The organism is Aquimarina sediminis, assembly GCF_002895435.1.
GTDB lineage: Bacteria > Bacteroidota > Bacteroidia > Flavobacteriales > Flavobacteriaceae > Aquimarina > Aquimarina sediminis.
The window spans coordinates 57,672-173,014 of sequence record NZ_POYJ01000010.1 but is presented as its reverse complement, the minus strand read 5'-3'; the positions used below and the strand labels follow the sequence as shown (position 1 = coordinate 173,014).

Below are 115,343 nucleotides of genomic sequence, written 5' to 3'. Positions count from 1 at the left end.
ATGATAGGGCAGAACTTGCCTCGAGAGATATTGTATCACAAAGCATAGACTGTGAGCTCAAAAAATCTGGAAACACACATGTTTTTCTGGATTGTACGCATTTGGATATCGAAAAATTCAAATCACATTTTCCAAATATTTATCAGAAGTGTCTGACTTATCATATAGATATAGAAAAAGATTGGATTCCTGTTGTGCCAGCATCGCATTATTTATGTGGGGGGATAGTAGTAGATACCCATGGAAGAACTTCTGTTAAAAACCTATTTGCCTGTGGTGAATGTTCCAGAACAGGATTGCATGGAGCCAATAGATTAGCATCAAACTCTTTATTAGAAGCATTGGTATATGCGCATAATATTTATACTTATCACACCGAACATCAGTTACCATCAATTCAGGTAACTATTCCAGAATGGAATGATAAAGGAACAAGTATTCCCAAAGAACATATTTTGATACAGCATAACCTAAAACAACTGCAAGCTTTGATGCGGGATTATGTAGGTATTGTTCGTAGCAATAGTAGGTTAAACAAGGCAATTGAACATTTGAACCTTGTTTATAACGAGGTAGATGAATTGTATAGAACATCAAAAGTGAATACTGCATTATGCGAATTGAGAAACATGATCAATGTAGCACATTTAATTATTCATCAATCTCTTGAGAGAAAAGAAAACCGGGGAGGATATTATAATATAGATAACCAGGTTGATACGACTTCAATATATACATAACACTAAAAAAAGTATAAAATGGATACACTGATAAAAGACAGTATTGATAAGGGAATTACATACCATGAATATGGCAAGCTTATCGAAAAACTGGTTGCCAAAGAACAAACCACCGGAAAAGAACAATCAGAAACACGAATAGATTTTACGAGGTTGAATGCTCGCAGAATGAAGAGATTGGATAAAACTATTGTATTAACAGAAGAGGATCGTAATGTTTTTAAAAAAATACAAGAAAAGCAGACATGGTTAATTATAATAGAAAGTTGGTGTGGAGATGGGGCGCAAACCATTCCTGTTTTAAACAAAATAGCAGAAACAACATCTTTTATAGATTTAAAAATAGTGCTTAGAGATGAGAACATCGAACTGATGAATCAGTTTTTAACTAATGGAACCCAGTCTATACCAAAACTTATTATTGTAGATCAGGATAATAACGTTTTACATACTTGGGGTTCACGGTCAAAATCTGCTACAGCATTGGTAACAGCGTATAAAAATGAACACGGAAAAATTGATGAGGTCTTTAAGAAAAACCTTCAGATTTGGTATAATAAGGATAAAGGAAAATCAATTATAAAAGATGTATCAGAGTTGATGATAACTGCTCCTTTAGCATAATATAAGTGTGATAGAGGATCAGTTAGTAGATAGTTATAATGTTGTCTGTGACACCTTCCGTGTTGGATAAATCATCTTCCGTATAGGGAAAATTGTCTTCCGTGTTGTCTGTGAGACCTTCCGTGTTGGATAAATCATCTTCCGCATAGGAAAAATTGTCTTCCGTGTTGTCTGTGAGACCTTCCGTGTTGGATAAATCATCTTCCGTATAGGGAAAATTGTCTTCCGTGTTGTCTGTGACATCTTCCGTGTTGGATAAATCATCTTCCGTATAGAGAAGATTGTCTTCCGTGTTGTCTGTGACACCTTCCGTGTTGGATTGAGCTCTATCCTTACGAGATAAATGCAAGTTAGAAATAGTATTCCTATTATTTATTGTATCACATATGAGGTGTTGATATAAAAGTTTCTTCCTTGCCTTGGGATATTGTTCCAATCGGCATAGGTAGAATAGTGAGTGTCCAGGATATTTTCGATTCCGTACTTTAATATTAATTTATTGTCTTTGATAAAGAAGGTATTTCCCAGATTTAGATTAAGGATGGCAAATGCGGCTGTTTGATCTTCTCCATAAAATACACTGTGATTTCCCTGATTTGTATTTCCGTTTACCTGCAGTGCTGCATTAAAGCTTTTTAATGAATAATTGACTTCTGCAAGATAAGAGATAGGACTAATCAAGGGTAAATTGTTGTGATCACTTCCTTTGCCGTAGTGATATCCAACAGAGGTGTTTAGAGATAAGGTTTTGTTTAAGGTATATGAAGCATTTAAAAAAGTATTGAATATAGATGCATATTGTAGGGAGTTATATACACGAACTCCATTAGCTCCAATGGTCATTGGGGATAAAGAATCATCGTTTTGACCAATGATATAGTCATAAATATGAAAATAAGAAGCTTCTATTCCTATTTTGAAGTTTTTATGGTTGTAATTAGTTTTAAAGTTTACTTCTGCAGATTTTTCATTTTTTAGAGTGGGATTTCCTATATAATCATAGTTGTCAAAACTATTGAATAAAAAGAATCCGTAGCCTTCGCTTACCGAGGGAGCTCTTTCTCCATAGCCTAATCCTACCGAGAAATCAGTTTTTTTATGTTTTAGGGTATAGTTTGCAGAAAAACTGGTTAGTATTCTACTTTTGGAATCACTAATTTGGGGATAAAAAATCTGCAAGCTTTCTAGCCCTGTTTCTTTTTTGATTTTGTTAGTTTGATATCCAAGACGAGCAGTAAAACTTAGTTTTTCTTTGGTGCTGATATAGAATTGATCTTTGGCATATATGCTGGTATAGTATGTTCTGATATCCGGCCAGGTATACATAAACATGATATTTTCGTTGGGATCATTGGGGTACATGGTCATTTCGGCCAGGGAGCGATTGTAATGCGCATTAAGATTAAAGCTAAGTTGATGTTTTTGGGTTTTTGCTTTAATCTTAGAGTACAATCCATATGTATCACTCCAGCCAGGCATATCCATTCGTATGGGTACATCGGGACGTTTGGAGTCATCCATAATATGAGTAATGGTATTGAAATAGAGTTTTGTTTCCCAGTTTTTTACGAATGTAGATTCACTGCGATGTGTGTAGGCAATAGCACCTATGGTAGCTTTGGCAAGGGATACATCCATAGGTAAGGCAGGATAACCGATATCGGTTGCTTTATCATATATAAAGGTAGCATCGATATTGTCATGATCAGATAATTTGTATCCAGCCTGAAGGGATATATTATACTTTTTGAACTGCGAATAGTTAATTTCCTGATTGCCTCCGGCATCATAGTTGTCAGATTTTCGGTAAATTCCATCGCCACTGATATATAATCTATTTCCGGAGTATACGAGATCTGCTCCTGTGGTTTTATAGTTTCCATTAGTTTCGTATCCCAGATCAACACTACTTTTTAAACCAGTGTTGTAATATTTTGACTCTGGTAATTTTAAATCTATTCCGCCTCCAATAGCATTGGCGTTTTCTGTTCCTTCCTGACCCGAGGCGATGGTTACTTTTTCTAGATTCGATACATCTACATAAGAGGTTATGGGATCCATTTTGTCTGTACATGCTCCAAAAATTTGCATTCCGTCAATGGTTACTGATAAGCGATCAGAAGCCATATTGTTTAAGGTAGGCTCCCAGGCATAGTTTCCTCTTTTGATCATAGTTACCCGATTGGATTTTTCTAAATACTCATCGATACTGGAGAGTGTTTTTTCTTGTCGGTAGTTGCTAAGTTTGCGCCTTCCAACTACAGTGATCTCATCAAGGTGTGTTACTAGTGTATCGGTTTCTTTTTGATGAATGGAGTGATCTTGAGCATGTGTAATTACACCAACAAGTAAACTCAGATATAATAGGGTTAACTTTTTCATTATTGTAGTAAATAAGAGGATGAGGTCGAACCTTTGACTAAGATTCAAATAATTCGACCTCAAAGATGGATTAGTTAGAATTCTATTTCCAGATATAAGCTACTTTGAGTGTGGCTGTCTGTAATGTCTTCTCCTTTTAGTACTGTATCTTTATCATCAATAAGTTTGAGGTTTAATACCCAATATCCAGACATCGTTAGTGACAACTTACCGTTATACATCTGTTGAGTACTATCATATGCTAAGTCTTGATTATTAGGAGAACTATGATTGTCCATTGATGGCATACGAGGATCCAGTGCTATAGTGTAATTTTCTACAACGGGAAACATCATCATATTTTCCATTTTATATAGCCCAACTGTAATATCATTGACAGCAATTTTTGGTGTCGACGGTTCTATTAATGCCAGGATATACCTTGTGTCATCACTTCCTGTTACTGTGGTAACATTTTGTTTGTCACTTTGTAATACGGTGATAGTATCTTCGGCTTCATATTCTTGATTGTCTATGGTGTATGTTAGTTTTAGTGACCAACCCGAACCGTTCATTCCTGTCATTTGGTAAACAATGGTACCATTGTAGACGGTATTTTTGCCGGTAACCTTTGATACTTCTGATTTTGGACAGGAGTGACTCATGGTTTCCATTTGCATCATAGGATTCCAGCTAATAGTCGCTGATTCTACATACTTTTTATCAGAATTATCCATGATTCTGATACTTATATCGTTGTGTCCGGTATAAAATTTTCCACTTTTAGTATATAATTCTATAGTATGGGTATCATTGGTTATGTCTTTTACTTTGATAAGGTCTTCTACTTCGTTTACAGGAGGAATATCATTGTCATCGTCTGAAGAGCAAGAGGTAAATAAAGCGAGTAATAAAACGGGTACTATATATTTTAGTTTCATGTGTTTATAATTATTGTTTTAGATGTCACATGGAACTCACCAAATAAGTATTCATTTGTCTGTAAAAAAAATCTCGTTATGGCTCGTTTCATGTGTATAGGTGTTGTTTTTCTGGTATTACCAGAAAAAAGTTTGATTATTTAATATGGTTAGGATAAAAGAATTATTTCTGAGTCACATGGAACACTTCAACAAAAGTTCAGGGAACATTTGTCGAAGTGTTATTGAAAACCGAGATCTGATTGACTCTCTTGATCTTCGACCAGACGGGGCTAACATCAAAAATTCTTACCTTACTATTATTGGTTTTATGTCTAAAAAGAATTTGGATATAGTCAATAGTTACTCTTTCCTGCTCAACTAAAAACAGGATAAGAGGTGTGCTAATATCTAATTCGTATTACCCAACAATAGGAGGAGGGATATCGATATCGTAGTATTTTGTAATGGTTGAATAAGATGCGTTATCTATAATGTTTAAAGAGATTTGTATAGGCTCTGTTGTTAAATAAACACTTAGATTGGGTTGTAGATAGCAATATTCTGACGCCATTCTTTTCTGATATTGCAATGGTGCTTTGTTGTTTTTTTCGGGCTGATTTTTTCTCAGACTTTTTCTCAGTTGGCATTTGCCGTTACAACCTTTTGGGGCTTCCTTTTGTACACATAAGGTTTTTGCTATAGTATCTTGATTGATCATAAAATCAACAATGATAATAGCTGTATTCATATTGTAGGTTAATACAATGGTAGCTAATATCGTAGCAATTAGTTTATGTATAATAGGTGTAATCACAGTATCAAAAGTACTGGATAGGCATAGTTTTTTTTATGATAATTGTCATTAAACTAAGGATGTTTGGAAGTTTTTTAATGATAAAAAAGACTGTTAGAAAAACATTTAGATATATGAGGTAAATGTTATAAACAGTTACTTCTTTTTTCCTTTTTGAATAACCCCATAATTAGATTTAAAAGATAGAAAACCTGTCCTATTATAATTAGTAAGGCGAAAATTGTTAAAACCAAATTTTCAGTTCCAATCGAATCAAATAAAGGAACTCTTTTAAAGATCATATTTGAAATCCAAATGGCCAAAAAACCTCCTAGAGTTAATAATTCATGAATTGCAATTAATGTTTTTGAAAGTTTACGGTTTAATTTTATCATAATCCAGTATCCAAGTCCAATTAAACCAAGAGTGATAGATACCAGATATGAAATGTAAGCATGTTCGATTACAAAATACGTATCATGAATATTAATATCTAATGTACTATCGCCGGAGAAAAAAATGACCAATAGTATGATTGGTATTGAAATCCAAAAAAGCAAATACGGTTTACAAAAAATCTTACTCATAGTTTTTAAACATCAATGGTATTAATATATGTCTTACCCAAACAAAATGTTACCAAAAGTTATTTTAAACTATATAGCTTACCTTAACTCATCAGCATATTTAAAAATAGCTGGTAACCCTCCGGTATGCCAAAAAAGCACATTTGAGCCTAAGGGTATTTTTTCTCGATCTAAAGAATCCAACATACCATAAAAAGCCCTTCCTGTATACACCGGATCAAGTAATATTCCTTCATTTCTGGCTAGCGAATTAATAGCATTTATTTCATTTTCGGTTACCACTCCGTAGCCATCTTTGTCATAGGCTCTATTTAGAGAAATATCTGAAAGCTCAAATTCTCTTTTGATGTTTAATACGTCTGTACCTTCTGTGACAATGTTTAAAACGACTTCTTCTAGCGATAGCCCATTTGTTTCATCTTTGTCAATACTAATCGGAACAAGGGTAGCACTTAATTGATACAACTCTTTGCCTAGAGTAAGTCCTGCCTGCATGCCTCCCGAACTTGATGCAAAAAAAATGTAATCTATCTCTAATTGTTGTGCTATTAGTTGTTCTTTTAACTCTTTAACCGCATTTACAAAACCTAAAGCACCTATTAGATTAGATCCCCCATATGGGATTACATAGCAAGTTTTATTTTGATTTTCTAGTGTTTTTTTGACATTCTGTATGTCTTCACCCTTTCTATTATCTCCCGTAAAATGAATTGTAGCTCCGAGAGTAGATGAAAGAAGCAGGTTACCATCATATGTTTTTGGTTCTTTTCCTCCTAATAACAAATGGCACTCTAATCCAGCAATTGCACAAGCAGCAGCAGTTTGTCTACAGTGATTTGATTGTTGTGCTCCGGCAGTAATGATGGTATCGCAGCCCGCATCAATAGCTTGTTTAATTAGATATTCTAATTTACGGGTTTTATTTCCGCCAGAAGCTAGTCCTGTATTATCATCCCTTTTGATAAAAAGATTATAATCAGAATATGTCTTTGACAACTTTTTTAATTCTTGTAGGGGAGTGGGAAAAAAACCTAACTCATATTTATTATCAATCATTTTTATTTTTATGTCGAATGTTTAAAACTAATAGTATTATCTGTTACCTATAGGTGAATGAATTTATTGACTATTGAAACCTACATTTAAGTTCTATTTCGGGTTCTAAATGGTAGGTAAAAACAACAGAACTATTTAGAAAAGGTTGCTCTAAAGCTACTTCAATAGGTAGCGTTAAAGAGGACTCATTTCTATATAGCCAAATATCGTTATAAATATGTACTTGTGTTTCTATTAAGATACTTTTGTAATGATCAATATTCATTGATTTTAGATCTACTACCTTTTCTGGCAACTGTGATAGTTCGTCAGGATCTCCTGTGTATGAGGACACTTCTTTGCGTACATTTAGAATAGTACCAGCATCGCCTTCAAAATAATCCTGATTAGTACTGGTTTTAGGTAATAGCTTTAGATTGATAAGCACATTTTCAGGAATGAGTGTAATGTTGTTATTAAGCTGAGGAAGCAAATTAAATAGAATAGGAACATAGCATTCTCGATACAGTACTGCATCCAAGGTTTCACTAATCAGGATGTCAAAAGTATCTGGTTCGGGAACTTCAAATGTTACGGCATCGGCTAAGTAAAAATTATCGACATAATCAGTTAATCTAAGTGCACGAATTAGTTTTTTGGCAGATTCAAGAGAATTTTTATTAACCTCTAGTACTGAAAATCGTACTTCTTTTGGGTCAAAAAAATAAGCAACCAAAGTTATAAAGGGAGCATATGGACCGCATCCTGCGTAAAAGATATTAATCAATTCATTGGGATGTGCATTTTGCTTTTCTTTGATAGCTTGAAGAATTGCTTTTAAAAATTGTACAGTTCTTTTATAGTCTAACAGGCATTGTGCTGCATGGTTTAACCCCAGTGCTTTTCCTTTTGCAGTAGGGACAGCAGCCAGATACTCAATGTTAACGTCATATCCGGTAATTTTTGTGATCTCCTGAAAATGAACATGGATTTGATTTATAATTTTTTCAACCTCGGTTTGATCAGATGAATTCTCTAATAATGAAGTAGTTAATTTTTTGATATCAGCAATTATTTCTTCTTCAATCATTTTTTTATTTCTGGTTACATTCATAAAAGTTAACCTTATCATGTTTTAATCAATTAGTAGAAGTAAAGATGTTACTTACCATATACCCTTTCTTTATAAACATGCGTTTCTGGGATATAAATTTAAGTTGTTTTTATTAGAATTACGGTCTTGTTATATTTTAACTATTTTTGCATTTAGCTATGAAAGTATGTATTGCCGAAAAGCCAAGTGTTGCCCGAGAAATTGCTTCTGTATTAGGAGCCAATACCCGATGTGATGGGTATTATGAAGGTAATGGGTATGCCGTGACATATACTTTTGGACACCTCTGTACGCTATTTGAACCTAATGATTACAAACCCCATTGGAAAAGCTGGGATCTTAATAATCTCCCTATGTTACCCGATAAGTTCAAAACCAAGGTTGTCGATGATTCGGGTATCAAAAAGCAGTTTGATATTGTAAAAAAACTATTTGATAAGGCAACAGTTGTTATTAATTGTGGGGATGCCGGTCAAGAAGGAGAGCTGATACAACGATGGGTTATTGATCAGGCGGACTATCAGGGAGAAGTACAACGCCTATGGATTTCGTCATTGACTACAGAAGCAATCAAAGAAGGTTTTGAAAAACTACAACCCGCTGAGCAGTATGATAATCTATATTATGCAGGGTTTTCGAGAGCAATCGGTGATTGGTTGTTAGGGATGAATGCCACAAGGTTATACACTGTTAAACATGGAGGATATAAACAGGTATTGTCTATTGGGAGAGTACAGACACCTACTCTGGCAATGTTGGTCAATCGATTTAAGGAGATTAAAAACTTTAAGCCGCAACCTTATTGGGAGTTACAAACGGTATATAGAGAGACACTATTTAATTGTGAAGAGGGGAGATTTTTAAAAAAAGAAGAAGGAGAGGCTTTTGCCAAGGTGGTTAAAGAAAGTGATTTTGAGATTGAATCTATTACTAAGAAAAAAGGTAAAGAATATGCTCCCAAGCTTTTTGACCTTACAGGATTACAGGTATATTGTAATACCAAGTTTGGATTCTCTGCCGATGAAACTTTAAAAATAGCTCAAAAACTATATGAACAAAAAGTAATTACCTACCCCAGAGTAGATACTACCTTTTTACCAAATGATATCTATCCCAAAGTCCCTGGGATACTAAAGAAATTAACCAATTACCAAAATCTGACAGAACCAATACTGGGAGAGAAGATCAAAAAATCATCAAAAGTCTTTAATGATAAAAAAGTAACAGATCACCATGCTATCATTCCAACAGGTGTTCAGATCAACTTACAATACAATCAACAACAGGTATATGATATTATTACCAAACGATTTATTGCATCGTTTTATGATGATTGTGCTGTTGCCAATACGACTGTTATTGGTAAAGCAGATACCGTAACGTTTAAAACTACGGGGAAAGAAATCTTAGAAAAAGGATGGAGGGTAGTTTTTGAAACCCCAAATGCAAAAGAGAAAAGAGAAAAGGGCATTTTACCATCTTTTGAAAAAGGAGAAAAAGGACCACATGAACCTTCTTTCTTAGAGAAAGAAACCAAGCCGCCTAATCAATATACAGAAGCTACTTTATTACGTGCTATGGAAACCGCAGGAAAACAAGTAGATGATGATGAAATGCGGGAATTAATGAAAGAAAATGGTATTGGTAGACCCTCTACACGAGCTAATATTATAGAAACGCTTTTTAAACGGAAGTATATAGAACGAAATAAAAAGCAGATTCTACCTACGCCAACAGGAGTACAACTTATTGACACCATCCAAAATAAACTACTTACCTCTGCAGAACTCACTGGACTATGGGAAAAGCAACTGAAAGAAATTGAAAAAGGAAATTTTCATGCCGGTGCTTTTATCAAAAACATGAAAAAAATGGTAGATCATCTGGTCTATGAAGTGCGAACCGAAAAAATAAGAGCTAATATTTCTCATACAACAGCCACTAAAGAACCAGTTGCTAAAAAAGTAAAGAAGAAAACGACCACAGTTCATGGTCAATCCTGCCCTAAATGTAAAAAAGGAACACTCTTGCAAGGAAAATCGGCATATGGATGCAGTAGCTACAAAGATGGATGTGATTTTGTACTTCCTTTTTCTTTTGAAGGAAAAAAAATATCTGAAAAACAGTACATACGTTTATTACAAAAAGGATGTACGGTAAATTTAAAAGGTTTTAAAACTGCCGATGGAAATAAAGAAGGGTTGATTCGTTTTGATGATCAGTTTCAATTGCTTCTTGAAGAAAAGAAAGGCAAAACTGTTCTTTCTGAGGATCAGGTTCCTAATCCTATGCCTTGCCCTGTTTGCAACAAAGGAACAGTTATAAAAGGGAAAACAGCTTATGGGTGTAGTGCCTATAAAAATGGATGTGATTTTAGATATACATTCGATATGATTAGAGAAAAAGCCAATGGAAAACCTTTGACCGCTTCATTAGTTTTTTCTTTGATTAATGAGTACGTAAAAACAGATTAGAGTTTATTGATTCTTACCACTAATTAGATAACATAATTGTAATGATCAGGTTTTTAATCTGTTAATGTTTGTATGTAAAATCCATGTACACGAACTAAACTAACGATTTCATCTTCTGTAAGGTTAGTGGTAGCTTCTATTCTAAGTACATTATCGATATCTTCGAGATCGATTGACCATTTTAGAATATCAGAATGTCTATCAAGTATAGGTGTTACATGCCGCACTTTTTTCTTTGATTTGATATCTGTTCGAAATAGTAGAAGTTCCATAGTGAAATATTTTATAAAATAATATAAGGTTACTCTGATTCTGATTCGGGTTCTGATTCTATTTCTGACTTATTTGTTTGGTTTTGATCAGATTGTAATCGTTCCAGATACTTCGTGTATAGTTCATCACCTTCTTCTTTCCAGAATTTATCGTAATGTTTCCATTTCGAAAAATCACTTTTAGAATCATTTTTGCATGTATTGTCCGAGCTTTTAGATGACTTTTTGCTACCACCACCGCCGCATCCGCCTATTAGGATTTTAAGTAGGATAAACAGACCAACAGCTTGCCAATAAGTAAGAGTAGTGAGTCCAAAAATTTCGGGCATTAACCAGTTCCATAACCACATAATAACATAACCAAACAAAATGGCTAATCCGGTAATGGCAATAGCGCCAAAAATGATCATTCCTACAATCTCTATTGGAGACTTTTTCCTCATTTTATGGGTGAAAAAATTTTTCATGATGTGTTAACTTTTATGTTTTATAAGTTCTGATTCTAGTTTTTTATACAATATTCCTATTGCTCGATGTCTTCTCGACATTAGTGTTCCTTCTGGAATTCCGGTTTCTTTAGAAATTTCTTTATAGGTGTATCCTTCAAAATCTACGGCGACGATAATATCTCTATACCATGGTTTTAATTGCTGAATACAATTCTTTAAAACAGGGATCATTTTTTCTGATGTGTTACAATCTGATGCCTGGTGTAACATTTCTGCCAAACCCAAATATTCACTGCTCATTTCTAATGATTCAGTTTGTTTTGTAGTGCGCATTACATCAATGATCTTGTTTTTAATAGATCTGTATACAAAACCAGCTACGTTATTAATAGGTGCATATCTATCAGCTCCAGCAAACAGTTTTAAGGCAACATCCTGAATGATATCTTCTGCATTTCTACTGGCAGTATCTCTCACTTTGGTATTTACATACATCTTTAGTGATTGATATTCTTTACCAAAAAAATCCTTAAGTTTTTTACTGTTTTCTGATTCCGAATTCATTTAAAACCTTTTATAACTGGTCTTTGTTTAAAAAGACGATACTTTTTAAATCTATTGCATTTTTTATGTTTTATTTTTAAAAATATAAAGATAGCTTAGTTTTTTAGGGTTAGAATAAAGCTTGCATTTGTTTGATTTGAAAAAAAACGTACAAGAAATGTGATTTTTTAATGTTTAGAGATACTAATAAGGTATAACTTAAATTTTAGAATTATGAAAAAGCCAAACAATAGATTTATTTCTTTATTACACAAGTTCTCTCAATTTCATAAGCGTGAAGTGAAACAGTTTAATGCTATTTTGGGGATTAAGCAGGGGAGTACCTCAGGTAAGTGTTAGTGAGTTTTAATCATAAGGTATCTCGATGGATCATCGGTAAGAGAAAATCATCGAATGTATATTAAAAGCAAATTATCAATTTACTTCTTTACAGGAGTTTGAGAATGTTTAGAAATAGACCAGCGCGCACCATAAACAGATTCATATTCTATGGTTATTTTTAAACTATCATTGTTTAGAACATGGCGAAGTTTTTTTGCTCCCATTATGGTGTTTTTAGGAATGCCTTGTAGTGTTGTTTCTTTTTTGTCAAAAAGTTCAAATAAAACAATTTCTTCATTAGCCGGTATTACACGACCCTGGTATATATCAGAATAGTAATAAGAAATAGAATCTTTTAACTGTAATTTTGAGTCTACATAGTGACTAATACTATGGTATGATTTACCAGCCACATCTTTAACAATAACAGATTTGACAAATGCGGGACCTATTCCTTCATTTTTTAAAACATATTGATAATTTATAGAACCTGAACGATAATTTGTTAGTATTAAATGAGGATATACAGACATATGTTGCTGTTGCCGTATCAAATTTGTTTGATAGATAAAAACGATTAGAGTAACCAAACTAACGAATAAAGCAGAAATGCTTAATAGCTTCTCATTAGTCCAAAATTTCCTTTTCTTTTTCATTTGTTTTAAATTGAAACTACGACCACATATGAATATTAGAATTAGGTAAATACAAATGGGTCAATGGGTTATACAATTTTTCATTTTACGCCTTTATAAACTTAAAAAAAAATAGCTTGATAACAAGTTGATAGTTGTTATTAGTTTTTGGGTATAAAAAAACACTGATTTTTACAACTCTTACGGTATGAATCAGTGTTCTTTTGGGTGTTTAAAGATTTGGTTGTTAATCATTTGTGGTTTTGTTTTTAATAAAAGAAACTAAACCAACCAAGTCAAAAAATGTTCCAATATCTTTTTGCATGATGGCTACAATACTATGAGAGGCTATGACTATTCTGTCTATAGACTTTTGTTGCGACACCATTTTTTTTATCATTGCTTTTGCCTCTCGAGATCCTTGATCTCTATAAACTGCCAGTATTTTTACTGCATTCTCTTCTGCGGTTATTTTTCGTTTTTTTGGTGTATATCCAAGTTGTTTGATCATCGTTTCTGCCAATATCCATGTAGACCATGGGTTTTGACCTGTAACCAGATTACCATCATGGCTAATTTTCTCCAGGTACATCTCTCCTTCGTTAAAACGTGCGCCTTGAGAGATTAATTTGTCTTGTAAAAGAAAAGGGAATATTGATTCTGCATCGGGAATTAAAAGTAGCTCTTCATCATTTGTAAAACTACTAACCATTTTGTTCTTTAGAAGAGAAGAGCCATTATCAAGGGTTACATTTACCAATGCCGCGGGACCATGACAAACTGCTCCAACGACTTTGCCGGATTGATAATACTCACTAACAATAGATTGGATTGCTTTGTTTTGCGGAAAATCAAACATCGCTCCCTTACCTCCAGCAAAGAAAACTGCTTGATAATCACTAGCAACAACATCATTTATATGAATAGTGTTGCTAGTCTTGTATTGTGCGATGGTATCATTTAAAAAAGCATAGTCATAAGCTCCCATATCATCTCCATCGATCACAACTGGTGGCTTACCTCCTTGCGGGCTTGCAATATCTACCTCAAAACCATTAGCTTTAAACACGTAGTAGGCCCGTGACAGCTCTGTCAATTCATACCCGGTACTTTTTTCACTATTACCCATAACATCTACACTTGTCACTACAGCCAGAATTTTTCCACGAGGAGCAATACTGTCTTTAGATAGATAGGGCAGATTTTCTACTAGGGTAGATTTTAAACTAGCTTTGTTGTTTTCTTTGGGGAGAAGGCTCATAAACCAGTAACCAAAAGAAAAGAGTGAAACTATCAATCCAATAAAAATAATGAGGAACCACTTAAGGATAGGTCTTTTTTTAAACATAACATTTACTTTATTAATATTTGGCTAAATAAAGTAAATGAGGGTTTTAAATCTTCTTAAATGATCATTTCATTAGAGTAAAAGATCATTTGCCGATACTTTTACGAAGCACTAAGGGGGTTTTTCCTGTTTGCTTTTTAAAGGCAGAATTAAAACTAGAGATACTGTTAAAACCTACTTCAAAAGCGATAGCTGCAATGGTGTGGTTCTTAAATTTTTCGTTTTGAAACATAGCAATGGACTCCTCTACGCGATAATGATTGATATAACTATTAAAGTTTGTCTTATTCTTTTTGTTAATTACCAATGATACTACTTGTGTGCTTAAATGAAGTTGTTTGCTTAAAAGTTTTAAAGTGAGATCGGGATTTTTGAATTGCTCTTCGGTAACCACCAGCGTATGGATTTTATCAAAAACAGTACTAATTTGTTCATCAGAAATAGGAGTAGATCTATATTTAGTAGAGCCCATTTCTTTGATGTATCCTTTTTGAATAACAATAAAGCTAACGATATATGCTATACAAGTATATAATATAGCCCCAACAATATATGGAATAAACTCATCGAATAAATTCAAGAAATAAGCAATCCATATTACTAATAAGGCGTAAAAAAGTAATCGTAAAAACTCATATGAACTATTACTTACTCCTGCTTTCTTTTTTCTAGAGAGATACGAGTAACTAAAAATTAAATAAGTTAAATAATGTCCATAATAGGAAAGAAATAGGAAAACAAAAAACAGTTTGGGAATGGATTGAACCCGCAGGTCATTGATCCAAAAACCAAAACACACTCCCACAAGGGTCGGAACAAAATGAAGTAAGTGTTTTTTATGTAGCTTAAATTCTTTTTCAATAACAGATTGTGTAAATAAATAATAAAGCGGTCCAATAGCCATTAGGGTACCTAAACCGATAAATATAAGTTTAACGTCTATCTGTTGAGCAAATTCTAAAAGTACAGATTTTCCGATTCTAAAGGATAGTACTATAAGTAGTACGCTTAGAATCTTGTTGGACGTTGTATTTCCTTTTGGGTATATCCATAAAAAAATAGCCAGAAAGAATCCGTGTACTACACCCAAGCCGCTAATTATTATAAGTAAGATATGTGTTAATGACATAGAGATAAGAAAATCACTGTTCTAATAGTAGTTATTTTATGTTTGGTATTGTTTTTAGTTACGACTTGATGTTTTATCTGCAATTTTTCCACCAATCCACGCCATAGGGATATATGCTAATAGTAGATCTATACCTATAAACCAAGTAGGTGCGGGAAGCATAAAACTAACGAGAATCCCACCTATTAGAAACAAAACCCCAATACCCAATGCAAATTTCATTTTATGGTTGGCAGCGATTAGACCAGCAATGATTGCTCCAACTAAAGTACCTAGTGCATGAGCCAAAAAAGGAAAAACAAAATGTTTATACTCTAACGTTGGCATAATAGCAGCTAGTGCATTCATGTCATTGGGATCAACACCTTCAATAGGAACCATACTATATCCGATTTTAATGAGTCCCATATTGACAATGCTACCTATAAGCCATCCTATAATAACAGCTAAAATATTCTTAATAATTGGATTCATAGTTGTTGTGTGTTTTGTTATCAATGTTTCGACGTTGTCGTAAGTAGTGCGTTTAATTCGTTAATTCTTGCCAGATGATGGTCATCATGTTCAGCTACAAAAAGGAATAAATCCATTGTACGCATAGGCGTTTCTAATCTTGGATGTAGGACGTATTTAAAAATTTCTTTTTCTGAAACCTTTTCTAGTTTACTTAATGTTAATGCTCGAATAGATACAAATTCCTTGATTAGGTCATTAACTTCTTTGTCATTATGTCTGGCAAAGTTAGTTTTATTATTTTCTAAATCTGCCGCCCTCAAGTATTTCTCATCATTTAATATATCCTCAAGCCTCCCTTGCCAAATAGGTTCGAGGTCAATTAGGTGACCAATGTTTTCTTGAATTGACCATGTGCCTTCTGGTTTAACGCACAATTGGTCACTGGGAGTTTGAGCGATTTTATGTTCTAATCGCAATGAAGTTCCTTTAAGTCTCTCGATAATTGATGGAAAAATATTCTGGGTAAAGGAAAAATCAAATTTTCTGTCAAACCATTTTATTTGTTTCATTATTGATTTTCATTACGCTACCGTTAACAATTGCATACAAGATAAATATCTGGATATATAATTACAGGTCTATTTACAAATCTAACGGATTTTTTGATCAACGTAAAATTAAAGAGGAGGGATGTTATATTGGTCTCGTTAAAAGAAATTTTTTAGTAACTATTTAGTTTCCTTGTAAATAGATAAATTAAAGAAAGCCCCAGATTGGATAGTTTCGATAGAAGCTTGCAAAAAAGTTAGACAAGCTTTCAAAAAGTTTAAAAACAACGAAATCAATTTTGTAATAGATATAGACTGTATGATAGATCATACTATATAATCTACTCATATTTTTCGGCAGAATATTCTATTTTTTTATCATTTAGGTAAACACTATATTCCTTCTCTTTTATTCCTGTAATAGTATAGTCAAACTCATAGTAGCAGATACAATTGCAATACTCGCCGTATTCCTCGTAACTGAGTTTTAAAATTTTCTTTTCAAAATGAATTGATGGGATAAAACTGGTACAGCAATTTGCTGTCGTAGCTATCTTAATAAATAGAGTATCTTTTTTAATTGGCTGACTTATAATTCGATTTTTGGCATAAAAAGCATCTGTTTCTTCATCGCAATTAGTTGATTTAAAATTAGTGAGTCTAACTTTTTGCCCAAAGGCAAGCGATGAGGTTATAATAAGTAGGGTGAAAACTATGTTATGCATACCTAATTATTTTTTAACAATAGAACCTTTTTCATAAGTGTCTGTTCTAATCAGTTTTCCATTTACGTCATATTCGTTTACGGTTCCATTTCCGTTTATAAAAGTACCTTTATTCAATGGTTTACCTTGACCATCAAAACAATTGATAATATCTTCAAGAGATCCAAAATCACTATATAACTCTGTTTTATATAATGTTTCATTGGTGTGATAATAAACCCATTCCCCAATTTTAAAATCACCTGTAGACCATTTATCCTTAAGTCCAGTACTAGATACTTTTCCGTTTGTGTGATAATACTTCCAATTAGAAGAACCATATAGTTCTTGTTGAGATGATTCTGATTCGATTGTACCATCCTTATAATAGCTGGTTCTGGATGTTACAAATCCATTAGATATTTTTGCTTTTATTCTCAGCTGACCATCTTCAAAATAACTTAAATAATCCCCCACTACTTGATCATCTTTATATACAGAATTTACCTTCAATTGTCCATTTTTAAAATACTCCTTTAGAGTACCTTCTTTTTTTCCATTACTATAATTTTCTTCTTTCATGGGCTGCCCATTCTGGTGGTAACTATTTAATTCACCTTCAATTTTACCGTCTATATATAGGCATTTAGCAAAGAGTTGCTTGTCGTCATAATATGCTACGTAGACACCATCTGCATTACCATTTTCATTATAATTTACACTTGAATATGTATTCCCGTTATTATGATATGATATATACAGACCTATTTTTTTACCGGCATTAAAATTAACTGTAGAATATAGTTTTCCATCCTGATAATAGGTTTTCAATATACCATGAAGCTGATCATTTTTATAATTGACCAAACCTGATAATTGACCACTTTCATAATATTCTTTACTAATCCCATTTTTTTTGCCTTTAGTACAGTGATCAACTATTTTTAATTTGCCTGATGGATAATAGTATTTTATCTCTCCTGTTAGTAAGCCATCTTTTTTAGCTCCAAGTGTTTTCACAGTTCCATCATCAAAATATTCCTTATAAGGGGTTTGCCCAAAAAAGGTATGACTAAGAAATAATAAGAGAAGTAGTGTTTTGATTTTCATAAAAAGAAGATTCATAAATGGTGCATAAATAACTATTTATACCATTTATTATTCAACTAAAGTTAACATAAAATTATGAAAACGAAGAACAAGGCGATTTTTGACCTGCCAAATATGGAATAACAGACGGGTTAATTTGTCATCTAGATTACCTGACTTATGCAGATAGGTAAATTATTCGGATAAGAAATGGGGTAGTGCAGTTGTAATGAGTAGAAATACTCAAACTTTTATGTTTAGCACTAAGTTTTTTTACATATAGCGGATTGTAAATCCGCTATACTATGTTTCTTAGATTAGAAGTTATTTGTGTGTTAACACATCCAAAATTTCTTTTTGTCAAAGTCAATAACGTTTGGACCATCAGAACATCCACCAACTTCTTCTGCATCAATATCGTTTTCTTTGGTACTTATTATCCAAGCTCCAGATTTATGTTTTAAAATTTTACCTTCATCCAAAACACTACCTTTTTTTACTGATATCATTTCTCCTCCACCATCATAAATTACTTTGATCACTCCATCTTTTATGATAACAATTACTTTTTCGTCCATTGATTTTCCACCCCATTCGGCAAATGCAATATCATATGTGTACTTACCATCTGGTGGGATAGTATCTGATTTTGAGCGTTGAGCTAAACTTATATTGAAAGAGAGTAGGACTAATAAAAGAGAGACAATTTTAATCTTCATATGCTAATTTATAATTGTAATAACGAATGAATACGTATTTAGTATGAGTTTTAGTTATATTTTTTTTGGAATAGGTAATTACTGTCAAAAATCTCTTACAAATCTTACACTGGTAATCAATCCGTCTTTGACTTCATAAATAGAAACATACTTCGTTTCTTTTCCTTTATTAGTAACTATCTCATGATTTATAACATAAGCGCCGTTAGTAATTTGGTTTAGGATTTTTACATGCAAAGCTTTTGCTTCAAAATCTGCTTCAAATATTGATGACAACCTATCTGATCCTGTACCTAATAATGTATTGGGGTAGGTATATATCTTTAGGTCTTTATCATAAAGTGCTATAAATTCTTTAAAGTTATGTGTATTGTATGCTTCCATTCGTTTGTTTACAATCTGTAAGGGAGATAGCCCTAAGTTTTGTTTTGCTGTTGTTGAGGTATTGTTAGTTTCGTGATCCTGTTTTTTCTTACATGCAGGTACAAATAATGTGAGTATTACAATAATTAGAGGTATCGTTTTTTTCATATCGGATTACATTTGTTTAAAGGCAATATTCTGTAATAAACGAGTAGGATCCTTTAAAAAACATGTATGTTTTAACGAAAAATATATTGTTTTTTACGTTTTTCTAAATGCAGAAGGTGTTACTCCAGTTTTTTTCTTAAAAGCAATATTAAAAGAGGTAACGTTACCAAAACCGGATTCATACGCAATTGTAGCTATTTTTTCATCCTTGTATTTTACATCCTTCAATAGATGTTTTGATTTTTCGATACGATAGTGGTTTACAAATTCGTAAAAGTTTTGCTGCTTGTTTTCATTTATGGCTTGTGAGATTTCTCTGGCTTTTACATCTAGTTTTTTTGAAATAGCATTTATGGTAATGCTATGATCCAGGAAAGGATGTTCAGTTTCAAAAAACGTCTTTACTTTTTCAAATAAGTCTTTAGAACTATCCTTATCCAAATTAGAGCTGCTATATTTCTGCAAGTTAAACTTATGATGATTTAGAAAAAGATAGGAGAAGGCATAGATCAGAAAAGTGTAAAAAATAGGACCAGTAATATAGTATATGGTAAAATCAAAAAGATTTCCAACATAGTGAAACCAGATAAGTGTGGCGCCGATTAGTATATTACGATACCAATGCAGTACACTAATAGATATTTTTAAACGATTTTTATACCAATAAACCCAAGAAGCGATCAGGTAAAATAGTAGCATAAAAACTACAATCCCGTAGTTCCAGAAAGATTCAAAGTTTCCGTTTCTTGGTACAAAAGGAATTAAAAAAAGAAAAGCTGCAAAAGGGAGAAAGTGAAAGTAATCTTTGCCAGAGAAAGATATATTCTTGTCAATTAGTGATCTGCCGTAAAGCCATAAGCAAGGTGCTGCAAATAAAACTCCAGAGATACCAATGTTTTTTTGCCAGTTTTCTAGGGGGATGTAGTAGTTTAACACCGATTTGCCAACTCGCATGGTTAAACCTAGCAAGAAAAGAGCTAATAATATATTAGACTTTCTGTTTCCTTGTTTAAGTGTAAATAAATAGAAACTTATAAAAAGCCCTTGGGCTAACCCCAGAGAAGCCAGAATAAGAATAAGACCATTAGTTAGCATTGGGTTGATTAAAATTTTTTAAGAAAAGTAAGAATAAAAAATAGTAAAAAGTTATACAATACAGTTTCTTAAAAATAGTTGCATGTATTTTGAACCTTTATTTTAATACTGAAAATCCTTAATTGGTGAAGAAATATCAATCAGTGTTCCATTAGGATCTTTTAATAATAATCGCCTTTGTCCATAGAACGTATCTTCAGGGGCACTAACTATCTCTATATTTTCTTCCTTTGCAATCTTAAATATTTCATTTGCATCTTCTACGACAAATGTGATATAAAATCCTTGAGGGTTGTTTTGAAATGTATTGGGTACCATTTGATGAGTACGATCTATTATCCCCAGTTCAAGCTTCTTGTCTTGTGAAATTAAGTGAATAAACCAATCACTTTCATAGTCAACATTAAAATCAAATAGTTTGGTGTAGAAGTCTTTGCTTTCGGGTAAATTATCCGAGCAAATGTTTGTCATTATTCGATTTATTGTTTTCATTACTTTCTTTTATATGTGTTTATGATTGAAGAGATATGCATTGTATCAAAGATTTGCTCGCATGTACAGACTTCTATAAATCTAATTGATTTTTTGATTTAAAAAAAGTGGCGGGTAGATTATATCATTTTGCAGAATTAAAAAACCTCCTGCTTTTGATCAAAAAACAGGAGGTAATATATATATCTAAAAAATACCTAGATCAGATTTTGGGTTACAAATCTGCTAGAATAGGTTTAACTTTTTGCATTAATAAAATAATAGCTTTTGCGAATTCTTCGGGAGCTTCTTGGGGGAGGTTATGCCCAATACCTTTAATAATTAATCTTTCATAGTCTCCAGTGAAAAAAAATGCTTCATTATCTGTTTCACTAAAAGGAACAACACCATCTGCATCAGCTTCCAGTATTATCGCAGGTATTTTTATTTTTGGCTGTGTAGCTAAATTTTGTTCCATTTTTTCGAATTTTGGATCTCCTTTTACCAATCCATAACGATGTCTATATGAGTGAATAACTATTTCTACAAAATCGGGATTATTAAATGAAATAGCTGTTTCTTCATAAGTACTATGGTCAAACTTCCAAGTTGGGGACCAATTGCGCCATAAAATTTCGCACAATTCTTTTCTATATTTTGACAATCCTAAACGACCTCTCTCATTGTGAAAATAGTATTGATACCAATACAACTTTTCTATATCCGGATGAAGAGGTTCAATAGATTTAGCTATATTTTGAATACAATATCCAGAAGCTGAAAGAAGTCCAATAACTCGATTTGGGAAAATTGCAGAAACGATACATGCTACACGCCCACCCCAGTCATAGCCAGCTATTAAGGCTTTTTTTATTGATAATGTATCCATTAATGCTATAAGGTCATATGCCAATGCCGCTTGTTGTCCAGAACGAATTGTATCTTTTGATAAAAACCGAGTAGGTCCAAAACCTCTTAAATAAGGGACTATAATCCAATAATTTTCATTCGACAAAAGCTTGGATACATCATCATAGGCTCTCACATCATAAGGGAATCCGTGTAGAAGTATTACAGGGATTCCGTTGATGTTTTCATTACTTTCATAAGCAATACATAGGTCTCCAGCAGTTATAGATTTTAATTTATTCATTTTGTTCTTAAGGCATCTTTATTTGGGGTATTAAAATCTTCAGTAGCAAGGGGGGCTATAAATCTAGATGAATTTTTAATCAAAATGAAATAATTATATCAGGCATGTCATTTTAGTGTAATAAAAAACCTCTTGTCTTTAATCAAAAACAAGAGGCTATAAACATTTCTAAAAAATACCCGAATCTGATTGCTGGGATTGGGTGTTGTTGGTTTTTGTCACTTTATAGAGGATTCTTTTTGTGGGCTGATCTCTATAAATAGATGCCGCTGCATCGTCCAGTTTTTTTAAGATATCGTAAAGCTTATTAAGATGTATTACTCTGGATTCTGTTGTTATCATGCGATTACCTTTTTGGTTTTCTTGAGCAGTATTGGCATCTCTTAGGGCTTTAGCCAATGATGCTGCCTGATCTAATAATTGGGCGGGAGTTCCTGTAGCGTCTAGTTGTGTGCGGTGGGTGGCAATAACCTGAGGTAGACTTTCCATAAATTGTATTAGACCTGGCTGACTGGCAAAAATATCACCAATACGGTTGACTCCAAATTGCTTTTGTATAGCCGGATGATCTGTAAATGTTTTTTTTGCCCAGTATTTAAGATCATCCAAAAATCTTTTACAATTTTGAATTTCCTGATATACGATATCAGTTTTAACGCTTAATTCTGTTTTGCCAATATCGTCGCCTCCCTCATTAAAAGCATCAGTAACCTTTTGCTTAATAGTGTCGGGTAAAGTAACAGGAAATGCTGCCGGGTCAAAGGTGTTAAATTGATTAATGTCTGCGATAAGATACCCCGTAATGGTATCTGCTGTTTCCAACAGGATAGCATCGCTCATTGCATACTTTCTTTGTGCCATGAATTCTGGTTTTTTAAAAAATTAATATAGAATGTTAGCAGAACACGTAAGGGTAGGTAGTGTATGTTCTGTGCCTTTTGATGATGTATAACTTGTTTATAAACAAAATATTGCGATAACTAATAAAAAAATGACAAGTTTAATTCCAAGGTGTTTTTTAAAATCAGGATTGACAATATGTATAAAGTAATATTATAAAATAATTGATAAAAATTCTCTGTAGTGTATAAAAAGTTGCTGTAGCCAATTATAGAATTACTGTGGAGTATACAAAGTTACTGTAGTGCATAAAAAAGTTACTGTGACATATAAAAAGTTACTGTAGCCCGTACAAAGTTGCTGTAGCGTATAAAAAGTTGCTGTAATCAATAACCAAGTTACTGTAATATGTATAAAGTTACTGTAGCCTATAAAGTGCCAGTTGCTCTTTAAAAATCCTTCTTTTTTGATTTATACATAATTCGTAGTGTCGGGATGAGAATCCAGATGAATAACATGAGTAATGAAATGATTAAACCAAAACTGGTACCAAAGAATTTTTTGAACACAGCACCGGTATATCCTAATAATGCAGAGATATCAAGTTTTAATAAGATCAGGGTTCGTGATAGGTCTATAGGATTAAGCATTGTACCAAATAGAGATAGCTTATCTAGTGGGTAATCCTCAAAAAGTACCAGAGACATTAGAAAAATACCATCATAGATAATTGCCAGAAAAAGCCATAATAATACGGCATATCCAAATCCTTTGATTTTATTTTCGTTGGATAAAGAAATATTAAACGCCAATGCCGTAAAAATAAAAGTAAGAAATGCCCCGGTGATAAGTAACAGAGAAAAATTCCAGATACTATCTGATTTAAATATCCCATATAGGATAAAAGGGATCCCGATCCCGAGTACCAGGCTCATAGTAAGGGACAGAGATACACCCAGGTATTGCCCCAAAAAGATAGAATTTCGTTTTAGGGGTTGTGCTAGCAGTAGTTCTGTAAATTCTTTAGAATTATAATAATACATGACTCCAAAAATGGTTCCTATAAGCGGTACCAAAACGATAATCACATTCATAAGAGTGATAATGGCTTTGGATAGATCATTGTTTAGAAACAATAATACTGTACCCAGAAGGAGGTAAAATAAGAAATATACATAACTCCAACGGCTACGCATTAAATCATAAAAGCTGTATTTTAATATCTTAAGCATAACTGGTTTTTAATATAGATGCAATGGCATGTTCAAAATTAGGTTGCTCGGTTTTGGTTTTAAGAGCAGTGATACTACCTCTGAAATATATTTTTCCTTCTAATAAAAACACAATCTCATCTGAGATCTCTTCGACAAAACTCATAATATGAGAAGTGATCAAAATTGTTTTTCCGTTGGCTTTTTCTTTTCTGATCAATTCTTTAAGGCGTATGAGCGAGATCGGATCCAGACCGCTTGTAGGTTCATCCAGGATAATAATAGGGCTATTAAACATAAAAGTGAGTACAATGTTTACCTTTTGCTTTGTTCCCCCAGATAGATTACCTAGTTTTTTGTTTAAAAAAGGTTCTAGTTTAAACAATTCGATTAACTCTTGATCTGCATCTGTATCTCCTCTAAGATCTTTGATCATTTTAAGAAGTTCTCTGACCTTCAGGTTATTTGGAAAATTGGCAATCTGTGGCAGGTAGTCTATCTTTTTTCTATAGAGCCAGTTATTTTTTATATGCTCGCCCATGATTTGTATGGTCCCTTCAGTAGGGATAACCATGCCCAGAATACTTTTGATCAAAGTGGTTTTGCCAGATCCATTAGGTCCCAGAATTGCAAAGATCCCACTGTTGTCTATCGTGAGATCTACTCCCGTTAGTACTTTATTTTTGTTAAACGTTTTATGTAGGTTTTCTATAACTACCATTCTATTTTATGTATTTGTGGGTGATGATCTAATAGCTTATCAGGGGTAAAGACAGGGGATACTTTTTCAGAAAAATCAATAATATCTATAAACAGGCTTCGCAATAGGATAATGGTTTCGGGAGTGCGGTTTACGATATACGAAAATAACTTTACTGGTCGATAAGGCACATCGCCAATACCGTCTTTGTTTAAATCATATCCGGTATACTTACTCCAGTAATTCTGATCGAATATATTATCGTTTAGTTTACTGTTATAGGAGACATCAAAAGAATTATGCAAAAAATTGTTTTGAGTAAAAGAATTCGTATAACAAGCACCCCGAACTTTTATCGCCCAACCGTTATTGATAAAATTGTTTTTGGTGTATTGTATCCTGTTAGATCCTTCTATATTAATACCGATGGTATTTTGTTCAAAAGTGTTTTCTGCAATCTCGGCATCGTTTATCTCTTTTAATAGCATACCATAAGACGCAGAGCCCCAGTTTTCTTTAAAAGTATTGCGATACATTTTTATTTTTTTTGAAAACATCACTGCTACACCAGCTCCGTTTTTTTCAAAAGTATTGTCTTCATAATTATCATTGTTAGAAAACATAAAATGAAGTCCATACCGTATATTATTAGAGCTTACATTGTTTTTTATCGTGCAATAGTCAGAAAACTCAAGGTAGATCCCATCTCGTACCCGTTGCACAAAATTATGTTCTATAGTAATATTTTTGCTATACCATAGCTGAATCCCGTTGCCAGAATTATACTCTTCTACAGCATCACCAATAATTTTGTTGTGATAGATTTTACCATCTCTGGCTTTTTCGAGGTAAATGCCAAAAAACAATTTCTCAAGTACTACATTCTGAATAACAAAATCCTTACATTTTTTAACTCTGATTGCAGCATAATCTTCAGTATAGCTTGTACCTACATTGATGATAAACAATCCATCCACTGTCACATCATCTGATGTAATGGTAATGATCTCTCCTTGTCGTTCTCCATCTATTACAGGATAATTCTTACCGATAATCGTTAAAGGTTTGTCTATCTTGATATTATATTCTTTGTAGGTTGCTTTTTTTATAATAATGGTATCATACGCAGCGGCAGCCTTTACAGTTTCTGAAATGGTAGCATGTGTACAGGTTTTACAGACGATAAGCGTATTGGCATGTATTGCCATCGTATGAACTCCTATCATAATAACCCCGATGAGGAGTCTATGTAGTTTTGTGATATGATATGTATTAAACCTTATGTGCATGGGGTAGTTTGTTGTTTATAAAAGCCCTCCGCTTCGGGCACTAAATCCTACAAAGACAAAGATCACAGAGATAATGGTCACTGCAATAATATGATAAGACAGAGGTTTTAGTCTTTTTTTGGGTATTAAAAAAAATCTGGCATGAATTGCTAAGGCAATAGTACATAGCAATAACCCTAGTTTTATAAGGATATGTTTGGTGTAATGATCACTAAAATCAAAATCAAATAACCCAGGAGCGTATACTGTGGTAATATATATCCCAGTGATCACTAGTGTGATTAGAGAAGGAATCCCAATACGCTCATATTTTGATTCGAAAGATTCGATGATACTAAAATCATTATGCTTCAGTGCCTTGGGTAAATAAGTTAATGACAGTATTAAATGACCCCCGGTCCATATGGTAGCAGCAATGATATGTATAAAAATGATCAATTTTAATCCCATTGTTGTATTAGTTTTACCTTTTTAATTTGGTTAGCAACTCTTGCCAGGTATATAGTTCTCCTCCTTTTTCTTTTTGTTTGGTGACAGCATCTTCTTTATGCTTAAAAGCCGAAAGATAGGCACCCATAGGGCTTGGTATTTCTTTACTGATTAAAAAAGTAGCCTGAGAAGCATCGATTAATGCTTCGGGTTCATTATAATCGGTAGACAGATAGATGTCTATAGTTTCAATATCCATGTCTTTAAGGTTATTGATCATACATTCTGTAGCATCAAATTTGTATATCTTTCCTTTTTTGGTAACGATCTCTGCGGCATGTAATTTATCAACGATAGTCATTTCGCAAAAATGACAACCATCAATGCCATAATCGATAGCTTTTGGACCGGTATTACAAGAAGTAAATAGGAGCGCAAGACTAAATAGGGTGAGGATAGTTTTTTTTAAGCTGCTTTTTGGCGTGAACAGGTATTTTTTTGCATCCTTTTTCCCTAAAATATACGCTATAAAGGTAAGTGCCATACCAAGAGCCATTAAATATGCTCCTAGCTGTGGATAAGAATGTGCCTTGAAGTTAAGAATATCTTTAGATCCAAATAAAGGAGGCTGAAATCCCATTATAGAACCATCGGGATTCGTGAATTTCATGATGGCTTTTGGATCTAAGTTATGCCCGTAGTCATACTCCCATAAATAGAAATCATAAATCCCGGCTATTGCAAAAACAGACATAAGTACAAACCACCCCAAGTACCATTTATAATTTGCAAAAAGACCAATAAGCACACCTAAAGCTGCCATAATACCCACTACCCAGGGAAATATTTTGAACTCAGGAATAGTTTCAGGGATATATTGCATGCCTACATAATGATTCATCAGGTTTATGTTTTTGATATCATGAGGATGGGCATCACTAAAATCATTTATATATATATCCATACCCAGTGGAGTAGGATACTGCGGGGCTTCTAGAGTGATATTCCATAGCGGGAATAGGAATAAAGCTAATATGAGTAGCGCTCCAGAAATCATTATTAATTTTGGTGTTTTCATACTGATGCGGTTTTAAAAACGGGTGATACTATAGCATCACCCGTTTTATAGTGTTAATTAAATTGGAGTCTAAACCAGATTATCAATGCTATTGCGTTGCATATGGTATTGTCAGTCTGAACCTGCCGAAGACTAGTGTCCATCATTTCTGATTACACTTCGACAAGCCTAAGTGCGATAACATTGGTAATCCAGATTTAATCTTCTCCTAAAGACCAGCTCAACGCGATATCTGAATCCTTTGGAGAAACCCTTACATATCCTTGCATTTCTTGATGTAGTGCAGAACAAAAATCTGTACAATAGAAAGGCCAGACCCCTACTTGCTTAGGATACCAGACAAACGTTTCTGTTTGCCCTGGCATAATCAAAAGCTCAGAAGTATTTGCTCCAATCATACTAACACCGTGAGGGACATCATAATCTTGCTCTAAGTTGGTTACATGAAAATATACTTTGTCACCGACCTTAATACCTTCGATATTATCAGGCGAGAAATGACTTCTGATCATTGTCATATATATATGTACTTCGTTACCTTCTCGTACTACCTTAGTATCTGCTTCTGACTTGGCAGCATATTTATGTTGATTTTCTTCTAATTTGAATATTTTTTTGGATCTTGGTTTGATAAGATCAGCAGGACACCCGGCAGCATAATGTGGCTCTCCGATAGTTGGAAAATCTAATAACAATTCCATCTTTTCTCCTGTAATATCATATAATTGGGCAGATTGAGTAACCTCTGGACCTGTTGGCAGATAGCGATCTTTGGTAATTTTATTCATTGCTAGTGCATACTTACCAAATGGTTTGGCAGAGTTACCTCCCGGTATCATGATATGACCAACAGAATAATATGTTGGTTTTCTATCTATTACTTCCCAGGTGTCTAGTTTCCATTTTACAACTTCTGAAGAAATGAAAAACGTAGTATATGCATTTCCTTTTCCATCAAACTCTGTATGTAAAGGTCCTAATCCAGGTTGTTCTACAATTCCTGCCAATACATCTTCAAACTTAAGAATTGGGATACCGTATGCTTCGCCATCTATTTTATTATTCTCGATAGCAGACATCATTTTTGTAAAAGAATGAACGGTAAGGTTGGCAGATAGTTTACCATTTCCTACAATATATTCTCCACTAGGATCTACATCACATCCATGAGGTGATTTTGGCGTCGGTAAAAAATATACTAGACCGGGGCATTCTGCGGGATCGAGGATCTTAACTTCTTTTTTCATAGTAGAAGTAGCAGTATGCGTATGCTCATCGTATACATTATGCGCGTAATTTGCAGGAACAGTTCTATATTTTCCTGCTTTGATATATTCTTCAGCTTTTTTCCAGTTTACGGCAGCAATAAAATCTTTATCATTTTGAGATGAATTCACTTCCATAAGTGTACTGGCTTCTTCTGTATTGTAAGTAGTAAAGAAGAACCATCCATGAGATTTGCCACGACCAGGGTGAGAGAGGTCATAGTTAAATCCAGGCATTAGGATCTGAAATTCTAAGTCCATTCTTCCATCTTCTGGAGCTACACTTATAAAGGATAATGCTCCTTTAAAGTTTCCTTTGTACTCTTTTATAGAGATATCTTGTTGAGGAACAGGTACCGAAAACCGGGTTCCTGCTACTACATATTCTGAGTTTTCTGTGACAAATGAAGAACTGTGATTACCTGCACTGTTAGGAAGTTCAATGATCTCGGTAGTCTCAAAAGTAGATAAATCTATTTTTGCAATACGGGGTGTATTATTAGCATTTATAAACACATATCTACCATCGATTTCTCCGGCGGTTTGTGATATATCCGGGTGATGGGCATCATCCCAAGGGATAAATCCATGAGAGGTGTTTAGCATTGGTTTTGTTTCTTCATTATATCCCCAGGCTTTTTCGGGGTCTTGTGAGAATACAGGGATAACTTTAAATAGTCTCCCCGACGGAAGCCCGTAGACAGATAACTGACCGCTAAATCCACCAGAGATGAATGCGTAAAATTCATCATGTTCTCCTGGGGCAACATATACTTTTTCTGCAGCCGAAGAATTAAGAGCTCCGCTTCTTTCTGATTTAGAATCAGTATTGGCACAACTGGTGACTAATAGCGCGGTTGCGATGAGATAGAAAAATAAATTAAGTAATTTTTTCATGACATTTTCAAATTTAGTTAGTTGGAAGAATGACTTTATCCACAACATGTACAATCCCGTTTCCTGCTTTTACACTTCCCAGGATTTTTGCACCGCCAATGTATACGTCATCTCCTTTTACTTCTACCGATACATACTCATTATTGGCTTGTCCTAGCTTTTTGAACTTTTTTAAAAAGTCTTTGGAGTAATTACCGGGAGTAACATGATGTTTAAGTATGTAGGCTAGTTTTTCTTTGTTTTCTGGTTTCAATAAGGTTTCTACGGTACCTTCTGGTAATGCATTAAAGGCTTCGTTGGTAGGTGCAAAAACCATAAGTGGCCCTGCATTTACAAGAGCATTTTCTAACTCTGCCGCCTGTACTGCTGCAACCAATGTAGTGTGGTCTTTAGATCCAATAGCAATGTTTAATACATTTGGGGTAGCTTCATCATCTTCGATAAAAGCTTGACCTTTGGCATTTTGGGATTCTTTTACTTCTTTATTGGGGGCTGGGGTTTCTTGTGGTTGATGTTCGCCTTTACATCCAATGAATGTAAAGGCTACTAATGCACAGATAAATAATATTGACTTCATATCTTATGTGTTATAGTGTTCTAAAGTATTCTAGTACAGCTCTGGCATCTTCTTCAGTTAAACTTTGGTTGGCCATAGGAGAACCATTAAACTCGATTAGCAATTCTTTTGCCAGAGGATCTTTTTCTACCATTTCTGAAGGATTAAGAATCATATTCATTACCCACTCAGGAGATCTTCTTTTTAATATTCCCGTAGGGGCAGGACCGATAAATCTTTTGTTTGGTTTATGACAAGCCATACACATTTTCTTAAAAATATCCTGACCTTTTGCTACCATCGACTGATCTATTTCTGCAGGAAGCTCTAGAGATGTAACCGGACCAACTCCTTTACTTTCTAAATCTACTCTTTTTGAAGCTGGGGTTTTGGTAGCGGCTTTAGGCTTCGCTGATTCTTTTTGTACCGATGTGTTCTTTTTTCCTATTGTTATCTGCTCTTTTTTTTCTTCTTGCTTACCACCGCAGCTGATGAGTAAAAAGATGTTTAACAAGAGAATAATTTTGCCAAATTTGTTCATGTTGTCTATTGTATATGATTAAATTAATAATACCCTGACTTTAGATTTATAGAGAGGATATGCCGTGTTTTAAAAGCAAATGTATGGGCTGTAGGGCTTTTAAAATATGATTTTAATCATATTTAAGACAAAAAAGTCTTTTATTCTTTTATTAAGAAATAGCATCGTGAAATAGAAGCAGTGAGATGTTATGATTTGAGTTGATATACAAGAAGATAGATGATGCCAATAGCCATTAAACTACTGATGCACGCCAGAGAAAAAAAGTAGTTAGGAAACAAAGAAAGTTCTAGCCATATGACAATTCCTTTGTAGATGATAAGAATTTCTGAACCCAGGAATCCAATAACAAATAATGCCATCGAAATTTTAGAGAGTTTAAGTAGCTTCAGATGGCTGAGAAAAGCAAAAAGACATAGACTTACGACTCCTAAAAAAGTAAGATGTAGGTATCCGATTACAAAATCAATAATGCCATATGCTAGTTCAGAAAAATAGGGGATCGATGAGATAGCTTGTAGCCCTATTTTTAACCCCAGAAGAGAGGTTACTAATATAAAAAGTGCTCTTTCTGTAGTAGAGAAGTGATTATATAGTTGTGGTCGGCAGTCTATAATAATCTTGATCAAAATGTAATAAGCTACTATTTGAAACAGTGCTCCAACCCCTCCCAAAATATAAAAGACAAAGTGAGGTTCGGTCCATAAAACAGATAAAAAGAAAGAGAGTAAAATTCCTGTTTGTAAGGTCGTATATAAGATATTGGGCTTTGGTTTAGAAACAGAAATTTTTTTTTGCTCGAGTATAAAAAAAAATATACCAAGCAGTGCCATAATATACCACCCATTATACTGAAAGTGAAGATAGAAATAGATGGCATTTTTGTACCAAATAGAGGTATTGCCCAACGTATTCATAATCGCTCCTAGTGCCCATGGACCAATACTGGAAAGTATCATGTAATAGAGAGCAATTCTAATACATTTATAAGAGAATGTACCTTTTTGTTCTTTGCTCGTATGGGTAATAAAGAACCAGGTAAACCAGTAGGAGGCTAGTAAAAAAAGTGTTGAAAAAATAATAGAATATAGCGCGTAGCCCATAAAAGGGAAGGTGACAAGCATACCAATTATGGTTACCTGCGTACTCCAGAAAATGATTTTATAGGTTTTATAAATCTCTTTTTTTGTAAGATATATTTTATAGATAAGAGTTGTTAATGCAGTATATACCCATCCTAATAAAGCGATATGAGAATGCGTGTGTATAACATATTTATAATTGGCAGCAATAGGTATTACTGTAAACAGCCGTAATAATAATCCTAATAGCGCAATAATGAGGAAGTATCCTAATGCTATATTGATATGTTTTTTTAAATATGCCATATACAAACAGAAAACGCTACAAATAAAATGAATTGTCGTAAGATTAAATGATTTAAGGGCTAATTAAATATAAAAAAGAGCCATTGTTAAGATTTTAATGACTCTTTTTTTTAGTAAGGAACCCTCTTTTTTTGTCCCAGATTAATATTATTGTTAGCTAAACTACAAGTAGCATTGGGGTATCACGCTACCTTTGTTATACAGGTTTTTAATAATGGGGATAGTTTTGAGAAAGCTCGTGGAGACATCAAAAACCTATAACCAACTTTTTAATAGTATAATCCAGGTGAAATCTGTTATGATATTAATTTTTGTTCTAATTGTACGGCTTTTGGATGAAGGATATTATTCTCTAAGTGGATATGTTGGTGTAAATCCTGTTCGAATTCATCTAGTTTTGAATAGAGAGCTTTAAAAGTATTGCAAGCACCTTCTGGTGGCATATAGTTATTCGTTAATTCTGCAATTTTTTTAAAAATATCCCCAGCATTTTCATGCTCGGATTCCATCATTCGAATTGGATTTTTCACAGTTCCAAAGTGAGCTTCCATAGGCGAAGCATTGTTTTTTTCTGCATTAACTAGTTGTTGGATATAAGGAAACAAAACAAGTTCTTCTTTTCTCATATGTGAAGTAAGTTCTTGAGCTACTTCATGAAATAGCTTATTTATGACGACTACCTCTTTGTAATGAGTTCCATGTACTGTTGCTACTCTGTCTGAATATTGTATAAGTAATGGAATGCTTTCTTCTACATATTTATGATGGATATTGATAATGTGATCCATTAAGAAATTTAAGTCCCAATTGTTATAGTCGTGAACATTTTTTATAATTGTATCTACTGCAGATAATTCTTTTTCTAAAACTGTAAAATCGATATCTTTATCACTGCAGGCAGTTTTAACAGAAACCCCTCCTCCGCAACAAAAATCAATACCATATTTTTTAAATATATGGGCTGTTTTAATGTTTTCGGTTACGATTTCTGCAACGGTTTTATTTTCTGTAATTGTCATATTCTTTTTTTTATGCACTTACTGTGCTAGTTCTATAATTTTTGCTACTGTTTCTTTATTGTTTACCCCTAGTCCTTCTTGTTGATGTGCTAGTTCTCCTTTTTGATCAAAAACACTTATGATATTAGAGTGTGAAAAATCCATTGGAGAGATTTTTTTATAATTTACAGCGAGGACCGCTGCAAATTCTCTAGTATCCTCTTTAGAACCTCTAAGGAACACCCATTGATCTGAGTTCATATTATTTTCTATCGAAAACTCTTTTAGCCGTTTGGGTGTATCTGTTTCTGGATCAATACTTACAAGTATTAGCTTCACATTTTTCTTTTTGGCTTGGGGTATTTGCTCTTCGATATTTCTCATATCTGCAACTAACCTTGGGCAAGCTGCTTTGCAAGAAGTATAAATCATTACCATCACCAGAACATTACCTTTTAACTCTTTAAGTTCTATTTCTTCATTATTTTGACTAGTCCATATCGATGGTAGATTATAAATCGATAGTTCAGATATAGGTTGATTTTCTTTTTCTATTTTTATGGCAATAGGTTCTTCTTGCTTTTTTTCTTTATTGCAAGAATATAGAAGTATAAATGCCCCAAGTAATAGTACAATTTTAATTTTCATTTCTTTTAGAATTTAGTAGTGTTGTCTATGGTAGTATATCTATATCTTTGACACATCGAAAGCCTAAGTTTTTTATGGCATAATTAGCTTTTACGCTTCCTCGAAATGCGTACCTCATAAATGCTGCATAGTTCATTAAATCAGAAGCACCCACAGCGGCGCTGCCACAAAATAGATTACTGTCTTTATCGACATCCTTACGAGATTCTCCTGATATAAGTACAGAATTAAAATCCATTGTCCATTCCCAGACTAATCCATGTAAATCATATACTCCCCAATAGTTTTTAAAAGTAGATCCGATTGTATTGTTAAAAGTTTTTGGAGTTTCGTACCACTCTAGTATAAATTGGTTATACGTTTCTTTTTTTCTTGCATCTGCTGTTTGCTTATCTGCCATGGCAGCATATTCCCATTCATCTACTGTTGGTAATCTTTTGCCTAGGCATTCGCAATATTTTTTTGCAGCAAACCATGATATATTGGTTACTGGGCTATTGGGGAGTAGTTGATCTCCATGAAGATCATTTGTCTCCCAGAGTGTGAGGTAATTTTCGTCTGCAAATAATCTTTTGATATTATCACGTTTCCACTCGGGGTATTTCTGTACAAACATTGAAAAATCCTTATTTGTAACAGGGTAGATATCCATTAAAAAAGTATTTACTCTTACGGTCGTAGAATCTACCCCATATAAAGGAATGTAAACTCCCCCTCTAACAGTAACCATATCTTGTGTTTGTGCAACTACACTAGGTGATAATATTATGGATGTAATACATATGATTACTGTTTTTAGTAAGGGGTTCATAAGTGTTTATTTTGTATTAATGAGCATTTCTTCTGCTGGCTACCATAGATGCAGTAATCTCTTTCTTAGAATTACCCCAACTGTTGTAAACATAAGTTAGTACGTTGGATATTTCTTCATCTGTTAAATCTTGTCTAGTCATTACACTATTGTATTTTTCTCCATTTACCGTAATTTCACCTGATTTTCCATTTAACACAATATCGATAGCACGGTTTACATCGGCGTTGAGGTAGTCGGATTTAGCTAAAGGCGGAAAAGCATTAGGTATTCCTTGTCCTTCTGCTTGATGACAAGCAAAACATGATTGCATGTAGGTTGCTTTACCATATTCCATTTTATCCTCAAGAGTCATGGCTACTTCTTCTTTGATTAATCCTTCTTCTATTGGTATTTCCTGAATTCCACCTCCTTCTGGTTGATAAATACCTTCTTCTTGTTTACCAGAGTATATTGTTTTATTGTCATCTCCTTGCACTTTGAGCATTCCGAGAGCACCTTTGTTAAAAGCTCTAAAAATGGAGTGATCTACAAGAATAAATGTACCTGGGACATCTACTTTGAACTCTACAATGGCTGCACCTCCAGCAGGAACCAAAGTTGTTTGCACATTTTCATTAATTAAGTCACCACCTTCTACACGTACAACATCAAATATTTCTCCAATAACATGAAATGATGAGACTAGGTTTGGACCGCCATTTCCTACGTATAACCGTACGGTTTCTCCTACATTTGCCGTAATTGCATTATCGCCCGTCAATGATCCTACTTTACCATTAAAAACTACGTAATCAGCGTCTTCATCTACAGCTTTTTTCATGTCAAAGGGTTGTAACCCTCTATCTCCATTTTCGCCTTTAGTATAAAAATCACCTTGCATGATGTAGAATTCTTTATCTACTTCTGGTAACCCTTCTTCTGGTTCTACGAGAATAAGTCCATACATGCCATTTGCAACATGCATTCCCACAGGAGCTGTTGCGCAATGATAGACATAAAGCCCAGGGTTAATTACTTTAAAAGAAAATTGAGCTTCATGACCAGGAGAAACAAAAGAAGAGGTTGCTCCACCACCAGGCCCTGTAACCGCATGTAAATCTATGTTATGAGGCAGTTTGTTGTCTGGATGATTTTTTAAATGAAATTCTACTTCATCTCCGATTTTGGTTCTAATAAAACTTCCGGGAACCGATCCGCCAAAAGTCCAATATACATACTTTACACCATCAGTCATTTCTCCTTCTTGTTCTAACACTTCCATGTTTACAATAAGTTTTTTGGCTTTTCTTTTTCCGGTAGGTTTTGGGACATTGGGAGGCGAGGTGAGTTCAGCAATCATTTCCCTACTAACAGGAATAGTTTCTGGGCTGTGATAGGTTTTTGCTTCGTCTTTTCCTTTAGAGCAAGAAAAAAACACTCCCAATAAGGCTAGTAAGAGTAAACCACAGCCTATTGTGGGCAAACTTAATTTTTTGAATTGTGTATCCATGTGGCAAATAATTTGGAATTAAGAATTAAAAGACCTTTTTATCTTTTATTTAGCAAGATTACATAATTGAAATTCATAAAAATATGATATTTGTCATATATTAAGAGAAATAGCAGTGAGGGAGACTGTTTTATTGGTTTTACAAAGGTTCTGGATGGGGTTATAGTAATAGCTCTTTAAGTAATAAAGATATGGGTTAAAAAGTGGTAGGAAAAAAATTAACTTTCCATGTTTTATAGGTATATTGAGCCTGTAGCGTAGTACTAATAAGAATAGATAAAACGGGAACAAATGAATAGATATACAACAATTGTAATCATTTTTATAGTGCTTTTTTTTATTACCAAAGGAAATGCACAAGAAGAGAAACCTGTCAAAGTTGTTTTGATCACACTGGATGGCTTACGATGGCAAGAGCTTTATACAGGGGCAGATTCTTTATTGATAGAAAATAAAGCGTATGTGCACGATATAACTAGCTTGAAGTCTGATTTTTGGAGATCAGAAGCAAAAGACCGAAGAGAAGCTTTAATGCCCTTCTTTTGGAAAAATGTTACTAAAATAGGGCAGCTGCATGGTAATAGAAACGTAGGAAGCAAGGTAGATTTGACTAATACTATGTGGTTTTCATATCCTGGTTATAACGAAATCTTAACAGGAGTGGCCGATGATAAAAATATTACTAGTAATAGTAAGGTAAATAACCCTAATAAAACAGTACTAGAAATAATAAATAATCATCCCGAGTATAAAGGAAAAGTAGCTGCTTTTGGAAGCTGGGATGTTTTTCCGTATATAATTAATGAAGATCGTTCTGGAGTTCCTGTTAATGCGGGTTTTGAAGTATTAAAAGGAAAAGGTCTTAGTTCGAGAGAAGTATTTCTAAATCTATTACAAGATCAAGTTCCTAGCCCTTGGAGTTCAGTGAGATTTGATGCGTTTACCCATCATTATGCATTAGAGCATATGAAGAAAAATCATCCTGAGTTGGTATATATTGCATATGGAGAGACAGATGATTTTGCTCATGATGGGAACTATGAAGCTTATCTTAAGGCAGCTCATAATACTGATAATTTAATTAAAGAATTATGGGAATTTACGCAGCAAGATTATTTTTATAAAGATAATACAGTTTTCATTATTTCTACTGATCATGGCAGGGGAACTGACCCTCTGGATACCTGGAAAAGCCATGGAAAGAACATAAAAAATGCTGGGCAGGTATGGCTTGTTGCATTTGGAAAAGGAATAAATGTATTAGGAGAGGTTAGTAACAACGAACAGTTATTTAGTAATCAAATAGCCGCTACGGTAGCAAAGATCTTAGGAATAGAGTATCCTATTGAAAAGGCAGGAAAACCTATTGATGTCATAGTGCTTCCAGAAAAGTAAAAGTAAACTTCTTATAAAAAATATTGATGTTCAATGGTGGCCAATTATCATAGATAGTTGGTCATTTTTGATATATCTATTTTTAGTTATTGTTTTAAAAAAAAGTTAAAATAAGCGAATGTAAGCAAGGTGAGGATTGGTCTTAATTAACAAAATATACTAATTATAGATTCACGTCATTTTTTATCCTATTCACGTCATTTAGTTATTTCTATTGATCATTAATTTTGTATTAAAATTTATTTAGACCAAATAAAAATAACTATGTTACAAGAAACCCAACTTACTCTAAAACCTGATCTTGCTGTCGACTATCTTTTTGATGCTCATTCTAAACGTGAATACGAGGAATATATTCAAAAAACAGTACAATATATAAAAGCTTTTTTGGATAATGATTGTTTTTATAGTGGAGAGTCGGTAGAAATGCTCAAGTCGCGAAAAGAAGGGATTTCTGTAAATTCGGAGACCAATATGTCTGTTGATCAGGCGTTGCGAGAGGTCAAAGATATATTTCTGGATCATGCTATCTCATTTCATCATCCTAATTATGTTGCACACCTTAACTGCCCCGTTTTATTACCTGCCTTGGTAGGAGATCTAATAGCTTCATCTGTGAATACAGCTATAGAAACTTGGGATCAAAGTACCTCTGCAACTTTAATAGAACAAGAAATTATACGTTGGATTTGTCATGAAATGAATTTTCCATCACAATCTGATGGGGTTTTTACTAGTGGCGGAACACAATCCAATTTTAAAGCACTTTTAATGGCTCGAGATCATTATGCATTTACACATTATGGTATAAATCTTAAGGAGAACGGTTGGTCTAATGAAGTGAGTAAGTTTCGTATTTTTTGTTCGGAGAAATCACATTTTAGTATAAAAAAGAATGCTGCTTTATTGGGTATGGGGTATGATTCTGTAATACCAGTAGGTACAGATGAAGAGATGAAAATGAAAACAGATGCCCTAGTTCAAGCCATAGAAAAAGAAAAACAACAAGGAAATATCCCGATTGCGATTGTAGCTACAGCAGGAACAACCGATTTTGGAAGTTTTGATCCTCTTGAGACAATCTCAAAAATAGCCAGAGAATATAATATTTGGTTTCATGTGGATGGGGCTTATGGAGGCTGCTATGTGTTAACAGATTCTCATAAACATTTACTAAATGGTGTAGAACATGCAGATTCTATGACTATTGATTTTCATAAAACATTATTTCAACCAGTATGCTCTAGTGCATTCTTAGTAAGAGATAAAAAATATTTTAGATATATATCATATTATGCAGATTATCTAAATCCATTAGAAAGTAGGGACGAAGAGCATCCTAACCTTATCGAAAAATCAATTCAGACTACTCGAAGATTTGATGCTTTAAAATTATGGTTTACGCTAAAAGTAACCGGAGCTAAAACCCTTGGCTCTTTTCTTGAAGCTGTACATTACCTGGCACTAGATGTATATGATAGTATTAAAGATGATATCTATTTTGAAGTAGCCCATAGGCCAGAATTAAGTACAATAGTTTTTCGATTTAAAATTCCTGAAATATCAGACGAAAAAAAACTGGATGAAGTGAATTTGAATATTAAGAATACATTATTCAATTCTGGAAAAGCTTCTGTGGCAAGTACTAAGGTTAATGATAAGATCTACCTGAAATTTACCTTATTAAATCCTAGGTCGACAAAAGAAGATCTGTTTGAAATCATAAAAATGATTAAAGAACAAGGAATAACATATACAACGAATAACTAAAAAGATATTAAGATGAGTGATACTAAAATAGTAGATTATGTAGCTGTAGGAATAGGACCTTTTAATTTGGGGCTAGCTTGTTTAACTGAGCCGATTGATGAATTAAATGGCATCTTTTTAGATAGAAGACCTAAGTTCGATTGGCATCCTGGGATGCTACTTCAGGATACAACACTTCAGATTCCGTTTATGGCAGATTTGGTGACCTTGGCAGATCCGACTAGCCCTTTTAGCTTTTTAAACTATATAAAAGAACAAGGACGAATGTATTCTTTTTATATAAAAGAGAATTTCTTACTGCTTCGTAATGAATATAATCAATACTGTCAATGGGTAATATCAAAATTGCCGAACTTATTTTTTAATACAGAGGTTACACATATACAATATAATAGTGATGAGAAATATTATGTTGTTACATCAAGATGTACCAATACAGATGCTATAAAGATATATAAAGCAAAAAAGCTTGTATTAGGTACGGGAACCCAGCCTTTTGTGCCAGATTGTTGTAAGCAACTAGAAGGGAAGGCAGTTCATTCTTCTTCATATCTCGGGCACAAATCAACACTACAGTCCAAAGAATCTATTACTATACTAGGGAGTGGACAAAGTGCAGCTGAGATTTTTTATGATCTCTTACAGGATATTGATATAAAAAAATATCAGTTAAATTGGATTACCAGATCACCTAGGTTTTTTCCATTAGAATATTCCAAACTAACCTTAGAGATGACTTCTCCAGAATATGTGGACTATTTCTATAATTTGCCATCAGACAAGAGGGATGATTTAATTCATAATCAAAAACATCTTTTTAAAGGAATCAATCAGGATCTTATAGCAGATATTTATGATATGATCTACACCAAGCAATTAACCAATAAAGATATTAAGATATCGTTACGTACTAATTCTGAGTTAACTGCAGCGCAGTATGATGATCAAGACAAATTTAGTCTGAAACTACATCAAATTGAACAAGATAAGCTGTATAGACATCAAACCGAAGCATTAGTCCTCGCTACTGGTTATGCGTATCAGAAACCTGAATTTATAGAAGGTATCGCAGATCGTATTTTATGGGACGATAAAGAGCGTTATGCAGTACATCGTAACTATAGTATCGATACAAAAGGAGAAGACATCTTTGTGCAAAATGCAGAGCTACATACTCATGGGTTTGTTACTCCTGATTTAGGAATGGCATGTTATCGTAATTCTTTTATAATTAAAGAATTAACAGGAAAGGAGTATTACCCAGTAGAAAAACGTATCGCTTTTCAACAGTTTGAAGTAACTCAGGACGAAGAAATAATAGAGTCTATTACGTACTAAGTTGATATATGTACCTAGGTAGTAAAAAGAAATGGAGCCAAAGAAATAATATGTTGTCACTATGAGTTTGAAAAATTTTCTTATCCTCATGACTTTGATAGCTGTGGTAAGTGACTATTTGTTACACCCCTTTTATCCACAGTTTTTTGAAGCGCGATTTGGAGTTACTAATCCAGAATATGTAGGGTATTATTTTGCTGCTATTTGTTTTATGGTAATGATTGCTTTTCCATTTTGGGCATATATATCTAAAAAGGTTACTGAACTCAATATTTTGATATACACACAAGGTATAGCTGGGATACTAGCATTACTTTGTTATACCACTACATCTTACACTAATTTTTGGGTAATATCCTTGGTAATGATATTATTTAAAGGAAGTTATCTCTTGGTGTATCCATATATCTTAAAGATAATTACTCAAAAAGAACATGCAAATACTATTGGATTACTATCAGTTGTCGTGCATATGGGAGGAATTTTAGGGGCCGTTATCGGTGGATTAACCGTAGATCTTATTGATGCCAGCTATATTTTTCTGATCATGGCCGCTGGAGATTTTATACAAATGGGAATGAGTATATATCTATTGTCTAGTAAACGATATGATACCAAAAAGATTGTCGAAACTAAATCTACCCTTGATGCCAAGGATAAAATTATCCCCAAAGGTTTTATTCTTAAGATTGGATTAGTAACGATGATCTTATATTTCAGTGATTTTATAATCCGCCCGTTTTTCTCTTTGTACTGGGAAAGTATTTCCCAGTACAATAGTAAATTAATCTCAGGGTCTATATATGCAATCCCTGGGTTTGTGGCTTTAATTGCTCTTTGGGTGAATACAAAACGTATTTCTAAAACCAAATATCAAGGTATTATACCAGCATTGTTTTTAGGAGTAATCGGACTAATTCTTCAAGGGCTTCCCTTTGGTGCAATAGTCATATTAGGAAGGATTGTTTACGGTTGGGCGATTTTTCAAGGTCTAGTACGTTTTGATGTTTTGTTATTTGAATTTAGTTCTCCAGACCGATATGCGGTAGACTATAGTAAAGTACATTTCTTTCAAAATCTAGGAATATTACTGGCTTCTTTTTCTGTAGGAATCTTGGTAGATGCTAATGGAGTGCAAACTCCTTTTACAGTAGCTTTTGGAGGTTTCTTTATAACATTGGGAGTCTACTACTTCTTATTTCACAAAACAATATTTAGAACACGGGTAAAGCAACTAGCAAAAACATAAAGATTATTATATGTCAGTTCAAGAACATACAAATTTTGCAGTACCATCAAAAGAAGCTTATGTGTTTTCATCATCTTATGAAGGTTTTGGGAATATTGATATACGCTCTTTTGATGTTGAAAAAGATAGTACCACATTACATGATTGGGTAAATCGTGACTATGCTATGTTCTGGGGGATGCAACAATGCTCTCTTGAGCAAGTAAAACAAGAATATAGAACCTTAATGCAACCAGATCATTATGATGTTTTTGTTGGGGAATATAATGACCAGCCTGTTTTTGTATTAGAACGCTATCATCCTCAAAAAGATCTTATAGGAGATCATTATCATGCCAAGGATGATGATTGCGGAATTCATATTATCGTAGCACCACCAACAGAGGGTAAAATTAAAAACTTTACCTGGTACATGTTTGATACTATCATGAATTTTGTTTTTCAGAATGAAAAAACAAATCGAATTATAGTAGAGCCAGACATAAGAAATAAAAAAATGTTTGCACTCTGTCAACGAGTAGGTTTTCAACTTAATGCAATAGTCGAACTCCCACATAAGACTGCACAACTTGCATTCTTAACAAAAGAAACACACCAACAACTTAAAATATCTCCACAAATGAATAAAAGAAGTGCTATGAATACTCTCGATAATGCTGTTTCGCCTCAGCAATCAGTGGCACATATGCAGCCTGAATTATGGGTGAAAGTAAATACCCTGTTAATCAAAAAGGCAATATGCGAATTTGCTCATGAATTACTTATAGAACCAAAGATAATTGAAGAACTTGCTGATGGGTGGAATACATATGTTTTAAAAGCAGATAACAATACAATTCAATATATATATCGGGCAAAAAAGCTAGCATTAAATCATCTTTGGATTAATGAACTTTCTATCAAAAAATATGAAGATGGGAAATCAATACGCCTCGATGCTATTTTATTTATTAAAGAATTTAGAAAACAGTTAGGTATAGATGATAGTGCTATGCCAGTATATCTGGAAGAAATTATTAGTACTCTTTACGGGAGCGCTTTTAAATATGTAAAAGGAAACCCAGGGGCACTAGATTTGGTATCTTCGGATTTTCAAACCATAGAGCAATCTATGATAGAAGGTCATCCAGGTTTTGTTGCTAATAATGGCAGGATAGGTTTTGACAGTAGTGACTATAGATCTTATGCTCCCGAGGCAGGGAATTCTTTTTCTCTGATATGGTTGGCAGGTCATAAAAACAGTACTGTATATGCCGCAATAGAGAATTTACCTTATGAAGTGTTAATTCGACAAGAATTAGATCAAGATACAATTTCGTCATTTAATTCAGTAATAGAAGATAAAGGTTTTGATCCAGATGATTATCTGTTTATTCCTATGCATCCATGGCAATGGTTCAATAAATTGGCAAATATTTTTTCACCAGAAATCGCAATAGGAAATCTAATTTGTTTAGGCTATGGTCCTGACCAATATCTTGCGCAACAGTCAGTACGAACACTATTTAATACAACCAATCCTCAAAAATTTTATACCAAAACTGCTCTTTCAATTTTGAATATGGGATTTATGAGAGGACTGCCTTTATATTATCTAGGAACGGCTCCAAAAATGGCAGTTTGGTTAGAAGAGTTACTGTATAAGGATTCATATATTCAGGAAACCGGATTTAGAATGCTGGGAGAGATAGGTTCTATTAGTTATGTGAATCCATACTTTGAAGAATTTGGTCCACATAATGATTACAATAAGATGTTAGCCTCGCTATGGAGAGAAAGCCCTATGTCTGCCATAGAGGAAGAGCAAAAACCAATGACTATGGCAGCGTTCTTACATGTTGACCATGCCGGAAAAGCATTTCTTCCTAAGATTATCGAAGCTTCTGGATTATCAATATCTGAATGGTTACGTAGATACTTTAAGGCATACCTAAGTCCGCTGTTACATTGTTTTTATCATTTTGATTTGGTCTTCATGCCACATGGCGAAAATATAATTATGGTACTAGAAGATAATATTCCTGTAAAAATATTGCTTAAAGATATAACAGAAGAAGCTTGCATTCTCAGTCCAGATGTAGCCCTTCCAGAACACTTGAAGCGTATGTATGCGCCTGTACCCGAAGATGTAAAGCTACTATCCATATTTACAGATGTTTTTGATGGTTTTTTCAGGTTTATGTCTCAGATATTAGTAGAACATGCAGGATATTCTGAAGAAAAATTCTGGGAAGGGGTAGCAGAAAATATTCAAGAATATCAAGATCGTTATCCAGAAAATGAAGCAAAATTTAGACAATATGATCTTTTTGAATCAGATTTTCATTTATCCTGCCTTAATCGATTGCAGTTAAATAATAACAAGCAAATGATAGATTTGGATGATCCTGTAGCACTACTTCAATTTGCAGGGAGATTACAAAATCCAATTGCTGCTTTTAAAAGAAAAGAATACTCTCCTCAACTATAAGGATCTATTTATGAATAACGCTGCGATACTATCAACTACTGTTTTTTCTAAAACAATTAAAAGCCTTGGAGATATACAGTTACGATTTTTTGACTTAGAAAAAGATGTCCAAACCATATATGATTGGGTAACCAAACCTTATGCTACTTATTGGGGGATGCAGGAGTATACTCTGGAAGAAGTAAAAATTGCTTACCAAGAAATAGTAGAGTCGAATCATCATGACGCTTTTATAGGTATGCTTGATGATCAACCTATTTTTTTAATGGAGCGCTATAAAGCTTCAAAAGATCCTATCTCGGATTATTACGATGCTAAAGAAGGAGATTGCGGGATGCATATTTTAGTGGGACCTGCCAAGAAAAAGATCTCAAATTTTACATGGTATGTTTTTTCTACCATAATTGAATATCTCTTTACTGATCCAAGAACAGATCGTATAGTAGTAGAACCCGATGTACGAAATGATAAAATTCACATACTTAATAAAAAGGCTGGATTCAAATATCATAAAGAAGTCGATTTACCCCATAAGAGAGCAGCAATAGCTTTTTGTGAAAAAGAAGATTATAAGAAAGCACTGTTGTCCATTAATGATAAAAGTAGCGCCATCTAAAAACAAAATCAATGATTACAATAGATAAACCAATTGAAACTGAGGTAAACCTAGATCATTTAACTCCAATAGCCTGGAAAGAAGTAAATCGTGCTTTGGTGAAAAAAGCAATTAGTGAATTTTCACACGAATTGCTTTTGGAACCAAAGTTTCTTCGTAAGGAGAAAGAGTGGGGACATTATGTTTTAGCTTCAAACACCCCAGGTGTGACTTATGAATTTAAAGCTAAGCGAAGAAGTTTAGATCATTGGCATATCGATGAAAAGACTCTTCTAAAGAAACAAAATGGAATTCCAACAGTCATAGATGCAATTCATTTTGTTCTAGAATTTAAGGATATCTTAGGTATTCCTGACGATATGTTACCTACATATTTAGAAGAAATTACCAGCACATTGTCGGGGGCAGCATATAAATATCATAACAAGAACATTACTTCTTCGATGCTTGTTCAAGGTAGTTTTCAAGTGATCGAGCATGCTATGACAGAAGGACATCCTTGTTTTGTAGCCAATAATGGTCGGATTGGATTTAACATTGAAGATTATAACAAATACGCTCCAGAAGCTGATAATTCGTTTCAACTTATTTGGTTAGCTGGACATCTGAGCAAGGCTACCTTTACGGCAGTAAAAGGGTTTGAGTACAAGTCTTTGATGCAAAAAGAATTAGGGGTTGCAACGATTGCCAAATTTAATGATGTATTGGAGAGTTTAGGGTTGGATATGGAATCATATGTTTTTATTCCAGTCCATCCATGGCAGTGGCATAATAAAATTGCTCATGTTTTTGCTGCTGATATAGCAAATCAGGATCTTGTGTTTTTAGGAAAAGGAGAAGACCTGTATTCTGCTCAGCAATCCATCAGAACATTGTATAACAAAACGAATCCAGGTAAATTATATACCAAAACAGCGCTTTCTATTCTCAATATGGGGTTTATGCGTGGTCTCTCTCCATACTATATGCAAAGTACCCCTAGTATTACAGCCTGGATAACCGAATTGTTAGAAGATGATAAATATCTTCAGGAAACTGGTTTTATGATGCTTGGTGAAGTAGCTACGGTGGGATATAGAAACTTCAACTACGAAGTTCTAGGTAAGACAAATGCTCATAATAAAATGCTATCGTCTTTATGGCGAGAATCACCAAAATCAAAAATTAAAGCGAATCAAGAAGTCATGACCATGGCGGCATTTTTGCATATGGATAAAGATGGGTCTTCATTGCTTGTCGAACTGATAAAATCTTCTCCTTTTGACACTTCGGTCTGGTTAAAAAAATACTTGCATTGTTATTTGAGTCCATTGTTACATTGTTTTTATACTTACGAAATGGTTTTTATGCCCCATGGAGAAAACCTCATTATGGTTATGGAAAATCATACTCCAGTAAAAGTGCTGATGAAAGATATAACAGAAGAAGTCATCGTTTTTAACCCCGAGTTGGATTTACCAGAAAAAGTAAAACGCCTGTATACAGAAACCTCTGATAAGATGAAGGTGTTGTCAATTTTTACTGATGTTTTTGATTGTTTTTTCCGATTTATGGCAAATGTATTAGCAGAACATGGAAGATACCCAGAAGAACTGTTTTGGAAACTTGTAGCAGATTGTATCTATACATACCAGAAAGAACATCCAGAATTGGAAGAGAAATATATAAAGTATAACCTTTTTGAATCTGAGTTTGATAGATGTTGCTTGAATAGACTACAATTAAACAACACAAAACAAATGTTAGACCTAGCTGATCCTATTGAAAGTTTACAGTTTGTAGGGACTCTTAAAAACCCAATCGCAGAGTATAGTAGTAAGACTGTACAAGTTTCTGCTATGAGTAATATCTAAAAAATGAACTCAAGGTTATTAAATCATAAAACGATCGCAGAATCAGCTAAAGGAAAACTACATCTTATTAGTAAACTAATTAGAGAACGAAAAACTACCTATGCTTTTTCTTTTTCTAGTAAAAAAGTAACGAATGAGATTATTGAAGAAATAGTTACTAATGCCACTTGGGCTCCTACTCATAAAATGACGCAACCATGGCGTTTTGAATTGTTAGAAGGTGCTCATCATACAGATTTAGGAAAATACATGCTTGATTTTTATCAGAAAAGACTGTCTAAGCATCAGTTTCCAAAATCCAGACATCAAGAAACATTGGAGTATGCAAAAAATGCATCTATGTTGGCTATCATCTTTCAGCGCAATGAAAGAGCTAGCATACCAGAGTGGGAAGAAATCGCAGCTATCTCCTGTGCAGTACAAAACATGTGGCTCTCTTGTACCGCTATGGAGATTGGCTGTTATTGGGATACATGCGAGGCTTCTATACAGTATTGCAATGAGTATCTAGAACTTGCTTCTAATGAAAAATGTCTTGGTGTTTTTTTTATGGGATACCCCAAAAACAACTTAGAGAAGAGAAGAAGAAAACGTAAACCTTTATCCAGAAAGTTAACCCGTGATTATAAGAAATAAAGAGTGAGGTAGTGCAATCTCACCAAATAGAAGAAGTATTAACCTTTTTTTTAAACGATATGACCGAAACAATCCAAGTGTGGGTAGGTAAATTTGAGAGTATTTCAGGAATTATTATTATAAGCCTTGTGGCTATAGAGTGGCTAGTTCTGTTTATAATTAAAAAAATAGAGAGTCACAAAGAAGGGGTGGTTAATATTGTATCCTATGTGTTACAATCTATTCCTTATATTTTTTTGGGTAAGATTGTGATCCTGGGGATTATGATGTGGGGATATGAATATCGGTTATTTACTCTGGGGTATGAATGGTATATATGGGTTCTAGCTTATCTTGTATATGATTTTATGTTTTATGTATTGCATTTTATAGGGCATAAAGTTCGCTTTTTTTGGTGTATCCATGGCGTACATCATACAGCAGAAGAAATGAAGTTAACCGTAGCAGTACGAGGATCATTTCTCATTTTTTTACACATGCCTCATACAATCTTGTGGCTTCCATTACTCGGGTTTAATCCATTTATGATTTTTATAATTGAGATGATTGCAAATCTATATGGGCTTTATGAGCATGTAAGTGAAAAATTAGTTGGCAGACGACCTTGGTTAGAAAAAATACTCATAACACCTTCGTTACATAGAGTGCATCATGCAAAAAATCATAAGTACTTAGATACCAATTATGGGGAAACCTTTTCTATATGGGATAAAATTTTTGGCACTCTACAAGAAGAACTTGATGATGAAAAACCAATATATGGTTTGATGGGTGATAGTATAAATAGCGAGAGCCAATGGCAGATTCAGATGGTATTGTGGAAAGAACTTTGGAACGATATGAAAACAGCAACAAAGTGGTCTGATAAATTCAAATACCTAATTATGTATCCCGGTTGGAACCATATTGATGGGGGCAAAAAAGCTAGCGACTATAGGTCTGAGGCTTGGATACAAGAAGAATTAATAAAACAAACAAAAACTCAAAGCATAAACTTAAAAGATAAATGAAAAGTAACGAAAGAATTTTAGCAATAGATCTGGCAAGAGGGGTAAGTGTGTTGATGGTAATTATGGTGCATACACTTTGGATTTATGGAGATATACCAACTCAAGCAGATACCTGGTTAGGAGAAGTCGTTCATTTTATAGGAAAAGGAACCCCCATGTTTTTAATAGCAATGGGAGTATCATTTACGCTATCAAGAAATCAAAGCATTGTTTTATCTATAAAACGTGCTTTATACATCCTTGCGGCTGGGTATATTATGAATTTTTTAAAATTTGTTGTCCCTGTTTTGATTGGGACAGTACCCGATGCTTTTATTGAAGCTTATGGATGGACAACTCCTGTTATATTAGATAATATGATTTATATGTTGCTAACAGGTGATATTTTACAGTTAGCAGGAGTGTCATTACTATTTATGGGAATCATCAATAAATTTTCTAAAAACAAATATGTCCCTTTAGTTATCGCATTTATAATTGCTGTAGTGACCAAGGAGGTACACGGTTTCCGATTAGGAATAGGAGGGATAGATTATATCCTCGATCTGATTTGGGGAGCAGAGTGGAATGTATATTTTGCTGTATTTCCTTGGTTTTCTTTTATTCTTATAGGAATGTTCTTCGGGATGTGGTATAAAGAAAAAAATAAAAGCGATGCTCATATTTTTAAAAGAATGGGAATTGCAGGTATTTTTCTGATGATCATTGGTGGTGGATTGTGCTTCTCTAATTTTGAATACCACTTTGGAGATTATTTTCATTTAGGACCTGGGGGAACTATTTACTTGGCAGGATTTAACCTAATTTTAATGTGGTTAGCTAACCTCTTGGTAAGCAAAGTGAAAGAAAATAGAGTTTTTGATTTTTTCTTTTACTGTAGCAAACGAGTAACTACAATATATATAATTCAATGGGTTGTTATCTGTTGGGGGATGGGAGCACTGGGGTATCAACAATTCGGAATTATAGGCGTTCTGATTTTGATTCCTTTTTATGTGATTTTGACCCTGGGGATCCAAAAAATGATGTTAGATAAACTGCCTTTACTAAAAAATAATAAAACCAATATTACTAAAAAATCAATATCTCTTCAAAAACCTTAACCAATATGCGTCAGTTTGATTGTATTAATGTAGAATATTTTAAAAGCCATGAACTCTTACTATGGAAAATTAAAGATACTGGGATGCCTAATTTCTGTTTAAAAGGACTTAAAGAATTTAAGGAGTTTTCAGCTTGGGTACAAGACTATTTTGCGGATCCCGATAGACCACTAAAATTTATTGTTTCGGCTTCAGAACATTCTGGTATTTATAATATGGGAGGAGATCTTCCTTTTTTTCTAAAAAACATTAGAGCTAATAATGTTGATGAATTAAGAACATATGCACATTTGTGTATAGATGCTATCTATAATATGTACACTTCTTTTGGGTTGCCAGCGATAACTGTTGCTCTGGTAGAAGGAAATGCATATGGTGGTGGTTTCGAATGTGCATTGGCACATGATTTTATTATAGCAGATGAAAGAGTGAAATTTTGTTTACCAGAAAATAAATTCAATTTGTTTCCGGGTATGGGAGCCTATAGTTTTTTATCCAGAAAATTAGGTGCTGTAGATGCAGATATAATTTTGAAAAACAACAAAACGTTTAAAGCTAGGTATTTACAATCATTAGGGCTTGTAGAAGAGCTTGCAGAAAAAGACAAGGCAATGATATCTTTATATAACTTTGTAAATAAGTTAAAAGAACGATTTAACTTTGAATATCATCATTTGCAATGCAAGAAAATTGTGTTGCCACTAGTCAAAGAAGAGCTTTTAAAAATTACAGACTTATGGGTAGAAGCATGCCTTCAGATTAGTGCATTTGACCTGCGTAAAATGGAAATTTTAGGAAATGCACAATCCAGAAAGGTAAAAGTAACAATCTAATTAAAATATAGACCGAACCTGTATGGTTGAAGGCAGCTTACTTAATTGTATAGCATTTAATAAGTACTTTAATTAGTGATACGTATAAGAAAACGAATTGTCGCTATACGGTAGCGTATTCAGGGATCAAATAAGGTTCTAATTCTAGTTTTACTTGTTTGATCCATTTTTCTAGACGTTCATCACTTAATTGAGATTCATTATCATTATCAATTGCGAGACCATAGAAATAATCTTCTTTCCCTTCTATTAATGCAACAGAATCCGTAAAACGATATCCTTCAATAGGCCAATGCCCAATAATATCTCCGCCATTCTCTAAAACAACCTTTGCTAATATTCCAACACCATCAATAAAGTATTCTCCATATCCTATTTGATCTCCTAGACCATAAATGGCTACGACTTTATTAGTAAAATCAATTTCTTGAAATTCATCAAAGAAGGATTCCCAGTCGCTTTGTAAATCTCCATCATACCATGTAGACAATCCAAGGATTATGATTTTATACTGTTCAAAATCTTCTTTTGATGCATCATCTATTTCTGTTACAACCAACCCTTCATCACCCCATATAGAAACAAGATCCTTAGTAATGTCATCTGTACACCCTGTATCTGATCCGTAGAACAAACCAATTTTTTCCATAATTATTCAGATTAAATATTTCTACAAAAATATATTATTTTTAATTATTCTAAATAAAAATAATGTAATAAATTTGAATATTGAAATTTAATAGATATGTATATTTTAGACCCTTTATATTATAATAGTACCGGAGCAGCTTATACCTTAAAAAATAGTAAATTAGAGAATGATCCTAAACAAAAAATACAAATACATATTGGTGATGTAGCTATTTTGATGGATATTAAAGAAATAGAGTCTTTTCTAACCGTTATTCGTTCAGCACAAAAAGGATGTCAATGTAAAGACTGTAGTAATCAAGGAGGATATAAAACCATAAAATGTAATACACCGCAGGTAGAAATTAACTTTAAACTGACGCCTGAGATTCTTGATGGATTAGAGGAGTTAGTTATGGGAATTTTGTTTCATGAAGAGTATAACAACATTCTAGAAAATAATCATATAAACTAAGAACAAATATTTTGATATACCGCAGTAAAGTGATCATAGTGTAGGATGTTTTATTGTATAGTCTCTAAGCCTTTTTGTCTATATTTTTTGGGAGTGGTACCTTCTATTTTTTTAAAAGCCGCAGTAAAATGAGTAGAATTTTTATACCCTACTAGTTCTGAAATTTCATATATGGGTTTTTTGCCATGCTTTAACAGTTTTTTTGCCTTAGTCATTCTTAAGTTTAAAGCATACTCAAAGATTGTAGTACCAAAAATACGTTTAAACTCTTTTTTAAGAATAAAATCATTAAGACCAACCATACGGGTTAGTTCGTGAAGAGAATATTGAATAGTCAAGTCAGAGTTTATTATGAATTGTACTTCATATAATTTCTTAATAAGATTATCTGTATTTGAAATTTCGGTTTTAGGCTTCTTCTGTATTTCTAATTGTAAAGAGAGCAATTCTAGTACTTTTGATTCAAGAAACAGCCTTTTTAATAATCCATCCCTGGTATCTGTAAGAATTTCGGCTAGTATTTCTTGAGTCTTTGTGCATAATGGTTTAGTGAAATTTTTATTAAGTTTCTCTAATGCATACTTTTCCTGAATGTTATATTCTAAATCAAGTTTATGCTTTTTTATAAAATCAGGATTCATACGGATTTTAACTTCTTTAAAATGTTTGTTCTTATGATATTTTATACAACCAGAGATTTTGGAGAGATAAACAAGGTAGCTTTCTTGACTTTCATAAATCATATCATGAGTTCTTCCTTCAATTTTGATAATTTGTTCTCCGTCAATAAGGTAGGATAACTCTAAGGCATTTATTATTTTGGAGCCAGAAACATGAAAATCCTTTTTTAGAGAAACATTAAAAACTGCTATTTGCAAGCCATCAAAATGACTATATTCATAGTTTCCATCGCCGTATTGAGGTAAAAACTGAAATTTTTTTGTGATTACGCCACAATGTTCTTGAGTGTTAGTTAGTTCAATAACAGAGTGTAACGTGCATTGGTTTTGGTTGTTCAAGGAAACTGGTTTTAAGAGTTCTTTATTGCGTCTTTTTTTATCCATAATGCGTCATTTTTCTCTTTCCTTAGATATTAATTTTGCAATTAAATTTATTTAGACCAAATATAAATAATATTATAAAAGTCTAAACTAAATTGTTCTAAAAAAATTGTGATGTCAGTGTTTATTTTAAGAAAAAATAGTTGTCTTTTTTTTCTGCTATTATGTGTTGTAATTGGTAATGCTCAGAGCGGAGTAACTGGTGTAATTTTGGATCAAAATTCTACTCCAATTCCAGAAGCATCTATACGGGTGGTAGAACTTAAAAACAGAGGTACAGTAAGTGATTTTGATGGTAAATTCAACATTGAACTTCCCTCGGGGTCTTATACTCTAAAAGCTAGTTTTGTAGGTTTTAAAAACTATACCAAGAGAATTACTATTAGTAACCAGAAGACAACATCTCTTACCATTGTTTTACAAGAAGATATCAAAGAGTTAAGTGATGTAATTGTAAAGGGGAAATCTAAGGCGCAGTCAACCAGAGAGAAAGCATTTGAGGTTGAAGTTATTGAAACCAAGGCTCTTAAAAATATTAGCGCCGATATTAATGCTGTTTTAACTACAATTCCAGGAGTAAATATCAGGCAGAGTGGAGGTTTGGGGTCTGGATTTGATTTTACATTAAATGGTTTGTCTGGTAAACAGGTTAAATTTTTTATAGATGGGATTCCTTTAGAAAATTTTGGAAGCTCAATATCCCTAAATAATTTTCCCGCTACTCTTGTAGAAAGAGCTGAGGTGTTTAAAGGTGTTGTACCAATAAATTTGGGAGCAGATGCCTTAGGTGGTGCAATAAATGTTATAACAAATCAACGCAAAAATGATTTTATAGATGTGTCTTACGATGTAGGGTCTTTTAATACGCATCGCGCTACAATAAATGGACAGTATTATGACGATAAAGGATTTGTGATTAAAGCCTCTTCATTTTACAACTATTCTGATAACGATTATAAAATAGATGATATCGAAGTAAGAGACGAATTAGGTAATGATACTGGGATTAGGCGTGATAATGTGAGACGATTTCACGATGCATATAACTCCCAAATGGTTACTTTTCAAGCAGGCTTAGTAGATAAAAATTTTGCAGATCGATTATTGGTAGGAATAACAGCAGCGGCAAATAAAAATGAAATCCAACACCCTATTGATCCTCAAAACCCATTTGGAGAAGTTTTTACAAAAAACAATGTTTTTAACGCGTCGGTCATTTATGAAAAAGCAAACCTGCTTAAAGAGAAACTAAGACTAAAGCTCTATGCTTCTCTGGGAGAAAATAACGATAAGGTAGTTGACACCTCGGCAAGAAAATATGATTGGTTCGGAGGGTTTATTGAAAGAGGAGATCAAAGCTTAGGTGAATTTGAGTTTAGTAAGACGTTATTTGAGTTTAAGGATAATACACACCTGATAAATACCTTTGTGAGTTATAAGGTTAGTGATCAGAGTACATTAAATTTTAATTACTCAAAGAATTATGTAAAAAGAAAAGGCAAGGACCCAGCAAAAACAGGTAGAATTGCTTTTCAGGATCCACATATTGTCGATAAAAACATATTTGGGTTATCTTATGATTTGAGCGTATTTGATGCTTCCTGGAATACAACTTTATTTGCTAAAGGGTATTTATTAAATTCTGAAGGGATACTTGAAGACGTATTTGATAATGAAGAAGAAAGTAAATTCACAAACTTTAGCAATACCTTTGAAGAGGTAGGGTATGGATTTGCTTCTACATATAAATTTTCTAATCACTTTCAGGTAAAAGGATCTTTTGAAAGAACTTTTAGAATTCCAGAAGGTTATGAAGTATTTGGAGATGGATTTTTGTTAAAATCAAGCCCCGAATTATTGCCAGAAGAAAGCTATAATGCAAATTTTGGAGTTCTTTTGAATACAGATATTAACAAATTTAAGTTACGTTTCGATTCTAATGTTTTTCTCAGAGAATCAGAAAATTTTATTACCATACGATCTGAGGGGATTTTTTCTAGATTTTATAATACTGCTGCTGCCAGAAGCACAGGAATTGAAGGAGAATTAAGAACATTGTATAATGATATACTATTTTTGGATCTTAATGCTACGTATCAAAATATTATAGATCTCAATGCAGGAGAAAGTGCTGGGGTAGATTTCCTGAAAAACCAGCGAATTGCAAATATTCCTTATCTATTTGGTAATGCAAGAATTGGATGCAATTTAAAAGATGTATTTTCTGTAAATGACCAGGTAACACTATCCTGGAGTTCTTATTATGTACATGACTACCCTTTGACTTCTTTTATAGAAGGAAACCCCGACGAAAGAGATATCATCCCAGAACAATTTTCGCATAATGCCCAGCTTGGATATTCTTTTAAAAATGGAATGTACAATGTTTCTATACTGGCAAGAAACGTAACCGATGCCAAAATATATGACAACTTCGAAATACAACAGCCAGGAAGAGCTTTCTATGTAAAGTTTAGATACTATTTGTCAAACTAAAACAATTAATAATTATCAAAATCATATCGTAATGAAAACAATAAATTATACTAAATATTTGCTATTTCTAATAGCAATTTCTATGGTCACGATCTCTTGTAGTAGTGATGATGATCCAGTCGTAACTCCTGATCCGGGTCCAACCGCCGTTTCCAAGTATGTGGTAGGGTTTCAGTCTGTCGGGTCTGAGGATTATATCTTAGAATTACCATCATTAGAGTCACTTACAAAAGGTGAGATTTCGGTAGAAGGACAAGGGACGCCATTAAAAGGTTGGAGGTTTTTTCATAGTGTAAAAAATACAGTATTTACTGCAGGATATTCTGATGATGATAAATGTATAGCTTATGGTCTAGATAAAGATGGTAAGTTAGTAGAAAAAGGAAATTTTGTGTTTCAGTCTACTCTGGATAATTACGCGGCTATAGATGATAAAACATTGTTGGCAGTAGAACTTTCTTATGGAGGTTTATCTGATAAGAGATTTCATATCATAAGTGCAGAGACCGGAAAACTAGAAAAAATTGTAGAACACCCTATCGATATAGATAAAGGAGATGGTACTACAAAAAATCCGGGATCTATTCCATGGGTTACAGGAATGGTATTAAGAGATGGAAAATTATTTATTTCTTATCATAAGTGGTTGGCAGATGGGTCATACGTGACACCAGATGTAGACAGAGCTTATGTAGCAGTTCTTAAATACCCTGAGTTCGAACTAGAAAAAATAATAGAAGATAATAGAACAAGCCCTATTGGTGTTAACGGGCACAGTACCGGAATTGAGGAAACAGAAAATGGAGATATTTATTCTTTCTCGACTTCAGCTTTAAGTGCTGGTTTTACGGCTGCAACAAAACCTTCAGGTATTTTAAGAATTAAAAATGGAGCTACAGAATTTGATAAAGATTATTTCTTTGATGTAGAGAATGCACCAAATGGAGGAAAAATATTCTGGATGGATTATGTAGGAAATGGTAAAGCAATCGCCCGAATTATATTGGATGATACAGTTGGAGATTGGGGCGTATTTAAAGAACAAGGTAGCTTCTTTAAAATGGTAGTTATAGATCTTATAAATAAAACAGTTACCAATGTTCAGGGAATACCAGCTCATGCTAGTAGATATACGTCTCCGATGTTTGTAGAAGATGGTAAAGCATATTTAAGTAGCCGTGTTGGAGATGTAATAGGTCCTAATGGTGAGAATGCAGATAAAGGAGAAACTCATGTTTATATTGTAGATCCGGAAACTGCTGTAGCAACCAAAGGAGCAAAAGTACAAGGATTAGCACTCAAAGGAATTTTTAAAGTAACTAACTAACCTAACCTTTTGAGAAAAAACACTCCCGGACATTAGGTTTAGGAGTGTTTTTGTTTTTAAAAATAAGATTTAAAAGTAAAATCAAATGAAAAAAATAACAAAAATAATAATCGTATTACTTTTATGTAGTACCAAAACTTTTGCACATTTCTTTTGGATAGAAACTAATCCCGAAGGAACAATAAATAAAGAGCATGAAATAAGAGTATACTTTGGGGAGTTTGCTAGCGGCGAATCAGAAAAAACAGATGGTGAAGTATTTAAAAATGCTCAGTATTTTACATTGTGGGTTATAGACCAAGAAGGAAATAAAACACAATTAAAAACTACTGCAGAGGACGCATATCATGTTACAAGTTTTACTCCTAAATCTAATGGTACCTATTCTGTGGTTTTGGACAATAAAAAGTATAAAGTTTTAGATTTCACCAAGTATGACTATGGTATTTTTAGACCGCAATACCACTCTGTTGCCAAAATAGAAATAGGAGAAAACACAGAGCATAAAACAGCAACCGTTAATCCAGAAAGTATAACGATAACCGATTTGTCATCAACAGCAGACAAGGCAAAATTACAGGTGTTATTTAAAAATCAGCCTTTGGTAGAAACAGAAGTTACTGTCTTTATGAAAGAAAATTGGTCAAAAAAAATAAAGACTGATAAAAATGGAGTGATTACATTTGGCTTACCATTTAAGACCAGATATGTAGTCGAAGCAACGCACGAAGATAAAAAACCAGGGGTTTATAATAATGAAGAGTACCAATTCACATGGCATTGCGCAGTATATACAATTAACTAATATAGATATTCAAAAAGCATGAAAGAAAGAGAGCTCAAAGAAATAGCATCTCAACTAAGTTGTCCTAATGGAGATTCGGGTCTGAAAATGGCAGAAAGAATGAATCGAACAAATCTTGGGATGATTATCAATACTATAAATAGTTTAGAACTTAAAAGTAATGATCATGTTTTAGAATTAGGGCATGGTAAAGCAAATCATCTTAGTGAAATCCTTAGACAAGTTGATAATATATCATACTATGGTTTAGAAATATCAGAATCAATGAAAGCTGAATCTGAAAAAAGTAATGACAGTTTTATAAAAAAAAACCAGTCAAAATTTGAATTGTATGATGGAAGTAATATTCCTTTTTCAGATCATAGTTTTGATAAGATAATGACCGTAAATACAATTTATTTTTGGGATAAACCTCTTACTCTATTGCTAGAAATCTATAGAGTGCTTAAGCCCAAGGGGCAATGTTTAATAACATTTGCTAATAAGGACTTTATGCAGTCACTACCGTTTGTAGACTCTAGATTTGAACTTTACGATTTTGATAAAATTAAAGGTTTGGGAGCCAAAATACCTTTTAGCTCAATTGATGGGATTTACAAAAACGAAGAGGTAGAAAGTAAGACAGGTGATAGAGTGAATAGAGAATATACTATAATAAGATTCACTAAGTAACTAAGACTCTCTTTTACTGCCAGAAAAGAAATGAAAATATTAGATTTATTAACCTACTTTATTTAAAGAGAAGAAAGCATTACAGTATTATATTTGTAATGCTTTCTAATTGTAGGTATGTTTAGGGGCAACTTAAAGGGGGGTGCCTTGTTATTTTGCCTTATTATTATTTAAGTAATCAATGCAGAAGTGGTTTTGCTATATATTCCGACTGATGGCTCGTTAGTTTGATTAGAGAATGAATGTTGGAAGAATGGTAATATATTGTAGTTAAACCATATCGATAATAATTGATAAGGAATTTTTATAGAATCTTTTAACCCTAGTTTAGAGTCTTCTATATGTACCCATCTCTTTAGAGGTTGCTCATATATTTTGCTAACAGTTTTTTCTTTTCCGTAATGTTTTTTCATTTTAATAAACATTTCTACATCAAACAACCATCTACTGAAAAAGTTTTTATTAAAAATTACAGGAACTAGTTCTGCTTTAAACACTTTGGCACCACACTGTGTGTCTTGAATAGATAAACCAAGGATAAATACAATAAGAACATTAATAAATTTTGAGATGACACGTCTCATGCCATTTTTATTGATGTTGTTCGAAGTATTTTTTGCTCTTGAACCAAAGACAAAGCTTAGTTTTTTATTCGTTTTAAGTGTTTTTAAAAGCCCATCAAAGTCTTCAAAATCTGTAGATAAATCAGCATCAATAAAACCAATAAATTTTATGTCTCCTCTACTATGTAAATATCTTGCACCAGCTTTTACGGCAGCAGCTTTGCCAGAATTCTTTTTAATATCAATAACACTTACCTTTTGAGGTGCTTGAGATTGAATATCTTTTAATATATCAATGGTATTATCTTTACTTCCATCATTTACAAAACATAAATGATAATTATCCTCTTTTTTTATGAATTCGAGAAAAGCTATTGCATTTAATCTTTTCTCTTCGTTATAGCAAGGTATGATAATTCCTGTTTTCATAGTAGGATTTTTGAGGTTTATGTTTCTAATTTAGTGCTGATTTGCAGGTTGTTATGTTGTATTTCGACAAAAAGGTATTTGCTGTCGGTGAATGGTTTTTATCGATAGGTTTACCATTCGTCTAAGAAAAGATAAAGAGTTCTTTGGTGTTGAAAATAGTACGATGTAAGCGATTTACACTTTGTAAAGACCTTTTTTTTTGCTACATACTAGGTGTTTTGTATTGCTTTCTTTTTAGTGGTGTTTAAAACCGAAACCTTTGTTGTATATTTAAGTCAGAAACTACGGCGAGCTTTTATGGATAAAACCACAAATAAGTATTTAATCAGTGCATTACTTATAGGAATAATTTTTCATGGTACTGCTATCTTTTTTACTTTAGAGGTAACATATGATGCATTGATTCATTTGTTTTTTGGCAATCATTATGCAAATAACTGGTTTGAACCATGGAGTTATAGTTGGTATACGGGATTTACTGTTATGGGATATCCCCCATTGGTACATCAAAGTATTGGGATGTTCTCGTATATTGGCGGACTTAAATTTGGTTTGTTTACCGTTGCTATTATAGCTATCATTCTTTTTATAACCGGAGTATATCGTTTTGCTCTTGTACTTACCTCGAATAGAAATGTAGCGGGATACACAGCTATATTAGCAGTGTTTTCTTCAGCTTTTATAGAGACATTACATATTTTTGGGCAACTCCCGAGTATTATAGGGCTTTCTGTTTTATTTCATGCGCTACCAGAAATTTACCTTTGGCTCAAAACAGGAAAATACAAAAACTTATTAAATGCTTTAAGCCTTATTGCAGTTACAGTAACCTCTCATCATGTGACCCCTATTTTTGGAATGGTTTTTTTTATTTTTCCATTAATAGGAATGGTAATTATGGATGTTTCTAAGGAAAAAGTAGGAACATATAAGGATGTGAGATTTATGACTTTCTTACAAAGTTTTTTATCACTTTTTAAAAGAATAGTTGGCTTTGGTTTTGGATCGTTACTATTAATTGTTGTTTGTATTTTACCGTATTGGATTAATACTAAGAATAACCCAATTACCCAAGTGCCGATACCTCATGGCTCAAGGGATAATTTTTTTGAAGTCACTTCCTCTGGATTAGTATTTTTTATCATACCGTGGGGAGTTTTATTATTCTTACTCCCTTATATCTGGTATCGACTTTTTAGTAAACGATATTTGTTTTTTGGATTGTCAATAGCACTATTATCAATTTTGGGAACGGGAGATACAACACCAATTCCTAGAATAATATTAGGCGAAAATGCTTTTAATATTCTTACTCTGGATCGATTTACATTATGGGCGGCGATGATGGCTTTGCCGATATTTGGCGAATTTGGCTATCGATTTGTAGAGGGAGATTTGAGGCAAAAAATCCAAAGAAAGTATGGAGGTGTTTATCACAGAATTATAGGAGGATTACTTACAGGCGTTATTGTTTTTATGACATTCTTCACGATGAGTCTTGGGTATTTTAGACCTTCTCAGCCACAAAAAATAAAAATGCTGCCGATTCTCAATTTTTTAAGTCAGGATCAACATGATCATTGGCGATATTTACCTCTGGGGTTTGGAGATCAAATGGCATGGCTTTCTGCTCAGACCAATGCAATGACTGTTGATGGAAATTATCATTCGGCCAGAAGATTACCCGAGTTAACTACAAGGGCAGTAGAACGTTTAGAAAACTCAAAATTTAGAGGAGTAGAAGGGATAGGTTCTCTACAACAATTTCTTACGGTACCAGAAAAATATAATCTAAAATATGTGTTTTCTAACGATAAATTCTATGACCCTATCCTGTATTTTTGCGGCTGGCAGAGACTTCGACAACTAGAAAATGGTATCATGGTTTGGGAAAAATTAAATGTCCCGCCATTATCCAGTATTTTACCAAAAGAAGATGTTCCTACTTTTCAAAAATTGATGTGGGGATTAATTCCTATAGCAACGGTATTACTGGCATTTATTATTAATATACAGCTGATTTGGATCCATGCATTAAAATCAAGATCTGAGAGTTTTCCTGTATATTTTAAGTTTAGGACGTATTATGATGAATTTAAAAATCCAATTTTTAAAATATCTTATTTATGGGGTATCTTTATGTTGATTGTTACTGGATATGGGATGTATTTGGTTTATGTAAAAAATGTAAAGCAACTTACTCCTATTAGTTTAACAGAAGCATATTATGACGCTTTAGATTTTAAAGAATTTAAGAGAGCATATTCTTATTTGGATCCTAAAAGTAATAAGACTATCGATCAATACATGTTAGAGATTGCAGTTACTGATGGTTTATTGAGCTCATATGCCAAAATGGATGAAATTAATGTAAGTATTACTGCAAAGACAGATAGGACTGCCAGAGTTAAAGCCGTAACACATTGGATCACCCCATTAGAAAGAATAGATAAAACATTTTATCATGAGCTGGTAAAATATGGTAATAAATGGTATATAAAACCATTAGATTATGATTTGGATATCCCACCAGACCAGTTGTTTTCTGAAAACGTCACTGCTTTTTTTAACCATGGAAGACGTAGAGTTAGTTCAGAGGTTACCTATCATGAAGATGTATTAGAACAACCTGTATTAGAAGTATTGTCGGCAAAAATCATTGAATATGAGGATCAATATAGCATTATAGGAGAATTACAAAACATTGATAACATACCAGCTGATGTCGTAATTACAGGAACATTATATAACGATAGTAATAAAAAATTAGCTGGATATAATGCAAAACATCAAATGAAACACAAATTGATGCCAAAAGAGATTACTAGTTTCCGTATTAATTTTGAAGGAATTGCATGGATAGATAGAGAGGATCAAAAGCCAAAAACTTTTGATCCTGATCAATTTACACCAATAGAGTTTGATGAAAGACCAACCAGGTTTAATATACAATCTGCAGGAAATGTAACAACCGTAGATTTATATAAAGGAGTTGCCATCAATGAGCTTTCTGTAAAAAATGATTTTATCGAAGGAATCTTATTTAATTCGGGTTTAGAAGAAGTAACAATCCCTCTACTTTTAATTTCATATTATGATAAGGATTATGAGCTGATATGGGTAGATCATCAATATCTGCCAGAAGGAATTCGTCCGCAGCGAAAACAATATTTTAGCTATCAATTTCTGGATTTATCATGTGTTAATGTTGTTAATAAGGATATGAAGAATGTTTTTGTAAACGGGTTGTTAAACACTGGAATAAGCAAGAGCATTGTTCCTGATAGAAGGGATGAACACCTACCGTTTCCATTTTTACCCATAAAAGGGAATGGGTTTAGTTATATCAAATTAGAAATCAACACTTATGTAGGGGCACCAAATTAATGAAAGTAAAAAGAAAACATATTTTTTTAGTATTGGTAACATCATTGTTTTGTGTTATAAGTATCGCTTTTACAACGAGTGTAAAAGAAACAAAAAGGATCTCGGCAACTCTATTGACTGACCAAAGAGTTTTTGAGGCGGGGAATAGTATTGTGCTTAATTTTAAATTTAATAAACCAGTGCGAGCTTCCCTTTTTGCACATTCCTCGTTTGGTAGTACTATTATCGAGCCAGATAAAATCGGTGGATCTCAATTTACGATACCAGAGTTTATAGCCAATAAAAAAGGTGTATTATCCTATAAATTAGTATATCAGTCAGATATTCTTTTTCAGGGCAAAATACATATCCGATCTAATGCCGCAACAAAGGTAAATTTAGAGACCTATATTGGTCCTCCAAGTATTTTGGCAGGAGGATGGGATTATACAATGCAGGTTGTAATCCCTACAGATTCGTACGACAACACATTGCCTGATAGTACAGACGTGTTGATCAAACATCAATTCTTGGATATAGAAAAAGAAAGAGTATTACATAGCAAAGACATGATTGGCTGGGCAAGAATCTTTTCTTATACAGAATCAGGCAGAATGGCTCTATCTTCTAAAGTGAAAGAAACAGTGTCTAAAGAAACATCTATAGAAGTGTTCCCTTGGTTGCCAGAAGATTTTACGATTAATAGCCACAGAAAGCATGAGTATGCAGATGGTAATCAGGTTACAGAATTTACTACCTCTGTTTTAAAAGATAAATATGATAATGTGGTCAGTAATGGCACGTTAGTCGAATTTGTGATTAAAGACACAAAAGGAGTGTTATTACATACTCAGGGAAGTACAATTAATGGTCAGGCAATTGCCAAAATTTTACATCCAGATCATAAAGAGACCTGGCAAATTAGTGCTTATGTACATGGAATGGCAGAAAGTAATACAATAACCTTGGATTATACTCCTGTGATTAATGATTTTGAGGTAGTGTTTAATCAGGATAATCGTAAGATTAAAATTGGTCCCTTAATAAGCTTTATGGGGCAGTTAATTCCAGACGGAGCTATAGTAAAAATGGATATCTTTAAGGGTAATAAAAAAATTGATACTAAAGTAAAAACTTCTTCAGAAGGAATAGTTAGATTTATATTGCAAGAAGGGTTTTATGTTTCCGGAGACTATAATATCCATATTAATGCATTAGGAGTTCACAAAGAATATAAGAATATTACATTAAAATGATAGGTTGGAATAGATACATATATAGGTCACTCATTATTGTTTCTTTTATAGGAATCATCGTATTGGTACTCTTTGGGATTAGTCAGACACTATCTTACCTCAGTACAGGAGCGGATAGAACTTCTATGCTGCATTTGGCTGTAAAAAAGGAGCAAGTATATCTACCTAAGTTAAAATGGGAGGATACGATCAATCCTGGGCGAAAAATGGAAAAACAAACACTACAGGAAATAGAACAGGATTATCTTAATGCATGGTATATACGTAATGCAGCCTACCAAACTAATAAAATAGAAGGGATAGATGACTATTATACAGAAAGTGCTCGAAAACACTTAACTAAATCAATAGTATATAATAAGAAAAAAGATATTGCTGTACATAGTACCACGACCAATCATAAAGTCTCATTAGATTTTTATAGTGCCGATGGACAGTTAGTTGTTTTGTCAGATACAAATGTAAAAGAATACAAAAGAGTATATCGAAGTGAGGAGATGCTATTAGAAACACATTTGAACTCTGATTATCAGATCTTATTAATGCTAGAAGATGGGTTTTGGAGGATACGTCATATAGTAAAAGAAAAAAAACATAATGTATTAGATAGAATATCAAAAACAAATGGCTGGGCTAAGGTTATACGATATAAGATCTATGTAAATGATAAGGAGTATCAGATCAAGGGAATTAATTATTACCCGCAAAAAACACCTTGGGATATGTTTGGAGATAAATTTGATAGTAATGTGATTGCCAAGGATTTTGATATTATTAAAAATGCAGGCTTAAATACGATACGAGTTTTTGTACCCTATAAAGCTTTTGGAAAAGCTAAAGTTATCCCCGAAGAATTAAAAAAATTACGAGAATTATTGGATACGGCTCAATCCAAAGGTCTTATGGTTATAGTTACCTTATTTGATTTTTATGGGGATTATTCTGTATTAGATTGGACATTAACACATCGCCATGCAGAGCAAGTTGTAACGGCATTTAAAGACCATAAAGCTATATTGGCTTGGGATATAAAAAATGAACCAAATTTGGATTTTGATTCTAGAGGAAAAGAAACAGTGTTGGCTTGGTTAAAAGAAATGAGTCACCAAATAAAACAATTTGATCCTAATCATTTGATTACCATAGGGTGGTCTGATATAGAGTCAGCTGGTTTGTTGCTAGATGAAGTTGATATGGTATCTTTTCATTACTATCTGGATATTAACAATTTTGAAGAAAGGTTTGCAGGATTGGATATAGAAATAGATAAACCTATCGTCTTACAAGAATTTGGATTATCATCCAGTAGAGGGTTTTGGAGCCCTTTTGGTCCTACAAAAAAAGACCAAGCGAATTACTACAAACAGTTTCAGCAAATGATTAAGAAAAAAAATATTCATTATCTATCCTGGACATTATATGATTTTGATCAAGTGCCAACCGGGGTTGTGGGAAAATTACCTTGGCGTAAACATAAGCAGAAACATTTTGGATTTCTAGACAAGAATGGAAAGAAGAAGCCTGCTTTTGAGTTTATAGAGTGATAAAAAATCAAGATAATACATTTTATAGCCATAGCCCTTATTAATAAAAAGACAATTCATTCTGGTAAGTGGATAGAATCATTTTGATAATTGTTTGAACCCACATTATGCATTAAAAATCTACTACAGCTCGAATTTGCTTCAAAATATATTAGTTTGTTATGTTTCTCAAATTAGCCGTAGCAGTGCTATATCGAATTTAATGAAACGATTATATTTTATTGCATTTTAGAGCTTGATAACGAAGTTCTAATGCATGATTAGGATTGAACTGATGATTTGTCTTTTTTGTAATGTATGAAAGGGTAGTGTTTGTATGTGTTTGAAAAATAGTTTATTATAAAAGCCTGAGTTCAATATAAGAAAGCTACGTCAGTTCTAGTGTTTTCTTAGCTTACGAAGACCATAAAATTTATCGAGAACAAGCAGTTTTCCAAAAAAACTAATCACGATACAGCTTTTCTTCACATCATTACCAAAAACCACTTGATTGGACGGTTTTTATAGCCCTCTAAATTTATATTGAATTCAGGTTAAAAGATTTTTACTTTTTCAAGATAGATGTATTATCTCCCTCTTATATAATCATTAAGTTCTTCAATTGTCAATTCAAACAGAAAAGCATCGTTTACTTTATAATAATTACTAAGGTCATAAATATATCCATAAGCATGCTTGGCATATTCTAATTTGTCATCTTCAAAATTAAAGAGTAGTATAATCTGTTTTGCTTGTTCTGACGTTAAACAATTGGTGCTTGTAATTTGCTTAGCCAATGTTAATTTAGTATCATGAAAAGTTTTAGTAGAAATAGATTCTTTTACCGAGTTAAAGTCTGTATCACTCATGGGATAAGAGCAACCAATAGAACCATTATAACCTGGCATTACATAATGATTATTTGTGGCTATTGGTTCATTTTCATAAATTGGAGGATTGTTGTTAGTGGTGGAGTAAGTTGTGGTAGTGGTTGTAGTGGTTTCCGAATATGTGTCATCAGTGATACCTATATTTACATTTAATTCTGCTCCACCAATGTTTATACCCATGGAAATATTATCTTGATCATTAGGGGTTGTATTTGTTGTAGTACTAACTGTAGAAGTTGTTGTAGATACAGAAGCTGGAGGCGTTGTTGAAAATACAATAACCGATTGTGCCGGGGGAGAAATTGGAGCTTGAGGTAAAGGGATTATACTTAAAGCCCTTAATACATATTTGTCTTTTCTATTTTTTTTGATGTTATACGTGTATTCCGAATTTCGATCGGTTAGATATATACTTTTTTGTATATCAGGTAATTGATTGTTTTCGAAAACAATAGTTACTTTATAACTTCCTTCAAAATGTAAATCAGTAATTTTTACATTTGTTTCATAACCTATATTTTGTAATATGCCATTTAGGATAACCTGAAACCGATCTCCATTTTGATTAAAGAATACAACATTGCAATCTTGAGAGAATGTTGTTGTAGATGTCATAACTAGAATTAATGCAATTGCTATTTTTTTCATGTTCTATAAAATTTGGTTTTTTCTTCTGTCGACATTATCAAATTTTATGCCAGACAATTTAATTATACTTGTACAATTAAATTGTTTTATTCTCTATAAATAGAGATATTACCGATGTTATTTGTTTGTTTACAAATAATCCAAAGTGTCTTGCGCTTTCGTCATTGGGTAATTCGACATATTTTATGGGTTTATTTGGCCACATGACTTTGTGTCGAATCGGTAAAACATCAGAAGAAGTAATTTGTTTGATTTTAGGGATTGTACTTTTCATTTACAAGAGTGTTTTGGTTAACTGCAAGCCTTGGTATAAAAGATTGGAAATACAATTTGCACCAATTCTTACTTGTATTCAATATTTTATGCGGAGCATAGTAGTAAGAATCAATAAAAGGGTAAGCAGACCAACGATGCTTGTAAATATTCCGGTTTTTTTTGACTTTGCCCAACCAGATAATGCTATGATGGCTGAAAGGGCGAATAGCCCAATCATAAAAGTAGATATCCCAACAACCCTTGGTATAAAAAAATCTCGTGTGGTTACATTTGTTATGTATCCACCTGGAGTAGTTACCATTGAAATTTGAAACATGGCAAATACAGAAACCAGAAAGCAGCCAGCAGAAATAGTTGCTAGCCTCAGGATTCTGTTTATTAGTTTGCTGTTTTGGTCAGAAACCAATAGGTTAGCAACTATTGCAATAGAAAAACCACTGAGCAAGGAACCAATCAAAATAGTTTGATTGGCTAAAGTATTCCAATATTCTAAGGTTGTTTGCATAAATATTTTATCAGTTTTTAGGTAATAAATGTCTCTGTCTAAGTAAAGATCTTCCTTTTATATTGTATGTGCTCTAATGTTTTGGTAAACATTTTTATCAAACTATTCTACTGAAAAATCTTCCTTAAAATTAGCAATAAAATCGGTAATGTATTTTTTATGAATATCCGTTTTACGAACAACCAAAAAGTGCATTCTCTTTATACCATACTTTCCTATTTTTTTATAAACTATATCTTCCGATAGTTTGAAGGATTTTAATGCCCATTTTGGCAAGCATAGTATTCCCATATTGGCATTCACCATTTCTAAAGCCACTTCGGTCAGTGGGATAGCAGAAATTTTGAATGGGGTGATTTTATTAGGTTCTAAAAATTGTCGGTAGACCGATACAGTTTCCAAAGGAAAAGAGTGGATGATAAGGTGTATATCTAGGAAGTGACTAGTATCAAGAAATTCAACTTTATGTAATGGGTTTTCTTTGTGCATAATAGCAAAGATTTCATCCTCAAAAATTTCAACACTTGATAATAAATCATTTGTAGGCTTAGAGGTAACTATGGCAATGTCTATTTCATTTGATAAAAGTTTTGAAATCGGCTGGTGCGTAGCTTCAAGATTTAGATCAACCTTAATCTGAGGGTATAAAACCCCCATTTTTTGAATAAACCCAGATAATCCCTGATAAAATGAGTAGCATTCTGTACTCACCTTGATTGAGCCTGCAGAACCAGTTTTTATTTGTTCGATATTTTTAAACCCTTGTTCTATACTTTCAAGAATATTATTGGCCAGTGTATATAGTTCGTTACCTTCTTCGGTTAATTGCCACTTATTACGGGTTCTATGAAAAACTTTAAAACCAAGCTGTTCTTCTAGATCCTTTAGTTGATGACTTAATGCTGATTGAGTTAAAAACAGTTTTTCAGAAGAACCTGCTATACTCCCTTCTTCAGCAATCGTTTTTATTAGCCTAAAATACTTGATTTCCATAAATGCAAAGTTACAATAATACAACAGAGAGAGAGATGAAATAATTTCAGCTATGATTTAGAATGATTCAATTATATATGTATTTGTAAGACTATATACCTTTTAATTTTGCCCAAAATATAAATCTTATGATCATGCAAAAACAAATTGAATTTTACGAGAATAAACTTACCTATGAGATGGACCCATCTGATGTATATGATGCATTAGAAAATAATGAAGATATTATTGTTGTGGATACAAGGCAAAAATTTGGATATGAAAAAGAACATATTCCAACTGCGATAAACTTACCCCATAGTGAAATGACTATTGAAAGTACAAAGCATCTGGATAAAACAAAAACATACGTTTGCTATTGTGATGGTATTGGGTGCAATGCCTCGACAAAAGGAGCTCTAAAAATGACTAAACTTGGTTTTACAGTAAAAGAACTGATGGGGGGCATCGAGTGGTGGAAATTTGATGGTTATGCAACTGATGGAACGCATCCAACAAAAGGCTCGCAAATTCAATGCGCTTGTTAAAGATAGGTATATGAACATCCGATTTGCTCTTGAAAAAGATATTGTACCGATTGTAGAATTATGCCAAGCACATGCTGCTTTTGAGAAAGTAGCGTGTGATGCTACTAACAAGCAGGAGTTATTATCAAAATATCTTTTTCATTCGTCCAGCATTCTAAAATGTATTGTTGTAGAATGGGATACAGAAATTGTGGGATATGCCACATTTATGAAACAGTTTTCTACTTGGGATGCCAGTTTCTATATATATCTTGATTGCTTGTTTTTGAAAGAAAAAACAAGAGGTATGGGATTAGGGACCCAACTGATGAGAAAAATAAAAGAATATGCACGATTAGAAAACTGTAAGGTTATCCAATGGCAAACTCCTGATTTTAATGTCGAAGCAATTAATTTTTACCATAAAATTGGTGGGATATCAAAATCAAAAGAGCGATTTTTTTGGCATATATAAAAAGCATGTATGTCCTTACTATGACAGAAATAAGAATAACTTTTGATTACTTCTAATAAAAAAGCACTCCTTGTTACTATCAAGAGTGCTTTACAGTTATGACAAATTATTAAGTTTGGGGCAACCCTGCCATAAGGTTGGCAGAAACTTTTATAAAGAAGCCTGTTCGTATGATTTTCTGATTTTATGAATTTTACTTTCTTTAATAGCATTAAACTGGTTGAGGTACATTTTGGTTATTTTACTCATCGGAAAAGCTGTTGAGGCATCGTAGTTTGCTTTGCCTAGAGCTGTTCGGTAAGAAGGATCTAATACTATTTTTTCTATGGCATCAGCAAGGCTGTCTACACTTTCTGGATCAAAAAATTCTCCTCTGTAGCCTTCGTCTTTAATCAATAAACTTAGATCTCCTAAGTCGGGCATCACCACAGCTTTGCCATAGCTTCCTGCCTGATGTAATACACCAGAGCTACCTGTTGTAGATGTGTACGGAAATACTACCATAGCACTTTCTGCAAAGATTCTGGGTACATCTGCTTCTTCTACATAACCAGTAAATGTAAGTTGAGGTACCGTTGCATATTTTTCTTTCATTGATTGCAAATATCCTGGTACATTTGGGTTATCGGTTCCCGCTATTACGATCTCTAGATCTGCATTGGTCCTGGAACGTATTTTTTCTACAGCTTCGATCATGATTTCAACTTTTTTGTAGGTGCCAAATTTTCCAAAAGTCATTATTTGTAAAGGACCATCGGGTAATGTGTATTTGGGCTCTTCAGGCAACTCAAAGGTTCCGTGCGGTATTTGTATTACGTTTTCAACTTTGTATTTTTCTTTCAGAATATGTACATACTTATCAATAGTTACGGCGACAATATCGGCAGACAAAATAAATCGAGTAAGCATGGTGCCAATACCGTTATATATTTTTTGTAAAATTTTATTTTTTGTAAACCCAGAACTCTCAAGATCTACTTGCTCCATAATATTGTGTAAAAGGACTATCGTAGGGATTTTGTTAAACACGCAACGTTTTGGTAATAACAATCCCAGAGCAGCGGCTATTTTTTTATCTCCAAATTTCATAAACTGAAGATTAAACAGTATCGCATCGGGCTTAACCTGTTTAACGATTTTCATTACAGACAAAATATTGCTATAACTATTAAATTTCCAGCATTGTTTGACTGTTATAACACATCCTTTTTCTTCAAAGGTGGTATCAGCAGATTTTGGGGAGATATCAGTTAGTAAAATAAGTTCAGATACTTCAGTATGTTGTCTAAAATGCTTTACTAGGTGATACGCATATTCATTTAATGTTACTTTACTTGGCGGGTACGCCGTTACGATAGCTAGTTTCATCTGTAAAAATTTTGTGTTCTTTTTTAGAAAACAGACAGAGACGAATTAAAATCGAGGAGAAATCTTATTGGTTATACAGGTTTCAAGATTTTAGGACGAATGGGGTACGTCTTTAACATTTAACTACAATTTATGATAAAAGCAACGGAAACGCAAGAATAATGATGAGAAATGCTGTTGATAAAAAAGGTTTCCTTCAGATATTATTGCGTAATAGTTTATCAAAAAGAGGTTAATAGTTCTCTCTAAAAATATGATTTGCTTTATTTCTATTAAAAGCGGCTGCTATAATTCTATTTTCTTTACCTAAAACAAATAAGATTTTGCTTCTTCTATTGGCCTTTGCCGAGATTTCTTTTAAAACCTTTACTGCTTTTTTATCTATTTTTTTTACCTTTTTTAGAGACATTACGACTTCTTCATAATGATCTAATAAATAGTTAAAACGATCTTTTACTATTTCTGTATTCTCCGAAGTAAAATTTCCTATTACTTCAAATGTTCCTAAGGTATTTATAATTTGTAGTTTCATGGTATGAGTATTTGGGGGGTATTAAATTCTATACAAAATCACTGCGTAGCATATAACTAATGTTGCCAAAAGCATTTCTTACTTTTTTGTTTTCCTTTCCTATAATGTAAAAGATTTTATTACTTTCTACTGCGCTTCTAAATAATTTGGTGAGTACTGAGACACCTGAGGCATCGATTTTTTTAACTTTATCAACACATAGGATTACTTTGTCTGAAGTATGCAATAACTTCTCAAAATGTTGCTGTAGAGATTGTGCATTTTCTGCAACGATACTTCCTCTAATTTCAAAAATCTCCTGGTTTTTAATAATTTTTAATGCCATAACGAATTGTTTTTATGGGTTAACAATATTTTGAATATGAATCATTTTTTCCAAAAATATATATCAATTCTGCCGAATTGCATATATGTTTCGATGAACTGATTTAATGGTTCGTTGAGCTCTTTTTAGACAGTTTTTGATAGCCGATAAAAAAGAGGATTTGAAATGTGAGAAGAATAGCCATTGCTATGATTTGCATAATTACAATTTCTAATAATGTATTGTGAAAAAATATAATAAGAACAACCTGCGAAACCCCAAGTAAAGCAGAGAGTATAACGGGAATATATTGATCTAATGATAAAAAATAATAGGCAAAAATATTAGAAATAGCAAAGAGTGAAGTTGCAATAGCATATTTCCATAATAGTGGTGCTACACTTATGTATTCTGAGCCAAACATAATGTTAATCACAAACTCCGGAAACAGGTAACAACCTGTTACAATTGCTGCCGAAAGTAATGTGATGTAAAATACATATTTGAAAAGTACTGGAGCATGTGCCTCTCCGTCTTTTTGTTTTTGTACCACTTTTGGTAACAGTAGCATAACAAACATCCAGGCAACAAAATAGACTACCCTGCCAATTAATGCTAATGAGGCATATAAACCGGCTTCATAGATTTCAAAATAGTGTTTTACCATTAGGATGTCACTATTATTAATTATAATCTGAGTCAACTCATAGAAGGCGGTAAGTATAAAAAATTTGATGATATATCTGGATTGTGTTGGTGGTAGTATATGTTTTTTGGTAAGTGCTATATCTTCTGAACGAAAGGGGAGTAATCCAAATAGAAAAGAAATAGCGATACCCAATGCAACCAAGATAGAAGATTGTAGACTCGTTATATAAATCAAAACAAGGGTTATAATAAGTCTGCTTAACATTTCTCCTTGATAGGTAATTGCAAGGCTGTCAAATTTTTTACTTCCCTGAAATACCCCTCTATTAACGCTCATTATAAAATATATGGGTACGCCAATACCAAAAATGATAAACATTGAAGAGGATTGAGTATTAAAAAGAACTTGAAGGTTTTTTGAAAATAAGATCATTAAGACCCCAAAGATCAATCCGATTATACTCGAATATTTGTAAATAATATTGATAAAACTTTTGAACACATCATTTTCAAAAATGACGGAAAATTTTGCGGTTGATAATTGAAAGGTCATTGCGATAAAGGATAAAACCAATAAAAAAGTAATTAATAATGCTGCATCTGCAAATTGCTCTGGACCTAAGACTCTTCCTAGTATTAAATTATACAGGTAGTTTCCTCCATTAACAATAATAACGCTGATCATAAATTTTTGTTCAGCAGTTAGTTTTTTTAAAGTAGCATTAATGACCATTTTCATTAAAATTAGTTTTTGACTGTCTAGTTCATTTTTTATCCCATATTACTTAAAGATACTTCCTTTTTTATAAAACTGCTATACCATGGGTATTATGGTATAGCAGTTTATTAGGTTTATTTTATTGTATTAAAAAACTTCCTTCATATCTTTTCTTAAAGTTGTCTCCTCTTATAATGTATTTATAGACTCCTCGCTGTAAATTCTTAGCAGTAAAAGTAAAGGTGTCTGTTGAAGTACCTGTACTACCCAATTCTTCCTTCTGCACTATTCTACCCAACATATCTATCACAGAAATGGTTAGTTTTTGTTGTGGAGTAGGCATTTTTATAACTGTTTGTGTTCTGAAAGGGTTTGGAGAATTGGTTATTGCCGTACTGCTATTAGTTATATCTTCGATATCATCGCTATCGATAGCTATTGGAGCTGTATTCTCCTCTTCTTCATTTTCTTCTGCTGTTTCAACAGTAAATGCTAATTTAGAGATGTCTAAGTTAAAAGATGTAAAACTTTGATAATCTCCCTGAATCGAGAACACAACACTTCTTAGTTCTTCTATAGTAACATTTTGTTTTGTGGCATTGGAGAAATCAGCAAAAGGAATAGTATAAGCTTGTTTTGTATCCTTCGCTTTTATGGTATATCTAAGTCTTTTATTCCAATCAGTAAGATCTTTAGCAACCAAAATTACTTCAATATCTTTATCTGTATATAGCTCAAATTCTATAGCATCATATTTTGTAACGTTTAGAGTAAGATCTCCGCCAAGAATGTTTCTGAACACGTTTACAGTTTCTTTTATACGACCATTCACTTTAGCATCTCGTTCTATTTTGTAATGATTTTCTTTGTCTTCTGTATTTTTGTTTTTAATGATTTCAAAATTGGATATGGTTGCTCCTTTTTCCTGATAATCTACACCCCATGGGCCATCAGCAAGGTATAATGCATCTGCCTGATTTGGGTTATCTCCAGTGATCGCAAATCCAATATCAAATAAGAAACCTGTTTCTATAGTAACTGTCTCCTGATATTTGCCAGATAGTGATATGGTTTTAGTAATTAATTCTTCATCAGATAACTCAGTAGCTCTTTTATTTCCTCTAAAATTGAACTGACTTACACCAGATTTGTTAATCATATTAAGCACAAGCTTACCATCTCTATAAAATCCTTTTTGTACGAATACCGATGGGATATTATTAGGGATAAAGGTTTTGCCAAGTGATTTCTGACCAACTAATTTATCAATGATAGAGTTAGCAATTGTTGCTACTTGTGGTATAGAACCTCCCCAGATTTGAAAGTTAAGGTAATCACCTTCGGGATATTGATCTATATTCCATAAGCTGTACAATTCATTCTGATATTCGTCAATTCTTACAGAGAAGTGTAATGCTTGTTCAATTTCTCCAGTGGCTCTTCTGATTTTGGTATTTACCAATGTATGATTTCTAATTTTTAATGTTCTAATATCTTCGAGTACAGAACCATTAAGCCTATCACATATTGTTTTAGAGTGATCATAAACAGATCCTTCGGTAGCCATTGCCAATGCTGCTCCAACTCTTTTAGTTTGATTATAGTAGTCTATTGAAAATACGGCAGTGGCATTCGTTATACCAATCAAATCATCAGGGCTAGAAACAAAAGATGTTTCTGTGCCAGAAGCACCCGTGGTTGGAAAATAGACACTTAGATCTAGATTGTTTCCTGTTTTGTACGATTTTTGGCCAGGAGCAAAGCGTTGTTGATACTTCTTTTGGTTATGGACTTTGTTTGTTTTAGACCTTAAGAAATTTCTCTTAGCGATCAGACTGGCCAAATCACCGTTGCTTTCTAATCCACCATTATTTCCTGAAGTAACAACACCTTCTTCTGTTAATTCGAGGATATTTGTAGTTTTTAAATCTGAATATTGGTTTGCTGATACATGAAACAATAAATCATTAAAATCATGATCCGCACCTGGATAGTCCCTTCTAATATCTTCAAAACCTAATACTATAGTTTCATTAGCAGTATCTGCTAATAAAATATTATGAGGGCGTAATGCTTCATCACATTCTGGATTGTAATCTGGATTAGTATAGATTTGCCATAATCCAGAATCTACAGATGTACCGTTCCAGCCATCTGCCAATAATACCCACCCAATTCCTGTATTTGCGGGAAAACTACCAATACTTACTGTATTTCCAGCAATTAGCTCGCCATCGCTACCTACTTTAGATGCATTAGGAAAAACGACTGTTATATCTTCTGGATTTGGAGTTTGTGATAATGGGCTATTAATGTCGTATGTATAAAAACCTAGTGTGTTTTTATAATTAGTGTTTTCACCTATAAAAGTTACCGAAATATTAGTGCTGCTTTCTAGTATAACATCTGTGTCGTAATCTGAATATATATAATTAGGGTTAAGGTCCGCAACAGAACTTCCCTCTGGTAACGCACTATCAATACGATTAAGATAGTCTGAAGCTAATGTCTCATTGGTTGCCAAATAGTCTGGAGTTCCATTACCATTATAAGTCCCTGGGTATTGATATCGCTGACCTACACTCAATACAGGAAAACTACTAGGTGTCTGATCTCCATTATCAGAATCAAATACAGTTTCTTTTAAATCAAAATTATCATCTAATCCGTCTTGATCAAAGTCATTTCCAGATGCTACGGTATCTGCTGTTCCATCGCTATTGGTATCATATCCGTCTACGGTATCTAGAGTACCATCGTTGTTAGAATCGGTATCTAAGAAATCTGGATTATCAGTACCATCTGTATTTATGTATCCTTGAGGAGTTCCTCCGTTGTCGGGATCAAAAGCATCATCCATACCATCTCTATCCTGATCTAATCCAGAAAGTGTTACAAAACTTGCACTATTTTGACCTTCAATAAGATCGATGATCCCATCTTGATCAGAATCAATATCGTAAGGGTCATAGATTAAATCTCCATCTGTATCTGCCGGGTAGAACGCAACTCCGGTTTGGTCTACATCTACTATATCGGCAATTCCGTCGAGATCAGAATCTACAAAATTAGTGTCCTGGCTATTAAAAAAACCATCTCCATTAGTATCGTAGCTTCCTAAACCAGCTTCAACGATATCAAATATTCCATCATTATCACTATCTAGATCTAATACATTTGGTATTCCATCTCTATCAGTATCAAAAGCAAGAGATACACCGCTATTACAGGTATTTCCAAAATCGGGATCTAGGTAGTTAAATATTCCATCAGAATCATCATCTCCATACGGATCGGTTCCGCCACCTTCTACGACATCAGGAATCCCGTCACCGTCAGTATCTTTATCAAATGGATCTAAAACTTCATCTTTATCGGCGTCGATAGGAGATACCCCTACCGCACATTTAAACCCATCATTGGAGTTGGTAACTTCAGTATTGTTTAGCAACGAAGCATAAGGCGAGGCAGCTTGGTAATCATTTACCAGGTATAACCCTCCTTTGTTACTTGATACATATAACCTATTACTCGTATCTGTATAACAAGCGCCAAATGTATCACTTGGTAAATCTGTTACAGATGTATAGCTAAAAGCAGGGGTAGCTGTGGTAAGGTCCCATTTATATACATTTCCTTTACTACCGCCATATAGGTTGCCATCGATAAATACGATATCTGCACAAGTACTGGGTGAAGCCTGATTAGACACTACAATTTCAAATACAGGTGGTGAAGAACCATCATAGTCTTGCAGGTTAGTAATTTTATGAAATGACTGTTTGTCAATAGCATTTTGGAAGACCCATAAATTTCCATCACTATCCACATCTGCAGCGTATCCGCCACCAAATGAAATACCGCCATTTTGAGCAACAGCACCAAGGTCTACTATAAGATCTGTACCTATTCGTAATAAATGCTTGTCACTGTTGCGTATGGCATATAAAAAATTATCTACAGGATTGTATCCTCCTGCGTTATACGCAGTATGAGTATGAAGAGGATCCGAGTATGTTCCTGTTACGGGGTCATATGATCGTAATGCTCCAGAAATTACTTGGTAAAACTTTCCTTCATTACAATCAAAAGGTTGTTGAGCATTGGTAATACCCATTGTTAGAATAATTACCAAAAGAGTAATGGTCTTTTTCATAATTTACTATTGTGTCGCTTATATCCATTGTTGGTAGATGGATACAGGCGTTTTTATATTGTTAAAAAATGTTGGTTTGATTTGGTTTTCGTAAAGAAGAAAAGTAGTTATCTTACCATATAATAATTTGTTTTAATATTGAAAATCTCTGAAGCATTTTTATTATCTGTATTCATTTTGAAATAGCTAAACCAGATCATTAATAAATTGAAAGGGATAAGGAAAGAATCTTTTAGTGTAATTTTAGAACCCTCTACTTCAATCCAGCTGTCTAGTGGTTCTTCACTAATACAGTTTAATAGGTCGGTTAATCCGATATGCTTTTTTAATCGAAGAAATATTTCTATGTCAAATAACCATCGGCTAATAAATTTTTGGCTATATACGTTTTCAATAATACTTTTCTTAAAAACTTTAGCTCCACATTGGGTATCTTTAATAGGAAGTTGAAGAATAAATCGGATAAAGAACCCAACAAAATTTGATAAAAATTTTCTAATAATATTTCTGTCGATATTATTTGATTCGTCGGCTTTTCTAGATCCGAAAACCATGGTTAATTTTGGATCACTATTTAATTTTGTTACCAGATTGTCCATTTCTTCTAATGAAGTAGAAAGATCGGCATCAAGAAAGGCTATATTGTCAATATAATCGATATCGGCTAGATAATTAGCACCTGTTTGTACCGCTGTGGCTTTACCTTGGTTGGTTTGGAGATCAAGTACTGATATTCTTTGAGAATCGAATTTTTTAAGTTCACATAACATTTTTAAAGTGTCATCAGAACTTCCGTCATTCACAAAACATAAGTGGTAATTTGAGTTTTGGCTTAGAAAATTGCAAAACTTTTTTTGATCCAGTCTATAAAACTCATTATAGCACGGGATAATAATTCCTGTAGTTTTCGTCATCATTTTTAGATTTTGGGACATACCTCCGGGGTAGTAGAAGTATTGGTTTATAAGAGCGACCTTTTATATGATCTTTTGGTCTTAAATCTTTTAATTAATGTTAAACATTCTTCTGGGGATTTTTGAAGACTATTTTACATTTTGACGAATTTACTTTACTTGTGAATTGATCGTTAAATACTAGTTATCAACTCATTGTAAAAGTAATACCTGTTTTTGAAACTTCTTTACGGTAAAACCGCAAAATGTTTACGTAGGTGCCAAAAACAGTGTATTTTGTCGATAATCAGTTGTTTTTGACTTAAATTTTAACTTTTCTTTAACATTTGAATGAAGGAAAAATACTACACATGTTAAAGAAAAAAGTGCTTTTTGTAGAATTTTGATGTTGAGCAAAGGGGGTTTTCCCCCCGTTTAAAGTCTAAATTATATAAAATTATGTTAATACATGCTATTTTTTTGAATTGAATCATGGGTGACAGTATTATTTTTTATAAAACTTATCAAATTTTTTGATGCCTGTTTTTTTAGATATTCTTACTTTAACAATATTAATCAACTATTACACAAAAAGATGCGTACTAAACTATTTTTTTTTAGTCTGTTATTCTTGTTTCCATTTTTATCTTTATTTGCACAGGATATGCAAGAAGGTTTTAATTATTTAGAAACTGGAAAATATGGCAAAGCAAAAACCTTTTTTACTACAATTTTAAAACAATATCCAGAAAATAAAACTGCCCGCCTATGTTTTGGAAGAGCGGTTGGGTTATTAGGAGATTCAAAACGGGCAGTATCTATTTTTACAGAACTGAAGTCTGAATACCCAGATGATTTTGAGATTAAGTTAAATTATGCAGAGTCACTGCTATGGGATAGCCAATTTACAAAGGCAGAGACGTTTTATGAAAAATTGATCAAAGAGGATAGTACGAATTTTCCTGCCGTATTAGGGTATGCCAATACACTTTCTAATCTAAAGAAATATAAAACCGCATTAGAATTGGTAAACAAAGCATTACAGATACAGGAGGGTAATCCCAATGCACTATTATCCAGAAAGTATATTAGACTTGGATATGCCAATACTATTGCACAAAATAAGAACTATGACCAAGCGATAGCTTTATTGGATAAAAACCTGATCGATTTTCCTAATGATAAGGATACACAGTTAAATAAGGCAAATATATATTTAATTACAAATGATCTCGAAAATGCAGAAAAAACATATATAGCGTTGGCATCAAATCCTAAGGACAGTATTTTATCTTTAAATGGTTTGGCTCTTGTTGCTCATAAAGAGCATAAAGAGAAAAAAGCATTAGCTACTGCTGATCTGGTATTGGATAAGGCAGAAAAATTTAAAGATGATAAAGAACTCTATCTATCTGCAAGAGAAAGATACATACAAGCTTTATTATGGAATAGAAAATTTATGTCCGCACAGAGAGATATAACGCAATTACAATCACTATATCCCGATAACTCCAGAGTATTAGCTTTGCAGGCTGCTCATGGAATGTATACTGGTAAGTTTAAAACCAGTTTGGACAATTATAATTTGATTTTGGAAAAAGACAAAAGCTCTTTTGATGGTAATTTAGGAATAGCAAATGCCTATAGAGCGGTAGGAGATGATAAAAAATCGTATACCTATGCTTTTAAGACGCTAAAGTATTATCCTAAACAACAGGATGCAGAAAAATTAATAAAAACTCTAAAAAAGTCTCATACCCCTTTTATCGAAGAAAAAACTGCATTTACTTTTGATAATGGGAACAATGAGGCAGTTAATGTGACGGTGAGGTCAGAGATTCCGTTATCGGTAAAATTTATACCAGAGATAAAATATGATTATAGAACTACAAAAAATACAGTGACCAGAAATACGGCATCTTCTCATGATTTTTCTGTTGGGTTTTTATATAAGTTCAGTGGTAGAGCCTCTTTGCAATCCAGAGTAGGGGTTACCAATGCAGACGGGTTTACCGAGGATTATACAGAAATAGTTTCGGAGACGGTATTAAAAACAAAACCTCTTAGACTTCAGAACCTAGATCTCGGGTACAAGCGAGAGTTACAAAATTTTAATGCGGATTTATTGAATAGAGAGATTGTAATGAATAATTATTTTTTGAATTATAATTTGGGGACCAATATAAATTTGGGATGGTATACTCAATATATGTATACGTCGCAAACAGATGAGAATACTAGAAACCTGTTGTTTACCTCATTATATTATACTCTCTTACAAAGACCTGCCTTAAAAATGGGTCTTAATTATCAATACATTTCTTTTAAGAACTCGGTTCCAGAGATTTATTTTAGCCCAGAAAGATTTAATCTAGGAGAAGTATTTGCAGAAGTTGTAAGTGATCCTCAGAAAAATTGGTTTTATAAAGTAAGTGCCGCGTTGGGGCGTCAGTTTGTAGAAGATGACCCGGGCTCATCTACGTTTAGAGCAGAATCAAAGTTTGGGCATCGTTTTTCAGAACGTTTTAATGCCAATATATATGGTATGTATAGTAATATTGCTTCGGCTACTGCAGCAGGATTTGAGTATATAGAATTTGGATTTAAGCTAAAATGGTATTTCTTAAGACGACCTATTTTTGACAAAAAGATAATGGAACTAAATAAATAACGAGGATAATGATATCATTACCCTCGTTACTACCCAAATCATGAAAAAACCAACCTTAATCTTTATTGTATCAAAAAACTACCCTTGTATTGTTGTTTGCTATCACCTTGTATACTATATCTGTATATTCCTGGCGTTAGATTCTTGGCTTCAAAAGTTATTAGGTTATTGTTTAGTACCACGGTTTCTTGTCTAACCACTCTACCTAGCATATCTATAACAACCATATCTAATCTATCATGTACTCCAGGAACTTGAATTGTAGTGGTAGTCGTAAATGGGTTAGGATAGTTTTTAAGTTTAGCATATACGGTAAGCTCATTTGTTTCAACTTCTGCTATTTCTTCCTCCTCTGAGGTTGTTTCTGGGGTAGTATCTGTATCAGATTCTGTATCGATCTCCGTATTTGTTTCAGATGCGACTGTAAAAGCTAGGTCAGAAACTTTAAGAAAGAAAGGGGAGAAGCTTTGATAATTACCCAGAATCGAAAAGACGATACTTCTTACTTTTTTTACAGCTACTTTTTCTCCATTGCCATCTACAAAATCAGAAAATGAAAGTGTATATGTCTTTTTTTGGTTAGACATGTCTATCTTATATCGTAATCTATCATTCCAATCTGTAAGATCCTCAGTAACTAGTATTACCTCGATATCTTTATCATTAAACATTTCAAATTGTATAGCATTATACTCAGATACATCTAGTGTAAGTTCACCAGCAAGAATATTTCTAAATAGGTTAATAGTTTCTTTAGCATTACCTTCTACCATGGCATTACGCTCCACAATGTATTTATCTTCTGATATAGTTTTGCTATGTTCTGTTACTTCAAAGTTTTTAACAACAACTCCTTGTTCATTATAATCAATACCCCATGGGCCATCTGCCAAATACAGAGCATCTAATTGTGATGAGTTTTCTCCTGCAATCGAGAACCCTATATCAAACAAGTATCCGGTGTCAATTGTTATTTTTTGGGTATAAGCTCCTGATAGTGCTATCGTTTTAGTTATGCTATGTTCTTTTGATTGCTCAGTAGCTCTTACATTACCATTAAAGGTCATTTGACTAGATGCATGTTTATTAATGATGTTTAACGTAAGTTTTCCATTAGCATATGATCCTTGTTCAACAAATACTGTAGGAACTCTATGATTTACTTTATGACTTCTTAATGGCTTGTTTATTGTAAAAGAATCTAGGATATGATTGGCAATATTTGCTACTTGTGGTACTGATCCTCCCCAAACCTGAAAGTTTATATAATCTCCATCAGGATAGTTCCCTATATTCCATAGACTATAGATTTCATTTTCGAATTCAGCTTTTCTGATAGAGAAGGTTAACGTATATTCTATTTCTCCTGTAACTCTCTCTATTTTTGTGCTCATAATCGTATGGTTCTTGATGTCTACTGTTCTTACATCTAGTAATTTGGATCCGTTTAATCGATCGCAAATTGTTTTTGAATGATCATAGATAGAACCTTTTGTTGATGTGGCAAGTGCTACAGCAACTCTTTCTTCTCCTTGATAATAATCTACAGAAAATACGGCTTCGGCATTAGTAATCCCCAATAAATCTTTTGGACTCGATACATGAGTAGATTCTGTGCCAAATATTCCTGTTTTAGGAAAATGAATACTTAGATCTTCTCCGTTAGCAGACTTATAAGATCTTTTTCCTGGTTGAAACCTTTTTTGCGCCTTTTTGGTGTTAAAAACGGCATTAGTTTTAGTTCTGTTAAAGTTACGCTTAGCGATTAAATTTGCCAGATCTCCGTTACTTTCTAGTCCGCCATTGTTTCCAGAAGTTACATTGGTCGCTGTATTTATGTTTACACAATTGCTTGTCGAAATAGCTGAATATGGACTTCCGGTGATATAGAATAGTGCGTCATTAAAATCATTATCGCAAGAAACATAGTCTCTTCTAATATCTTCAAAACCTAATATTATTCTTTCATTATCAGGATCAGATAATAATACATTATGGTGTCTTAATGACTCATTACTTTCTGGATTAAAATCTGGATTAGAATGTAATTGCCAGTATCCTGTTCCTACACAACCATCTGACCACGCATTGGCTAATAATACCCATCCTATTCCTGTATTGGCAGAGAAAGTACCTATTTTTACTTTATCACCTATCTGTAATCCACCGCCACTTCCCACAGCAGATACGTTAGGAAAAACGATTGTAATATCTTCTGGCGCAGGTATTGATGGTGAGGGATTATTAAGATCATAAGTATAAAATCCAAGTGTGTTTTTATACCCTGCACCTTCTCCTACAAAAGTGACCCAGATATCTACTTGTTCTAATACTTCTACATCGGTATCGTATCCTGATGAAATATAATGAGGGTTAAAATCTGGCACAGGATATCCTTCTGGTAGGGCATTATTTATCAAATCTAATGTTTCTTGTGTTACTACGTCCTGTCCATCCAGATATAGAGGAGTACCATCTGAAGTGAAAGTCCCTAAATAGTTGTATCTGTCACATATTGGAGGCAAAGGAAAACTAGCTGGCGTTTGCCCTCCATTTTCAGGATCAAAACTACTTTTTCTTAAGTCAAAATTGTCATCTAATCCATCTTCATCATCATCAATCCCAGAAATTGTTGTTTCTGCAACTCCATCACCATCGCTATCATAAGCTTCGGTACTATCAGATATTCCATCGTTATCAGAATCGGTATCCAGATGATCGTAGTTATCAGTACCGTCAGTATTTATTGTTCCATTCGTAGTTCCTCCGTAATCGCTATCAAAAGCATCATCCATACCATCACTATCGGCATCAACACCTGATAATCCTTGATAGGTTGCACTGTTTTGACCTTCTATAATATCTACAACACCATCATTGTCAGAATCAATGTCATAACAATCATAAATAGTATCGCCATCAGTATCTATGGGAGTAAATGAGTTTCCCTGGTCAGGATCAAACGCATCTGCTAACCCGTCTAAATCAGAATCCAAAAAGTTAGTATCAGATGCATTATGGATCCCATCATTATTAGTGTCTTTATCTCCTTGTCCTGCCTCTACAATATCATATATTCCATCGTTATCAGAATCGATATCCATAAAATCAGGGATACCATCACTATCTCTGTCAAAAGTGTCTTGTACTACATTATCTCCATTACCACTAATGTCATCATCAAGGTAGTTGTATAGGTCATCACCATCGGCATCTCCATAAGGATCAATACCTTTACATTCTACTATATTTGTAATGCCATCTCCATCGGTGTCTGCATCCATAGAGTCCAGTGCACCATCTTGATCTTTATCTAATGGAGAAATTCCATTTGCACATTTAAAACCATCGTTGGAATTTGTGGTTTCTGTTAGATTAAGCAATGTTGCTGTAGGAGTGCTACTCTCATAATCGTTGATAAGATATAACCCTCCACTGTTATCAGACAAATATAATCTGTTGTTCGCATCTGCATAGGCAGCACCAAAAGTACTGGTAGGTAGATTGGTTACTGTTTTTTGTGAAAATACAGGAGTATCTGATGACAGATCCCATTTGTAAAGTTTTCCTCTGCTTCCTCCATAAAAAGAACCATTTATATAAGCAATATCTGCACAGGTACTTGGTGAAGTTTGGTCGGCTTCTATTACTTCAAACACTGGAGCAGAAGATCCGTCATAGTCTTTTAGATTCGTTATTTTATGAAATGTTTTTTTGGTATTGTTTTGGTAAACCCAAAGATTTCCATCTGCATCTACATCCGCTGCATAACCACCTCCAAATACTGTTGTCCCTGAAGCAGAAACAGCTCCAAGATCTACAATCATATCTTTTGCTATTCTAAGTAAATGCTTATCACCTTTTTTTATGGCATATAGATAATTGTCTTCTGGGTTATATCCACCGGCATTATAAGTGGTAGCGTAGGTGTGCAAAGCATCAGAATAGGATCCGGTTATTGGATCATATGCTTTTAAAGCCCCTGAGATGACTTGATAAAAATTGCCTTCATCGCAGTCAAAGGATTGTTGAGAGTACGTGGATAAGGCTATTAATATTGTTATAAGAGTAGTTACTTTTTTCATGTCTGTAATGGTTTAGGTTTTTAGATACCTAAAATTAGCCTATACTAGCTTTTGAGAGAGTAGTTATTCGATAAGTGGTAGTAGGTTGTAGATGAGTGGTTTATGAAGATCGATAAATAAAATACTGGTTGTAATGTGCTGATAATGAGGTGTTATTTTACATATAAAAGTATTTTGGGAAAGATAAAGGGGGATAGAAAACAGGTGTTCAATTATTTTATTTTGATTAATCTTAGGTAGCACTTACTAGTATACAAAACGATATTGCCCTGCCACGAAGAGTATTTACCAATTCTTGAAGTATGTTTGATCAATTTTGAAATGCATTTGATAAATATTGATCTAAATTTATCAATTCTTGAAGTACGTTTGAATATTATTGAAGAGTGTTTGACTAATCTTGAAGGTTATCTTTTAAAACTCAAAACATGCTTGACAATTGCAGAAGTGTTTCTGTTATATATTATAATTCTTTTTAGAATTGTTGAATTGTATTTGAAAGGTATTTAATACGATACCTAAAAGAATATCTAATACACTTAAAGCATGTTTAGGCGCTTCATCAATTCGGGGCGATTAGAACGACTCACAGGGATTACATCTTTGGCGATTAGCACACTATTATCTTCGATGTCTATAATTTTTTTGATATTAATGATATAAGATCGATGTACTTTCAAAAAAAGATCATCAGGAAGTTTTTCTTCTACCTTTTTTAATGTAGAATGAACGGTATAGTTTTGTTTTTCGGTTTTGATCAGGACATAATCACCTTTGGCTTCAATAAGATTGATGGTAGGGATGTTTATTTTAATCAGCCTCCTGTCTATATTAATATAAAGTTCATTTTCTTCTGCTGATGAGGTGGCTGTTGCCTGTTCTACGGAAGCAGCTGAAGGAGAAACAGCTGGCGTGCTTTCTGCTTTTTGGATAGCTTTAATAAACCGCGGTAATGTTATGGGTTTTACCAAATAGTCTATGATGCAATCATACTCGAAAGCTTCTAAAGCAAAATCTTTGTCAGAAGTAGTTAAGATAATCTTAGGAGGATTTTTTAGAGTGTCGATAAAGTCAAAACCTGTAAAATCCGGCATGTGAATATCCAAAAATATAAGATCTACCTCTTCTTTGTTTAAAAACTTGATAGCCTGAATTGCATTAGGGAAATCCTGTACAACATTAAGCTTATCTACTTGCGAACATAGCTGTTGGATAATTACTCTAGCGGTTTCCTCATCATCAATAATAATGCAATTCATACTAAGTTGGTTTTTTAAAGGGTTTTAAGAAAATGTTCTATAGACTCTAAAATTAAGATAAATTTTGAATATAACGAAGGATCATTCTCTTTTAGCCCCTCTTCAAAATCTACAGCTGTCTGATATCCTTTTTCAAAGCCTAGCATTCCTATTTTATGTTTTATTTTATGCACATTTTCTGCTGTTTTAAGGTATAGTTTTCCATTATAATTTTCGAAAAACTCATTTTTTTCTTCGGCAAATTCACGAGTTATGATCGCAATTAATTTCTGTTCAAAATCTTTAGAGCCATCTGCCAGCTCTTTGATGTATACTAAGTTTGGGGCTTCGTTCATATACTATTTTTTTAGTGTTAAATAGAAGGTAGTTCCTAGACCTTCTTCTGATTCTATCCAAATTTTACCATTATAAAATTCTACTATTTTTTTTACAATCGACAAACCAATACCTGTCGATTTCTTTTGATCATCAAGACTTTGAAATATTTCAAATATCTTATTGTGATATTTTTTAGAGATTCCTTTGCCGTTATCTTTAATGCCAAATTTCCAGAAATCTATCGTTTCTTCATGAAAAACAGTTATTTCTCCGTTATCTTTGTCAATTGCGCTAATAGCATTAGTAAACAAATTCTGAAACACTTGTTTTATTCTAGACTCGTCTGCATAAATAACCGGAAGTGTATGGTGCACATCAATTTTGATATGTTCAGGGATGTGTATTAAACTTGTTACTTCTTTAATCAAATCATTTAGATCGATATAAGACTCTAGATTTCTTGTTTTATCATCAATTACAGAGTATTCTAGAATACCACTAATCAGGTTATCCATTTTCTCAATATTTTGGTCAATTAGCTCTAGGTTTTTTTGAGTGTCGGTTTCTAATTTCCCGTCATTACTTTCTTTAATCCAGTTGATTAGGGTATTAACGCTTCTTAGCGGTGATTTTAAATCATGAGATACTACATGAGCATAATCATTTAGTTCTTTATTACTTTTTTCTAGATCTTTAAGTAATAATTCTCGTTGTTTTTCGATTTCAGAAATTTGTACTGCTTGTTCTTCGATCATAACAGCGAGTTCAATTCCTGAAAGTTCACTTCCATTTTTCCCTTCTTTGGTATTTTTAAAAGTTATGGTCTGTAATATTCTTGTTGCATCTGTTAAACTGGCAATAACTTGTTTCTGTTGTTCAGCTTCTTGCTGAAGTTGTTGATTAGCATCAAATAGTTCTTTAGAACTTATGGACATTGCACGTTGTAACATGGCTAGTTGATCTTCATAGTTATTGTATGATCTATCAATAGCACTTAAAAACTCTTTAATTTTTGGGGATTCAGTATGCTCTGTACCCAAAAGCTTTTTAATTTGTCTAGCTAATAATGAATGCATATTATTCACTAAATAAGGTTAATGTCATCGTTTGGTTATGTAGCTCACAACTCGAGTTTTTTCCTGCGAAGGGTGCTAATTCACCATAAGAATAAAACCCTGCAACAATTGCCTGAGAGCCAATTGATTCTATAACCTCTTCTACTTCTTCTTCGACACGTTGATCCATAACAAGTTTTCGACCGATACAGCTAACCAGTAGTGCCAGATCTGGCTTGGTTTTTCGGTTTTTCATACCTATTTCGGCTGCTAGTTGAGCCCCATCTACAATATGGTCTATATGTCCCATCATTAGTTGTACTACAGAACCTTCGGGAACATCTCCTGCTAGTGTCATTGTGTTGGTTTTTTCGTCTATAGATAAAATTGTTCTTACAATAGATTCTTTTTTGTCCTTAGATTTAACACTTAATGGATATAGCAATGCTGATTGAGGAAGCTCGGCAGCTTTGTCACCTAGATACTTTTTATACAAATCCAATGCAGGTTTATTATCTAATTCGTGCAGGATATTTTGATCGGATTTAGTAATAATTCGTTCCGGTCCAAAAGGAGTCCAGCCACCGTATTGCGCATAGCTAATCTCGAGGGATTCACCATAAAAAGCAATTAAAACAACTTCTCCTTCTTTTGGGGGTTCATTATAACCAGTAATTGTTTTTTCAAATCTGGAGTCGTCTCCACAAAGACCTCCTGTTATCGCTACATTATCAATTTTTGTTTCTAGACCTTCTATCAGTGCTGAGCCGTTTACAAAACTCCCTTCAGAGACAATGAATATATGTTTTAGCCCTTCTTTATTAACTTTTTGGATGAGCTTATTTCCCAATTGTATGGCATCTTTATTATTATCGATACTATTTTCTCGAAATATAGCATAGGTGCTTTTTTCAAACTCTATAGCTGTTAGGGTTATTGAATCATCATACACCTTTCCGCCAATAATTTCTCCGGCTGTAGATCCTATAACAATTTCTCCGTCTGGAAACAATGTTTTAACTTCATTATAGATCTCGGGGTGTTCTAGCTCATATCGATTTCCAAAAACCAGAACCAAAGGGTTTTTTAGTTTTTTGTCTGTAGTTACTACAGGAATCCATTCTTGATTTTTTTTCTTTTCGAACTGTTGAAATCTCATAGTGTTTACTTTTTAAGTGTAAAAAAGAAGGTGGTTCCTTTTCCTGTTGTGCTTTCAATCCATATTTCACCCTCATAGAGGTCTATTATTTTTTTGACAATTGCGAGTCCAACCCCAGATGAGTTTTCGTTATCACCAACAGATTGAAACATCTTAAATATTTTATCATAATGTTCCTTTTTTACCCCGACACCATTATCTTTAATACTGAAGAGGTAGTGTGTTTTTTTGTCTTCATAATCTATTTCGATTATCCCTTTTTCTTTATCGTTATAAATAAGAGCATTACCGATCAAATTCTGGAAAAGCTGCTGTATTCTGGTTGAATCTCCTTTGATAGTCGGAAGCTCATTCTTGATAGTAATAGTCATGTTTTCTGGAATTAACAAGATGTTCATTATTTCTGAAACAAGAGTATTTAGATCAATTTTTTTAGATTCTAAGTTTTCCATATTACTTACACTAGAATAGCTCAGGATGTCATTAATAAGATCTTCCATCTTTTCTAATGTTTTTTCTATCATATTAAAATGATGAACCCCTTCTTTATCAAGTACATCAACATGATCTTCTTTAATCCAATTTACCAGGGCATTAATACTTCTAAGAGGGGATTTTAGGTCATGAGAAACAATATGCGCATAATCTTTAAGCTCCTGATTTGTTTTTTCGAGATTTGTAACTAATTGTTCTCTTTGTTCTTCAAGTTCTAATTGTGCTGTGATATCTTCAATAAAAGAAACTTGATATTGTATATCTCCAATAGGATTTCTTACAGCAGCCACATTTGTTTTTGCCCAAAATGATGATCCATTACGTTTTAGATACCTTTTGTTAATAGAGAAGTTGTCAATTTCTCCAGTATTTATTTTTTCTATTTTGCTAGCTACAGAGTCATATTCATCCTTTATAGAAATATCTCTAATTTCTTTTTTAAGGAGCTCTTCTTGAGTGTATCCAAGCAATTTTTGAAATGCATTATTGGTTTGAACGATTTTTCCAAATTGAGTTAATACAATCCCCAGAGAAGAATTTTCTACAATAACAGAGAGTTTTTGTTTTTGTTCTTCGAATATTCTTTTTCGCTCTAGTTCTTCTGTGATATCGGTGACAATCCCTTGTGCGCCAAGCGGTGTTTTATTTTTATCAAAAAGAAGACTGGCATTGATATGAACTGTTCGTACTCCATTATTTTTTGTGTATACTCTGGCGCGATAGTCAGAAAAAGATCCCTTTGTCATTAATTCTTGAAAAGATTTTATAGCGTATTTATAATCTTCTTTATAGATTAGCTTTACAACATTGAGCTTTTCTTTTGAAATATCGTATCCAAATAATTTTTTGGCTGCATGATTCATTTCGATGACATTTCCAAAAATATCCATTTGTACATAAGCATCTAATAAATTATCAAATACCTTTTGCAATTTTACTTCTTTTTTGTCAACAAGGTCTTCTAGTTTTTCGTTACTTTCTTTTAATTCTTGTGTACGCTGATAGAGCTCACGGGATTTGTCCTCAAGGATTTTTTCAGCTTGTTTTCGGGCGGCTCTCTCCCGCTGTAGTGCTCTTTTTAATATGTATATGCTTTCATTATCCATTCGTCTTAACAATGCTAAATTTCACTTCTGTTCCGTCTGATACTAATTTCTCAAAGGTGATTTCTGCAGAGGAGTCAAAATGCTCAAAAGTTTTATTCATTAATCCTAACCCAAAACTATACATAGCTCTACTGGATTTGTAGATCATAACTAGCTTAGAATCACTTTTTTCTATTATTTCAAAAGTGGGGAGCTCTGCATCTGGATATATTTTTTGTACTTCGACATGGATGTGGTTTTCTATAGAAGATAAAAGCTCTATAGGATCATTATACTTATCAATTAAGCCTGGGTAACTATTAGCCAAGACAGCGAAAAAATGCTCGGCATAGGTAAGAAGCAGGTCATCTATACTTAATTGAGTATGCTCACTAAGATGTTGTAGCAGGCTCAACATTTCAGAAAAATTGTAAGTACCGATTGCTGTATAGGCTCCCTGAGAGGGGAGATCAGCCTGTTGTATGATTTTGTCAACTACTGCCAGACCAAATTTATTTTCGACTAGATCTAAAAATTCTGTAAATACTATTCCTTTCATCTGATTAAAAACTTTTTAAGATTAGATGTTTTTATACCTCAATACAGATAATGTGTACTGATTTTGAAAGAAAATTACGTAGGGGTAGTTATCAGTACCTTCTAATCAAAAAACTTAATTAGAACTGATGTTTTCTTAGTTTGGGGCATAAAAACGGATAAGAACTACTACAATGACAATATATTTACATTTAATACTATGTATTCATAAAGATATAGATTATATTTTTAAAAGTTCATTAACACTCCAATACTCAATTAAACACTTTATTTTGTGAGTATAATCCTCATATTTTAGAGGTTTAACAATATAGCCAGCTGCCCCAATTTTATACGCTTCTTTAAGATCTTTGTGATTATTTGATGTACTTAAGATGATTACTGGGATGTATCGTAATTCTTGATTTGATTTAAGCGCACTAAGAAATTCTAATCCATTCATTTTTGGCATGTTCAGGTCTAGAAAGATTAAATCTGGCTGCTTGTCCTTTTGCGCTAATATGTCCAAAGCTTCTTCACCATTTTTAGCCTCTATAACCTTATGAGGGTAATCATTTTTGTGTAAAACTCGTGCAAATTTTAATCGTTCTATTTCATCGTCATCTATTAATAAAAAGGTAAGACTCATTGTTTCAGTGTTTTAGGTTTAGTCAGAATTGATTTCTGACAATACCAAAGATGTTCTTTTTTATGGTATGTTTATGATCTCTTTCGTCGAACAGGCTATTTAGTGTAGACGAATGGTAATTTTTGATAGTTGAACTGAAAATGAGTTTTAACTAAAAATTAAATTAAGCTCTATGTTGCTCTTTAAATAAAGACTAAAGTAATCTTCTATTTTTTTAAGAGGATCGCAAGGAATGTAGTAAAAAAAATCATTTCTATTCATACTGTTTTGAGAACGATAATTTGACATTGTTACTTTTAATTTATGTTAAATTTTTAACTTTTTAGAGCCTGTATTTAGTAAATATTAAAGGATAAATTACAAAGTGTAAGAAGTTATTATTACTTGACTAGAAATGATTTGTAAGAATATACGCTCATCATTTTTGCGATGTAAATGGGCGAAGATCAATACTGAGAACAATCAGGTTTTTTTGGTGAATAACAAAATTTAGATTAACTTAGGTAACAAATAGTACAATTATTTGTGCTTTTTTACGGCAAACCCCTATTTAAATAACGTTTTGACCTTTTAAATTTTTATTTTTTAAATGTTAAAAACAGAATTAATAGCTTTAGTTGATTTTATATAGTATAAAATCTTTAAGTTTAACCATCGAAGATAAAAAAAAATGGCGAGTCAAAAGACTTCTTTAATACTAATTCCTTAAAACCGATAAACCTATGATTTTTATTCTACTAAAATTTTCACCGGACACCCTTAAAAGATTAGATGGTTCTTAAAAAAATGACAACTTTTTTTTAAGGTTCTTAACCTTTACTAGTATCGTATACACTTTCCTATTTGGTAATATTCTTTGTTTTGCCCAAACCACGCCCAGTCCGATAACTATTAAAGGATAGATGTGTTAAGCAAATAAAGTTGATTACAATCAGTCAGTAATGATGTATCGGTTCTTTTTATGAAGCACATAATAACTAATTATAATATCTGCAAAGCATTACAATGATCCTAAAAAATCATCACATAATGCTATACTTATAAAAGTACAGAATGGCAATTATAAAAAATAGTCAAACAGGAGACACCATTTATCTCAATACACAGCATACATTTGGTAGAAACCGACATACTGCTAATACCCACATCCCTGAACAAGATATTTCTCAATCTCATGCATTAATATTTTGGAAAGGAAATGACTGGTACATACAAGATCATAGCAGAAATGGCACTTTGGTAAATGGAAAATACATTAATCATACTACGATAAAACTCTCTAATGGGTATAAAATACAATTTGGAGAGCAAGGAACTACTCAATGGGAAATAATTGATCTTACTTCTCCTATGAGCTACCTTAAATCTTTGCATACTGACAATGAAATAATTGAACTAGAGTCTTGCTACGCTTTTCCAGATGAGAAAACACCTGATGTTTTTATCTATCCAGTTGATGGAACGTGGAAATTAGAAGAAAAAGGGATTGCTCAAAATTTGAAGCATGGCGAAATTTATCATATAGATAATAAGGCATATACCTATGTAGAAAATCGGATCTTAGAGGATACTATGGATAATGGTTATGTAGTAAATAACGCTTATTTCCAGTTTATTTTAAGTTCTGATGAAGAACATATACAGGTAAAGATTATTATTCAAAATCAAGAAATGGATTTGGGAGAACGCGTTCATAATTATATCCTACTAGCGTTGGCAAGAAAGAGGCTAATGGATGTGCGTATGGGCTGTGTTTTTAGTGATCAGGGCTGGATTGCAAATGATGAGTTACTAAGTGATATGAGTAAAGAATTTGGAAAGGAACTAGATACCTACTACCTGAATCTAAAAATTTACCGCCTCAGAAAATTATTGATGGAAACAAAACCATATGGATATTTATTCTCTAATATTATAGAGAGAAGACATGGTGAAATACGTTTTTCGCATCCCTATTTTCAAATACTCAAAGAAGAGGAATGTATTGGAGAAGTCTTGGCAATTGCAAACTAATGCAATCATAGGATTATAACATACACTATCATTAACACTATTTAATCATGAAAGACTTTTCGATGAATAACAATCTGGAAACTGTCATTGATCTTGAGAATTATATTATACTAGAAAAAATAGGGGAAGGAGGTTATGGATTAGTATATAAGGCAGAGCAGATAAGTACAGGTCAGGTTGTGGCTATTAAAATGCTAAAATTTAAAGAATCTCTAGACGGGCAATCCAAAAAGCAACAAATAGCTCGTTTTGAAAGAGAAACCCAACTTTGTGCTCAGATTAATCATCCGAATATTGTTAAACTTCTGGATAAAGGATATACCAAAAATAATGAGCCTTTTGCTGTTTTTGAGTATATAACAGGAGAAACGCTAAAAGAACTTATTAGCTATAATGAGGGCTTATCTGCAGAAGAAACAGGAGCATTAATGGGAGAGGTTTTAGAAGCATTGGTATATGCACACTCTAAAGGAATTGTGCATCGCGACCTGAAACCTTACAATATTATGGTAACCAAAACCGGTAGTAAGTCGCATGCCAAAATATTGGATTTTGGAATTGGCGCATTTACAAATGATTTTAGAGCTAATGACTATGCAGACCTAACCCTTACTCAGGAGGTTATCGGTACGCCGGCATATTGTGCTCCAGAACAATTAAGAGGAGAACCCACTACTACAAAATCAGATCTCTATGCCTGGGGATTAATTGTTTTAGAATGTCTTACCGGTCAACCTGTGATACAAGGAGCTAGTGTAGCAGAGATATTTCAGTTGCAACTAAATACTACAGATGTTCCACTACCAGGATCAATTGCAGGACATCCATTGGCAGATGTGCTTAAAACCGTATTGAGAAAAGATTCTCAACAGCGAGCAAACAATGCAGAAATAGTTTTTGAAGAATATTCAAAAATTAATTTTAATACTATTGTAGGGCAGATCCAGCCACAAAATACGGCATCGGTATCTTTTGAAGAATCTACAGCCGTTAATCAATTTGTCTGGAGGAGCACCCACAGCGAAAAACGAGTACTCACCGTACTATGCGCAAAACTAAGTTTATCGATTACCGATCAATCTGTTTTGGATCTAGAAACCCTCGAAACTATTCAAAAAGATCAGTTACAGCATTGTAAAGATATAGGACTAAGATACGGAGGGTATATTTTGGGAATCATGGCAGATACAATCACCATGTGTTTTGGATATCCTAATACCGGTGATAATGATGCCAGACGAGGAGGAAGAACCGCTTTGGAGATTATTAGTCAATTACAAAAAAGAAGCGCCTTGCTCCATGCACAGCATAATACGAGTTTGGATGTTCGGGTAACGATGAATTCGGGTACCGTTTTGATACGACATAAAAGTCCTCCCGAAGGATTAGTCACCAATACAGCTTTTAATCTTTTGTATTCTATACAACCTGGACAAATCCTGGTTACCGATACCACCAAAAAGCTACTGGATCCATATCTAGAGTTTGAAGCTTTTGATGTACCCATGTTTGCTGGAGAACAACACTCTATTTCGACACATCTCCTTACAGGAGAGCGTATGACCGAGGCTTTTTCTAATCTTAGTTCTCGTAGCGCAGACCAAAAAATGGTAGGACGAGAAATAGAACAAAAGAAAATACTCGAAATATGGGAGTCTATAAAAAACGAAAAAGCTGTATTAGTCAAAGGACAAGCCGGTATTGGTAAGTCTAAACTAATTTATGAGAGTAAAAAACAACTGATTAATGATGGATACACAGTAAGAGAATGTCGCTGTTTACCAGAATATCAAAATAATGCTTTGCATCCTATTTTTGAAATGCTAAAAAAAGGAATGAAGGTACATGAAGGAGATATCATTTCTCAAATAGAAGAAGTATTGAAAAAAGCGCATTGCGATATCGAGAAATCTCTTCCTGTATTATGTTCATGGTTTTCTATTCCTCTGGGAGATACCTATCAAGTGTCTACTGTTCCTCCCGCAGAGCAAAAAGAGATTTTATTCGATACCTTAAAAAAATGTATACAAAGTATTGATGAGCAACAAAAATTTATGCTCATCATAGAAGATTTGCATTGGATTGACCCTACAAGTCTGGATTTTATTAACACTTTAATTAATACTATTGATCAAGAAAACTACTTTTTACTGTTAACGGCTCGACCAGAATTTAAATCAGAATGGAGCTTTGATACCGTTAGTAATATTACCCTGAATACACTTACCAAATCCTTTACACATACCTTGATAAAAGATATACTACAACAAGAATCCATTGCTGCAGATGCTTTGGATTATATTGTAGATAGGGCAGATGGTATCCCTTTGTTTGTCGAAGATCTTACCCGTATGATGTTAGAGAATAAATATTTGGTCTTTAAATATGATACCTATCAACTACAAGAAAAGTTTGATGAAACTTCTGTGCCAATTACCTTAAAAGGGTTATTGAACGCACGGCTAGATAAGTTAGGATTTGCCAAAGAAACGGCTCAGTTAGCATCTGCCATCGGTAGAGAATTTACCTATGAACTTTTGGTAAAATCATCTCTTAATGATGAAGCTATGGTACAAGCAAATCTAAATGCGCTTTTAGATGCCAGGCTGATCTATCGTCATCGTAGGGTGCAAAATGAGATGTATGTCTTTCGTCATGCTTTAATTCGTGATGCGGCGTATGATGGGATGGTATCATCGCTTAAAAAGGAAGTGCATGGTAGAATAGCCGATACCATAGAACATGATTTTGATGAGATCGCCAGAGATAACCCTTTTGAGTTAGCAAGGCATTTTGCAGAAGCAACTGCTTATGAAAAAGCCTCCCAATTAGGCTTAAAAGCTATCAAAAGACATATCCGAAATTCTTCTAACGAAGAGGCACTTAGACTACATGTTATAAGTAAAGAATGGGTGGGGTGTATAGAAGATGAATGTCAGAAAATCGAAACAGAACTTGTGTTAAATGACTTAATTCTACCTGCTCAAATGGCAATTAGTGGTTACGGGAGTAAGGAAGTTGTTGAAATTAATAAAAGAAATGAATTGTTAATTGGTAAGGCACAAGCTGATAATAATATGATTTCGAATCAGATAATAAATGAAATAGCTCATAAAATAGAATGGGGGTTGTTTTTAAATTATCATTTCCACTCAAAACGTAAAAAAGCTTCTGAGGTAGCAAATAGCATATTAGATAAACTTAAAAAATATCCAAACAGAGATGTTGAAGTAGGAGTATTACCTCTTATTGCACAAGCATTTCATGCTGATGGGAAATTAGAGAAGGCTGAAGAACTTTGCAAAAGAGTATTTGAAATTTATAACGCGGATACAGATGTAGCTATAGGGATTAATTATAATATGGAACCGAAAAGTTCTTCATATTATTTTTTATCTAGTATCTATTTATTCAAAGGAGATCCTAAAAAAGCTGAAAAATATGCATTAGAAGGAATAAAGTGGTCCGAAGAGATAAATCATCCAGTTTCAATAACCCTAGCTTATTTATTTTATGCGCTACTCGGATACTTTTTAGATGATAAAGAATTAGTTAGAAGCATAGTTGAAAAGCATAATTTATTACATAGAGATGAATCAGGTAAAAATTGGGTTACTACACATTTAAAAATGATTGGAGAGTGGAGTTATGATAAAATTGAATATGCGGAAAAATATGTAGAAGACACTCTGTCAAGTCAACAATATTATGCACTTTCATGGTATGAGCCCTCTTTGGCTCAAACATACTTATCTCATAGTTATGTTGAAAAAGCTATTCAGTTGTTAGAGAGGTCTTTAGAAAGAAGTTTGAAAGATAATGAAGTATGGACATTATCCCTAGTAAGAAGAGTGCTAGTGGAATGTTATTATAAGAAATATGGTATGCTAAATGAAAAAATAGAATCTCAACTATTGCAGTCAATAGAAGATGCGAGAAAGATTGGAGCTAAATGGTTTGAGCTAGAAGCATTGGTAATGTATGGAGAGTTGCTTCTAAAAGAAGGAAAAACACATGATAACGTTCTTGAAGAATTAAAATTACTATTAGCTTCTAATATTGGAGAAAAGATGAATACCAAGTTATTAAATCGAGCTAATGAACTATTAAAAATAAGCCACTGACAAGTGTCAAAAAATAAGCACAAAATCTTACAACTATAAACCAAAATTAAAAATCATGAAACAGACATTAGAAAAAAGCCCCGAAGAAATGTTAACATCAAATCAAAATCAATTTAACCAGGAGAAAACTAGAGTTCTGAAAGAAAAAGTCAAAGTACTTTTTGATTCAAATATCATTCTGAAAAATAGAATAAAAACGTATGATGCCATGGTTGAAAGACTGGACATTTTGGAAAAAAAGGAACATGAAAAAAATATTAAAAGCGAAAAAAAACACAATCCAACCTACCTAGAAAATAAATTTAGGATTTTAAGGATTATATCAAAGTATAATGAGATGAGTACCTTAATGGGGATATATGAAGAGTATAACGAGGTTTTCTTAAATTCCAATGAATCTAGAAGGGCTATGCTTATAGAAGGTGGATGTGTGTTTTGTAAAGTGAATAATGAACTTAAAATATACCCTATTGATAACTACATAGAAAAGCAAGAAGAACTTGTTGATATAGTAAAAAGTTTGATGAGTTCAGATGATAATATTGAACATCTACATTTTTGGCAAGGCTGTGAAATGGCAATTCCTAAAAATTCAAAAATTATTTTGAATTTTAATAAGCCATATCCTTCAGTATATGTTAAGAAAAGAGAATCTGAAGATGAGATTTTTATTGAAGAGAATTCATGGCACGTAAATTATATTGCGGATAAAGGGTTTTTAAGGGTAATTGAAGATGAGCATAGAGATCATTTCCATGGAGCTGTAATGGAAGATGAAATGTTAAAAATTAAAACGAATAAAGTGTCCATTTCAAAGAAGGAATATGCAAACAAACTTGAAGAAAATACAAATTTGCAAGACGATTATCAATCTATTAATATGAAAGTATTAGAGGCTTTAATAGATTGTGACGTAGTTGTTCAAATGCCGTATATAACTCCAAGTGCTGATATGTTGGTAAAGGTATCCTTTAAAGGGTCTGATACTGAAGAATTAATTCTTTCGACTTCTTGATATTTTTTTATTAGACAGTTACTAGAAGAATAATACTAAAAGTTATGTGAAATATAATTAAAAAAAGCATAAATGAATTTTGCTTTTTGGTAAGTGGCGAAATTTGAATTAAATTATGTAATATACTTTTTAATAGCTACTATAGGTGAGTCTCTATCTGTTTAGATTTTAAAAATTATTTCTTAGGTTCTTACAATGTTTAAAAAGTATTATTTAATATTTTACATAACTCTTAAAACTTAAAACCATGGTAACAGAAGATTTAGAAAGACCAATTACACTAGAAAAATCACATTTGGAAATAAAAGTACGGAAAGAAGTTAAATCCTTATTTGATTCGTATCCCAAAAATGATATGATATATCAAATCTATAATACTATAGATAAGAATATTTCATTAGAATTGAGCCAATCTGATTCAAATAACGACAGTACAAAAAATTCTATTCTAAGAATCGTAGAATTTTTTAACATATTACATTTTTTTGAGTCTATTAATGATTTTGTTAGAGATGCATATCTAAATCATCATAATTTAAGACACGGATTTTTAACAGATGGAGTTTTATTAAAAACTGAGAAAAGGAATGATCAAACTAGATTTGTTTTAGGTTATACTATTTCTGAACTCACTCAAATTCATCTAGAGAACCCAGAATTATATAACAGTATCATTATTGAAATAAAAGATCAATTAAAAAGGGATGTTCTGGATAGTGCAGAAGATAAATGGTATTTCTGGCCTGGTTGTGAAATGAAAATACCTTCAAGAACAAAAGTTCTTTTGGATACTTCTATTTCGAAGTCAAAATTTGTAGTAACCAAAAGGGTTGAAAAATTGAGTGACGAAGCTACTCAAATCGTTTTGGAAGAGAAACCATATCAATTAGAAGTGTCTATGCTAGGAGACAACGAACTTTTTTATAAGGATGATGAAAAATCTAAACAAAAACTTAATCCAGGCTTTTTTGCTATTAATAAATCTGAACCCATATTTGTCGGTGAAGGTTTTGAGAGTGGTTTTAACCAAATAGATTTTGAATTAAAAAATGGACAGGAATATGAGTATACATTATATGTACCATATAGTAGTCCTCGATTGGATGTAAAAACACACATGAAAATATACGGAACTGAAGAAAAAGTAGAAGAATTTATAGCTACTTGTTCTTAAAGTATAACCCAATGTTAACACTATTTAATATTTCACATAATTCTTAAAACTTAAAACCATGATAACAGAAGATCTAGAAAGACCAACTACACTAGAAAAATCAGATATGGAAAAAACCGTAAGGAAAGAAGTTAAATCCTTATTTGATTCGTATCCCAAAAATGATATGATATATCAAATCTATAACACCATAGATAAAAATATTTCATTAGAATTGAGCCAATCTGATTCAAATAACGACAGTACAAAAAATTCCATTCTAAGAATCGTAGAATTTTTTAACATATTACATTTTTTTGAGTCTATTAATGATTTTGTTAGAGATGCATATCTAAATCATCATAATTTAAGACACGGATTTTTAACAGATGGAGTTTTATTAAAAACTGAGAAAAGGAATGATCAAACTAGATTTGTTTTAGGTTATACTATTTCTGAACTCACTCAAATTCATCTAGAGAATCCAGAATTATATAAGAGTATCATTATTGAAATAGAAGATCAATTAAAAGGAGATGTTCTTGATAGTGCAGAAGATAAATGGTATTTCTGGCCTGGTTGTGAAATGAAAATACCTTCAAGAACAAAAGTTCTTTTGGATACTTCTATTTCGAAGTCAAAATTTGTAGTAACCAAAAGGGTTGAAAAATTGAGTGACGAAGCTACCCAAATCGTTTTGGAAGAGAAACCATACCAATTAGAAGTTTCTCTTCTAGGGGATAATGAGTTTTTCTATAAAGATTGTAACGATCCAAATCAGAATAATCATAAGTTAAAACCAGGATTTTTTGCAATTAATAAGTCTGAACCAGAATTTGAAGGTGTATCGTCAAATGATTTTAGTGAAATTGAGTTAGCACTAAACAATGGAGAGGAGTATGAGTATACATTGTATATGCCTTATAATAGCCCTAGGTTTGATGTCAAAACAAATATGAAAATCTTTAACAAAGATCAAGGAGTAGAGGAGTTTGTCGCTACGACTACTTAATATGATTGCTACTTTGTTGAAGAGGCAACCCTTACGATATTAAATTTCACTAAAAATCGTTTTATATAACTCTTAAAACCTAAAACCATGGAAATTAACACGTTGAATTTAAGATCAGAAACATTGCCTGTGCACTGGAATGCCAGTCAAAAACAAATATATTATATCTGTGAACAATATTTTAAGCTTAGCCTTATGTGTGCTAAAAATGAGAGATTGTTAAATGCTTTTCAAGACCCTTCCAAGACTGTAGCTTTTATGACAGACGGAAAAATAGATAATGAATATGTATGGAAAGAAGAAGGAATACCATGGGAGGGATGTGGCATGAAATTACCTAAAAAGACAAAAGTAATTTTAGATTACGAAACAGCTTGGCCAACATTGTATTTCACTAAAAAAGGAAATACAAAAGAAACAATAACCATAAAAGAATCACCTCTATTTGTTCAGGTTTTTAGGACTGGTCCAGAAGGTATGAAGACGATAGAGAGAGAACTTTTACCTGAATGTGATGAGTATAAAGTGGTTTTGCCATTTGACACTATAGATTTGGATAATTATGATGCCATACTCGTTATGCCCTGCTTTATACCTAATAAGGATATGCTTACAAAAGTGTATTGTAGAGATAACGAACAAGAAGAAGAGGTGATTTTGACCTCTTGTTAGAGGATGAATTTTTATAGGCAAACCTTGTTTGACCTTATATTCATAACTCATAATCTATGTCGTTTTGTAAAAGACTTATAAAACGACATTGATTATTGGTTTAAAAACTTGATATTCTAGAATTAAACACCTTTAAGAGAACTCCCTGATAATGCCTGATACATTTTACAGAATTAAAGAGAAATACGCCAAAGTAAAAATTAATGATAAGTATACCATCATGTCTTCAGAGCAGGATAGTGTAGTACTGCAATCTCCACTGGCTATTCAGTTACTGGATGCGATTAGTGGTACTGCGGTTACCAAAGAAGAACTGGTAGCTAATTATCATCAATATAAAGGGAATCTAAGTGAAGTATTAATTACCTTACACCAATTGGAAACTGAGGGGTATATCACACATGCAGAACCAGTATTTACGCCAGAACAAAGCGCCTATTGGGAAGAGTTGGGGTATGATATCCAAAGATTATCTTCTGTGTTTAAAACCAAAACGATTGCCCTTAAAACGGTTGGTTCGGCAAATGGAGAAGCTTTTAAGAAAATGTGTGCAGAAACGGGTTTACAATATTCAGACGTCCCGTATGTAACTATTGTACTTACCTCAGACTATTTGCATCCTGATTTAGAGGTGATTAATAAAGAGGCGATTGAGAATAATACATCTATACTGTTACTAAAAATCCATGGAACAACACCGTATATTGGACCACTTATAACTCCTGATAAGAAGGATAACGCCTGTTGGAAGTGTTTACAGCATAGATTGGTGCTTCATGATCAGGAGAACAAATTATATAGAGCATTAGCCAAAACAAACGAAACTATTGATCGTCCTTTGGTAAGCCATCCTTTATCCAGTCAATGGGGGATAAGTGTAGCAATTTCAGAACTGGTTTCCTGGTTGTACCATGGTCAAAATGAAGTGTTATTTAATACACTTATTGCACTAACAGCCAAGACAGGTAGTAGAATAAGGCACAAAATAGTAAAACGACCACAGTGCGAGGCTTGCGGCGATGAAGAGATCACTCAGCAACATCCAGAACCGATTCTTTTACAACCTCAAGTTATAATAGCTGATAATCCAGGAGGATATCGTACTGTAAAACCAGAAGAAACTCTAGAACGATATCAGCATCATGTAAGTGATATCACAGGCATAGTCCCTTATCTAAAAGAGTATCATCCAATAAAAAATACACCTATCTATAATTTTGGTTCGGGAAAAAATTTAGCGTTGCAAAGTTCTTCATTATTCTGGTTAAATCTACACCTTCGAAGTGCTAACGGAGGTAAAGGAAGAACAGCAATACAAGCCAAAACAGGAGCATTGTGCGAAGCTATAGAGCGCTATAGTTTAATGTATCAAGGAAAAACATATACCATTTCAGCTACTTTTGATGAACTTCAAGATGCGATTCATCCTAATTCATGTATGCTATATAGCGATGACCAATATCATAATCGTGAACATATTAATGAAAAAAGCACCAAGTTTTATTCCCTGATTCCAATTCCTTTCGATGCTAATAAAGAAATGGATTGGACACCTGTATATAGCCTTACAGATGAAAAATTTAAATACCTTCCTTCATGCTACTGTTATGCGCAATATCCTGCCGATGATGAAAAAAAGCTATATGCCTATCCGGACTCTAATGGTTGTGCCGCAGGAAATACCATTGAAGAAGCTATTCTACAAGGATTTTTAGAGCTTGTAGAACGTGATGCAGCAGCAATCTGGTGGTATAATCGAATTAGATATTCGGCGATAGATCTGGAGACTGCCCAGAATCCATATATTAATCAGATGGTAGCGTATTATAAGAGTATAAACAGAAGTTTATATGTTCTGGATATTACCACAGATCTTAATATTCCTGTATTTGTTGCGGTTAGTCATAATCTAGAAGAAGATGGTAAGGACAAAATTTTATACGCTTTTGGAGCACATATAGATGCACATATTGCACTAGAAAGGGCAATTATAGAACTTAATCAGCTACTTCCGGTAGTGATGAGCGAAAAAGAAACCTATTTGACCACAGACCAGATTTTTGTCAGCTGGCTTGATACTGCCACTCTTCAAAATAATGACTACCTGGTACCTATGGCGGGAGAGCTAAAAAATATGCAAACTGATTATTCTCAGTTATGCGATCCCACCGTTTATGATAGTGTGCAATTTTGTATTCATACCACAAAAAAACATGGGTTAGAGACATTAGTGGTAGACCTAACACAGCCTGATATAGGGCTGCCTGTAGCTAAAGTAATCGTACCAGGATTAAGACATTTCTGGAGGCGTACGGCAGCAGGAAGATTATACGATGTACCTGTAAAAATGGGAAAACTAGAAAAACCCTATGCAGAATCACAATTAAACCCTTTGAGTATTTTTATTTAAAATGATATCTGATTATGAAGTTTATATCTTATAATAATACGTCGTTTAAAAAAACGAAGTATTATCAAAAACTACCAAGTGCAGAGAGACAAGTGTTTGATATTTTGTCAAGTGTTTTTCATTTTAAAGTGAATACCTATGTTTTAGAACATCTAATAGATTGGGATGCCGTACCCAATGATCCTATTTATAAACTTATTTTTCCCAGAAAAGAAATGCTACAATCTGTAGATTTCAATTCGCTACTCCTTTTATATCAAAGTGGACTAGATGAAAAAACATTGATTCCGTTTGTTCAAAAGGTAAAGAGGAAGATGTACCCAGAAGTAAAACATGCAGAAACCAGTCTTCCTAAAGTAAACGGAGAACGTGTAAGGGGGATGTACAGTAATTTTGAAACTATTGTAAGCTTGTTTCCTGACCCCATGGCAAAAACCTGTCATTCTTATTGTTCCTACTGCTTTAGATGGATCATGTTTAATAATAAAGAAGCTCAGCAAAATTCTTCATACTCAGATCCTAACGAACCTGTAGCGTTCTTAAAAGAGCACCCTGAGATTACAGATGTATTGTTTACAGGAGCAGACCCATTAGTCCTTAAAGCCAAAACATTACAAAAATATATAGATCCGATTCTAGAAATAGATTCGGTAAAAGTAATTCGTATAAGTTCTAAATCATTGGCTTGGTGGCCTTATAGATTTACTACAGATAAAGATGCAGATGAATTGTTGGCATTATTTCGATACATCCAGTCAAAAGGAAAGCACCTTAACCTGTGTGCGCATTTTACACACCCTAGAGAGCTTGAAAATGACGTAGTCAAAGAAGCTATACAACGAATTAGAGATACTGGTACTGTAATACGTTGTCAAGGACCCATCGTAGAGGGAATAAACGATACACCCGAAGATTGGAGTTCACTGTGGAACGCTCAAATTGCCTTGGGGATGATCCCGTACTATATGTTTATCGAAGCTGATCACAACTCTGAATCATGTTTTAGAATCCCATTAGCAAAAGCATTACAGGTTTTTCAGACCGCACAAAAGCAAACAACAGGTTTAGCCAGAACAGTGAGAGGTCCAGTGTTTATGAATGATCTACATAGAACATTACTAGACGGTGTAGTTACTATCAATGATCAAAAGTATTTTGTTTTAAAATCATTGCAAGCACCACCAAATATGGAAGGAGAAGGAACAATTAAACTTATACCTTATAGTGAGACGACCAAAAATGCCGGAGATTTGATCGCCTTGTTTAGTAAAGAATCTAAAACTACCGAACAGGTGGTATAGTTAGTAGTAAAAAAACATTTTTTATAGCGATAACAAAGGTTATCGCTTTTCTTTTTTACCGCCATAGGTAATAAATTGTTTTTGTGTTATGGGTTTTATCCTGGTAATGATTTGTAAACAAAAGAATATTAATTATGATGAAGTGGTAATGGAGCCTTTTGAAATCAAAACCACTCTAAACTACAGAAAGAACATTTTCTAATTATCAATACAAATTCATTGTGTTAAATATCTTTTCAAAGTAATTGTAAAACGATTGTCCAAATACTTCAATTTGCAACTCAGAATATATATTAGAACTTCATTTTGGGGCTCAAAAATGTAATTCTAATTACATAATTTGGTGGGAAAAATATTTTTTTTGAAAAAATATTAGGGAGAAAAAATGAGTAGAGAATAAAGATAGTTTTATGTATTAGATAGTATGCCGTTAACAGTTCTGTAAAAAAAGTCTAAAACACCGTTATATCTAGAGAAAATCAATTTATTAATTACGGTAAAACCATAAAAATATAGTGGTTAAATAGCGTGTTGATAATTCCTTAATTCGATGGAGATAATGTTTAAAAAATTTAATGATTTTGTTTTTAAAAAAAACAATCATTTGGTAATCAGGATTTTATTTTTTAATTTAACAGAATCTTAACGAATAAACCGCTTTTTCAATCTTTACTATTTGGGGGTAAATGAAAATCGATAACCTGTGTGTTTTCGATTTCTTTATATGATTATAGAACAGAATAATTTTTAAACCCCAATAATATGAACATACCCGCTACTTTAAAGGGAATACTATCCCGTTATTGTCTAAAAAGAAACTTAAGAAAAAAGTTTATTTATCTTTTATTTATCGTGTCTTTCTTTCAATCTCATGCAAATTCATATTCGCAGAATACCATAATTACCTTAGATATGAAAGAAGCGACCATTAAATCTGTACTTAATGAAATAGAACGCAAAACAGACTACAAGTTTTTGTATGAAAAAGATGTTTTTGAAACTAATGATATTGTAGATATATCAGTTAAAGAAGAAAAAACTTCTGATGTGCTGAATAAGTTGTTAAAACAGTTTGATGTATCCATAGAATATTTTGATAAACAAATTATTATAAACAAAATATCCAATAGCAACAGAACTACTAAAAACGAAGCTGTACAAAAAAAAGACATTCAACAACAAATTACTGGAGTAGTAACTTTTCTTGATGGAAACCCTATCCCTGGAGCCAATGTACTTATTAAAGGCACCAAGATCGGAGTTGTAACGGACTTTGATGGCGAATATATTATCGAAGCCAAAGAAGGGCAAACGCTTGTCTTTAGTTATGTCGGTATGAAAACCGAAGAAAGAATAGTTAAAAAATCTACAGATAAAATAGATGTAGTACTGTTTACTGATAATAGCATTCTCGAAGAAGTTGTGGTTGTCGCTTATGGTAATCAATCAAGAAAGTCACTTGTAGGATCTATTAGTTCAGTTTCTTCAGAAACTATCTCTAATCAACAAGCAACCTCGCCATTAAGAGCAATTCAGGGAGCCGTACCAGGAGTAAATATACTCACTTCAGGAGGGCAACCTGGTAATAATCCAGATATACGAATTAGAGGTTTTGGTAGTATCAATGCAGCACAAGCTCCTCTGATAGTAGTTGATGGAGCTGCCTTTAACGGAAATTTAAACACAATTAGCCAAGATCAAATTGAATCAATCTCTGTGTTAAAAGATGCCTCTTCAACCTCATTATATGGATCAAGGGGAGCAAATGGTGTGATTCTAATTACCACCAAAAAAGGTAGAAAAGAAACAGCACCATCAATAACGTTTAGATCACAGATAGGTTTTTCTAATCCAGCTGTAGGAATTCATGACTTATTAGGTACCGAAGATAATATGAAACTCACCTGGGAAGCACTAAAAAACACCAACCAGTATGTTAATGCGCAAAGTGCTTCTATAGCAGCCCAAAATGCATCTGCCCAATTAGTGGATCATCTGGGGTATAATCCTTATAACGTTTCTAATCCTATTGATGAAAATGGTAATTTAGTACCAGGAGCCGCTTTATTGTGGGAGACAGATTGGGAAAAAGAAGTGATTAGAAGAGATGTCCTTAGGACGAATCATAACCTTAACTTTTCAGGAGGAGATAAAAGGTCGACATACTTTATGTCAATAGATTATTTAAACGAAGAAGGACCTGTCATTTCTTCTGACTTTGAAAGAATATCAACTCGATTAAACCTGGAATCTCAGGTTACGGATTGGTTAAAGGTAGGTCTTAATACCAGTTTTTCTCGTTCAAATTCAGGAAGTCCTGATCAGACCAGTAATAGTGTAGTACAAGCCATTTCATGGATCTATGGTGTTTCTGGAATTTATCCTGTTTACGCTAGGGATGCGGAGGGAAATTTTCATAGAGATGAAACAGGAAATCTAGTCTTTGACCTTGGTAATGGTTACGTTACAGGGCAACCTATTAATAGTGTTCGAACTGCAAGAGGAGGTGAAAATATTCTTTCATATATCCTTTTGGGTAAAGAACAAAGAAAAAATATAAACTATCTTGGGAACGCATTTGCAGAACTCAAAATTGTAGATGGATTGAAGTTTAAAACCCAGTTTAGTTATGAGAATTATCTTTTTGATTCTTTTAGTTTTACCGATGACCTATTCGGTTTTGCTACTAATGTTGGAGGTAGAGTCACTCAAACCAGAAATATTACCTCTACAGTAAATGCAATACAGAGCTTAAATTACAAAAAGGATTTTGGTAAGCATCATGTTTCAGCAGATGCAATTACCGAAGCCTATACTTATGAACTCGATAGATTATCAGCATCGGGAACCGGGTTTTTACCAGACGTAATGAATCTTGATGCCAGTACCACTCCAGAAAGCGTAAGTGGAAATATAGAGACAGAAAGATTAAACAGTTATATGGGAAGGGTTGCTTATAACTTTGATCAAAGATATTATACCGAATTTTCTGCCAGAAGGGATGGTTCTACAAGATTTAAAGAAGAAACCAGATGGGGAAACTTCTTTTCTGCAGGTGCCAGTTGGATTGTTTCCAATGAACACTTTCTATCTGATAGTAACACCATATCACTACTTAAACTTAGAGCATCCTATGGTGAGTCAGGAAATAATAGAGGAATAGGATTATTCCCATATCAATCTACCTATATTGCCGGATGGAATAACGAAGGGAACAATGGTCTTTTATTAAGTGGTGTTGCCGATCCACTTATAAGCTGGGAAAAAACAGCCTCTTCTAATATAGGAGTAGATTTCGGATTATTTAATGGTGTAATTACAGGTATAGTAGATTATTATAGCAAAGAATCTGTAGATCTAATTTTTAATAAGCCCGTAACACCTTCTGCGGGAGTTGAGTTTGTTACTACCAATATTGGAGCTATCAAAAATTCCGGATGGGAGATAACCTTAAACTCTACAAATATAAAAACAGACAATGTTACCTGGACGACAGGAATTAATTTTTCTTTAAACAAAAATGAAATTACTGAATTGACTCAGGAAGAAATCATAAGTGGTACAAAACTATTAAAAGTAGGTAATTCGTTATTTGATTTTTACATCCCAGAATGGGCAGGAGTAGATCCCGAAGATGGATTTGGGATGTGGTATATGGATGTATTAGATGATGATGGCAATGTGATAGACAAAGTAACTACCAAGGATTATGAAGAGGCTACAGATTATGAGAGTGGTTCTTCATTACCAGATGTAATTGGTGGTTTTACTTCTTTTTTGAGAATTAAACAATTTGACTTAAATATCTTAACCAATTTTAGTTTTGGAGGAAAATTGCTGGATACAGATTATGCTAGCATCATGATGGGATCATTTAGCAGCCCTGGAGCATCTGCTCATCCAGACAACTTAAACAGATGGCAAAAACCGGGGGATATAACCGATACTCCGCTATTATTAGCGAGTAACAACTCTCATAGTTACAATTCTACCCGGTTTTTATTTAAAAACGATTTTGTAAGATTAAAAAGTTTGACCCTTGGGTATAATTTTGATCAATCCTTATTAGAAAAGTTTGGTTGTAATAGATTAAGACTTTTTCTACAAGCTGATAATTTGTTTACATGGCAATCTCATAAAGGGATTGATCCAGAACAAAGCTTTGATGGTACAACAAGCAATCGATCTCCCCTTTCAAGGACCATTGCAGGAGGCTTAATAGTTGAATTTTAATCAAATCAAGAGAAAAATGAAAAAATATAGTATTAATAATATAACAGTTAGGTTAGTTTTGGTTCTTGTAATCTCTTTATGTACAATTAATTGTTCTGATGATTTTTTAGAGGAACCAACAAATACAAATGGCTTATCATCAGAAGTAGTATTTTCTAACAGAACCATTGTAGAATCATATGTTTCAGGAATATTAAGAAATTTCAGAGCCATTCATGAAAATCTGGATACAGCAGGATTACATTCTATATATTTTGCCAGAACAATTAAAGGGAATGATCTAATTCAGTCCCCAAGTTGGTATAGGTTTGATTATACTCATGAGAATAGAGACCCTAATTTTAGAAGAACAATTTTTACCTGGGACTATCTTTATGAGAACGTTAACTATGCCAATGTACTCATTGAAGAAGTTACCAATAGTGATTTGGATGAAAATACAAAAAAAGAGTTTATTGCCGTTGGTAAAACTCTGAGAGCATTTCATTATTTTCAATTAGCCTTAGAATTTGCCCCAAATTATAAAAATAATGTGAATGTTGCCAGGCTTCCGATATACACAACTCCGGCGACAGGAGAATCTGAGGGTAACCCACCAAGCACTCTAAAAGAGGTTTATGATTTAATTTTATCTGATCTAAAAGAAGCTATCGTAGATTTACCTGAAAGTAGGTTAGGAAAAAGTTACATCAATAATGCCGTTGCCAATGGTATTCTTGCCAGAGTGTTATTAGTAACTATGGATGATTGGACACTAGCATCTTCATCTGCCAGAGTAGCTTATGGAGGAGATGCTGCTTCAGCAGTTCCTTCTTCAAATTACGGAATAGGGTTTTTGGATATGACCGATCCCGAATGGATTTGGGGAATGTACCAAGATGAAGTTGAAACCCATGGTTTTTTTAATGCTCCTCATGGGATGACAGATCATACCTTAGGTTTTTATAAGGCTACCTATGTTAATGCCAATTTTGTTGATCAATTCTCAGATACAGATTCTAGGAAACTATTTGCAGACATCTATGGGGTTACTACCCCTTATAGAGAATATGTAACCTCTAAATTTTCATTTGTATTTGAAGCAGATGTTTCACTTATGAGAAAATCTGAAATGGTACTTATTGATGCTGAAGCTCAATATCATTTGGGTAACGAAAGTGCCGCTCATACTCTGCTTTTTGCTTTACAGAGTGATCGAGATCCTAATGCTATTATGTCTTCTAATACAGGGCAGGCATTATTAGATGAAATCCTGTTAGAAAGACGTAAAGAACTTTATGGCGAACTAGGTGTAGAATGGTTTGATGCCAAAAGATATCGTCTGCCTATTGATAGAGATCCTAATCATAGAGTTGAAGTCGATGTTCCAGTAGACAGTGAACTGTTTTATTTGAATATCCCACAAAAAGAAATAGATGCAAACCCTAACATTAATGAAAGCATAAACAATTAAATAATCTTTGGGTAAAATTATAAATATTATAGATGGATTTATCTGTGTTAGTTTATAACTGACGGATATAAAAGAAGTTAAATTATAATGTGATCTATACTTCATTTGATTTAACGAATTAGCCAATTTTTAAAGCCTTTATCTACGCTAGTAGTAAAGGCTTTAATATTTTCGGAAAAGGATATAATATTTGGGCTTCTTGAAACCGAAATAGTACTGGTTATCATCTTTACTGTTACGGTTTTACAGGTGAAATATGATGAAATATTTTTTACCACCATTAATCATTAATTTTAGTGTATAATACAACTGAATAACGATTGATTTATAAATCCAAACCCAAAACATTTTAGGAAGCAGGATAAAAACGACAAATACACCAAAGCTTTTCAAAAAGCTTTATTCTAGGAACGATAGGAAATATGGCACTCCGCAAAAATCGATCCGATAGTGTAAATTAAGCTTGAAAATTATAAAATCGAGCTAAAAAAGTTTAAGCACCTTTTTTGTAACGATAACCCCATACTATGTGGTTATCGTTTTTTTTTAGTGATGAAATATGATGAAATATTTTTTACCCCTTCCTCTGTTTAAGTTTACACCATCATTAAAGAATACTTGATTGATTAGAAAAATGTTTAACCCAATATCATAAATAAAGCTTAAGAGTTATGACACATTTGCTGATTGATAAAAAAACACAAAAGTTTAAATTTGGTTATTGGCCATTTCAAGAACGTATTAAAACAACACTTACCTTGGTAAGTCTTGGTAATGGAAACTTTGATATTCATTATACTAGTCAGTTTAGTGGTTTAAAGATTGGGAAAATAGAAAATGTAGAAATTCCAGAAAGTGGTAGTATTACTAAAAGAGTTAATGGAAACCCAGAAATAGAGGTTGATTTGTCAAATTATAGTCCATCGAGTAATTATATTGCTATACATGTAAAGATTAATGTAGAAGTCCCTGGTTTGGGTAATCAAATGATATATAATCAAATACTTGGTAACTATAAGGTGTCGTCAAAAAATGAAAGTACGTCTTTTATGAATATTTGGAAAAGTAATCAAAAGGTGAAAAACATTGAAATGATAAGTCATTGAGGTTAATATAAATTACAATAGAATATACATCGCAAATAGTGTAAATGAAATACGATGAAATATTTATTAGATTAATTAATTCCTAATTTTACTTCAGAATTAAGAGATACAAAATAAAACTATAAAACATGTCACAAACAGTTATAGATTCAAAAACACAAACAGTGAAGTTTGGTTTTTGGCCAGCAAAGGAAGAAATAACTACGACACTGCAATTGCTTAATCTAGGTAAAGGAGATTTTGGGATTGACTATCATAGTAAATTCTCAGGGATAAAAGATGGCGAAGTAAAGGGAGGTCCAATCTCGATTGATGGTAATTTGACAAAAGTGGTCAATAAAAGTCCAGAGGTAAAAGTTATTGTATCTAATTATAATAAAACCAATGATTATATCTCCATGCATGTAAAAATTGATGTAGATATACCAGTAATAGGAAATGAAACCATTTATGAGCAAACACTAGGTGGTTCTTATATAGACTCTACAGGATGGGATGTTTCTCTTGCAAATGTTGAAAAATCTCTGGGAGGTCACAAAAATATTGAAGCGGTAAGTTATTAAATAGGGGGCTATTAGATATAAAAATCAAATTTTTCTTACCAATTTGTTGAGGGTTTGGCTATTAAAAAAGTCAAACCCTTTTTTATAATATAGAATAAAATAACATTAGTGTATATGAAATACAATGAAATATTTTATATCCCCTATACTTCTTAATTTAGTACTATTAGAGAAATGATATGAAGAAGTGGTGTTTGGGGTAATGCCTATTCGTAGTGTCATTTAGTTTTATTCTGCTTTCGGCCGATTTCAGAAAACTATAAGATAATGATGGATAAAATATTGCCTATAACATGAAAAGGCAAAAATAAAAAATATAATATATTGCTTTCAAATCGTACCATTCGTAATATATGTTTAACGATAAATAGTATTGCAATACTATTAATGAATTAGGTGTTTTGTTTACAGCCTCTTGGTCAGAAAATGTAACATAGTTTTACGGGAATAACGATATATAAAAGGAATTTAGTTTCATTTTTACCTGATTTATATATCAAAATGGCTTATGAATAGCGTATGACTATTTATAAGCCATTTTTAATCTATAAGATTTGTATGTCGGATTGAAGTTTTATCGGTGCAAACGATCCAAAATTTCCATTACTTCTATTTTTTTGCGAACAGATACAGGTATGTTTTCTCCATTTTTTAGCATAAGATATCCGCCATCAGTTTTTATAAAGGCACTAATACACTGCAAATTCACCAAATGACTCTGATGTACTCTCAAAAACTGATAATTTTTGAGCATATCAGCAAAATACTTCAACGTTTTGGTCACAAAAATCTTTTGACCATCAATAAGATAGAATATGGTGTTGTTACTATCAGATTCACATCTAATAATATCATCCAGGTTAACTATGATAATTTTGTCTAAGGTGTGTAGGGATATTTTATCTGGTTTTTGCTCGGGAGCTGATAGCGTATCTTTCAAAATGTTAAGTCGCTCTTTATTGGGTTGAATTTGTTCTTTTGCTCTAGAGATTGCCTGAGCTAACTCCTCATTGGAGTATGGCTTTAGAACATAGTCAATAGCAGCAAACTTAAAAGCTCTAATAGCAAATTCATCACTGGCAGTAACAAAAATAATTTTGGATTTTAGCTCGGGAAATATCTCTAAAACATCAAAGCCCGTGCCGTCTCCCAGCATAATGTCTAAAAACAAAATATCTGGCTGCGTATTGCTTAAGGATTTGGCAGCTTCAACAACGCTTTGTGCCGTGTCGATTACTTCTATTTCGGGATGATTAACTTTTAAATCATTTTTTAAAAGATGCAATGCATCCGACATGTCTTCTACAATAATAGCTGTTAGCATAATAATTTTAATAGTCGGTTTGTAAAGGTATTTTAAAAGTGATCTCGGTTCCGGCTACAGAATTGTCATTTTTGAGAATCTCTTTTATGTGTAAAGAGTCTTTTCCTGAAATCGATTCTAGTCGCTCTCGAGTCACCGTGAGTGCCATAGATTGATGATCTGTTTTGATTTTGTTTTTTTGTGATTGAAAAATACCTTGCCCATTATCTATAACTGTACAATGTAAAAAATCTTCGGTAGTATGAAATTGTATTTTTAGCTCACCATCTCGACTTCCTTTCAAGATACCATGCCTAACAGCATTTTCGACAAAAGGTTGAATTAGCATTGGAGGGATAAGGATTTCTTCGGGATCTAGGTCAGAGTCTATAGTAATAGTATAGGTAAAAGGCTTGTTGGCCATCAATTGTTCTATCTCTACATAATGTTTTAATGTTTGTATTTCCTGATCCAATGTAATATCATCTTTTCTAGAGTTATATAAGGTTTCTCTAAGTAATACAGCAAATGTATTTATTGTTGTATTCATACGACTGGGGTTGCTGGTACCCATTGCTTTTATGCCATTAAGTACATTAAATATAAAATGCGGATTCATTTGTAAGCGTAGAGCCTTTTGTTCTAGAGAGAGTAAATGATTCTGCATTTGCAAACGGTTACGTTCTTCCTTATTTTTTTGTTTTACTCGTCGAATATAAGACAATGCGTATCCTCCGATTATAAGTATGATTAGACCTAATATAGAAAATTGAAACCAGGCTTTTTCATAAATAGGACTGTCTATAAAAAAGTTAAAAACAATTGGGTCACTTTCTTCCCATCTATAATTTCTGGACTGTGCCGAAAAAGAATGTGCCCCATAGGCTAGTCCGGCAAGGTTTTGTTTATGATCTGATGACCATGGACTCCACTCAGAACTATTTAATCTCCAACGATATTCTACATCATCAGGATGATCAAGGTCAATAGTCATATAGCTAAATGATAGCTCAGTTTGATTAGGAGTAAGTTTTAAAACCTTAGCACTATTGGTCCATGTACTTAATTGAATAGAGTCTACACTTCGGTAGGCTACTTCTACATCTTCAAAATGAATACTAGGTTTAATTGTTTCTTTGGTAGTTCCGGAGGGTTCATATTTGGTGAGACCATATATTGCACCAAACCAGAGGTTTCCTTCGTTATCTTTGGTAACCGAATTATGAAAGGTTTCTATACCCAAAAAACCATCATTCCTGCCAAAATGTAATACATCAACAATATCATTTGATTGATTGAGTTCTATCTTGTCTACGCCTCGTTCACTTCCTGCCCATAAATTATTTTTATCATCAAATATCATTTGATAAATATTATCAGAATAGGGTCTTTTTCTTCCTTTTAGTTTTTTAAACGAGATATCGCCATCAAGACTAGACCACCAAATTCCTCTTCCTTCGGTGCCTATAAAGAGCGTGTTTTTGTGAAAAAGAAGTGTTTTAATAGCTGTTTTTTGCTTTAAAACATTACCGAGATGGGTTACTTTGTTTTTTCTAATATATCCCAAATGACCATTTTGGGTAGCATACCAAATATTACCCATAGA

Annotated in this window: 95 protein-coding genes (2 of these 95 cut by a window edge); 37 read left to right on the top strand and 58 right to left on the bottom strand. The window is 33.2% G+C overall.

Features of this window, described 5'->3' with window-relative positions; all coding sequences use genetic code 11:
- A protein-coding gene (nadB, locus tag C1X07_RS19120; RefSeq protein ID WP_164914203.1) for an L-aspartate oxidase crosses the window boundary here: on the top strand, positions 1–740 show its final stretch. It extends 838 nt beyond the left edge of the window; 740 of the gene's 1,578 nt are visible here — the last part of the coding sequence; its start codon lies off the left edge, out of view; the stop codon is at positions 738–740.
- 18 nt (positions 741–758) lie between these two features.
- The gene (locus tag C1X07_RS19115; RefSeq protein WP_103071642.1) at positions 759–1,364 is read left to right on the top strand and encodes a thioredoxin family protein; all 606 of its coding nucleotides are present in this window, start codon (positions 759–761) and stop codon (positions 1,362–1,364) included.
- A 372-nt stretch (positions 1,365–1,736) separates the two neighbouring features.
- Here C1X07_RS19115 and C1X07_RS19105 read toward each other — a convergent pair whose 3' ends face one another.
- The 6 genes from C1X07_RS19105 to C1X07_RS19080 all read right to left on the bottom strand — a co-directional run bounded on the left by C1X07_RS19105 (position 1,737) and on the right by C1X07_RS19080 (position 8,195).
- Positions 1,737–3,746, bottom strand: coding sequence for a TonB-dependent receptor plug domain-containing protein (locus C1X07_RS19105; protein WP_103071640.1), 2,010 nt, complete (start codon positions 3,744–3,746; stop codon positions 1,737–1,739).
- Positions 3,747–3,820: 74 nt separating this feature from the next.
- Positions 3,821–4,666 (bottom strand): hypothetical protein, encoded by an 846-nt coding sequence (locus C1X07_RS19100; protein WP_103071639.1) that lies wholly within the window; start codon positions 4,664–4,666, stop codon positions 3,821–3,823.
- A gap of 400 nt (positions 4,667–5,066) precedes the next feature.
- Positions 5,067–5,396, bottom strand: coding sequence for a hypothetical protein (locus C1X07_RS19095; protein ID WP_128755327.1), 330 nt, complete (start codon positions 5,394–5,396; stop codon positions 5,067–5,069).
- A gap of 191 nt (positions 5,397–5,587) precedes the next feature.
- Positions 5,588–6,028 carry a hypothetical protein gene (locus C1X07_RS19090; protein ID WP_103071637.1) on the bottom strand — a complete coding sequence of 147 codons (441 nt, stop codon included), beginning with the start codon at positions 6,026–6,028 and terminating at the stop codon, positions 5,588–5,590.
- A gap of 78 nt (positions 6,029–6,106) precedes the next feature.
- Entirely contained in the window at positions 6,107–7,084 is a 978-nt protein-coding gene (locus C1X07_RS19085) for a D-cysteine desulfhydrase family protein (protein ID WP_103071636.1), read from the bottom strand.
- A gap of 70 nt (positions 7,085–7,154) precedes the next feature.
- Positions 7,155–8,195 (bottom strand): phytanoyl-CoA dioxygenase, encoded by a 1,041-nt coding sequence (locus C1X07_RS19080; RefSeq protein ID WP_241507290.1) that lies wholly within the window; start codon positions 8,193–8,195, stop codon positions 7,155–7,157.
- 140 nt (positions 8,196–8,335) lie between these two features.
- Between C1X07_RS19080 and C1X07_RS19075 the strand changes: the two genes are divergently transcribed.
- Positions 8,336–10,651, top strand: coding sequence for a type IA DNA topoisomerase (locus tag C1X07_RS19075; protein WP_103071635.1), 2,316 nt, complete (start codon positions 8,336–8,338; stop codon positions 10,649–10,651).
- A 53-nt stretch (positions 10,652–10,704) separates the two neighbouring features.
- Here C1X07_RS19075 and C1X07_RS19070 read toward each other — a convergent pair whose 3' ends face one another.
- The 29 genes from C1X07_RS19070 to nirK form a co-directional block, all read right to left on the bottom strand.
- Positions 10,705–10,923, bottom strand: coding sequence for a hypothetical protein (locus C1X07_RS19070; RefSeq protein ID WP_103071634.1), 219 nt, complete (start codon positions 10,921–10,923; stop codon positions 10,705–10,707).
- Positions 10,924–10,952: 29 nt separating this feature from the next.
- Positions 10,953–11,390 (bottom strand): hypothetical protein, encoded by a 438-nt coding sequence (locus C1X07_RS19065; protein WP_128755326.1) that lies wholly within the window; start codon positions 11,388–11,390, stop codon positions 10,953–10,955.
- 6 nt (positions 11,391–11,396) lie between these two features.
- Positions 11,397–11,936 (bottom strand): RNA polymerase sigma factor, encoded by a 540-nt coding sequence (locus C1X07_RS19060; RefSeq protein WP_103071632.1) that lies wholly within the window; start codon positions 11,934–11,936, stop codon positions 11,397–11,399.
- A 419-nt stretch (positions 11,937–12,355) separates the two neighbouring features.
- Positions 12,356–12,913, bottom strand: a complete 558-nt coding sequence (locus tag C1X07_RS19055; protein WP_128755325.1) for a hypothetical protein — start codon at positions 12,911–12,913, stop codon at positions 12,356–12,358.
- 226 nt (positions 12,914–13,139) lie between these two features.
- Positions 13,140–14,240 (bottom strand): type 1 glutamine amidotransferase domain-containing protein, encoded by a 1,101-nt coding sequence (locus tag C1X07_RS19050; protein WP_103071630.1) that lies wholly within the window; start codon positions 14,238–14,240, stop codon positions 13,140–13,142.
- Between the two features lie 85 nt (positions 14,241–14,325).
- Positions 14,326–15,330 carry a helix-turn-helix domain-containing protein gene (locus tag C1X07_RS19045; protein WP_164914202.1) on the bottom strand — a complete coding sequence of 335 codons (1,005 nt, stop codon included), beginning with the start codon at positions 15,328–15,330 and terminating at the stop codon, positions 14,326–14,328.
- Between the two features lie 93 nt (positions 15,331–15,423).
- Positions 15,424–15,843: a hypothetical protein gene (locus C1X07_RS19040; RefSeq protein ID WP_103071628.1), complete on the bottom strand. Its 420-nt coding sequence runs from the start codon at positions 15,841–15,843 to the stop codon at positions 15,424–15,426.
- Between the two features lie 20 nt (positions 15,844–15,863).
- Entirely contained in the window at positions 15,864–16,394 is a 531-nt protein-coding gene (locus tag C1X07_RS19035) for a DinB family protein (RefSeq protein WP_103071627.1), read from the bottom strand.
- Between the two features lie 320 nt (positions 16,395–16,714).
- Positions 16,715–17,098 (bottom strand): hypothetical protein, encoded by a 384-nt coding sequence (locus C1X07_RS19030; RefSeq protein ID WP_103071626.1) that lies wholly within the window; start codon positions 17,096–17,098, stop codon positions 16,715–16,717.
- A 6-nt stretch (positions 17,099–17,104) separates the two neighbouring features.
- On the bottom strand, positions 17,105–18,187 hold the full coding sequence (locus C1X07_RS19025) for a toxin-antitoxin system YwqK family antitoxin (RefSeq protein WP_164914201.1): 1,083 nt from the start codon (positions 18,185–18,187) through the stop codon (positions 17,105–17,107).
- 314 nt (positions 18,188–18,501) lie between these two features.
- A complete protein-coding gene (locus C1X07_RS19020; RefSeq protein WP_103071624.1) occupies positions 18,502–18,885 on the bottom strand; it encodes a hypothetical protein in 384 nt (127 codons plus the stop codon).
- Positions 18,886–18,969: 84 nt separating this feature from the next.
- Positions 18,970–19,416 carry a nuclear transport factor 2 family protein gene (locus C1X07_RS19015; RefSeq protein ID WP_103071623.1) on the bottom strand — a complete coding sequence of 149 codons (447 nt, stop codon included), beginning with the start codon at positions 19,414–19,416 and terminating at the stop codon, positions 18,970–18,972.
- A gap of 93 nt (positions 19,417–19,509) precedes the next feature.
- Positions 19,510–20,511, bottom strand: a complete 1,002-nt coding sequence (locus C1X07_RS19010) for a helix-turn-helix domain-containing protein (protein WP_103071622.1) — start codon at positions 20,509–20,511, stop codon at positions 19,510–19,512.
- 102 nt (positions 20,512–20,613) lie between these two features.
- Positions 20,614–21,003: a VOC family protein gene (locus C1X07_RS19005; RefSeq protein WP_103071621.1), complete on the bottom strand. Its 390-nt coding sequence runs from the start codon at positions 21,001–21,003 to the stop codon at positions 20,614–20,616.
- A 214-nt stretch (positions 21,004–21,217) separates the two neighbouring features.
- Positions 21,218–22,135 (bottom strand): alpha/beta fold hydrolase, encoded by a 918-nt coding sequence (locus C1X07_RS19000; RefSeq protein ID WP_103071620.1) that lies wholly within the window; start codon positions 22,133–22,135, stop codon positions 21,218–21,220.
- A gap of 168 nt (positions 22,136–22,303) precedes the next feature.
- Positions 22,304–22,996, bottom strand: a complete 693-nt coding sequence (locus tag C1X07_RS18995; RefSeq protein ID WP_103071619.1) for a hypothetical protein — start codon at positions 22,994–22,996, stop codon at positions 22,304–22,306.
- 428 nt (positions 22,997–23,424) lie between these two features.
- On the bottom strand, positions 23,425–24,207 hold the full coding sequence (locus C1X07_RS18990; RefSeq protein WP_103071618.1) for an ABC transporter permease: 783 nt from the start codon (positions 24,205–24,207) through the stop codon (positions 23,425–23,427).
- Positions 24,200–24,907 carry an ABC transporter ATP-binding protein gene (locus C1X07_RS18985; protein WP_103071617.1) on the bottom strand — a complete coding sequence of 236 codons (708 nt, stop codon included), beginning with the start codon at positions 24,905–24,907 and terminating at the stop codon, positions 24,200–24,202. The genes C1X07_RS18990 and C1X07_RS18985 overlap by 8 nt, the downstream gene beginning before the upstream one ends.
- On the bottom strand, positions 24,901–26,112 hold the full coding sequence (locus C1X07_RS18980) for a nitrous oxide reductase family maturation protein NosD (protein ID WP_103071616.1): 1,212 nt from the start codon (positions 26,110–26,112) through the stop codon (positions 24,901–24,903). The genes C1X07_RS18985 and C1X07_RS18980 overlap by 7 nt, the downstream gene beginning before the upstream one ends.
- A 78-nt stretch (positions 26,113–26,190) precedes the next feature.
- Positions 26,191–26,625 (bottom strand): CopD family protein, encoded by a 435-nt coding sequence (locus C1X07_RS18975; RefSeq protein WP_103071615.1) that lies wholly within the window; start codon positions 26,623–26,625, stop codon positions 26,191–26,193.
- Positions 26,626–26,638: 13 nt separating this feature from the next.
- On the bottom strand, positions 26,639–27,682 hold the full coding sequence (locus C1X07_RS25450; RefSeq protein WP_317046123.1) for a nitrous oxide reductase accessory protein NosL: 1,044 nt from the start codon (positions 27,680–27,682) through the stop codon (positions 26,639–26,641).
- Positions 27,683–27,879: 197 nt separating this feature from the next.
- The gene (gene nosZ / locus C1X07_RS18965; protein ID WP_103071614.1) at positions 27,880–29,844 is read right to left on the bottom strand and encodes a Sec-dependent nitrous-oxide reductase; all 1,965 of its coding nucleotides are present in this window, start codon (positions 29,842–29,844) and stop codon (positions 27,880–27,882) included.
- Between the two features lie 13 nt (positions 29,845–29,857).
- Positions 29,858–30,421, bottom strand: coding sequence for a fasciclin domain-containing protein (locus C1X07_RS18960; protein ID WP_103071613.1), 564 nt, complete (start codon positions 30,419–30,421; stop codon positions 29,858–29,860).
- Between the two features lie 10 nt (positions 30,422–30,431).
- Positions 30,432–30,941 carry a c-type cytochrome gene (locus C1X07_RS18955; RefSeq protein ID WP_103071612.1) on the bottom strand — a complete coding sequence of 170 codons (510 nt, stop codon included), beginning with the start codon at positions 30,939–30,941 and terminating at the stop codon, positions 30,432–30,434.
- 188 nt (positions 30,942–31,129) lie between these two features.
- Positions 31,130–32,329 (bottom strand): hypothetical protein, encoded by a 1,200-nt coding sequence (locus tag C1X07_RS18950; protein WP_103071611.1) that lies wholly within the window; start codon positions 32,327–32,329, stop codon positions 31,130–31,132.
- A 296-nt stretch (positions 32,330–32,625) separates the two neighbouring features.
- The gene (gene ric / locus C1X07_RS18945) at positions 32,626–33,348 is read right to left on the bottom strand and encodes an iron-sulfur cluster repair di-iron protein (RefSeq protein WP_103071610.1); all 723 of its coding nucleotides are present in this window, start codon (positions 33,346–33,348) and stop codon (positions 32,626–32,628) included.
- An 18-nt stretch (positions 33,349–33,366) separates the two neighbouring features.
- A complete protein-coding gene (locus tag C1X07_RS18940) occupies positions 33,367–33,975 on the bottom strand; it encodes an SCO family protein (protein ID WP_103071609.1) in 609 nt (202 codons plus the stop codon).
- A gap of 25 nt (positions 33,976–34,000) precedes the next feature.
- Positions 34,001–34,786, bottom strand: coding sequence for a formylglycine-generating enzyme family protein (locus C1X07_RS18935; protein WP_241507289.1), 786 nt, complete (start codon positions 34,784–34,786; stop codon positions 34,001–34,003).
- Between the two features lie 16 nt (positions 34,787–34,802).
- Complete coding sequence (gene nirK / locus C1X07_RS18930) at positions 34,803–36,278, bottom strand: copper-containing nitrite reductase (RefSeq protein ID WP_103071608.1); 1,476 nt, start codon at positions 36,276–36,278, stop codon at positions 34,803–34,805.
- Positions 36,279–36,569: 291 nt separating this feature from the next.
- Between nirK and C1X07_RS18925 the strand changes: the two genes are divergently transcribed.
- The 11 genes from C1X07_RS18925 to C1X07_RS18875 all read left to right on the top strand — a co-directional run bounded on the left by C1X07_RS18925 (position 36,570) and on the right by C1X07_RS18875 (position 50,551).
- On the top strand, positions 36,570–37,673 hold the full coding sequence (locus C1X07_RS18925) for an alkaline phosphatase family protein (RefSeq protein WP_103071607.1): 1,104 nt from the start codon (positions 36,570–36,572) through the stop codon (positions 37,671–37,673).
- Between the two features lie 264 nt (positions 37,674–37,937).
- Positions 37,938–39,443, top strand: a complete 1,506-nt coding sequence (locus C1X07_RS18920) for a pyridoxal phosphate-dependent decarboxylase family protein (protein WP_103071606.1) — start codon at positions 37,938–37,940, stop codon at positions 39,441–39,443.
- A gap of 12 nt (positions 39,444–39,455) precedes the next feature.
- Complete coding sequence (locus C1X07_RS18915) at positions 39,456–40,781, top strand: lysine N(6)-hydroxylase/L-ornithine N(5)-oxygenase family protein (RefSeq protein ID WP_206604254.1); 1,326 nt, start codon at positions 39,456–39,458, stop codon at positions 40,779–40,781.
- Positions 40,782–40,842: 61 nt separating this feature from the next.
- Positions 40,843–42,030, top strand: a complete 1,188-nt coding sequence (locus tag C1X07_RS18910; protein WP_241507288.1) for an MFS transporter — start codon at positions 40,843–40,845, stop codon at positions 42,028–42,030.
- A 10-nt stretch (positions 42,031–42,040) separates the two neighbouring features.
- Positions 42,041–44,500 (top strand): GNAT family N-acetyltransferase, encoded by a 2,460-nt coding sequence (locus C1X07_RS18905; protein WP_103071603.1) that lies wholly within the window; start codon positions 42,041–42,043, stop codon positions 44,498–44,500.
- Between the two features lie 10 nt (positions 44,501–44,510).
- Positions 44,511–45,116: a GNAT family N-acetyltransferase gene (locus tag C1X07_RS18900; protein ID WP_128755324.1), complete on the top strand. Its 606-nt coding sequence runs from the start codon at positions 44,511–44,513 to the stop codon at positions 45,114–45,116.
- Between the two features lie 11 nt (positions 45,117–45,127).
- Positions 45,128–46,969 (top strand): IucA/IucC family protein, encoded by a 1,842-nt coding sequence (locus C1X07_RS18895; protein WP_103071601.1) that lies wholly within the window; start codon positions 45,128–45,130, stop codon positions 46,967–46,969.
- 3 nt (positions 46,970–46,972) lie between these two features.
- Complete coding sequence (locus tag C1X07_RS18890; protein ID WP_103071600.1) at positions 46,973–47,605, top strand: nitroreductase family protein; 633 nt, start codon at positions 46,973–46,975, stop codon at positions 47,603–47,605.
- Positions 47,606–47,664: 59 nt separating this feature from the next.
- Positions 47,665–48,615: a sterol desaturase family protein gene (locus C1X07_RS18885; protein ID WP_103071599.1), complete on the top strand. Its 951-nt coding sequence runs from the start codon at positions 47,665–47,667 to the stop codon at positions 48,613–48,615.
- The gene (locus C1X07_RS18880; RefSeq protein WP_103071598.1) at positions 48,612–49,718 is read left to right on the top strand and encodes a heparan-alpha-glucosaminide N-acetyltransferase domain-containing protein; all 1,107 of its coding nucleotides are present in this window, start codon (positions 48,612–48,614) and stop codon (positions 49,716–49,718) included. The genes C1X07_RS18885 and C1X07_RS18880 overlap by 4 nt, the downstream gene beginning before the upstream one ends.
- 5 nt (positions 49,719–49,723) lie before the next feature.
- Positions 49,724–50,551, top strand: a complete 828-nt coding sequence (locus C1X07_RS18875) for a crotonase/enoyl-CoA hydratase family protein (protein WP_103071597.1) — start codon at positions 49,724–49,726, stop codon at positions 50,549–50,551.
- Between the two features lie 103 nt (positions 50,552–50,654).
- Here the strand turns inward: C1X07_RS18875 and C1X07_RS18870 are convergent, their stop codons facing one another.
- Positions 50,655–51,200: a flavodoxin gene (locus C1X07_RS18870; protein ID WP_103071596.1), complete on the bottom strand. Its 546-nt coding sequence runs from the start codon at positions 51,198–51,200 to the stop codon at positions 50,655–50,657.
- Positions 51,201–51,296: 96 nt separating this feature from the next.
- Between C1X07_RS18870 and C1X07_RS18865 the strand changes: the two genes are divergently transcribed.
- Positions 51,297–51,656 (top strand): hypothetical protein, encoded by a 360-nt coding sequence (locus C1X07_RS18865; RefSeq protein ID WP_103071595.1) that lies wholly within the window; start codon positions 51,297–51,299, stop codon positions 51,654–51,656.
- A gap of 50 nt (positions 51,657–51,706) precedes the next feature.
- Here C1X07_RS18865 and C1X07_RS18860 read toward each other — a convergent pair whose 3' ends face one another.
- Entirely contained in the window at positions 51,707–52,720 is a 1,014-nt protein-coding gene (locus C1X07_RS18860; protein WP_103071594.1) for a helix-turn-helix transcriptional regulator, read from the bottom strand.
- A gap of 111 nt (positions 52,721–52,831) precedes the next feature.
- On the opposite strand from C1X07_RS18860, the gene C1X07_RS18855 reads away from it, so the two are divergent.
- From C1X07_RS18855 to C1X07_RS18840, 4 genes are all read left to right on the top strand, one after another.
- Positions 52,832–55,213, top strand: coding sequence for a TonB-dependent receptor (locus C1X07_RS18855; RefSeq protein WP_103071593.1), 2,382 nt, complete (start codon positions 52,832–52,834; stop codon positions 55,211–55,213).
- A gap of 31 nt (positions 55,214–55,244) precedes the next feature.
- Complete coding sequence (locus C1X07_RS18850) at positions 55,245–56,540, top strand: DUF4374 domain-containing protein (RefSeq protein ID WP_103071592.1); 1,296 nt, start codon at positions 55,245–55,247, stop codon at positions 56,538–56,540.
- 85 nt (positions 56,541–56,625) lie between these two features.
- On the top strand, positions 56,626–57,345 hold the full coding sequence (locus C1X07_RS18845) for a DUF4198 domain-containing protein (RefSeq protein ID WP_103071591.1): 720 nt from the start codon (positions 56,626–56,628) through the stop codon (positions 57,343–57,345).
- An 18-nt stretch (positions 57,346–57,363) separates the two neighbouring features.
- Positions 57,364–58,017 (top strand): class I SAM-dependent methyltransferase, encoded by a 654-nt coding sequence (locus C1X07_RS18840; protein ID WP_103071590.1) that lies wholly within the window; start codon positions 57,364–57,366, stop codon positions 58,015–58,017.
- Positions 58,018–58,187: 170 nt separating this feature from the next.
- Here the strand turns inward: C1X07_RS18840 and C1X07_RS18835 are convergent, their stop codons facing one another.
- Positions 58,188–59,009 (bottom strand): glycosyltransferase, encoded by an 822-nt coding sequence (locus tag C1X07_RS18835; protein ID WP_103071589.1) that lies wholly within the window; start codon positions 59,007–59,009, stop codon positions 58,188–58,190.
- Between the two features lie 297 nt (positions 59,010–59,306).
- Between C1X07_RS18835 and C1X07_RS18830 the strand changes: the two genes are divergently transcribed.
- From C1X07_RS18830 to C1X07_RS18820, 3 genes are read left to right on the top strand one after another with little or no spacing between them, the layout of a single operon-like run.
- Positions 59,307–62,396 carry a hypothetical protein gene (locus C1X07_RS18830; protein WP_103071588.1) on the top strand — a complete coding sequence of 1,030 codons (3,090 nt, stop codon included), beginning with the start codon at positions 59,307–59,309 and terminating at the stop codon, positions 62,394–62,396.
- A complete protein-coding gene (locus C1X07_RS18825) occupies positions 62,396–63,631 on the top strand; it encodes a hypothetical protein (protein ID WP_241507287.1) in 1,236 nt (411 codons plus the stop codon). Before C1X07_RS18830 ends, C1X07_RS18825 begins: the two co-directional genes overlap by 1 nt.
- The gene (locus tag C1X07_RS18820; RefSeq protein ID WP_103071587.1) at positions 63,628–65,175 is read left to right on the top strand and encodes a glycoside hydrolase family 2 TIM barrel-domain containing protein; all 1,548 of its coding nucleotides are present in this window, start codon (positions 63,628–63,630) and stop codon (positions 65,173–65,175) included. Before C1X07_RS18825 ends, C1X07_RS18820 begins: the two co-directional genes overlap by 4 nt.
- Before the next feature lie 566 nt (positions 65,176–65,741).
- Here the strand turns inward: C1X07_RS18820 and C1X07_RS18815 are convergent.
- The 4 genes from C1X07_RS18815 to C1X07_RS18805 all read right to left on the bottom strand — a co-directional run bounded on the left by C1X07_RS18815 (position 65,742) and on the right by C1X07_RS18805 (position 68,466).
- A complete protein-coding gene (locus C1X07_RS18815; RefSeq protein WP_103071586.1) occupies positions 65,742–66,692 on the bottom strand; it encodes a DUF4476 domain-containing protein in 951 nt (316 codons plus the stop codon).
- Positions 66,693–66,768: 76 nt separating this feature from the next.
- Complete coding sequence (locus tag C1X07_RS24790) at positions 66,769–66,966, bottom strand: hypothetical protein (RefSeq protein WP_128755323.1); 198 nt, start codon at positions 66,964–66,966, stop codon at positions 66,769–66,771.
- Positions 66,967–67,044: 78 nt separating this feature from the next.
- Positions 67,045–67,473, bottom strand: a complete 429-nt coding sequence (locus tag C1X07_RS18810; protein WP_103071585.1) for a hypothetical protein — start codon at positions 67,471–67,473, stop codon at positions 67,045–67,047.
- 102 nt (positions 67,474–67,575) lie between these two features.
- Positions 67,576–68,466 carry a LysR family transcriptional regulator gene (locus C1X07_RS18805; protein ID WP_103071584.1) on the bottom strand — a complete coding sequence of 297 codons (891 nt, stop codon included), beginning with the start codon at positions 68,464–68,466 and terminating at the stop codon, positions 67,576–67,578.
- Between the two features lie 134 nt (positions 68,467–68,600).
- Here C1X07_RS18805 and C1X07_RS18800 point away from each other — a divergent pair, with 134 nt between their 5' ends.
- Positions 68,601–68,993, top strand: a complete 393-nt coding sequence (locus C1X07_RS18800) for a rhodanese-like domain-containing protein (RefSeq protein ID WP_103071583.1) — start codon at positions 68,601–68,603, stop codon at positions 68,991–68,993.
- 10 nt (positions 68,994–69,003) lie between these two features.
- On the top strand, positions 69,004–69,447 hold the full coding sequence (locus C1X07_RS18795) for a GNAT family N-acetyltransferase (RefSeq protein ID WP_103071582.1): 444 nt from the start codon (positions 69,004–69,006) through the stop codon (positions 69,445–69,447).
- 150 nt (positions 69,448–69,597) lie between these two features.
- Here the strand turns inward: C1X07_RS18795 and C1X07_RS18790 are convergent, their stop codons facing one another.
- The 6 genes from C1X07_RS18790 to C1X07_RS18765 form a co-directional block, all read right to left on the bottom strand.
- Positions 69,598–70,815, bottom strand: coding sequence for a glycosyltransferase (locus C1X07_RS18790; protein WP_103071581.1), 1,218 nt, complete (start codon positions 70,813–70,815; stop codon positions 69,598–69,600).
- A 232-nt stretch (positions 70,816–71,047) separates the two neighbouring features.
- Positions 71,048–71,347, bottom strand: coding sequence for a hypothetical protein (locus C1X07_RS18785; RefSeq protein ID WP_103071580.1), 300 nt, complete (start codon positions 71,345–71,347; stop codon positions 71,048–71,050).
- A 28-nt stretch (positions 71,348–71,375) separates the two neighbouring features.
- Complete coding sequence (locus C1X07_RS18780) at positions 71,376–71,672, bottom strand: STAS domain-containing protein (RefSeq protein WP_103071579.1); 297 nt, start codon at positions 71,670–71,672, stop codon at positions 71,376–71,378.
- Between the two features lie 103 nt (positions 71,673–71,775).
- Entirely contained in the window at positions 71,776–73,038 is a 1,263-nt protein-coding gene (locus C1X07_RS18775; RefSeq protein ID WP_394335673.1) for an oligosaccharide flippase family protein, read from the bottom strand.
- 118 nt (positions 73,039–73,156) lie between these two features.
- Positions 73,157–77,173, bottom strand: coding sequence for a DUF6923 family protein (locus C1X07_RS18770; protein ID WP_103071577.1), 4,017 nt, complete (start codon positions 77,171–77,173; stop codon positions 73,157–73,159).
- Between the two features lie 107 nt (positions 77,174–77,280).
- A complete protein-coding gene (locus C1X07_RS18765) occupies positions 77,281–78,090 on the bottom strand; it encodes a glycosyltransferase (RefSeq protein WP_164914200.1) in 810 nt (269 codons plus the stop codon).
- Positions 78,091–78,661: 571 nt separating this feature from the next.
- Between C1X07_RS18765 and C1X07_RS18760 the strand changes: the two genes are divergently transcribed.
- A complete protein-coding gene (locus tag C1X07_RS18760; protein WP_103071673.1) occupies positions 78,662–80,737 on the top strand; it encodes a tetratricopeptide repeat protein in 2,076 nt (691 codons plus the stop codon).
- Positions 80,738–80,799: 62 nt separating this feature from the next.
- Here the strand turns inward: C1X07_RS18760 and C1X07_RS18755 are convergent, their stop codons facing one another.
- The 8 genes from C1X07_RS18755 to C1X07_RS18720 form a co-directional block, all read right to left on the bottom strand.
- A complete protein-coding gene (locus C1X07_RS18755) occupies positions 80,800–84,822 on the bottom strand; it encodes a DUF6923 family protein (RefSeq protein WP_103071575.1) in 4,023 nt (1,340 codons plus the stop codon).
- A gap of 539 nt (positions 84,823–85,361) precedes the next feature.
- The gene (locus tag C1X07_RS18750; protein WP_103071574.1) at positions 85,362–86,081 is read right to left on the bottom strand and encodes a LytR/AlgR family response regulator transcription factor; all 720 of its coding nucleotides are present in this window, start codon (positions 86,079–86,081) and stop codon (positions 85,362–85,364) included.
- 14 nt (positions 86,082–86,095) lie between these two features.
- Positions 86,096–86,416, bottom strand: coding sequence for an Hpt domain-containing protein (locus C1X07_RS18745; protein ID WP_103071573.1), 321 nt, complete (start codon positions 86,414–86,416; stop codon positions 86,096–86,098).
- 3 nt (positions 86,417–86,419) lie between these two features.
- Positions 86,420–87,475 carry a sensor histidine kinase gene (locus tag C1X07_RS18740; protein ID WP_103071572.1) on the bottom strand — a complete coding sequence of 352 codons (1,056 nt, stop codon included), beginning with the start codon at positions 87,473–87,475 and terminating at the stop codon, positions 86,420–86,422.
- Between the two features lies 1 nt (position 87,476).
- A complete protein-coding gene (locus C1X07_RS18735; protein WP_103071571.1) occupies positions 87,477–88,613 on the bottom strand; it encodes an FIST signal transduction protein in 1,137 nt (378 codons plus the stop codon).
- A gap of 5 nt (positions 88,614–88,618) precedes the next feature.
- Positions 88,619–90,214 (bottom strand): PAS domain-containing sensor histidine kinase, encoded by a 1,596-nt coding sequence (locus C1X07_RS18730; RefSeq protein ID WP_103071570.1) that lies wholly within the window; start codon positions 90,212–90,214, stop codon positions 88,619–88,621.
- Positions 90,207–90,752, bottom strand: a complete 546-nt coding sequence (locus C1X07_RS18725) for a heme NO-binding domain-containing protein (protein WP_103071569.1) — start codon at positions 90,750–90,752, stop codon at positions 90,207–90,209. The genes C1X07_RS18730 and C1X07_RS18725 overlap by 8 nt, the downstream gene beginning before the upstream one ends.
- Before the next feature lie 219 nt (positions 90,753–90,971).
- Positions 90,972–91,379 (bottom strand): response regulator, encoded by a 408-nt coding sequence (locus C1X07_RS18720; protein ID WP_103071568.1) that lies wholly within the window; start codon positions 91,377–91,379, stop codon positions 90,972–90,974.
- 1,053 nt (positions 91,380–92,432) lie between these two features.
- Here C1X07_RS18720 and C1X07_RS18715 point away from each other — a divergent pair.
- The 12 genes from C1X07_RS18715 to C1X07_RS18660 all read left to right on the top strand — a co-directional run bounded on the left by C1X07_RS18715 (position 92,433) and on the right by C1X07_RS18660 (position 112,434).
- Positions 92,433–93,392: an FHA domain-containing protein gene (locus C1X07_RS18715; protein WP_103071567.1), complete on the top strand. Its 960-nt coding sequence runs from the start codon at positions 92,433–92,435 to the stop codon at positions 93,390–93,392.
- Positions 93,393–93,439: 47 nt separating this feature from the next.
- Positions 93,440–97,516 (top strand): TOMM system kinase/cyclase fusion protein, encoded by a 4,077-nt coding sequence (locus C1X07_RS18710; RefSeq protein ID WP_103071566.1) that lies wholly within the window; start codon positions 93,440–93,442, stop codon positions 97,514–97,516.
- Positions 97,517–97,571: 55 nt separating this feature from the next.
- Positions 97,572–98,531: a hypothetical protein gene (locus C1X07_RS18705; protein ID WP_103071565.1), complete on the top strand. Its 960-nt coding sequence runs from the start codon at positions 97,572–97,574 to the stop codon at positions 98,529–98,531.
- 247 nt (positions 98,532–98,778) lie between these two features.
- Positions 98,779–99,705, top strand: a complete 927-nt coding sequence (locus tag C1X07_RS18700; RefSeq protein ID WP_103071564.1) for a hypothetical protein — start codon at positions 98,779–98,781, stop codon at positions 99,703–99,705.
- A gap of 58 nt (positions 99,706–99,763) precedes the next feature.
- Positions 99,764–100,696, top strand: a complete 933-nt coding sequence (locus C1X07_RS18695; RefSeq protein WP_103071563.1) for a hypothetical protein — start codon at positions 99,764–99,766, stop codon at positions 100,694–100,696.
- An 87-nt stretch (positions 100,697–100,783) separates the two neighbouring features.
- Positions 100,784–101,368: a hypothetical protein gene (locus C1X07_RS18690; protein ID WP_103071562.1), complete on the top strand. Its 585-nt coding sequence runs from the start codon at positions 100,784–100,786 to the stop codon at positions 101,366–101,368.
- Positions 101,369–101,519: 151 nt separating this feature from the next.
- Positions 101,520–103,778, top strand: coding sequence for a TOMM precursor leader peptide-binding protein (locus C1X07_RS18685; protein WP_103071561.1), 2,259 nt, complete (start codon positions 101,520–101,522; stop codon positions 103,776–103,778).
- A gap of 14 nt (positions 103,779–103,792) precedes the next feature.
- Positions 103,793–105,079, top strand: a complete 1,287-nt coding sequence (locus C1X07_RS18680; RefSeq protein WP_103071560.1) for a KamA family radical SAM protein — start codon at positions 103,793–103,795, stop codon at positions 105,077–105,079.
- A 912-nt stretch (positions 105,080–105,991) separates the two neighbouring features.
- The gene (locus C1X07_RS18675; protein WP_164914199.1) at positions 105,992–109,312 is read left to right on the top strand and encodes a SusC/RagA family TonB-linked outer membrane protein; all 3,321 of its coding nucleotides are present in this window, start codon (positions 105,992–105,994) and stop codon (positions 109,310–109,312) included.
- 16 nt (positions 109,313–109,328) lie between these two features.
- On the top strand, positions 109,329–110,765 hold the full coding sequence (locus C1X07_RS18670; protein WP_128755322.1) for a RagB/SusD family nutrient uptake outer membrane protein: 1,437 nt from the start codon (positions 109,329–109,331) through the stop codon (positions 110,763–110,765).
- A 671-nt stretch (positions 110,766–111,436) separates the two neighbouring features.
- On the top strand, positions 111,437–111,871 hold the full coding sequence (locus C1X07_RS18665; protein ID WP_103071557.1) for a hypothetical protein: 435 nt from the start codon (positions 111,437–111,439) through the stop codon (positions 111,869–111,871).
- Positions 111,872–111,999: 128 nt separating this feature from the next.
- Positions 112,000–112,434, top strand: coding sequence for a hypothetical protein (locus C1X07_RS18660; RefSeq protein WP_103071556.1), 435 nt, complete (start codon positions 112,000–112,002; stop codon positions 112,432–112,434).
- A 574-nt stretch (positions 112,435–113,008) separates the two neighbouring features.
- On the opposite strand, the gene C1X07_RS18655 is transcribed toward C1X07_RS18660, so the two are convergent.
- Together C1X07_RS18655 and C1X07_RS18650 are read right to left on the bottom strand one after the other, a co-directional pair.
- Positions 113,009–113,758, bottom strand: coding sequence for a LytR/AlgR family response regulator transcription factor (locus tag C1X07_RS18655; protein WP_103071555.1), 750 nt, complete (start codon positions 113,756–113,758; stop codon positions 113,009–113,011).
- A 7-nt stretch (positions 113,759–113,765) separates the two neighbouring features.
- Positions 113,766–115,343: the 3' portion of a sensor histidine kinase gene (locus C1X07_RS18650; RefSeq protein ID WP_103071554.1), read on the bottom strand. Its footprint extends 1,482 nt past the window's final position; the window shows 1,578 of its 3,060 coding nt (coding positions 1,483–3,060); its start codon lies beyond the right edge, outside the window; it ends in the stop codon at positions 113,766–113,768.

What these genes read in the sequence shown, in the direction of transcription:
- C1X07_RS19115 (WP_103071642.1), top strand. Translation starts at nt 759, where the DNA reads ATGGATACACTGATAAAAGACAGTATTGATAAGGGAATTACATACCAT.
- C1X07_RS19105 (WP_103071640.1), bottom strand. Translation starts at nt 3,746, where the DNA reads ATGAAAAAGTTAACCCTATTATATCTGAGTTTACTTGTTGGTGTAATT.
- C1X07_RS19100 (WP_103071639.1), bottom strand. Translation starts at nt 4,666, where the DNA reads ATGAAACTAAAATATATAGTACCCGTTTTATTACTCGCTTTATTTACC.
- C1X07_RS19095 (WP_128755327.1), bottom strand. Translation starts at nt 5,396, where the DNA reads ATGAATACAGCTATTATCATTGTTGATTTTATGATCAATCAAGATACT.
- C1X07_RS19090 (WP_103071637.1), bottom strand. Translation starts at nt 6,028, where the DNA reads ATGAGTAAGATTTTTTGTAAACCGTATTTGCTTTTTTGGATTTCAATA.
- C1X07_RS19085 (WP_103071636.1), bottom strand. Translation starts at nt 7,084, where the DNA reads ATGATTGATAATAAATATGAGTTAGGTTTTTTTCCCACTCCCCTACAA.
- C1X07_RS19080 (WP_241507290.1), bottom strand. Translation starts at nt 8,195, where the DNA reads ATGATAAGGTTAACTTTTATGAATGTAACCAGAAATAAAAAAATGATT.
- C1X07_RS19075 (WP_103071635.1), top strand. Translation starts at nt 8,336, where the DNA reads ATGAAAGTATGTATTGCCGAAAAGCCAAGTGTTGCCCGAGAAATTGCT.
- C1X07_RS19070 (WP_103071634.1), bottom strand. Translation starts at nt 10,923, where the DNA reads ATGGAACTTCTACTATTTCGAACAGATATCAAATCAAAGAAAAAAGTG.
- C1X07_RS19065 (WP_128755326.1), bottom strand. Translation starts at nt 11,390, where the DNA reads ATGAAAAATTTTTTCACCCATAAAATGAGGAAAAAGTCTCCAATAGAG.
- C1X07_RS19060 (WP_103071632.1), bottom strand. Translation starts at nt 11,936, where the DNA reads ATGAATTCGGAATCAGAAAACAGTAAAAAACTTAAGGATTTTTTTGGT.
- C1X07_RS19055 (WP_128755325.1), bottom strand. Translation starts at nt 12,913, where the DNA reads ATGAAAAAGAAAAGGAAATTTTGGACTAATGAGAAGCTATTAAGCATT.
- C1X07_RS19050 (WP_103071630.1), bottom strand. Translation starts at nt 14,240, where the DNA reads ATGTTTAAAAAAAGACCTATCCTTAAGTGGTTCCTCATTATTTTTATT.
- C1X07_RS19040 (WP_103071628.1), bottom strand. Translation starts at nt 15,843, where the DNA reads ATGAATCCAATTATTAAGAATATTTTAGCTGTTATTATAGGATGGCTT.
- C1X07_RS19035 (WP_103071627.1), bottom strand. Translation starts at nt 16,394, where the DNA reads ATGAAACAAATAAAATGGTTTGACAGAAAATTTGATTTTTCCTTTACC.
- C1X07_RS19030 (WP_103071626.1), bottom strand. Translation starts at nt 17,098, where the DNA reads ATGCATAACATAGTTTTCACCCTACTTATTATAACCTCATCGCTTGCC.
- C1X07_RS19025 (WP_164914201.1), bottom strand. Translation starts at nt 18,187, where the DNA reads ATGAAAATCAAAACACTACTTCTCTTATTATTTCTTAGTCATACCTTT.
- C1X07_RS19020 (WP_103071624.1), bottom strand. Translation starts at nt 18,885, where the DNA reads ATGAAGATTAAAATTGTCTCTCTTTTATTAGTCCTACTCTCTTTCAAT.
- C1X07_RS19015 (WP_103071623.1), bottom strand. Translation starts at nt 19,416, where the DNA reads ATGAAAAAAACGATACCTCTAATTATTGTAATACTCACATTATTTGTA.
- C1X07_RS19010 (WP_103071622.1), bottom strand. Translation starts at nt 20,511, where the DNA reads ATGCTAACTAATGGTCTTATTCTTATTCTGGCTTCTCTGGGGTTAGCC.
- C1X07_RS19005 (WP_103071621.1), bottom strand. Translation starts at nt 21,003, where the DNA reads ATGAAAACAATAAATCGAATAATGACAAACATTTGCTCGGATAATTTA.
- C1X07_RS19000 (WP_103071620.1), bottom strand. Translation starts at nt 22,135, where the DNA reads ATGAATAAATTAAAATCTATAACTGCTGGAGACCTATGTATTGCTTAT.
- C1X07_RS18995 (WP_103071619.1), bottom strand. Translation starts at nt 22,996, where the DNA reads ATGGCACAAAGAAAGTATGCAATGAGCGATGCTATCCTGTTGGAAACA.
- C1X07_RS18990 (WP_103071618.1), bottom strand. Translation starts at nt 24,207, where the DNA reads ATGCTTAAGATATTAAAATACAGCTTTTATGATTTAATGCGTAGCCGT.
- C1X07_RS18985 (WP_103071617.1), bottom strand. Translation starts at nt 24,907, where the DNA reads ATGGTAGTTATAGAAAACCTACATAAAACGTTTAACAAAAATAAAGTA.
- C1X07_RS18980 (WP_103071616.1), bottom strand. Translation starts at nt 26,112, where the DNA reads ATGATAGGAGTTCATACGATGGCAATACATGCCAATACGCTTATCGTC.
- C1X07_RS18975 (WP_103071615.1), bottom strand. Translation starts at nt 26,625, where the DNA reads ATGGGATTAAAATTGATCATTTTTATACATATCATTGCTGCTACCATA.
- C1X07_RS25450 (WP_317046123.1), bottom strand. Translation starts at nt 27,682, where the DNA reads ATGAAAACACCAAAATTAATAATGATTTCTGGAGCGCTACTCATATTA.
- nosZ (WP_103071614.1), bottom strand. Translation starts at nt 29,844, where the DNA reads ATGAAAAAATTACTTAATTTATTTTTCTATCTCATCGCAACCGCGCTA.
- C1X07_RS18960 (WP_103071613.1), bottom strand. Translation starts at nt 30,421, where the DNA reads ATGAAGTCAATATTATTTATCTGTGCATTAGTAGCCTTTACATTCATT.
- C1X07_RS18955 (WP_103071612.1), bottom strand. Translation starts at nt 30,941, where the DNA reads ATGAACAAATTTGGCAAAATTATTCTCTTGTTAAACATCTTTTTACTC.
- C1X07_RS18950 (WP_103071611.1), bottom strand. Translation starts at nt 32,329, where the DNA reads ATGGCATATTTAAAAAAACATATCAATATAGCATTAGGATACTTCCTC.
- ric (WP_103071610.1), bottom strand. Translation starts at nt 33,348, where the DNA reads ATGACAATTACAGAAAATAAAACCGTTGCAGAAATCGTAACCGAAAAC.
- C1X07_RS18940 (WP_103071609.1), bottom strand. Translation starts at nt 33,975, where the DNA reads ATGAAAATTAAAATTGTACTATTACTTGGGGCATTTATACTTCTATAT.
- C1X07_RS18935 (WP_241507289.1), bottom strand. Translation starts at nt 34,786, where the DNA reads ATGAACCCCTTACTAAAAACAGTAATCATATGTATTACATCCATAATA.
- nirK (WP_103071608.1), bottom strand. Translation starts at nt 36,278, where the DNA reads ATGGATACACAATTCAAAAAATTAAGTTTGCCCACAATAGGCTGTGGT.
- C1X07_RS18925 (WP_103071607.1), top strand. Translation starts at nt 36,570, where the DNA reads ATGAATAGATATACAACAATTGTAATCATTTTTATAGTGCTTTTTTTT.
- C1X07_RS18920 (WP_103071606.1), top strand. Translation starts at nt 37,938, where the DNA reads ATGTTACAAGAAACCCAACTTACTCTAAAACCTGATCTTGCTGTCGAC.
- C1X07_RS18915 (WP_206604254.1), top strand. Translation starts at nt 39,456, where the DNA reads ATGAGTGATACTAAAATAGTAGATTATGTAGCTGTAGGAATAGGACCT.
- C1X07_RS18910 (WP_241507288.1), top strand. Translation starts at nt 40,843, where the DNA reads ATGAGTTTGAAAAATTTTCTTATCCTCATGACTTTGATAGCTGTGGTA.
- C1X07_RS18905 (WP_103071603.1), top strand. Translation starts at nt 42,041, where the DNA reads ATGTCAGTTCAAGAACATACAAATTTTGCAGTACCATCAAAAGAAGCT.
- C1X07_RS18900 (WP_128755324.1), top strand. Translation starts at nt 44,511, where the DNA reads ATGAATAACGCTGCGATACTATCAACTACTGTTTTTTCTAAAACAATT.
- C1X07_RS18895 (WP_103071601.1), top strand. Translation starts at nt 45,128, where the DNA reads ATGATTACAATAGATAAACCAATTGAAACTGAGGTAAACCTAGATCAT.
- C1X07_RS18890 (WP_103071600.1), top strand. Translation starts at nt 46,973, where the DNA reads ATGAACTCAAGGTTATTAAATCATAAAACGATCGCAGAATCAGCTAAA.
- C1X07_RS18885 (WP_103071599.1), top strand. Translation starts at nt 47,665, where the DNA reads ATGACCGAAACAATCCAAGTGTGGGTAGGTAAATTTGAGAGTATTTCA.
- C1X07_RS18880 (WP_103071598.1), top strand. Translation starts at nt 48,612, where the DNA reads ATGAAAAGTAACGAAAGAATTTTAGCAATAGATCTGGCAAGAGGGGTA.
- C1X07_RS18875 (WP_103071597.1), top strand. Translation starts at nt 49,724, where the DNA reads ATGCGTCAGTTTGATTGTATTAATGTAGAATATTTTAAAAGCCATGAA.
- C1X07_RS18870 (WP_103071596.1), bottom strand. Translation starts at nt 51,200, where the DNA reads ATGGAAAAAATTGGTTTGTTCTACGGATCAGATACAGGGTGTACAGAT.
- C1X07_RS18865 (WP_103071595.1), top strand. Translation starts at nt 51,297, where the DNA reads ATGTATATTTTAGACCCTTTATATTATAATAGTACCGGAGCAGCTTAT.
- C1X07_RS18860 (WP_103071594.1), bottom strand. Translation starts at nt 52,720, where the DNA reads ATGGATAAAAAAAGACGCAATAAAGAACTCTTAAAACCAGTTTCCTTG.
- C1X07_RS18855 (WP_103071593.1), top strand. Translation starts at nt 52,832, where the DNA reads ATGTCAGTGTTTATTTTAAGAAAAAATAGTTGTCTTTTTTTTCTGCTA.
- C1X07_RS18850 (WP_103071592.1), top strand. Translation starts at nt 55,245, where the DNA reads ATGAAAACAATAAATTATACTAAATATTTGCTATTTCTAATAGCAATT.
- C1X07_RS18845 (WP_103071591.1), top strand. Translation starts at nt 56,626, where the DNA reads ATGAAAAAAATAACAAAAATAATAATCGTATTACTTTTATGTAGTACC.
- C1X07_RS18840 (WP_103071590.1), top strand. Translation starts at nt 57,364, where the DNA reads ATGAAAGAAAGAGAGCTCAAAGAAATAGCATCTCAACTAAGTTGTCCT.
- C1X07_RS18835 (WP_103071589.1), bottom strand. Translation starts at nt 59,009, where the DNA reads ATGAAAACAGGAATTATCATACCTTGCTATAACGAAGAGAAAAGATTA.
- C1X07_RS18830 (WP_103071588.1), top strand. Translation starts at nt 59,307, where the DNA reads ATGGATAAAACCACAAATAAGTATTTAATCAGTGCATTACTTATAGGA.
- C1X07_RS18825 (WP_241507287.1), top strand. Translation starts at nt 62,396, where the DNA reads ATGAAAGTAAAAAGAAAACATATTTTTTTAGTATTGGTAACATCATTG.
- C1X07_RS18820 (WP_103071587.1), top strand. Translation starts at nt 63,628, where the DNA reads ATGATAGGTTGGAATAGATACATATATAGGTCACTCATTATTGTTTCT.
- C1X07_RS18815 (WP_103071586.1), bottom strand. Translation starts at nt 66,692, where the DNA reads ATGAAAAAAATAGCAATTGCATTAATTCTAGTTATGACATCTACAACA.
- C1X07_RS24790 (WP_128755323.1), bottom strand. Translation starts at nt 66,966, where the DNA reads ATGAAAAGTACAATCCCTAAAATCAAACAAATTACTTCTTCTGATGTT.
- C1X07_RS18810 (WP_103071585.1), bottom strand. Translation starts at nt 67,473, where the DNA reads ATGCAAACAACCTTAGAATATTGGAATACTTTAGCCAATCAAACTATT.
- C1X07_RS18805 (WP_103071584.1), bottom strand. Translation starts at nt 68,466, where the DNA reads ATGGAAATCAAGTATTTTAGGCTAATAAAAACGATTGCTGAAGAAGGG.
- C1X07_RS18800 (WP_103071583.1), top strand. Translation starts at nt 68,601, where the DNA reads ATGCAAAAACAAATTGAATTTTACGAGAATAAACTTACCTATGAGATG.
- C1X07_RS18795 (WP_103071582.1), top strand. Translation starts at nt 69,004, where the DNA reads ATGAACATCCGATTTGCTCTTGAAAAAGATATTGTACCGATTGTAGAA.
- C1X07_RS18790 (WP_103071581.1), bottom strand. Translation starts at nt 70,815, where the DNA reads ATGAAACTAGCTATCGTAACGGCGTACCCGCCAAGTAAAGTAACATTA.
- C1X07_RS18785 (WP_103071580.1), bottom strand. Translation starts at nt 71,347, where the DNA reads ATGAAACTACAAATTATAAATACCTTAGGAACATTTGAAGTAATAGGA.
- C1X07_RS18780 (WP_103071579.1), bottom strand. Translation starts at nt 71,672, where the DNA reads ATGGCATTAAAAATTATTAAAAACCAGGAGATTTTTGAAATTAGAGGA.
- C1X07_RS18775 (WP_394335673.1), bottom strand. Translation starts at nt 73,038, where the DNA reads ATGAAAATGGTCATTAATGCTACTTTAAAAAAACTAACTGCTGAACAA.
- C1X07_RS18770 (WP_103071577.1), bottom strand. Translation starts at nt 77,173, where the DNA reads ATGAAAAAGACCATTACTCTTTTGGTAATTATTCTAACAATGGGTATT.
- C1X07_RS18765 (WP_164914200.1), bottom strand. Translation starts at nt 78,090, where the DNA reads ATGATGACGAAAACTACAGGAATTATTATCCCGTGCTATAATGAGTTT.
- C1X07_RS18760 (WP_103071673.1), top strand. Translation starts at nt 78,662, where the DNA reads ATGCGTACTAAACTATTTTTTTTTAGTCTGTTATTCTTGTTTCCATTT.
- C1X07_RS18755 (WP_103071575.1), bottom strand. Translation starts at nt 84,822, where the DNA reads ATGAAAAAAGTAACTACTCTTATAACAATATTAATAGCCTTATCCACG.
- C1X07_RS18750 (WP_103071574.1), bottom strand. Translation starts at nt 86,081, where the DNA reads ATGAATTGCATTATTATTGATGATGAGGAAACCGCTAGAGTAATTATC.
- C1X07_RS18745 (WP_103071573.1), bottom strand. Translation starts at nt 86,416, where the DNA reads ATGAACGAAGCCCCAAACTTAGTATACATCAAAGAGCTGGCAGATGGC.
- C1X07_RS18740 (WP_103071572.1), bottom strand. Translation starts at nt 87,475, where the DNA reads ATGCATTCATTATTAGCTAGACAAATTAAAAAGCTTTTGGGTACAGAG.
- C1X07_RS18735 (WP_103071571.1), bottom strand. Translation starts at nt 88,613, where the DNA reads ATGAGATTTCAACAGTTCGAAAAGAAAAAAAATCAAGAATGGATTCCT.
- C1X07_RS18730 (WP_103071570.1), bottom strand. Translation starts at nt 90,214, where the DNA reads ATGGATAATGAAAGCATATACATATTAAAAAGAGCACTACAGCGGGAG.
- C1X07_RS18725 (WP_103071569.1), bottom strand. Translation starts at nt 90,752, where the DNA reads ATGAAAGGAATAGTATTTACAGAATTTTTAGATCTAGTCGAAAATAAA.
- C1X07_RS18720 (WP_103071568.1), bottom strand. Translation starts at nt 91,379, where the DNA reads ATGAGTCTTACCTTTTTATTAATAGATGACGATGAAATAGAACGATTA.
- C1X07_RS18715 (WP_103071567.1), top strand. Translation starts at nt 92,433, where the DNA reads ATGGCAATTATAAAAAATAGTCAAACAGGAGACACCATTTATCTCAAT.
- C1X07_RS18710 (WP_103071566.1), top strand. Translation starts at nt 93,440, where the DNA reads ATGAAAGACTTTTCGATGAATAACAATCTGGAAACTGTCATTGATCTT.
- C1X07_RS18705 (WP_103071565.1), top strand. Translation starts at nt 97,572, where the DNA reads ATGAAACAGACATTAGAAAAAAGCCCCGAAGAAATGTTAACATCAAAT.
- C1X07_RS18700 (WP_103071564.1), top strand. Translation starts at nt 98,779, where the DNA reads ATGGTAACAGAAGATTTAGAAAGACCAATTACACTAGAAAAATCACAT.
- C1X07_RS18695 (WP_103071563.1), top strand. Translation starts at nt 99,764, where the DNA reads ATGATAACAGAAGATCTAGAAAGACCAACTACACTAGAAAAATCAGAT.
- C1X07_RS18690 (WP_103071562.1), top strand. Translation starts at nt 100,784, where the DNA reads ATGGAAATTAACACGTTGAATTTAAGATCAGAAACATTGCCTGTGCAC.
- C1X07_RS18685 (WP_103071561.1), top strand. Translation starts at nt 101,520, where the DNA reads ATGCCTGATACATTTTACAGAATTAAAGAGAAATACGCCAAAGTAAAA.
- C1X07_RS18680 (WP_103071560.1), top strand. Translation starts at nt 103,793, where the DNA reads ATGAAGTTTATATCTTATAATAATACGTCGTTTAAAAAAACGAAGTAT.
- C1X07_RS18675 (WP_164914199.1), top strand. Translation starts at nt 105,992, where the DNA reads ATGAAAGAAGCGACCATTAAATCTGTACTTAATGAAATAGAACGCAAA.
- C1X07_RS18670 (WP_128755322.1), top strand. Translation starts at nt 109,329, where the DNA reads ATGAAAAAATATAGTATTAATAATATAACAGTTAGGTTAGTTTTGGTT.
- C1X07_RS18665 (WP_103071557.1), top strand. Translation starts at nt 111,437, where the DNA reads ATGACACATTTGCTGATTGATAAAAAAACACAAAAGTTTAAATTTGGT.
- C1X07_RS18660 (WP_103071556.1), top strand. Translation starts at nt 112,000, where the DNA reads ATGTCACAAACAGTTATAGATTCAAAAACACAAACAGTGAAGTTTGGT.
- C1X07_RS18655 (WP_103071555.1), bottom strand. Translation starts at nt 113,758, where the DNA reads ATGCTAACAGCTATTATTGTAGAAGACATGTCGGATGCATTGCATCTT.